The sequence below is a fragment of the Aestuariimicrobium sp. G57 genome, assembly GCF_050110855.1.
In the GTDB taxonomy this organism is placed as follows: Bacteria; Actinomycetota; Actinomycetes; order Propionibacteriales; family Propionibacteriaceae; genus Aestuariimicrobium.
On record NZ_JBNINW010000001.1, the window covers coordinates 756,314 to 850,676 of the forward strand.

The 94,363-nt window shown below is 67.6% G+C and carries 88 protein-coding genes, 1 tRNA gene and 1 pseudogene (1 of these 90 only partly in view); 47 read left to right on the forward strand and 43 right to left on the reverse strand.

The window, feature by feature from the left end:
- Together ACQCX5_RS03460 and ACQCX5_RS03465 are read right to left on the reverse strand one after the other, a co-directional pair.
- Window positions 1-574 carry the 5' portion of an NlpC/P60 family protein gene (locus ACQCX5_RS03460; protein WP_434540573.1) on the reverse strand. It extends 539 nt beyond the left edge of the window, so the window shows 574 of its 1,113 coding nt (coding positions 1-574); it begins with the start codon at window positions 572-574; its stop codon lies beyond the left edge, outside the window.
- 136 nt (window positions 575-710) lie between these two features.
- Window positions 711-956: a hypothetical protein gene (locus ACQCX5_RS03465; protein ID WP_434540574.1), complete on the reverse strand. Its 246-nt coding sequence runs from the start codon at window positions 954-956 to the stop codon at window positions 711-713.
- Between the two features lie 111 nt (window positions 957-1,067).
- Here ACQCX5_RS03465 and ACQCX5_RS03470 point away from each other — a divergent pair, with 111 nt between their 5' ends.
- Together ACQCX5_RS03470 and ACQCX5_RS03475 are read left to right on the forward strand one after the other, a co-directional pair.
- Complete coding sequence (locus tag ACQCX5_RS03470; protein WP_434540575.1) at window positions 1,068-2,867, forward strand: DEDD exonuclease domain-containing protein; 1,800 nt, start codon at window positions 1,068-1,070, stop codon at window positions 2,865-2,867.
- A gap of 9 nt (window positions 2,868-2,876) precedes the next feature.
- Window positions 2,877-3,146 carry an Lrp/AsnC family transcriptional regulator gene (locus ACQCX5_RS03475; RefSeq protein WP_434540576.1) on the forward strand — a complete coding sequence of 90 codons (270 nt, stop codon included), beginning with the start codon at window positions 2,877-2,879 and terminating at the stop codon, window positions 3,144-3,146.
- 82 nt (window positions 3,147-3,228) lie between these two features.
- Here ACQCX5_RS03475 and ACQCX5_RS03480 read toward each other — a convergent pair whose 3' ends face one another.
- Entirely contained in the window at window positions 3,229-3,780 is a 552-nt protein-coding gene (locus tag ACQCX5_RS03480) for a peptidylprolyl isomerase (RefSeq protein WP_434540577.1), read from the reverse strand.
- Between the two features lie 91 nt (window positions 3,781-3,871).
- Between ACQCX5_RS03480 and ACQCX5_RS03485 the strand changes: the two genes are divergently transcribed.
- The 3 genes from ACQCX5_RS03485 (at window position 3,872) to ACQCX5_RS03495 (ending at window position 6,373) form a co-directional block, all read left to right on the forward strand.
- Entirely contained in the window at window positions 3,872-4,921 is a 1,050-nt protein-coding gene (locus ACQCX5_RS03485; protein ID WP_434540578.1) for a sunset domain-containing protein, read from the forward strand.
- 155 nt (window positions 4,922-5,076) lie between these two features.
- Complete coding sequence (locus ACQCX5_RS03490; protein WP_434540579.1) at window positions 5,077-5,613, forward strand: hypothetical protein; 537 nt, start codon at window positions 5,077-5,079, stop codon at window positions 5,611-5,613.
- A 31-nt stretch (window positions 5,614-5,644) separates the two neighbouring features.
- Window positions 5,645-6,373 carry a prepilin peptidase gene (locus ACQCX5_RS03495; protein WP_434540580.1) on the forward strand — a complete coding sequence of 243 codons (729 nt, stop codon included), beginning with the start codon at window positions 5,645-5,647 and terminating at the stop codon, window positions 6,371-6,373.
- Between the two features lie 76 nt (window positions 6,374-6,449).
- Here the strand turns inward: ACQCX5_RS03495 and trpD are convergent, their stop codons facing one another.
- The 3 genes from trpD to ACQCX5_RS03510 are packed head-to-tail and all read right to left on the reverse strand — an operon-like array spanning window position 6,450 to window position 9,007.
- Entirely contained in the window at window positions 6,450-7,511 is a 1,062-nt protein-coding gene (gene trpD / locus ACQCX5_RS03500) for an anthranilate phosphoribosyltransferase (RefSeq protein ID WP_434540581.1), read from the reverse strand.
- Window positions 7,504-7,950, reverse strand: coding sequence for a response regulator (locus tag ACQCX5_RS03505; RefSeq protein WP_434540582.1), 447 nt, complete (start codon window positions 7,948-7,950; stop codon window positions 7,504-7,506). Before ACQCX5_RS03505 ends, trpD begins: the two co-directional genes overlap by 8 nt.
- On the reverse strand, window positions 7,940-9,007 hold the full coding sequence (locus ACQCX5_RS03510; protein WP_434540583.1) for a cytochrome c oxidase assembly protein: 1,068 nt from the start codon (window positions 9,005-9,007) through the stop codon (window positions 7,940-7,942). Before ACQCX5_RS03510 ends, ACQCX5_RS03505 begins: the two co-directional genes overlap by 11 nt.
- 128 nt (window positions 9,008-9,135) lie before the next feature.
- On the opposite strand from ACQCX5_RS03510, the gene ctaE reads away from it, so the two are divergent.
- From ctaE to qcrB, 4 genes are read left to right on the forward strand one after another with little or no spacing between them, the layout of a single operon-like run.
- Window positions 9,136-9,840 carry an aa3-type cytochrome oxidase subunit III gene (gene ctaE, locus ACQCX5_RS03515; RefSeq protein WP_434540584.1) on the forward strand — a complete coding sequence of 235 codons (705 nt, stop codon included), beginning with the start codon at window positions 9,136-9,138 and terminating at the stop codon, window positions 9,838-9,840.
- 19 nt (window positions 9,841-9,859) lie between these two features.
- Window positions 9,860-10,660, forward strand: a complete 801-nt coding sequence (gene qcrC, locus ACQCX5_RS03520) for a cytochrome bc1 complex diheme cytochrome c subunit (protein WP_434540585.1) — start codon at window positions 9,860-9,862, stop codon at window positions 10,658-10,660.
- Complete coding sequence (qcrA, locus tag ACQCX5_RS03525) at window positions 10,657-11,781, forward strand: cytochrome bc1 complex Rieske iron-sulfur subunit (protein ID WP_434540586.1); 1,125 nt, start codon at window positions 10,657-10,659, stop codon at window positions 11,779-11,781. The genes qcrC and qcrA overlap by 4 nt, the downstream gene beginning before the upstream one ends.
- Complete coding sequence (qcrB, locus tag ACQCX5_RS03530; RefSeq protein WP_434540587.1) at window positions 11,781-13,508, forward strand: cytochrome bc1 complex cytochrome b subunit; 1,728 nt, start codon at window positions 11,781-11,783, stop codon at window positions 13,506-13,508. The genes qcrA and qcrB overlap by 1 nt, the downstream gene beginning before the upstream one ends.
- A gap of 78 nt (window positions 13,509-13,586) precedes the next feature.
- Here qcrB and ACQCX5_RS03535 read toward each other — a convergent pair whose 3' ends face one another.
- Both ACQCX5_RS03535 and ppk2 read right to left on the reverse strand, forming a co-directional pair.
- Window positions 13,587-13,946: an MGMT family protein gene (locus ACQCX5_RS03535; protein ID WP_434540588.1), complete on the reverse strand. Its 360-nt coding sequence runs from the start codon at window positions 13,944-13,946 to the stop codon at window positions 13,587-13,589.
- Window positions 13,927-14,865, reverse strand: a complete 939-nt coding sequence (gene ppk2, locus ACQCX5_RS03540; RefSeq protein WP_434540589.1) for a polyphosphate kinase 2 — start codon at window positions 14,863-14,865, stop codon at window positions 13,927-13,929. Before ppk2 ends, ACQCX5_RS03535 begins: the two co-directional genes overlap by 20 nt.
- 96 nt (window positions 14,866-14,961) lie before the next feature.
- Here ppk2 and ACQCX5_RS03545 point away from each other — a divergent pair, with 96 nt between their 5' ends.
- The gene (locus tag ACQCX5_RS03545; RefSeq protein ID WP_434540590.1) at window positions 14,962-16,437 is read left to right on the forward strand and encodes a GuaB1 family IMP dehydrogenase-related protein; all 1,476 of its coding nucleotides are present in this window, start codon (window positions 14,962-14,964) and stop codon (window positions 16,435-16,437) included.
- Between the two features lie 18 nt (window positions 16,438-16,455).
- Here ACQCX5_RS03545 and ACQCX5_RS03550 read toward each other — a convergent pair whose 3' ends face one another.
- On the reverse strand, window positions 16,456-16,992 hold the full coding sequence (locus ACQCX5_RS03550; RefSeq protein WP_434540591.1) for a TetR/AcrR family transcriptional regulator: 537 nt from the start codon (window positions 16,990-16,992) through the stop codon (window positions 16,456-16,458).
- An 84-nt stretch (window positions 16,993-17,076) separates the two neighbouring features.
- Here ACQCX5_RS03550 and ACQCX5_RS03555 point away from each other — a divergent pair, with 84 nt between their 5' ends.
- Window positions 17,077-18,093, forward strand: a complete 1,017-nt coding sequence (locus ACQCX5_RS03555) for an NAD-dependent epimerase/dehydratase family protein (RefSeq protein ID WP_434540592.1) — start codon at window positions 17,077-17,079, stop codon at window positions 18,091-18,093.
- 74 nt (window positions 18,094-18,167) lie between these two features.
- Here the strand turns inward: ACQCX5_RS03555 and ACQCX5_RS03560 are convergent, their stop codons facing one another.
- From ACQCX5_RS03560 to ACQCX5_RS03595, 8 genes and pseudogenes are all read right to left on the reverse strand, one after another.
- Window positions 18,168-18,563, reverse strand: a complete 396-nt coding sequence (locus ACQCX5_RS03560; RefSeq protein WP_434540593.1) for a cytochrome c oxidase subunit 4 — start codon at window positions 18,561-18,563, stop codon at window positions 18,168-18,170.
- On the reverse strand, window positions 18,560-20,254 hold the full coding sequence (gene ctaD / locus ACQCX5_RS03565) for an aa3-type cytochrome oxidase subunit I (RefSeq protein WP_434540728.1): 1,695 nt from the start codon (window positions 20,252-20,254) through the stop codon (window positions 18,560-18,562). The genes ACQCX5_RS03560 and ctaD overlap by 4 nt, the downstream gene beginning before the upstream one ends.
- Before the next feature lie 20 nt (window positions 20,255-20,274).
- Window positions 20,275-21,141 (reverse strand): aa3-type cytochrome oxidase subunit II, encoded by an 867-nt coding sequence (gene ctaC / locus ACQCX5_RS03570; RefSeq protein WP_434540594.1) that lies wholly within the window; start codon window positions 21,139-21,141, stop codon window positions 20,275-20,277.
- A 172-nt stretch (window positions 21,142-21,313) separates the two neighbouring features.
- Complete coding sequence (locus ACQCX5_RS03575; RefSeq protein ID WP_434540595.1) at window positions 21,314-21,667, reverse strand: HesB/IscA family protein; 354 nt, start codon at window positions 21,665-21,667, stop codon at window positions 21,314-21,316.
- Window positions 21,668-21,936: 269 nt separating this feature from the next.
- The gene (locus tag ACQCX5_RS03580) at window positions 21,937-23,034 is read right to left on the reverse strand and encodes a glycerate kinase (RefSeq protein WP_434540596.1); all 1,098 of its coding nucleotides are present in this window, start codon (window positions 23,032-23,034) and stop codon (window positions 21,937-21,939) included.
- Window positions 23,035-23,050: 16 nt separating this feature from the next.
- Window positions 23,051-23,341, reverse strand: coding sequence for a PspA-associated protein PspAA (pspAA, locus tag ACQCX5_RS03585; RefSeq protein WP_434540597.1), 291 nt, complete (start codon window positions 23,339-23,341; stop codon window positions 23,051-23,053).
- Entirely contained in the window at window positions 23,338-23,574 is a 237-nt protein-coding gene (locus tag ACQCX5_RS03590; RefSeq protein ID WP_434540598.1) for a hypothetical protein, read from the reverse strand. The genes pspAA and ACQCX5_RS03590 overlap by 4 nt, the downstream gene beginning before the upstream one ends.
- A gap of 342 nt (window positions 23,575-23,916) precedes the next feature.
- Window positions 23,917-24,621, reverse strand: a pseudogene (locus ACQCX5_RS03595) (PspA/IM30 family protein); the annotation flags it as partial.
- Window positions 24,622-24,823: 202 nt separating this feature from the next.
- Here ACQCX5_RS03595 and ACQCX5_RS03600 point away from each other — a divergent pair.
- Window positions 24,824-25,174, forward strand: coding sequence for a hypothetical protein (locus ACQCX5_RS03600; RefSeq protein WP_434540599.1), 351 nt, complete (start codon window positions 24,824-24,826; stop codon window positions 25,172-25,174).
- A gap of 42 nt (window positions 25,175-25,216) precedes the next feature.
- Here the strand turns inward: ACQCX5_RS03600 and ACQCX5_RS03605 are convergent, their stop codons facing one another.
- Together ACQCX5_RS03605 and ACQCX5_RS03610 are read right to left on the reverse strand one after the other, a co-directional pair.
- Complete coding sequence (locus ACQCX5_RS03605; RefSeq protein WP_434540600.1) at window positions 25,217-25,435, reverse strand: hypothetical protein; 219 nt, start codon at window positions 25,433-25,435, stop codon at window positions 25,217-25,219.
- Window position 25,436: 1 nt separating this feature from the next.
- The gene (locus tag ACQCX5_RS03610; protein ID WP_434540602.1) at window positions 25,437-26,045 is read right to left on the reverse strand and encodes a DUF3043 domain-containing protein; all 609 of its coding nucleotides are present in this window, start codon (window positions 26,043-26,045) and stop codon (window positions 25,437-25,439) included.
- A 204-nt stretch (window positions 26,046-26,249) separates the two neighbouring features.
- Between ACQCX5_RS03610 and ACQCX5_RS03615 the strand changes: the two genes are divergently transcribed.
- The 10 genes from ACQCX5_RS03615 (at window position 26,250) to ACQCX5_RS03660 (ending at window position 35,723) form a co-directional block, all read left to right on the forward strand.
- Window positions 26,250-26,921, forward strand: a complete 672-nt coding sequence (locus tag ACQCX5_RS03615) for an SAF domain-containing protein (RefSeq protein WP_434540603.1) — start codon at window positions 26,250-26,252, stop codon at window positions 26,919-26,921.
- A gap of 1 nt (window position 26,922) precedes the next feature.
- The gene (locus ACQCX5_RS03620; RefSeq protein WP_434540604.1) at window positions 26,923-27,717 is read left to right on the forward strand and encodes a hypothetical protein; all 795 of its coding nucleotides are present in this window, start codon (window positions 26,923-26,925) and stop codon (window positions 27,715-27,717) included.
- A complete protein-coding gene (locus tag ACQCX5_RS03625; RefSeq protein WP_434540605.1) occupies window positions 27,714-29,219 on the forward strand; it encodes a CpaF family protein in 1,506 nt (501 codons plus the stop codon). The genes ACQCX5_RS03620 and ACQCX5_RS03625 overlap by 4 nt, the downstream gene beginning before the upstream one ends.
- Window positions 29,216-30,088 carry a type II secretion system F family protein gene (locus ACQCX5_RS03630; protein WP_434540606.1) on the forward strand — a complete coding sequence of 291 codons (873 nt, stop codon included), beginning with the start codon at window positions 29,216-29,218 and terminating at the stop codon, window positions 30,086-30,088. Before ACQCX5_RS03625 ends, ACQCX5_RS03630 begins: the two co-directional genes overlap by 4 nt.
- The gene (locus ACQCX5_RS03635) at window positions 30,085-31,017 is read left to right on the forward strand and encodes a type II secretion system F family protein (RefSeq protein WP_434540607.1); all 933 of its coding nucleotides are present in this window, start codon (window positions 30,085-30,087) and stop codon (window positions 31,015-31,017) included. Before ACQCX5_RS03630 ends, ACQCX5_RS03635 begins: the two co-directional genes overlap by 4 nt.
- A 57-nt stretch (window positions 31,018-31,074) precedes the next feature.
- Complete coding sequence (locus tag ACQCX5_RS03640; RefSeq protein WP_434540608.1) at window positions 31,075-31,266, forward strand: hypothetical protein; 192 nt, start codon at window positions 31,075-31,077, stop codon at window positions 31,264-31,266.
- Window positions 31,267-31,285: 19 nt separating this feature from the next.
- Window positions 31,286-31,693: a TadE/TadG family type IV pilus assembly protein gene (locus tag ACQCX5_RS03645; protein ID WP_434540609.1), complete on the forward strand. Its 408-nt coding sequence runs from the start codon at window positions 31,286-31,288 to the stop codon at window positions 31,691-31,693.
- Window positions 31,690-32,127 carry a TadE/TadG family type IV pilus assembly protein gene (locus tag ACQCX5_RS03650; protein WP_434540610.1) on the forward strand — a complete coding sequence of 146 codons (438 nt, stop codon included), beginning with the start codon at window positions 31,690-31,692 and terminating at the stop codon, window positions 32,125-32,127. The genes ACQCX5_RS03645 and ACQCX5_RS03650 overlap by 4 nt, the downstream gene beginning before the upstream one ends.
- Complete coding sequence (locus ACQCX5_RS03655; protein ID WP_434540611.1) at window positions 32,124-34,760, forward strand: LysM peptidoglycan-binding domain-containing protein; 2,637 nt, start codon at window positions 32,124-32,126, stop codon at window positions 34,758-34,760. The genes ACQCX5_RS03650 and ACQCX5_RS03655 overlap by 4 nt, the downstream gene beginning before the upstream one ends.
- A 129-nt stretch (window positions 34,761-34,889) precedes the next feature.
- On the forward strand, window positions 34,890-35,723 hold the full coding sequence (locus ACQCX5_RS03660) for an undecaprenyl-diphosphate phosphatase (RefSeq protein ID WP_434540612.1): 834 nt from the start codon (window positions 34,890-34,892) through the stop codon (window positions 35,721-35,723).
- 3 nt (window positions 35,724-35,726) lie between these two features.
- Here the strand turns inward: ACQCX5_RS03660 and ACQCX5_RS03665 are convergent, their stop codons facing one another.
- Together ACQCX5_RS03665 and ACQCX5_RS03670 are read right to left on the reverse strand one after the other, a co-directional pair.
- Entirely contained in the window at window positions 35,727-36,479 is a 753-nt protein-coding gene (locus tag ACQCX5_RS03665; protein WP_434540613.1) for a trimeric intracellular cation channel family protein, read from the reverse strand.
- 95 nt (window positions 36,480-36,574) lie between these two features.
- Window positions 36,575-37,990, reverse strand: a complete 1,416-nt coding sequence (locus ACQCX5_RS03670) for an alkaline phosphatase PhoX (protein ID WP_434540614.1) — start codon at window positions 37,988-37,990, stop codon at window positions 36,575-36,577.
- A 216-nt stretch (window positions 37,991-38,206) separates the two neighbouring features.
- On the opposite strand from ACQCX5_RS03670, the gene ACQCX5_RS03675 reads away from it, so the two are divergent.
- The 4 genes from ACQCX5_RS03675 to ACQCX5_RS03690 all read left to right on the forward strand — a co-directional run bounded on the left by ACQCX5_RS03675 (window position 38,207) and on the right by ACQCX5_RS03690 (window position 40,663).
- Window positions 38,207-38,620, forward strand: a complete 414-nt coding sequence (locus tag ACQCX5_RS03675) for a rhodanese-like domain-containing protein (RefSeq protein WP_434540615.1) — start codon at window positions 38,207-38,209, stop codon at window positions 38,618-38,620.
- A 169-nt stretch (window positions 38,621-38,789) separates the two neighbouring features.
- On the forward strand, window positions 38,790-39,389 hold the full coding sequence (locus ACQCX5_RS03680) for a hypothetical protein (RefSeq protein WP_434540616.1): 600 nt from the start codon (window positions 38,790-38,792) through the stop codon (window positions 39,387-39,389).
- Between the two features lie 116 nt (window positions 39,390-39,505).
- Window positions 39,506-40,123: a hypothetical protein gene (locus ACQCX5_RS03685; RefSeq protein ID WP_434540617.1), complete on the forward strand. Its 618-nt coding sequence runs from the start codon at window positions 39,506-39,508 to the stop codon at window positions 40,121-40,123.
- A gap of 108 nt (window positions 40,124-40,231) precedes the next feature.
- Window positions 40,232-40,663 (forward strand): hypothetical protein, encoded by a 432-nt coding sequence (locus ACQCX5_RS03690; RefSeq protein WP_434540618.1) that lies wholly within the window; start codon window positions 40,232-40,234, stop codon window positions 40,661-40,663.
- On the opposite strand, the gene ACQCX5_RS03695 is transcribed toward ACQCX5_RS03690, so the two are convergent.
- The gene (locus tag ACQCX5_RS03695; protein ID WP_434540619.1) at window positions 40,656-41,249 is read right to left on the reverse strand and encodes a dihydrofolate reductase family protein; all 594 of its coding nucleotides are present in this window, start codon (window positions 41,247-41,249) and stop codon (window positions 40,656-40,658) included. The genes ACQCX5_RS03690 and ACQCX5_RS03695 overlap by 8 nt on opposite strands.
- A 91-nt stretch (window positions 41,250-41,340) precedes the next feature.
- The gene (locus ACQCX5_RS03700; protein WP_434540620.1) at window positions 41,341-43,563 is read right to left on the reverse strand and encodes a glycosyltransferase family 2 protein; all 2,223 of its coding nucleotides are present in this window, start codon (window positions 43,561-43,563) and stop codon (window positions 41,341-41,343) included.
- A gap of 259 nt (window positions 43,564-43,822) precedes the next feature.
- Here ACQCX5_RS03700 and ACQCX5_RS03705 point away from each other — a divergent pair, with 259 nt between their 5' ends.
- Entirely contained in the window at window positions 43,823-46,075 is a 2,253-nt protein-coding gene (locus ACQCX5_RS03705) for a hypothetical protein (RefSeq protein ID WP_434540621.1), read from the forward strand.
- A gap of 200 nt (window positions 46,076-46,275) precedes the next feature.
- Complete coding sequence (locus ACQCX5_RS03710; protein ID WP_434540622.1) at window positions 46,276-46,710, forward strand: OsmC family peroxiredoxin; 435 nt, start codon at window positions 46,276-46,278, stop codon at window positions 46,708-46,710.
- Between the two features lie 6 nt (window positions 46,711-46,716).
- Here ACQCX5_RS03710 and ACQCX5_RS03715 read toward each other — a convergent pair whose 3' ends face one another.
- Window positions 46,717-47,166 carry an Lrp/AsnC family transcriptional regulator gene (locus ACQCX5_RS03715; RefSeq protein WP_434540624.1) on the reverse strand — a complete coding sequence of 150 codons (450 nt, stop codon included), beginning with the start codon at window positions 47,164-47,166 and terminating at the stop codon, window positions 46,717-46,719.
- Between the two features lie 215 nt (window positions 47,167-47,381).
- On the opposite strand from ACQCX5_RS03715, the gene ACQCX5_RS03720 reads away from it, so the two are divergent.
- On the forward strand, window positions 47,382-47,891 hold the full coding sequence (locus tag ACQCX5_RS03720) for a LysE family translocator (protein WP_434540729.1): 510 nt from the start codon (window positions 47,382-47,384) through the stop codon (window positions 47,889-47,891).
- Here the strand turns inward: ACQCX5_RS03720 and ACQCX5_RS03725 are convergent.
- A complete protein-coding gene (locus ACQCX5_RS03725; protein WP_434540625.1) occupies window positions 47,863-48,573 on the reverse strand; it encodes a winged helix-turn-helix transcriptional regulator in 711 nt (236 codons plus the stop codon). The two genes, ACQCX5_RS03720 and ACQCX5_RS03725, sit on opposite strands and share 29 nt — an antisense overlap.
- Window positions 48,574-48,659: 86 nt before the next feature.
- Between ACQCX5_RS03725 and ACQCX5_RS03730 the strand changes: the two genes are divergently transcribed.
- Complete coding sequence (locus ACQCX5_RS03730) at window positions 48,660-49,481, forward strand: class I SAM-dependent methyltransferase (RefSeq protein WP_434540626.1); 822 nt, start codon at window positions 48,660-48,662, stop codon at window positions 49,479-49,481.
- Between the two features lie 55 nt (window positions 49,482-49,536).
- Here the strand turns inward: ACQCX5_RS03730 and ACQCX5_RS03735 are convergent, their stop codons facing one another.
- Entirely contained in the window at window positions 49,537-50,937 is a 1,401-nt protein-coding gene (locus ACQCX5_RS03735) for an FAD-binding oxidoreductase (protein ID WP_434540627.1), read from the reverse strand.
- A 195-nt stretch (window positions 50,938-51,132) separates the two neighbouring features.
- Here ACQCX5_RS03735 and ACQCX5_RS03740 point away from each other — a divergent pair, with 195 nt between their 5' ends.
- The 3 genes from ACQCX5_RS03740 (at window position 51,133) to ACQCX5_RS03750 (ending at window position 55,471) form a co-directional block, all read left to right on the forward strand.
- Window positions 51,133-52,260 (forward strand): LuxR C-terminal-related transcriptional regulator, encoded by a 1,128-nt coding sequence (locus ACQCX5_RS03740; protein ID WP_434540628.1) that lies wholly within the window; start codon window positions 51,133-51,135, stop codon window positions 52,258-52,260.
- 9 nt (window positions 52,261-52,269) lie between these two features.
- Window positions 52,270-52,884: a M23 family metallopeptidase gene (locus ACQCX5_RS03745; RefSeq protein WP_434540629.1), complete on the forward strand. Its 615-nt coding sequence runs from the start codon at window positions 52,270-52,272 to the stop codon at window positions 52,882-52,884.
- A gap of 145 nt (window positions 52,885-53,029) precedes the next feature.
- On the forward strand, window positions 53,030-55,471 hold the full coding sequence (locus ACQCX5_RS03750) for an excinuclease ABC subunit UvrA (protein ID WP_434540630.1): 2,442 nt from the start codon (window positions 53,030-53,032) through the stop codon (window positions 55,469-55,471).
- Between the two features lie 33 nt (window positions 55,472-55,504).
- On the opposite strand, the gene ACQCX5_RS03755 is transcribed toward ACQCX5_RS03750, so the two are convergent.
- A complete protein-coding gene (locus ACQCX5_RS03755) occupies window positions 55,505-55,642 on the reverse strand; it encodes a type II toxin-antitoxin system ParD family antitoxin (RefSeq protein ID WP_434540631.1) in 138 nt (45 codons plus the stop codon).
- Window positions 55,643-55,657: 15 nt separating this feature from the next.
- Here ACQCX5_RS03755 and ACQCX5_RS03760 point away from each other — a divergent pair, with 15 nt between their 5' ends.
- The gene (locus tag ACQCX5_RS03760) at window positions 55,658-57,490 is read left to right on the forward strand and encodes a glycoside hydrolase family 15 protein (RefSeq protein ID WP_434540632.1); all 1,833 of its coding nucleotides are present in this window, start codon (window positions 55,658-55,660) and stop codon (window positions 57,488-57,490) included.
- A gap of 120 nt (window positions 57,491-57,610) precedes the next feature.
- Here the strand turns inward: ACQCX5_RS03760 and ACQCX5_RS03765 are convergent, their stop codons facing one another.
- The gene (locus tag ACQCX5_RS03765; protein WP_434540633.1) at window positions 57,611-58,057 is read right to left on the reverse strand and encodes a VOC family protein; all 447 of its coding nucleotides are present in this window, start codon (window positions 58,055-58,057) and stop codon (window positions 57,611-57,613) included.
- Between the two features lie 243 nt (window positions 58,058-58,300).
- Here ACQCX5_RS03765 and ACQCX5_RS03770 point away from each other — a divergent pair, with 243 nt between their 5' ends.
- Window positions 58,301-59,893, forward strand: a complete 1,593-nt coding sequence (locus ACQCX5_RS03770; protein ID WP_434540634.1) for a glycosyl hydrolase family 28-related protein — start codon at window positions 58,301-58,303, stop codon at window positions 59,891-59,893.
- A gap of 288 nt (window positions 59,894-60,181) precedes the next feature.
- Here ACQCX5_RS03770 and ACQCX5_RS03775 read toward each other — a convergent pair whose 3' ends face one another.
- Window positions 60,182-61,123: a DUF3825 domain-containing protein gene (locus ACQCX5_RS03775; protein WP_434540635.1), complete on the reverse strand. Its 942-nt coding sequence runs from the start codon at window positions 61,121-61,123 to the stop codon at window positions 60,182-60,184.
- Between the two features lie 85 nt (window positions 61,124-61,208).
- Between ACQCX5_RS03775 and ACQCX5_RS03780 the strand changes: the two genes are divergently transcribed.
- On the forward strand, window positions 61,209-61,484 hold the full coding sequence (locus ACQCX5_RS03780) for a hypothetical protein (protein ID WP_434540636.1): 276 nt from the start codon (window positions 61,209-61,211) through the stop codon (window positions 61,482-61,484).
- Window positions 61,485-62,313: 829 nt separating this feature from the next.
- Here the strand turns inward: ACQCX5_RS03780 and ACQCX5_RS03785 are convergent.
- From ACQCX5_RS03785 to ACQCX5_RS03825, 9 genes are all read right to left on the reverse strand, one after another.
- Window positions 62,314-62,817 (reverse strand): hypothetical protein, encoded by a 504-nt coding sequence (locus ACQCX5_RS03785; RefSeq protein WP_434540637.1) that lies wholly within the window; start codon window positions 62,815-62,817, stop codon window positions 62,314-62,316.
- Entirely contained in the window at window positions 62,768-62,998 is a 231-nt protein-coding gene (locus tag ACQCX5_RS03790) for a TOPRIM nucleotidyl transferase/hydrolase domain-containing protein (RefSeq protein ID WP_434540730.1), read from the reverse strand. The genes ACQCX5_RS03785 and ACQCX5_RS03790 overlap by 50 nt, the downstream gene beginning before the upstream one ends.
- 241 nt (window positions 62,999-63,239) lie before the next feature.
- The gene (locus tag ACQCX5_RS03795) at window positions 63,240-66,317 is read right to left on the reverse strand and encodes a type III restriction-modification system endonuclease (protein ID WP_434540638.1); all 3,078 of its coding nucleotides are present in this window, start codon (window positions 66,315-66,317) and stop codon (window positions 63,240-63,242) included.
- Window positions 66,318-66,393: 76 nt separating this feature from the next.
- A complete protein-coding gene (locus ACQCX5_RS03800) occupies window positions 66,394-68,139 on the reverse strand; it encodes an RNA-binding domain-containing protein (RefSeq protein ID WP_434540639.1) in 1,746 nt (581 codons plus the stop codon).
- A gap of 8 nt (window positions 68,140-68,147) precedes the next feature.
- Complete coding sequence (locus ACQCX5_RS03805) at window positions 68,148-70,121, reverse strand: site-specific DNA-methyltransferase (RefSeq protein ID WP_434540640.1); 1,974 nt, start codon at window positions 70,119-70,121, stop codon at window positions 68,148-68,150.
- The gene (locus ACQCX5_RS03810; protein WP_434540641.1) at window positions 70,121-72,049 is read right to left on the reverse strand and encodes a site-specific DNA-methyltransferase; all 1,929 of its coding nucleotides are present in this window, start codon (window positions 72,047-72,049) and stop codon (window positions 70,121-70,123) included. Before ACQCX5_RS03810 ends, ACQCX5_RS03805 begins: the two co-directional genes overlap by 1 nt.
- A gap of 18 nt (window positions 72,050-72,067) precedes the next feature.
- Window positions 72,068-72,730, reverse strand: a complete 663-nt coding sequence (locus tag ACQCX5_RS03815; protein ID WP_434540642.1) for a DUF4391 domain-containing protein — start codon at window positions 72,728-72,730, stop codon at window positions 72,068-72,070.
- Window positions 72,723-75,995 (reverse strand): helicase-related protein, encoded by a 3,273-nt coding sequence (locus tag ACQCX5_RS03820; protein ID WP_434540643.1) that lies wholly within the window; start codon window positions 75,993-75,995, stop codon window positions 72,723-72,725. Before ACQCX5_RS03820 ends, ACQCX5_RS03815 begins: the two co-directional genes overlap by 8 nt.
- Window positions 75,996-76,388: 393 nt before the next feature.
- A tRNA-Ala gene (locus tag ACQCX5_RS03825) sits at window positions 76,389-76,461 on the reverse strand.
- 126 nt (window positions 76,462-76,587) lie between these two features.
- On the opposite strand from ACQCX5_RS03825, the gene ACQCX5_RS03830 reads away from it, so the two are divergent.
- Together ACQCX5_RS03830 and ACQCX5_RS03835 are read left to right on the forward strand one after the other, a co-directional pair.
- On the forward strand, window positions 76,588-78,093 hold the full coding sequence (locus ACQCX5_RS03830; protein WP_434540644.1) for a leucyl aminopeptidase: 1,506 nt from the start codon (window positions 76,588-76,590) through the stop codon (window positions 78,091-78,093).
- A 15-nt stretch (window positions 78,094-78,108) separates the two neighbouring features.
- Window positions 78,109-79,509, forward strand: a complete 1,401-nt coding sequence (locus tag ACQCX5_RS03835; RefSeq protein WP_434540645.1) for a dihydrolipoyl dehydrogenase — start codon at window positions 78,109-78,111, stop codon at window positions 79,507-79,509.
- A 23-nt stretch (window positions 79,510-79,532) separates the two neighbouring features.
- Here ACQCX5_RS03835 and ACQCX5_RS03840 read toward each other — a convergent pair whose 3' ends face one another.
- Both ACQCX5_RS03840 and ACQCX5_RS03845 read right to left on the reverse strand, forming a co-directional pair.
- The gene (locus tag ACQCX5_RS03840; protein WP_434540646.1) at window positions 79,533-80,537 is read right to left on the reverse strand and encodes a LacI family DNA-binding transcriptional regulator; all 1,005 of its coding nucleotides are present in this window, start codon (window positions 80,535-80,537) and stop codon (window positions 79,533-79,535) included.
- A 9-nt stretch (window positions 80,538-80,546) separates the two neighbouring features.
- Window positions 80,547-81,338 carry a Gfo/Idh/MocA family oxidoreductase gene (locus ACQCX5_RS03845; protein WP_434540647.1) on the reverse strand — a complete coding sequence of 264 codons (792 nt, stop codon included), beginning with the start codon at window positions 81,336-81,338 and terminating at the stop codon, window positions 80,547-80,549.
- A gap of 153 nt (window positions 81,339-81,491) precedes the next feature.
- Between ACQCX5_RS03845 and ACQCX5_RS03850 the strand changes: the two genes are divergently transcribed.
- The 8 genes from ACQCX5_RS03850 (at window position 81,492) to ACQCX5_RS03885 (ending at window position 89,395) form a co-directional block, all read left to right on the forward strand.
- Complete coding sequence (locus ACQCX5_RS03850) at window positions 81,492-82,730, forward strand: extracellular solute-binding protein (RefSeq protein ID WP_434540648.1); 1,239 nt, start codon at window positions 81,492-81,494, stop codon at window positions 82,728-82,730.
- Window positions 82,731-82,814: 84 nt separating this feature from the next.
- Entirely contained in the window at window positions 82,815-83,765 is a 951-nt protein-coding gene (locus ACQCX5_RS03855; RefSeq protein WP_434540649.1) for a carbohydrate ABC transporter permease, read from the forward strand.
- Between the two features lies 1 nt (window position 83,766).
- Window positions 83,767-84,576: a carbohydrate ABC transporter permease gene (locus ACQCX5_RS03860; RefSeq protein ID WP_434540650.1), complete on the forward strand. Its 810-nt coding sequence runs from the start codon at window positions 83,767-83,769 to the stop codon at window positions 84,574-84,576.
- Window position 84,577: 1 nt separating this feature from the next.
- Entirely contained in the window at window positions 84,578-85,324 is a 747-nt protein-coding gene (locus ACQCX5_RS03865) for an amidohydrolase family protein (protein ID WP_434540651.1), read from the forward strand.
- On the forward strand, window positions 85,321-86,097 hold the full coding sequence (locus ACQCX5_RS03870) for an amidohydrolase family protein (protein WP_434540652.1): 777 nt from the start codon (window positions 85,321-85,323) through the stop codon (window positions 86,095-86,097). The genes ACQCX5_RS03865 and ACQCX5_RS03870 overlap by 4 nt, the downstream gene beginning before the upstream one ends.
- A complete protein-coding gene (locus ACQCX5_RS03875) occupies window positions 86,094-87,299 on the forward strand; it encodes a DegT/DnrJ/EryC1/StrS family aminotransferase (protein WP_434540653.1) in 1,206 nt (401 codons plus the stop codon). The genes ACQCX5_RS03870 and ACQCX5_RS03875 overlap by 4 nt, the downstream gene beginning before the upstream one ends.
- On the forward strand, window positions 87,296-88,330 hold the full coding sequence (locus tag ACQCX5_RS03880) for an NAD-dependent epimerase/dehydratase family protein (RefSeq protein WP_434540654.1): 1,035 nt from the start codon (window positions 87,296-87,298) through the stop codon (window positions 88,328-88,330). Before ACQCX5_RS03875 ends, ACQCX5_RS03880 begins: the two co-directional genes overlap by 4 nt.
- 3 nt (window positions 88,331-88,333) lie before the next feature.
- On the forward strand, window positions 88,334-89,395 hold the full coding sequence (locus ACQCX5_RS03885; RefSeq protein WP_434540655.1) for a dihydrodipicolinate synthase family protein: 1,062 nt from the start codon (window positions 88,334-88,336) through the stop codon (window positions 89,393-89,395).
- On the opposite strand, the gene ACQCX5_RS03890 is transcribed toward ACQCX5_RS03885, so the two are convergent.
- From ACQCX5_RS03890 to ACQCX5_RS03900, 3 genes are read right to left on the reverse strand one after another with little or no spacing between them, the layout of a single operon-like run.
- Window positions 89,388-90,116, reverse strand: coding sequence for an amidohydrolase family protein (locus ACQCX5_RS03890; protein ID WP_434540656.1), 729 nt, complete (start codon window positions 90,114-90,116; stop codon window positions 89,388-89,390). The genes ACQCX5_RS03885 and ACQCX5_RS03890 overlap by 8 nt on opposite strands.
- Window positions 90,113-90,838: a hypothetical protein gene (locus ACQCX5_RS03895; RefSeq protein ID WP_434540657.1), complete on the reverse strand. Its 726-nt coding sequence runs from the start codon at window positions 90,836-90,838 to the stop codon at window positions 90,113-90,115. The genes ACQCX5_RS03890 and ACQCX5_RS03895 overlap by 4 nt, the downstream gene beginning before the upstream one ends.
- The gene (locus ACQCX5_RS03900) at window positions 90,835-92,010 is read right to left on the reverse strand and encodes a DegT/DnrJ/EryC1/StrS family aminotransferase (RefSeq protein ID WP_434540658.1); all 1,176 of its coding nucleotides are present in this window, start codon (window positions 92,008-92,010) and stop codon (window positions 90,835-90,837) included. The genes ACQCX5_RS03895 and ACQCX5_RS03900 overlap by 4 nt, the downstream gene beginning before the upstream one ends.
- Window positions 92,011-92,470: 460 nt before the next feature.
- Here ACQCX5_RS03900 and sucB point away from each other — a divergent pair, with 460 nt between their 5' ends.
- On the forward strand, window positions 92,471-94,225 hold the full coding sequence (sucB, locus tag ACQCX5_RS03905) for a 2-oxoglutarate dehydrogenase, E2 component, dihydrolipoamide succinyltransferase (RefSeq protein WP_434540659.1): 1,755 nt from the start codon (window positions 92,471-92,473) through the stop codon (window positions 94,223-94,225).
- The last annotated feature ends 138 nt before the right edge of the window (window positions 94,226-94,363 follow it).

Consider the following 94,363-nt stretch of genomic DNA (forward strand, 5'->3'; position numbering starts at 1 on the left):
TGAGCTTGGCGAGTAGCTTTTCCGCCTCGACCAGCTTGGTCTGGTACGTCTTCTGCAGGTCGGACTGCTTGGCCTTGTCGGCCTGAATCTTCGCCTGGGTGGCCACAAGCTGGTCCTTGTAGGTCTTCAGCGTGGCCTGCTCGCCCTGCATCTGCTGCAACTTGCCGTTGGTGCGCGCGGTGAAGCTCTGCACTGACGAGAGCTGGTTCAGCAATTGACCGTCGTCCTCGCTGGCAAGCAGCTTGGCCGTCAGGTTCAGTCCCGAATTCTGGTACTGCACCAGCGCGAGCTGGCCCATCGACCTGGTCAGGCCGTCGACCACGGTCTGCTGGCTCGCGATGTCAGTGTTGAGCGAGGCGACCTTCTTGCCGGCCTGGTCGAGCGCTTCAGAGAGCTTCGCGTACTCGAGGTCGATCTTCGAGTTCTCCTCCTGCAGCTGGGCGACCTTCTCCTGGGTCTCCTTGACGGCATCGGGGTTGGCCACGGCGCTGGTGGGCATGACCGCCAGACCGACGGCAAGGCCAATCGCCACTACCGCACCAGTCCCGGCGTTCAGCAGGTTCCTCAGCTTCAAGATCGTGCCCTTCGCACTCGTGTCGGCCCTCGGGGAGGACCTGCCACCCCCGCAGACAAGGCTGACCACAGGGCTAAGAAAATCCTAAGACACTCTTAGACGATTGCCAAACACGTCCGGGGGGTGGTTCGCGGCCTCAGCCGACCCCGCGCCACCGCACCGTCAATCGCGCCTCGCCGCGGGGCGGCAGCATGTCGGCACGCGCGAACATGTCCACGACGCGCTGTTCGTCCGCGCTCAGGTCGTCAGTGGTCGACCAGACCTCGTCGGACCGGCCCAGCAGCAGGCCGACGATGCAGTCGGCGCAGCCAGGCCCCGCCACGGTGCACGTCTGGCAGTCGATGGTGAAGTGCTCGCCCCGTTCGGGCATCCGCTTGTCCATGCCCACAGCGTCGGTCAGGGGTCTGACATTTCTGTGGCTGGCATCGTCGCGGCTGGCCGGCCCTCGTGCTGCTGGACGGGTTTTGTCAGACCTGCCCCCTAGCTTGGCCCCATGTTGACCAGCACCGCGACCAGCACCACCCGAACCGCCTCGAGCACGCGCAGCGCCGCCTACCGCGCCGTGCAGCCCTCACTCGATGACCTGGGCACGCCGCTGGCCGAGACCACCTTCGTGGTGGTCGACCTCGAGACCACCGGTGGTTCGGTCGACGACACCATCACCGAAATCGGTGCCGTCAAAGTGCGCGGGGGGCAGGTGCTGGGCGAGTTCCAGACCCTGGTCAACCCGTCGGTCCCGATCCCGCCGCTGATCGCCGTGCTCACGGGCATCACCAGCCAGATGGTGGCCGATGCCCCACGCCTGTCGGCGGTGCTGCCGACATTCCTCGAGTTCGCTGCCGGCAGCGTGCTGGTTGCCCACAACGCCGGGTTCGACATCGGTTTCCTGAAGCGTGCCGCCGGGGCGCAGCAGCAGTCATGGCCCGGCTTCCCCGTCATCGACACCGTCGCCCTGGCCCGGCAGGTGCTGCTGCGCGACGAGGTGCCGAACGTCAAGCTGTCGACGCTGGCCCACTACTTCCACGCAGCCACCACCCCGAACCACCGCGCCCTGAGCGATGCCCGGGCGACGGTCGACGTACTGCACGGGTTGATCGAGCGGGTCGGCAACCTCGGCGTTTCGACACTCGAAGACCTCAACGACCTGACCCACCACGTCTCGCCCCAACGGCGGGCCAAGCGGGTGTGGGCAGACGACATCCCGGAACGACCGGGCATCTACTGGTTCCACGCCGACCTGCCCGATCCCGACAACCCCGGCCAGGTGCGCCGTGAAGTGCTCTACGTCGGCAAGTCGGTCAACCTGCGTCGCCGGGTGCGCTCCTACTTTTCGGCTGCCGAGAAGCGGTCGCGCATGGAAGAGATGGTGCGCGTCGCCACCGGCGTCGGTCACGTCGAATGCGCCACCCCGCTCGAGGCCGAGGTACGCGAACTGCGCATGATCGCCTCGCACTCCCCCCGCTACAACCGCCGCTCGCGCAACCAGCACAGGGTGGCCTGGGTGAAACTCACCCACGAGGCGTTCCCCCGGCTGTCGATCACCGGCAGGATCCTCGACGACGGCGCCGACTACTGGGGTCCGTTCAGCGGGCGCAAGCAGGCAGAACTCGGGGTACTGGCACTGCAGGACGGCTTCCCTGTGCGCCAGTGCACCAAGAAGCTGTCGACCCGCACACCTACGCCCGCGTGCGCGCAGGGTGAGATGGGCCGCTGCCCGGCGCCGTGCCAACTCGGCGAGGGAGCGGATGAGTACTCGGCGGTGGTCGAGCGGCTGCGCGATGCACTGCGCCACGATGTGCGCCCTGTGGTCGGCACCATGGGCAGACGGCTCAACCTGCTGGCGGGCCAGCACCGGTTCGAAGAGGCCGAACAACTCACCCACCGCCTGCGCACCTACCTGACCACCACCCGCCGCTGGCACCGGCTCGCCTCGCTGTCGCGGATCCCCGAGATGGTGGCCGGCCGCCACGACGGTACCGGTTGGGAACTGCATGTGATTCGCCATGGTCGACTCGCCGGTGCCGCCTGGGCCGGCCCCGGCACCCGACCGCGTGAGGTGGCCGAACAGACCGCACAGCTGGCGGCGAGCGTGGCGCAGCCCGTCCCCGGTGCCCCGGCGGCCTCGGTCGAAGAAGCTGAACGCGTCGCCGCCTGGCTGGAACAGCCGGGGGTGCGCATCATCGAGGTGCAGGGCGACTGGGCGTGGCCGCTGCACGCGGGGCTGCCCGAGCACGAAGTCACGCGGCTGGCCAACGTCACCCTCGTCGATGATCCCGACGGGGCCTGGGGCTAAGCTCGCCCCATGATCACCGCCGTCGTCTTCGTCCACGCCGATGTCTCGTCCATCCCCGATGTGGCCGAGGCCATCGCCGAGATCCCCGGCGTCACCGAGGTCTACTCGGTCACCGGCTCCATCGACCTGATCGCACTGGTGCGAGTCAAGCAGGTCGATGACGTGGCCACGGTGGTGGCCGACAAGCTCAACAAGGTGCCAGGTGTGATCGACACCGAAACCCACATCGCCTTCCGCACGTTCAGCCGGCACGACCTCGAGGCTGCGTTCAGCCTCTGAACCGGACGACGCGCACGCGCAACGGGCGGGCACCCCTGCTCGGGGTGCCCGCCGTTCGTGTCGGTCTGCGCTGCAGCAGGTCTCAGATGAGCTCGACGCGCTCGATGACGACCGGCTCGACCGGACGGTCCATGCGACCGGTGCGCACACCAGCGATGGCGTCGACCACCTTGGCCGAGGCCTCGTCGGCAACCTCGCCGAAGATGGTGTGGCGGCCGTTCAGGTGCGGGGTCGGCCCGACGGTGATGAAGAACTGCGAACCGTTGGTGCCGGGGCCTGCGTTGGCCATGGCAAGCAGGTAGGGCTTGTCGAAGACCAGGTCGCGGTGGAACTCGTCACCGAACTTGTAACCCGGCCCACCCGTGCCGGTGCCCAAGGGGCAGCCGCCCTGGATCATGAAACCGTCGATGACGCGGTGGAAGGTCAGTCCGTCATAGAAGTTGCCGGTGGTGCGCCCACCGGACTCGGGGTCGATGTATTCCTTGGTGCCACCGGCCAGCCCGACGAAGTTCTCGACGGTCATGGGAGCCTTGTCGGCGAACAGGTTGACGGTGATGTCACCGTGGTTGGTGTGCAGGATGACCTGGTCAGTCACAGTTGCTTGCCTCTCGATCGATGCAGTGTCGCCAGCCATTCTAGGGCGTGCGGCTCCAGACCCCGGTACGGTGGAAGCACGCTCGATCACGAGCAGCTCGACTACGAGCCAGACAACCTACGGAGGAACCGTGTCCCGCAAGAACAAGCACTTGCAGCATGCTGCCGACGAAACCCAGACCGCCGCTGACAAGGGGGCCGCAGCCGTCGAGCACGCTGCCGCTGCCGTCACCGCCGCCGTCGCCGCCCTGAGCGACTACCTGACCCAGGCCCAGGACAAGGTGGCACCTGCCGCGCGCACCGCGATCGGCAAGACCCTGGATGCTGCAGGAACCGCCCGAACCCAGCTCGAGCCGCACCTGGCCGACGCCTACGCCGCCGTCGCCCCGACCCTCGACCAGGCCAAGCACAAGGTGAACGAAGACCTGGTGCCCCGGCTCGCCGAGCTGCGCCACGCGGCGGGTAGCAAGGTGAGCGAAGACCTGCTGCCGCGGATCGCCGAACTGCGCCAGACCGCTGAGCAGGACGCCCGCGTGCAGGACGCCATTGGCCGGGGCACCGCGGCATGGGCTGCGCTCAAGGGCGAAGCCGCGACCGTCGAGGCCGCCACTGCCGAACTCGAGCCGGTCAAGAAGAAGAGCCTGGGCGCGACCATCGCCAAGGTCGCCGCCGTGGGTGCGCTGCTGGCCGGTGCCGCGGTGGCCGTGCGGCAGTTCCTGCTGTCGAAGGACGACGGCTGGACCGCCCACGAGCCGAGCCCGGCCTACACCCCGACCCCCCGCGCCGACAACGAGGTGGTGTTCACCACCACCACGCCCGCCAGCCCGGCAGCAGGCGCCGAGGACGTCACCGAAGAGGTGCCCGTGCCCTCGACGCACACCCACTCGGCTGATGTTCACAGCGAGGGTGACCCCGTCGCCGACATGGTCGAAGAAGGCGGCCCGGTGGCCAGCGAGGCAGCCGACCTCGACGAGCAGGCGGCCACCGCAGCCACCCCGCTCTACGGCGACGGCGCCTACGTCGGGGCCGAGCCCCCCGAGGGCTTCGTCATCAAGGGCAACGAGCGCTCGAAGAAGTACCACGTGCCCACCTCAGGAGGCTACGAGCGCACGATCGCCGACGTCTGGTTCAACAGCGAAGAGGCGGCCCAGGCCGCGGGCTTCTCGAAGGCCCAGCGCTGACGCTGCGACACCACCCTGCGGGGCCCGGGCCGATTGGTCCGGGCCCCGCCCGGTTCCTGAAGATTGCGGGCCCCGACTCACAAACCGGCCCTCGGGATGGGCTTCAAGGGGTGAGAGCACTCACCACGAGCGCTGCCACCCCCGAGGAGCCCACCATGTGCAACCCGCTCACCCCCCGCCCCGACCGCTGGCGGCTGATCACCGATCCCGAGGGCACCGGCCCCCGGGTGCCGGGTTGGCCCTTCCGCCGCCACCTCGTGCATGTCGCCGAAACCTGCCACCTGCCCTGGCGCGCCGCAGCCCTGGCTGCGGGCCTCACGTGGCAGGCCGGGGGGCGGATCGCTCGTGTCCGGCGCGACGCCGGGGCAATCCCGACAATGGACGCAGCTGCCGTGCTCGCGCTGAGCCCCGGAACGCTCGAAGGGGTGCTGCGTCGCCCGGTGCAGGCCCCGCATGCCCCGCACATGGTGCGCGCACTGCTGGCAGCAGGGTTCACCGTGCCGCGCCTCGCCCAGTACCTGTGCCGCAGCGAGGCCGAGGTGGCCGGCCTGGCCGGCGGGTCGGCGCATGCCGGAACAACGGTGCGCACCGAACTGCTGCTCGCCACGGCGCTGCTGTCCGCCGGACTCGTGTGCCCGCTCGCCGGAGCGCAGGCCCACCCGCCACGTCCATCACGGCGCGTGGCCGCATGAGATGGGCTCGTCCCCGCCTAGGCTGCCTGGCGTGGCCACGCTCATGACCCCGCACGTGCTCGGCGGCGCGCCATGGTCGGTCCTGTGGTGGCCGGGCATCGCCACCGGGCTGGTGGCCATGCTGCTCGCGTGGGCAGTGGCCCGGTTCCTGGTGCCGGGCCTTCCAGAGCCCGAGCCCGACACCGACGACGAGTTCGTCAAACCGACCTACCGCAGCCTGCGCCATCCGCGCATGATCGTGCCCAGCATGCTCCTGGCCCTGGCCGCGGGGGTGCTGGCCCCGGCCAGCGGAACACTCATCTGGTCGACTGTCGCCCTGGCGGGCTGCGGGGCGGCGCTGGTCGTCGTCGATGCCCTGACCACCTACCTGCCCATGCGCCTGCACCTGCTCACCAGTGCCCTGATGGCCCTCGGGGCCATCATCGGGGTCACGCTGTTGGCCCCCGAGCGCTGGCTGCCGGTGCTGGTCGGTGCCGTCTGCGGTGCCCTGGCCAGTCACGCCCTGTTCTGGCTCATCTGGCGCTGGGGTCAGGGCTTTGGCTACGGCGACGTGCGGCTCGCGGCGCTGCTGGGCGGCTGGGCGGGCGCCCAGGGCGTGCAGATGTGGTGGCAGTCGCTGTTTGCCGGCGTCGTCGTGGGTGCCATCGTGGGTGTCACGATGGCCGCGTGGCGCAGGCGCCACCCCTCACCGCTGGGTTCGGCCTTCCCCTACGGCCCTGCCCTGTGGGCAGGACCGTTCATCGCACTGGTTCTGGGCTGACTCGTCCTGGGCTGACTGGTCCTGGGCTGACTGGTCCTGGGCTGACTGGTCCTGGGCTGACTCGTCCTGGGCTGACTCAGACCCCCGCAGCAGCAGCCTGGCTGAGCGGGATCCACGTGTCGAGCATGCGCTGGGCCGCCCCCGAGTCGATCGCTTCACCGGCCCGCTGCAGGGCCGCACGCAGCTGGCCTGCGAACCCGCCGTCCAGGTCGGGCCCGTCGAACGAGACCAGTGCAGCCGCCGCGTTGAGCACGACAATGTCGCGCACCGGGCCCAGCTGCCCGGCGAACACATCACGGACGACCTGGGCGTTGTGCTGCGGCGGGCCGCCAGTGAGGTCTGACGGCTTGGCCGCCTGCAGCCCGAGCGTCGAGGGGTCAACAGTGGTCTCGACGAGCCGGCCGTTGTCGAACAGCCACACCTGCGACGTGGTCGTGGTGGTCAGCTCGTCGAGCCCGTCGCCGCCGTGAAAGACCATGCCGCGGCTGTCACGACGCGACAGCACCCCGGCCATCAGTGCCGCCATCCGCTGGTTGGCCACGCCGATGGCCTGTGCGCGCGGACGGGCGGGGTTCGACAGCGGTCCCAAGAAGTTGAACGTGGTCTGCACGCCGAGCTCTTTGCGGGCGCTCGCGGCGAACCGCAGCGACGAGTGGAACCTGGGTGCGAACAGGAAGGTCATGCCGACCTCGTCGAGGATCCGGGCGTGTTCGCCCACCGGAATGTCGAGGGCCACGCCGAGCGCCTCGAGGCAGTCGGCGGTGCCGCACATCGAGCTCGCGGCCCGGTTGCCGTGCTTGATGACCTTTGCCCCGGCAGCTGCGGCCACCATCGAGGCCATGGTCGAGATGTTGACGGTGTTGGCGCGGTCGCCACCCGAGCCGACCACGTCGACGGCCTCGCGGTCGAGTTCGATCTGGACGGCGCGACCGAGCATGGCATCGGCCATGCCGCCGATCTCATCGATGCTCTCGCCCTTGGCCCGCAGCGCGACCGCGAGCCCCGCGATCTGCACCGGGGTGGCGTCGCCGGACAGCACCTGGTCCATCGCCCACCGGGCGGTGTCCTGGTCGAGGTCGCGCCCCTGGATCAGCCCCGTCAGCACATCAGGCCAGGTGCGGGCACTCACCTCAGGCATGCGTCACGGGCGTCGCGAACTCGCCGTCGGCGGGTGCCCCGGCCCGGTGCTTGCGCACCATCTCGGCGAAGATCCCGGGCAGGGTGGTCGGGTCGACGGGCAGTCCGGTGACGGCCTCTGCCCGCGACCAGGCAGCGAGCCAGGCGTCGTCCTGCCGTGCGACGAGCACCAGGATCGGTGGGCAGTTCGCCACCTCGTCGTGCAGCTGGTAGCTCAGGCCCATGCCACCGGCCGGCACGGCCTCGCCGTCGAACACCAGCGCATCGAAGGTCTCGTTGTCGAGCGCGCGCACCACGGCAGGGGCGGTGGCGAAGTCGACGGTGGTGATCTCGGGCAGGTCGGCGGCCACCCATCGTCCCAGCGCCACCCGGATGTCATTGCGGGTGTTGTGGTCGTCGGAGTAGACCATGACCTTCAACGGCTGCTGCTCAGCGCTCATCGGGATCGTCCTTCACATCAGTGTCCTGAGGGTGGTCGTGCGGTTGCGTCACGGCATCCGCATCGTCGGAGCCCACTGTAGTCATGGGCTGCTGCTGATCGTAACGTCCGTCCCTCGAACCCACGACGCCACCCTGCGCTGCGGCACGGGCGGCGGCCAGTTCCTCTTCGCGGTCCAGGGCCCGGTCGATGCGCCTGGCCTCCTTCTGGGAGTCCCGGAACCAGTTGATCGCCAGCCCCGACAGCACCGTGAACATCGTCAGGTCACCGGTGGCCCACAGGATGCCCCCCGCCCAGTACTGGTCGCTCATGGGACTGAGGCCCCAGTCGCGGTCGAAGGCCAGGTACCAGTCCTCGGCGATCAGGCGCTGGGCGCCCATGATGGTGACACCGATGAAGGCGTGCCCCGGCATCGCCAGCAGCACCAGCATGAACCGCAGCGGGTAGGGCACCTTGTTCGGCAGCGGGTCGACGCCCATGATCGGCACGAAGAAGCACACCCCGGCGACCACCATCCAGATGTGCAGCACGTCGTGGGCCCAGTCGTTGCGCATCGTGAACTCGTAAAGGGGCGTCATGTACAGGGCGAACGGGTAGCCGATCATCACCGCGGTGGTCAGCGGCGGGAACAACAGCACCTTGGCGACCCACGAGTGCAGTACTGCGAGCAGCCACGACCGTGGACGATGCGGCAACGCACGCAGCGCGAGGGTCACCGGCGCCGCCTGCGCGATGTGCACCCCGGCGATCATGGTGATCACCATGTGCTGCACCATGTGCACCCAGAACAGCACGTTGTCATAGACGCCCAGGAAGCTGAACAGCGCGACCCAGATGCACCCCATGCCGACCAGCCACGAGATCGTGCGGAACACCGGCCAGCGGTCACCGCGCCGACGCAGGCGCGCCACCCCCCACAGGTACAGCGCCACCGATACCAGCAGCGGGATCGCCGCCCATGGTGAGATTTCCCACATCGTCAGGTAGGCCCACCCTGACAGGGGTTCGATGGCATCCTCCGGACGGGCATGCAGCGGGATGAGCGTGGCGAACGTCATGCAGGGAATTTAGCGCACCCCTCGAAGGCTGCTTGAGGGGCCTCGGTAAGCTAACGCTGTCGCAACATGTGTGGCCCAAACCCCGGTCTGACATGACCCAACGCCAGTTTTCGGGCAATAATGACCCCGTGGCTACTCAACAGACGACTCGCACCATCGCGGTACCCACTGGGGCACTGCATCCCATTGCACCAGCACGCCTGAACAAGCCCCTGGGCCGACCGGACACTGTGGCCGTCGGCACGTGGGTGTGGCTCGCCAGCGAGCTCATGTTCTTCGCGGCGCTGTTCGCGGCGTTCTTCATGATCCGCGAGAACACCTACGCGCTCGCTGACGCCGCCGGCACCACTGCACTGTGGGTGAGCGAAAAGGCACACCTCGCGGTCACGTTCGCCGGGGCCAACACCCTGATCCTCGTGCTCAGCTCGGTGACCTGCCAGTTCGGTGTGCACGCGGCCGAGCACGGTCAGGTCAAGCGCACTGGCGGCGCGCTGAACCTCGCCAAGTGGGGCATGCGCGAGTGGTACATCCTGACCTTCGTGCTGGGTTCGGTCTTCGTCACCGGCCAGGTCTTCGAGTACGCCACCCTCATCGGTGAGGGCTTCACCCCGTCGAGCAACGTCTACTGGTCGCTGTTCTTCCTTGCCACCGGCTTCCACGCCCTGCACGTGCTCGGCGGCCTGTTCGCGTTCCTGTTCACGCTGGGACGCACCTACATGGCCCGCACGTTCACCCATGAGCAGACCGTCACCGCGATGGTCGTCTCGTACTACTGGCACTTCGTCGATGTGGTCTGGATCGTGCTGTTCTCGGCGATCTACATCCTCCCCTGACCCCGAAAGGTAAGCACTGATGCGATTCCTCTCCACACGCCGGCGCCACCCTGCGGCCAAGCCACTGGCCCTGGTGCTCGCGCTGTTCGTCATGGGTGGTCTGTACGCCGCGTTGGCTCCCGCCACACAGTCCAACGCCGACACCACAGGCCAGGCACAGATTGCCCAGGGCAAAGACCTGTTCGAGTTGAACTGCTCGTCCTGCCACGGCCTCAACGGTGAAGGCACCCCCGAGGCCCCGTCGCTCATCGGCGTGGGTGCTGCTTCGGTCGACTTCCAGATGGAGACCGGCCGCATGCCCATGGCCCGCCCCGGTGCCCAGGCCCCGGCCAAGAAGACCCTGTACAGCGCTGAAGAGATCTCGGCGATCGCGGCCTACGTGGCCAGCCTCGGTACCGGACCCGCGATCCCCAGCGAGGACCAGTACAGCGGCACCGGTCTCGACGCGAAGGCCATCGCCCGCGGTGGCGAGCTCTTCCGGGCCAACTGCTCGGCCTGCCACAACTTCGAGGGTGGTGGTGGCGCGCTGCCGAACGGCAAGTACGCACCCCCTCTCACCCAGACCTCGGACAAGCACATCTACGAGGCCATCCGCACCGGCCCGCAGCAGATGCCCGTGTTCAGCAAGGGCGTGCTCACCGACCAGGACGTCAAAGAGATCGTCGGCTACCTGAACACCCTGCACGACTCGCCCAACGGCGGCTTCGACCTCGGTGGTCTCGGCCCCGTCGGTGAGGGCCTGTGGGGCTGGGTGATCGGCCTCGGCGGCGTGCTTCTCATCATCACCTGGATCGCGTCGAGAGGAGCTCGTGCACGATGAGCGACCAGTACCACACCCCCACCCCCGTGCCTGCTGTCCAGGAGGGTCCGCTGAGCCCCGTTGACTACGAGGCGATCCCGCTGACCACCCCGGACGGCCCACCCGTGGCCGACCCGGGCCTCGAGGAGCACGTGGAGCGCCTCACCGACGTCGACGAGGCCGCAGGCAACCGCGCCTACCGCCAGGTGCTCGGCATGCTGGCCCTGGTGCCGCTGCTGGCCATCGCCTTCGTCGTGATCTACTTCGCCGTGCCGAAGACCACCACCATCACCTTCGGGCCGCTGCACACGTACGCTCAGAACCTGTTCCTGGGCCTGACCGGCGGCCTCGCCGTGCTGCTCATCGGGCTCGCGCTCGTGCAGTGGTCACGCCAGCTGATGAACGATGCCGAGTTCGTCGACCTGCGCCACCCCGCATCTTCGCCCGAGGCCGTGCAGAAGGAAATGGTCAAGCAGCTCGACGACATGGTCGACGACACCCGCCTGGGCCGGCGCCCGCTGATCGGCGGCGCCCTGCTCGGCGCCATCGGCATCGCCGTCGTGCCCGCCGTGGTCGTGCTCGCGGACATGGGCCCCCACCCGGGCCCGGGCCTGCGTGCGGCGACCATCGAGAAAACCGTCTGGGCCGAGGGCGTCCGACTGGTCAACGACATCACCGAGAAAGAGATCCGTCCCGAAGACATCGAGATCGGCCAGCTGATCAACGGCCAGCCCGCCTCGCTGTTCGAACTGCACGGCACGCCGTTCATCCAGGCCAAGGCCAAGTCGTCGATCGTGGTCGTGCGCATGGAGCCCGACCGCATCAAGATCCCCGAGTCCCGCAAGGACTGGCAGGTCGGCGGCATCCTCTGCTACTCGAAGATCTGCACCCACGTGGGCTGCCCGATCTCGCTGTGGGAGCGGACCACCCACCACCTGCTGTGCCCCTGCCACCAGTCCACGTTCGACCTGGGTGATTCCGGTGTCGTCGTGTTCGGCCCGGCGACCCGCTCACTGCCCCAGCTGCCGATCAAGGTCGACGCAGAGGGCTTCCTCGTCGCCCAGCGCGACTTCGACGTGCCGGTCGGCCCGAGCTACTTCGAGCGTGACTCGCGCAATGACTACAAGAAGGGTGACAACTGATGGCCAAGTCCACCACCGTCACTGACACCCCGTCTGCTGACATCACCCCGAACGAGCCGGCCAAGCCCAGCGCGCTCAACGCAGCCGCCGGCCCTGCCAAGTGGCTCGACGACCGCCTGGCGATCGGCTTCCTCGGCAAGCCGATCCTGCGCAAGGTCTTCCCCGACCACTGGTCGTTCATGCTGGGCGAGATCGCGCTGTACTCGTTCATCGTGCTGCTGCTCACGGGCATCTTCCTGACCATCTGGTTCAAGCCGTCGATGGCAGAGATTGAGTACGAGGGCTCCTACCAGCTGATGCAGGGCATCATGATGTCCGAGGCCTACGCCTCGACCCTTGACCTGTCCTTCGACATCCGCGGTGGCCTGCTCGTCCGGCAGATCCACCACTGGGGCGCGATCCTGTTCGTGGCCTCGATCATGTTCCACATGCTGCGCGTGTTCTTCACCGGCGCGTACCGCAAGCCCCGTGAGGTCAACTGGCTCATCGGTGTCGGCCTGTTCGCGCTGGCCACCGTCGAGGGCTTCGCGGGCTACTCCCTGCCCGACGACCTGCTCTCGGGCACCGGTCTGCGGTTCGTGGACGGCCTGGTCCGCTCCATCCCGCTGATCGGCACCTGGGCCGAGTTCTTCATCTTCGGCGGGGAGTTCCCCGGCAACATCGTCGTGGCACGCCTCTACATGGTCCACATCCTGCTGGTGCCGGGCATCCTGCTGGCACTGATCGCCGCACACGTGGGCCTCGTCTTCTACCAGAAGCACACCCACTACGCGGGCCCGGGTCGCACCAACAACAACGTCGTCGGCATGCCGATGTTCCCGCAGTTCGCGGCCAAGGCCGGCGGCCTGTTCTTCGTCGTGTTCGGCGTGCTGGTGCTCATGGGTGGCCTGATGCAGATCAACCCCGTGTGGAAGTACGGCCCCTACAACCCGTCCCAGGTGACCGCCGGCTCGCAGCCGGACTGGTACATGGGATGGCTCGAGGGCGCCATCCGCATCGTGCCGCCACTCGAATCGCACATCGGCTCCACGACGTGGACCTGGTCGGTGTTCCTGCCCGGTGTCGGCCTGATGACCGCCCTGTTCGTCGTCCTCGGCGCCTGGCCGTTCATCGAGTCGTGGATCACTGGCGACAAGAGCGAGCACCACATCGCCATGCGCCCGTACCAGGCACCGACCCGCACGGCCCTGGGCGTTGCCGCGATGACCGTCTATGGCCTGTTCTGGATCGCCGGTGGCAACGACATCATCGCCACCACCTTCCACCTGAACCTGAACGGCATCACCTACTTCCTGCGGATCGCAGTTTTCGTCGGCCCGATCATCGCGTTCATCATCACCAAGCGCATCTGCCTGGCCATGCTGCGCCGTGACCGTGAGCGGGTGCTGCATGGTGGCGAGTCGGGCATCATCGAGCGTTCGCCCGATGGCGGCTATTCCGAGGCCCACGAGCCCATCTCGGCGGACGAGGCCTGGACGCTGACCCAGGACAGCCCGGTCAAGGCCGTCGAGGCCGGCGAAGAGGTCGACGCCAACGGTGTGCCGACCGGCAGGAAGGTCTCAAAGCTGCGTGCCGCCATGGCCCGTTGGTACGAGGGCTACCACCCCGAGCAGCTGACCGCTGAAGAGATCGAGGCGGCGCACAGCCACCACGACGACCACGCAGTCGAGGCCGGTCATGACACTGAAGAGCTCGAGGGCGACAAGCCCAAGGCACTGCAGCACTGATCACCTGCACAGACAGCACAACGGGCGGTTCCCCTCGGGGAGCCGCCCGTTTGGCATCGTGGTTGGGGGTTGCGTCCGCTACCCCGCTCCCCCACCGGCACGCGCATAGTCCCGGGCCAGCGCCACCAGGTCAGCACGGTGGCGTCGCAGCGCACAGGCCCGGCCGTTGGCCGCCAGCGCGATCCCCTCGGCCTGCCAGTGGTCGCGGGCGCCGTCCACGGGCAGTTCACCGGACGCGTTGACGACGCGCCACCAGCAGACCTCGTGGCCGTGCTGTGACATCACCCGCCCCACGCGTCGCGCCGACGTGCCGACCAGCTCGGCGAGGTCGCCATAGGTCACCACCCGCCCGGGTGGCAGCTGCTCGACGGCGAGCAGCACGCGGTCGACGACCGCGTCCCCACCCCGGGACGAGCGGTCAGTCCTGGACGGATTCACGCCCGCGCTGCACGATCAGTGGGTCGGGGTCGTAGACCACGGAGTCGTCGCGACCCTCGTAGTCGAACTGGTTCAGGAAGAAGCGCATCGCGTTCAGCCTGGCCCGCTTCTTGTCGTTGGATCGCACTGCCGTCCACGGGGCATGATCGGTGTCAGTGGCAAGGATCATCGCCTCTTTGGCCTCGGTGTAGGCCTCCCAGCGGTCGAGGGATTCCAGGTCCATCGGCGAGAGCTTCCAGCGCCGCACCGGGTCGATCTGGCGGATCGCGAAGCGGGTGCGCTGCTCACGCTGGGTGACCGAGAACCAGAACTTCGTCACATGGATCCCCGACTCGACCAGCATCTTCTCGAACTCGGGCACCTGACGCATGAACACGTCGTATTCCTGCTGCGTGCAGAAGTTCATCACGCGTTCGACGCCGGCGCGGTTGTACCAGGACCGGTCGAACAGCACCATCTCACCCTTGGTCGGCAGGTGGCGCACATAGCGCTGGAAGTACCACTGGCCGGCCTCTTCGTTGTTCGGCTTGTTCAGCGCCACCACGCGCGCGGCACGGGGGTTGAGGTGTTCGGTGAACCGCTTGATGGTGCCACCCTTGCCGGCCGCATCGCGTCCCTCGAAGATGATGAGGTGCTTGAGGTCATGGTCCTGGCCACAGTACTGCAACTTGAGCAGTTCGACCTGCAGCTTGTACTTCTCGTCCTCGTACTCGGCACGGCTCATCAGCTCGTCATAGGGAAAGTCTTCACGCCACGTCTCGACGGCGCGTCCCTGGGGATCGATCAGCGCCGGGTCTGGGCTCTCGGGGTCCCCGACCGTGTAGCCTTCGTTGACGAGCTGGTCGATGAACTCCCGCAGGGTGAGCCGCTCCTCCTGTGCCTCGTTGAGCTCTGCACGCAGCGCGATCAGGTCGACCATGGTGACTCCTCCATCCGTCCGGGTTCACCACAACCCTAGTGACCGCGCCCGAGTGTCCGGCTGGATTGGCAGGTGAACAATTCGGAACATCTGGCGATGTTTGAGACACTGAAGTACGTGAAATTCCTCGGTGAGCCCCCGGTCTACGACCTGACCTACAACGACGTGTTCATGGCCCCCAACCGCAGTGCGGTCGGTTCGCGCCAGAATGTCGACCTGACCAGCACAGATGGTCTCGGCACCCCGCTGCCGCTCGTGGTCGCCAACATGACGGCGATCTCTGGACGACGCATGGCCGAGACCGTGGCACGCCGCGGCGGCATCGCCGTCCTTCCCCAGGACATCCCCACCGAGTTCGTCGCCCGCGCGATCGCCCGGGTCAAGGGCGCCCACCCGCAGTGGGACACGGCAATCACCCTGGCACCCACCACCACCATCGGTGAGGCGATGTCGCTGGTGCAGAAGCGTGCGCACGGCGTGGCAATCGTCGTGCGTGACGGTGCACCGGTGGGCCTGGTCTCGGCGTCGGAGTTCGAGAACGCCGACCGATTCGCCCAGGTGCAGGACGTCATGACGACCGACCTGACCACCATGGACCCCGACGCCTCGCCCGAAGAGGTGTTCAACACCCTGGCCGCACAGCACCAGAAGGTCGCCATCGCCGTCAGGGACGGCCGGCTCGTCGGCCTGATGACCTCGAAGGGTGCGCTGCGCTCGGCGCTGTACACCCCCGCCCTCGACCCGCAGGGACGGCTGATGATCGGCACGGCCGTGGGCATCAACGGTGACGTGGCCGGCCGCGCCCGCACCCTGCTCGAGGCCGGCTCGGACGTGCTGGTCATGGACACCGCCCACGGGCACCAGCAGAAGATGATCGAGGCGCTGCAGGCCGTGCGCGTCGTTCGCGACGAGTTCGCCGCACAGACCGGACGACGCATCCTGCTCGTCGCGGGCAATGTCGTGACGGCAGACGGCGTGCGTGACCTCGTCGAGTCCGGCGCCGACATCATCAAGGTCGGTGTCGGGCCGGGCGCCATGTGCACCACCCGCATGCAGACCGGTGTGGGCCGGCCGCAGTTCAGCGCGGTGCTGGAATGCGCGGCCGAGGCCCGCAAGCTCGGCAAGGCCGTGTGGGCCGATGGCGGCGTGAAGCACCCCCGCGACGTGGCCCTCGCCCTGGCCGCTGGAGCCGGCTCGGTGATGATCGGGTCGTGGTTCGCCGGCACGCACGAGTCCACGGGCGACATGCAGGTCGACCACCAGGGCCGGCTGTACAAGGAGTCGTTCGGCATGGCCAGCGCCCGCGCGGTGCGCCACCGCACCATGAACCAGAGCCCCTTCGACCGGGCCCGCGCCGCCCTGTTCGAAGAGGGCATCTCGAGCTCGAAGATGTACCTCGACCCGGCCCGCCCGGGCGTGGAGGACCTGCTCGACTTCATCACCTCGGGCGTGCGGTCGTCCTGCACCTATGCGGGCGCCTCGAACCTGGCCGAGTTCGCCGACCGCGCCCTGGTCGGCGTGCAGAGCTCTGCCGGCTACGAAGAGGGTCGCCCGGTGTCGGCCAGCTGGTGACGCTCGGCTGCCGGCGGCTCAGGTCAACAGCTTGTCCACGGTGAACTCCACGAGCCGCACCAGCTTCTGCTGGTCGGTGATGCGTTCACGCAGGCCATCGACGGCCGCCAGCACGACCTCGGCACGCTCGGCCGGGGCGTCCACCCCTGCCTCGGTGAGCAGTGCGGTGATGGTTTGCTGGGCGAGGTGGTGCACCTCGCCCAGCGTGCCCGGTGCCAGCCGGGCGAACTCCTGCTGCAGTTCAGCCGCGTGCGGGGAGTCCCCCAGCACTGACTCCAGTGCGCGGTACTTCGCGACCAGTGCTGCCCGCGCCCGCTGGGTGGGGTCGCCGGACGCAGCGAGCGCTGCAGCGAAGCCGGCCCTCGCCTGATCGAGCACCCGTTCGCCGATCACCGTCAGCAGGGTCTGCTTGTCGGGGAACCGGGCGTAGAGCGTGGGTTTTGCCACGCCGGCGGCCTGGGCGATCGCCTGCATGGTGGTGCCGCGGTACCCATGTGCGATGAACAGCTCCTGGGCAGCGGTCACGATGGCGTCGGTGCGATCGGGCCGTGGCACTACTCCTCCTTGTTCTGAACGGATTGAACGTCTATCGTTCATTTCGTAAGTTCATTCGGTGACCCTCATCCACCAGGAGACGACGTGTCAGACCTCATCGTAATCACCGGCATCACCGGGTTCCTCGGCAGCCACCTCGCGCGGACCGCACTGCAGGCCGGCTACAGGGTCCGTGGCTCGCTGCGCGACCTCACCCGGGCAGAAGCCATCCGCGCGGCCCTGGCCGCGTCAGGTGCGCCCGTTGACGAGCTCGAGTTCGCACAGCTCGACCTCACCCGTGACGAAGGCTGGCAAGAGGCCATGGGGAGCGCCCGCTTCCTGCTGCACTCGGCCTCCCCCTTCGTGACCACCATGCCGCGGGACCGTCAGGACCTGATTCGTCCCGCCGTCGAGGGCACTGACCGTGCCATCACCGCGGCACTCTCGGCCGGGGTCGAGCGCATCGTACTGACGTCATCGACCGTGACGATCTCGCACGGACGCGGCAGGAACGGCAAGCCCCACCTCGATGCCGACGACTGGATCGACGAGCACGGTGGCCCCATGACCGCCTATGCCGAGTCGAAGACGCGCGCGGAGCGGCACGCCTGGCAGTTGGTCGCCCAGGACCCCGCCCGGCTGACGGCGATCAACCCCGGCTTCATCCTCGGCCCCACGCTCGATGACGACCCGGGCACGTCGGGCGCCACCATCCTGCGCCTGTTGCGGGGCCAGATCCCGATGTCACCGAACCTGACCCTGCATGTGGTCGATGTGCGCGACGTGGCCAAGGTGCACGTGGCTGCCCTGACCGACCCGGTCGCCGCCGGCAAGCGGGTGCCCACGGCATTCGACGCGATCGACATCCACGGGATTGGCCAGGTGCTGGCGCAGCGCCACCCCGACTACGCCCGCCGGATGCCCCGCTTCCGGGCGCCCGACTGGTTGATCCGCGCCTATGCATTCGTGGACGGCGACATGCAGGCCAACGTCTCGGAGCTCAGCTACGCACCCACCCTGGACGCCGGGCTGGCACGACAGCTGCTGGGCCGCGAACCGATCGCCACGGGCGATTCCATCAGCGAGATGGCGGACGGGTTCATCCGGCGCGGGTTGGTGTGATCCCCCGCCGGGCACAACGCAGGCGGCCCCGGTTCCTCGACAGGAACCGGGGCCGCGTTCGTCCAGCGGGATGATCAGTGCGCGTAGTCACCGCGGTAGAACTCGAACACCCAGCCCGAGATCGACCAGATGGCGACGCCGAAACCGACGATCGTGAGCCACCAGCCCAGCGGCGGGCCCAGTGCGATCAGCGACAGGGTGATGGCCACCCACAGCGGCCAGATGCTCTTCGGCGCAAAGAAACCGAGGGTGCCTGCACCCTGGTAGATCTCGGCGTCGACGTCGTCCTCGAGGCGCTTGCCGGTCGACTTACCCGCAACGCCCAGGTAGACGGTGATGATCGCGCACATGACGGCCGACAGTCCCAGTGCGACCGTGCCCACCAGCTCCTTGCTCATCACGTAGTAGGCGGCACCGACCACGACGAAGTAGAGCACCAGGGCCCCGAAGATCTTCTGTTCTGTCTTCATCGCACGAGCTCCTTCTCAAGTTCTTCGTCGTAGCGCTCGACGACCTTGCTGTCGATCTCGTACTCGGAATTGGCGAGTTCGGGATGGTTCAGGTCGAAGGCGGGGTACGGCGAACGGATGCGCGGCAGGCTGGTGAAGTTGTGGCGCGGCGGCGGGCTCGCGGTGGCCCACTCCAGCGAACGTCCCCAGCCCCACGGGTCATCGACGCCGACCTTGGGCTGCTTGCTGGTGATCCAGACGTTCCAGAAGAACGGCAGGAAGCTCGCGCCCAGCAGGAACGCACCGAAGGTCGAAATCTGGTTGAGGGTGGTGAAGCCCTCCCACGCGCCGTAGTCGATGATGCGTCGCTGCATGCCCTCGACGCCCAGCCAGTGCTGCACGAGGAAGGTGGTGTGGAAGCCGATGAACAGGGTGACGAAGTGCACCTTGCCCCACGTCTCGTTCAGCATGCGACCCGTGATCTTGGGCCACCAGAAGTAGAGGCCGGCGAACATGGCGAACACGACGGTGCCGAAGACGGTGTAGTGGAAGTGGGCGACCACGAAGTAGGTGTCGGTCACGTTGAAGTCAAGCGGCGGCGAGGCCAGGATGACGCCGGTCAGGCCTCCGAACAGGAACGTGGTGAGGAAGCCGATCGACCAGAGCATGGGTGTCTTCAAACTGATCGACCCGCCCCACATCGTGCCGATCCAGTTGAAGAACTTCACCCCGGTGGGCACTGCGATCAAGAAGGTCATGAACGAGAAGAACGGCAGGTTGACCGCACCGGTCGCAAACATGTGGTGGGCCCACACCGAGACCGACAGGGCACCGATCGACAGGGTGGCGAGCACCAGGCCGACGTAGCCGAAGACGGGCTTGCGGCTGAACACCGCGATGACCTCGGTGATGATGCCGAAGAACGGCAGGGCGATGACGTAGACCTCGGGGTGGCCGAAGAACCAGAACAGGTGCTGCCACAGGATCGGGCCGCCGTGGGCGGCGTCGAGGATGTGGGTACCCATCACGCGGTCAGCCTCGAGGACGAGCAGGCCCGCGCCCAGCACGGGGAACACCAGCAGCACGAGGATGCCGGTGACCAGGATGTTCCAGCAGAAGATCGGCATGCGGAACATGGTCATGCCGGGGGCTCGCATGCAGATGATGGTCGCGACGAAGTTGACCGAGCCCAGGATCGACGAGATGCCGAGCAGGTACAGGCCCATGATCCACAGGTCGCCACCCACGCCGGGGGTGTTGATGGCGTCCGACAGCGGGGCGTAGGCGAACCAACCGAAGCTGGCGGCACCGCTAGGGCTCAGGAACCCGCTGCAGGCGATCAGCGAGCCGAACAGGTAGAGCCAGTAGGCCAGCATGTTGAGTCGCGGGAAGGCGACGTCGGGGGCACCCAGCTGGATCGGCAGGATGAGGTTGGCGAAGCCCGAGAACAGCGGCGTCGCGAACATCAGCAGCATGATCGTGCCGTGCATCGTGAACAGCTGGTTGAACACTTCCTGGTTCATGAACTGCATGCCTGGCTCGGCGAGTTCCAGTCGGATGCCGAGTGCCAGCAGGCCACCGAACAGGAAGAAGATGATCGACGTGACGAAGTACAGGTGCGCGATCTTCTTGTGGTCGGTGGTCGTGAGGTAGTCCATGGCGATCGACCCGATGGAACGGGCCTTGGCTTCACTCCGGGATTCGGTGCGCACATCGGTGCGAGCAAGCGTGGTCACTTGTGCTGCTCCTCTGCAGGCTTGGTGGCGATTGAGGTGGCCGAGACCTGGACCTTCTTCTCACCGGTCTGACCGTTCGCGGCCAGTTCCTTGAGCTTGGCGTAGTACTCCTGCTCGGTCACCACGTGCACCTTGAAGATCATGTGGGCGTGGTAGGTGCCGCAGAGTTCAGCGCACTTGCCGTCGTAGGTACCCAGCTTGGTGGGGGTCACGTCGAACGAGTTGGCGTGGCCGGGGATGACGTCCAGCTTGAAGTAGAACGCGGGGATCCAGAACGAGTGGATGACGTCAGGGCTGGCCAGGTTGAACCGGACCGGCTTGTTCACGGGCAGGTACAGGTCGGGGATCTGCGACATGGTGCCGACCTGGTGCACGACGTCGCCGACCTCGGGGTTCTCGGCCTCCATGTAGTTGAAGGTCCACGACCATTTCTGTCCCACGACGTTGATGGTGTGGTCAACCGGCTCGGACTTGTCGAGCACCTCGTTCTGTGCCTTCACGGTGAAGAAGAACAGCACCGCGATGATCAGCAACGGAATGATGGTGTACATCAGCTCCATCGGCAGGTTGTACTTGGTCTGCTTCGGCACACTGTTGCCGCGGCGGCGACGGTAGCGCACCGCGGCATAGATGATCAGGCCCCACACCAGCACGCCGATGGTGAGGCTGGCGATCCAGGCGCCGACCCACAGGTTGCCCATGATCGGTGCACGATCACTGGCGGGCTCCAGCATGCCGAATCGCGCACCTTGACCGCTGCATCCAGCCAGGACCAGCATCGCTCCAACGGCGCCGAGCGCCGCCACCCCACGGCGGATACGCGATCCGCCGCCCGGGTGCTTGACATGGCGGTTGAAGCTCACGTCGTCGTACCTCCGGTATTCGAGTGCCTATACCACGCGGGTCCGCGTCGAACCCACTGGGGTAGCGTAACGCAAAAGCGCCATCCCAGCGGACGATGCCGCATGTGGGATGGCGCAGTTGACAAGCAGGTTGACCGCCGGATACCGGCGAGTCCCCCCGTGCAGGCAGGGCTCAGTGGAAGGAGTCACCACAGGCGCACGAGCCACCGGCGTTGGGGTTGTCGATGGTGAAGCCCTGCTTCTCGATCGAGTCGACGAAGTCGATGGTCGCACCCGACAGGTAGGGGGCGCTCATGCGATCGGTGACGACGTTGACGCCCGAGAAGTCGGTGACGATGTCGCCATCGAGCGACCGGTCGTCGAAGTACAGCTGGTAGCGCAGGCCGGAGCACCCACCCGGCTGCACGGCGACACGCAGCGCGAGCTCGTCGAGGCTGCCTTCAGTCTCGAGCAGCGACTTCACCTTGGCGGCGGCACCGTCGGTGAGCGCGATGCCCTGGATGCTCTGTTCAGCGGTGGTGGTCATTCATTGTCCCTTTCGCGAGCCCGGCAGTCGGGTTATCGGGTGGCGCCTCGCTGGGGCGCCTGAAGGTCAAGCGGTTGGCATGAGTCTACGCGCCGTTCGCGCTGCACAGAAGCCGACCCTTGATTAGTGGTCCCTCAGCGTCTCCAAATTCGCCGACGGCGGACGAACGCGCGCGATTGTGGGCAACATCACAACGGCGCCTGATCCACACTGTGGACACCTCTTCAGGTCCACGCGTCACCAGGTCCACGCGTCACCAGGTCCACGAGTCACCAGGTCCACGAGGCCGCCACGGGCCTGGTCGCCGACAGCAGAGCGTCGGCGTCGATGGGTTCACCCTGGCCGACCGCCTGCACCGAGTAGGCCGCCTCGACACCGATCGAGCGCAATTCACGCGCCGAGATGAAGTTCTCACCCGCCACCACCACGACCGGGCGCAGCGCCCCTGTGGCCATCGCCAGCACCGTGGTGAGCACGTCTCCGCCCATCGTGCCGAAGTCCAGTTGCGCTCCACCGGTCACGACCAGGTCGGCGCGGGCGATCGTCCCCGCGAGCCCGGCGCGCGCTGCCAGGTGCGCAGCACCGGTGGCGACGGCACCGCCGAGCGCCAGCACCGCGAACCCGACGCCACCGGCAGCACCTGCGCCTGCGGTGGTGGCCAGCTTCGGCTGCCCCACGGCCGCGGCCAGGTCGACCAGCGCCTGGTCGGTGGCCAGCAGCAGTGCCGCATCGAGACCCGCCGCATGGCCGCGCACCGACGTGATGCCCTTCAGCCCCACGAGGTGTTTGGTGTGTTCCCCCGACGGCACCACCAGTTCGAGGGTTGCCCCGTCGAGCCAGCCCAGAGCCAACGACACGTCGACCGCACTGATGCCACGCAAGCCTGCTACGCCCTCGTCAAGGGTCCGGTCTGCACTCGCGCCGAGCGCACCGAGCAGCCCTGCTCCCCCGTCATGGGCAGCGATGTCACCCAGTTCAAGCACGATCTGGACGACGCGTCCGCGCGTGCGGGCCCCGTCGACCACGGCGCGCACCAGGCGACCGAGGCCCGCGGTGCCGGCCGACTGGTCGATGCCCGGACCAGCCGGGTTGTGTTCCGGACGAATCGCGACCAGCAACTCCTCCGGGGACTCCGTGTCGTTGCCCAGCGGTGCCTCGATGACCTGGGCGACACCGTTGTCGGTGCTGACCAGCGTCGACGGGGCGGCAACCAGGTCTGCCAGTGCGGAATGGAACCCCTCGAGGGCGTTCCCAAGGGGTACGACAGCCACCTGCACATGACGCTCCGCCCAGGCGGTGGCCATGGCGGCACCTGCCTGGGCGGAGGTCAGAGCTGGGTAGCGGTCCGTAGCGACCACCACTCTCACGTTGTGTGCTCTCCGATCAGCTGGGGATCAGGCCTTCATCCGACCCGACGCTCTCGAGGAACTCTGCTACATCTTCGATCGTTGAGCCAACATCAGGGATGATCAGGTCAGAATCGGCCAGGACATCGTCGGGCACTGCCGACCCGAGTTCCTTGATGTGCGCGACCAGACCCTCGAGGGCCTCGGTGAGGGCTTCCTGGTCGCGCTGCTGCATCGCCAGTTCAACCTTCGCATCGCTGGACTGCAGGTCGTCCAACTGCTCGGGCTCAACGGACCACTGGCCCTCACCCAGGATGCGAATGATCATGCGTCGTCCTCCTGGGTGGCCTCGCCTTCCACCACCTCGTCCCCAGCTTCCGCGGCGCGCTCCCGGGCCAGGCGCTCCAGGTCTTCCTTGGCGTGGGCCTGGTACTGGGGGGCGTCGTCCTCGACCTCGGGCTGGTAGTTGGGGTTGGTGTGGCTGTGATGCTCCGGCTGGTACCCGGGATTGGCATGCGTGCCGGACTCCAGGGTCTGGCCGGGTTCAAACTGGTCAGTCATGGCTGAACTCCCATCGTCTCACTGGTTGCCACTGGCAGGATTGCCATTGGTGTTGGGGCCGCCCGGGTGGGCCTGCGGCGCCTCGTACTGAGGGGTCACGGGGGCCTGGGGCGACTCGTGCTGGGGCGCCTCGTACTGAGGAGCCCCGTACCGCTGAGCCTCAGGCTGCGCCTGGGTGGCTTCATACTGCGGTGCATGGGGGGCGTCGTGGGCGGGTGCCTGGGGGGCGGCGGGTGCCTCGTACGCGGGGGCCTGCGGGGCCTGCTGCTGCGGCTGGTACTGCTGCGGCGGCTGGGAGTCACCGTGGCCGGCAGGCAGTGCGCCCTGGGCGTGCTGGCCGCTGCCGATCGCCATCTGCGACTTCAGCGCGGCGAGTTCGTCCTCGACCTGCGAGGTCGAGGCGAGCGCGTCGAGTTCGCGGGTGATGTCGTCCTTGTAGGTGCCCGTGGGGTCTTCCAGGGCTCCCGAGGCCAGCAGCTCGTCGACGGCCGAGGCCCGGGCCTGCAGCTGCAGGGTCTTGTCCTCGGCGCGCTGGATGGCGAGGCCGACGTCGCCCATCTCTTCACTCATGCCGGTGAATGCTTCGTTGATCCGGGTCTGGGCCTCGGCGGCGGAGTAGGTCGCCTTGATGGTTTCCTTGCGGGTGCGGAACGCGTCGACCTTGGCCTGCAGGCGCTGGCTGGCGCGCACCAGCTTTTCTTCTTCGCCCTGCAGTTGGGCGTGCTGGGCCTGCAGGTCGGACAGCTGCTGCTGCAGCCCCGACTTGCGGGTCAGCGCCTCGCGGGCAAGGTCTTCCCGGCCCTGCTGCAGCGCGCGCTGGGCTGAGAGGTTCAGCTTCTCGACCTCGCTGTTGAGCTGGTTGGCCTGCAGTTCGACACGCTTGCGGCTGGTCGCGACGTCGGCCACGCCACGACGAACCTTCTGGAGGAGCTCCAGCTGGCGCTGGTAGGAGTAGTCGAGGGTCTCGCGCGGGTCTTCCATCTTGTCCAGGGCCTTGTCGGCCTTGGCGCGGAAGACTGTCGAGATGCGGGAAAAGATTCCGGCCATAAGAGTCTGTGCGTCCTTCCAGTGGTGTCGCGTGGCGTGCCATCCGGCACCTGCGGCTCTACCCGTCCAGCCTATGCGCACCGGGAGCACTGCGTAAGGGCATCTGCCGAACGATCAGGGGTTTCAGGGTTGATTGGGGTCACTCACCCACCCGGGGGTAACCTCGGACGAGCCCACTGCATCGAGACTGGAGCACCATCGCATGACCCGAGCCACCGCGCCTCGCTGGCAGCAGGCGCTGAACCTCGCGCTGGTCGTGGTCGGCGTGCTCGTGATCGCCTATGCGGGGCTGGTGATGGGACGCGGCGCAGTCACCTGCCGCGGCGTCGAGATGGCCCCCGGCGATGTGTGCCACAAGTCGTCCTACACGCAACTGCAGACGGCCCAGACGCAGACCTATGAACAGCGCCTCGAAGCGACCCGGTCGCAGCGTCCGATCGTGGCGATCGGTGGTGTGCTGGTGGCCGGCTTCGGCCTCTTCCTCTTCCGCAGGGGCGGCACGTCACGCGGCGCGGTCAGCTCGGATGAACAGCGACTGCTCGAACACCACTGACGGGTTGCCCACAGGCCGTGGAGCTGACTCAGCCTCCGGTGCTCACTCCGGCTGCAGCGACATCGGCCCGTAGACGAGCCGGTCCTCTTCGTACAGGCTGACGGAGTCGATGCCCAGGTCTGCCAGGTCGAGGTAGTTCTCGGTGAGCCACTGTTCGGCCGAGGCCTGGTCGTCGAACCGGCGACCGATGCCGGCACCGACGAGGTCATCGCTGTGGGATTCGAGCCCCGAGGACTGTTCGGCGTCCCAGTACCAGGCCATCTCAGACCTCTTCGCCCCGGTTGATGCGCGGGCCGGGGTTGCGGAACCGGCGGATGGTCATCATGCGCGAGTTCATCTCCATGAGCACGCCGCGGAAGTTCGGGTTCTTGATGCGCTCGTGGGCCAGCTTCTTGTAGGCGCGCCACATGAAGAACACGTTCGCGATCCAGCCGATGAGCAGGCCCACCATCACGAACATGATGCCGGTCTGCACGGGCACGTTGCGGCTGAAGAAGAACGAGATCGCCACCAGCACCAGCATCACGGGCAGCAGGAACTCGGTGATGGTCCAGCGGGTGTCGACGAAGTCACGCATCAGCTGCTTCTCGGGCGTCTTCTGCTGGGCATCCCAGGTGGCCTCGCGGCCGGCGCGGCGGGCAGCGGCCGCGGCGGCACGCTGCTCCTTCTTGGTCATCTGCGGGTGCAGTCGGGCCATGCGGGCTGCCTCGGCCTCGGCACGGGTCGGGGTGGGGCGGCCCTTCTTCGGCGTCTGGCCGGGCTGGGCAGGCTGCGGCTGGGCTGCGGCCTCGTCCTCGATCGTGACCTTGGCCTGGTCGCTCTGCCCGGCGTCCTTGGCCTTGCGCTGCTCGTACGGGCGCAGGAGTCCCACGGTTGCCCCTTTGTGTCAATCGTCTGGGTGTGTCGTCCCAGTCTAGGCGATCTGCTCGACCGTGAAGCACGCTGCCCTGCGGGCCGCCAACCCGTCCTTTCGTGCACGAATTCCGTGAACTTTCGGTGAACCCGGGCCAGGAGTTATCCACAGATCTCATTCTTGGCCTTCTACTTGGCCCTCCGACTGCCTAGCGTCACGGGCGTGAGCGACGACCAGGGCCTGAGGGCCACCACAGAACGCGGCCCCGAGGCGATGCGCGCCCCGGGCACGGCCATGCGTGGACGACGCAGTCCGCGGCTGGTGGTGATCGGCGTGCTCTGCGCCGTGCTGGGCGCCCTGGGCGTCACGACCGCGTTCTCGCAGGCCACCGAGTCGCACACGGTGGTGGCCATGGCCCGCACCGTGCCGCGTGGTGTCGTGGTCACCCAGGCCGACCTGACCACGGTCACGATCGGGTCGGTCCCCGGGGTCAGCACCGTGCCCGGTGACCACCTGACCCGGCTGGTCGGCCAGACAGCACTGGTCGACCTGCCCGCGGGCTCGCTCGTCGGTGAGGGCGCCGTGGGTGCACCCGTGATCGACGCCGGCACCTCGCAGCTCGGCCTGAAGCTGGCTGCCGGGCGACTGCCGAGCACCACCATGCCACCGGGCACCAGGGTGCTGCTGGTCTCGGTGAGCAGCAGCGCAGAGGGGGCTGCCGGCACTACTTCCGAGACTGCGGGCAGGACGTTCGAGGCCACCCTGACCAGCGTGCCCCGCGAACTGCCCGACGGGGTCACCTGGCTGCTCGATGTCAGCGTCAAGCAGGCTGAGGCGCCCATGATCGCCGAACTGGCGGCATCCGGCCGGCTGGTGTTGACGAGGTCGGCCTGACATGGCGCTCATCATCATGTGCTCTGCTGCCGGGGCACCCGGTACTACCACCACAGCGCTGGGCCTGACGCTGCAGTGGCCACGCCCGGCGCTGCTTGCCGACTGTGACCGCGACGCCTCCCAGGCGATCGTCGGGGGTTACCTGGGCGGACAACCCGGGCAGCGTGGCTTGTCCAGCCTCGTCCAAGTGCTGCGGCGCCAGTCCAGCCTGCGCGGCAGCCTGCTCGACCACACCCAACGGCTCGACGCCGCCGGCCGCAAGCTGCTGCTGGCGGGCTTCAGGCACCCAGCCGCCTCGGCGATCTTCACGTCGTGGTCCCAGCTGGCCGAGGAGTTCGTCGAGGTGCAGCACCAAGGGCTCGACGTCATCGTTGATGCAGGGCGCTGCGGCGCCACCGGGCTGCCACCTGAGTTGGTGCGCCGCGCCGACCAGGTGCTGCTCACGACCCGCTCGACACTGCGGGGCATGGTCGGCCTCGCAGCGCACCTGCCCACCCTGGTCGACCAGTGGGAGTCTGCGAGCGCGTCGCTCGACGTGGGCCTCGCAGTCGTCGGGCCCGGGCGGCCCTATTCGAATGCCGAAGTCAGCGCCCAGTTCGGCGTTCCTGTGGCCGCGTCGATCGACTGGGCCCCCGAGCATGCCGCCGTGCTCAGCGACGCCGCGGAACCGCCACGCAGGTTTCAGCAGGGCAGCTACGTCGCCTCGCTGGTCAAGTCAGCACATGAGTTGCAGCCCCGTCTGGCAAACAGGGTGGCGGCGCAGCAGGGCCCAGCCGCGGGGTGGCACGCCTCATGAAACGCGCCGAACCCGTCGCGCACGGCGGCCCCAGCACCAGGGAAGCCCTCGACCGCGTGCTGCAGCGACTCAATGCACCCCAGCCCGCAGTGCACCCACTTGTGCACCCCCTGCCGACGACGGGCACAGCGCCCGGCAGCCCCATCACCCCGACCGTCGCCCCACCGCGCATGCCGGCGCGACGCCAGCAGGCGATGCAGGTCGACTGGGCCGAAGTGGTGGTGTTGCGCCGACGCGCCGCTGAGCAGATGACCGAGGCGTTCACCACCTGGGAGGCCGAACACCGCCGGGCGCTGCCCCCCGATGATCGCCGGATGCTCGGACGCAGCGTCATCAGCCAGCTCGTGCGCACCCGGGGCGAAGAACTGGCGAGCGGCGGCGAGGCGCTCTGGACCGCCGATGATGAAGCGGCCCACCGAGCCGCCCTCGATTCCGCGATCTTCGGCTACGGACGCATGCAGCCCGTCTTCGAAATAGCTGACGCCGAGAACATCGAGATCCACGGCTGGGACTCGGTGGTGGTGCAGCACAGCGATGGACGACGCAGCGAACATGCACCGGTCGCCGACAGCGACGACGAGCTGGTCGAAGCCGTGCGCTTCCTGGGCGAGACTGCCAACCCTGCGCGGCCGTTCGACGACGCGCACCCCGTGATGACCATCGCGCTGGGCAACCGGTTCCGGCTGCACGCCATCGGTTTCGGCCTCAGCCACCGCCCCTCGGTGATCATCCGCCAGCACCTGCACACCCACGTCACCCTCGAACAGCTCTCGGCAGGCGGGCTCATGCCGCTCGAGGTGGCCAGGTTGCTGCGGGCAGCCGTGCTTGCGCGCAAGTCGATGGTGGTCTCCGGCGACCAGGGCGCGGGCAAGACCACCTTGCTTCGCGCCCTGATCGAGGCGATTCCCACCAGCGAGCGATTCGGCACCCTCGAGACCGACTACGAGCTGCTGACCCACCTGCTGCCGCACCGCAGCAACATCCTGGCCCTGCAATCGCGGATCGGTCTGGGCGAACAGGTTGACGGGCGTTCGATCGGGGCCTGGTCCGTCGCCGACCTGATCCCCGAGGCCCTGCGCCAGAACCTGACGCGGCTGGTGGTGGGCGAGGTGCGCGGTGAAGAAGCGGGGGCGCTGTTCCAGGCGATGCAGTCGGGTGCGGGCTCCATGAGCACGACCCACTCGCACTCGGCCACATCGACCATCGACCGCCTCGCCTCGCGGGTGGCCCAGGGTGGGGCCTTCGGCATTGACGAGGCCTATCGCCAGGTGGCCCACAACCTGCACTTCCTCATCCACGTCAAGCTGGTCGACAACACCTGGCGTGGCGGGGTGCGGACGAGGTTCATCAGCGAGATCCGCACCATCACGGGCGGCCTCGAGAACGATCGGCCCACCACGCACCTTCTCTACAGGGCGCCCGAGGGCAGTGACGCGGGGGTCTTCCACACAGAACCCGCCCTGCTCGACGAGCTCATGCCCTACCTGCAGGAGCGGTCATGACGAATTCGCTGGTGGTGCTGCTCAGCAGCTTCGTGGGGCTCCTCGGCCTGGCCACCCTCGTCCACGGGCTCGTGCCGCAGGCTGACCGCCACCGACCCAGCACCCCGGCAGGACCCTCACGGCTGCAACGCGCCGCCCATGCCTGGCGCGGGGCACCCAGGCGATGGCGGATGTTGGTGATCGCGGCCGTCATCGGCGGGATCCTCGGCTTCGCCCTGACCGGCTGGGTGGTGCTGCTCGTGGCGGTGCCGGCGGCGGTCCTCGGTCTGCCCTGGTTGCTGTCGACCCCGCCCAACCGGGAGCTCGTGCTGCTGCAGGCCCTCGACCAGTGGGTGCGGCTGCTGAACGGATCCATCCTGACCGGCAAGTCAGTGGGTGATGCGATCCGGGCAACGCGCCGCCAGAGCCCCGAGGCCTTGAAGCCGGCCATCCAGACCGCCGTGTCGCGCATGGACGGCCGGTGGTCGCCCTCTGACGCACTGCGGGCGATGGCCGACGAACTGGACGCCCCGGAGGCCGATGCAGTGATCGCCGCACTGATGCTCGCGTCCCAACGTGGCGGCACGGGTACCAGCGACACACTGCTCGGCATCGCCGAGGCCACCCAGGACAGGCTGCGGGCGATGCGCGAGGTCGAGGCCGAGCGGGCCAAGCCACGCATCGTCGTGCGCCAGGTCACCATGATCACGCTGACGGTGCTCGGGGTGGCCCTGGTCGTCGGCGGTGGCTACTTCGCCCCCTATGGCTCGGCATTGGGGCAGACTGTGCTCGCGGTGTTGCTGGCGAGCTTCGTCGGCTCGCTGGTGGTGCTGCGCCAGCGCACCATGCCGCGCCGGCGCGAGCGCATTCTCGTGGCAGGTCAGTCATGAGCACCCTCACCCTGGTCACACTGGTCTCGCTGCGCTGGGCCACCGTGCTGCCACTGCTCGGCGGGGCCGCCGTTGCGGCTGGTCTGCTGATGGTCGTGGGCGGGCTCGCGCCCCGCCCCGTGCGCCTGGCCGACGTGCTGGGCACCTCCGGCGGGCGGGGCTCGCCCGCAGCAGGACGCCCCCTCGTCAACCCGGGCAGCGCCGACGACGGACTGCTCGACCGCGTCGGGCTGAAACTGTGGTCGGTCATCCCCGTCGGGCACCGCACGGCAGCCACCCTGCAGATGCAGGGGCGCACCGGTGCCGACTTCATGGCAGAGAAGCTCGTCGTCGCGGTCATCGGGGCCGCGGCCCCGGGGCTCGTGTCGCTGCTCACCTGGTTGATGGGCACCTCATTCGGTGCGATGCCCGCCCTGTGGGTGCTGGTCGGCGCCGCGGTGGGCTGGTTCATCCCAGACCTGTTGCTGCTGCGCTCACGCGGTCGTTTCCAGAACGCGGCGGGCGAGGCCGTGTTCACCTACATCGACCTCGTCACGCTGGAACGGCTCGCGAACCAGTCCGCCACCGCCTCGCTCACGCGTGCGGCATCACTGTCCGACAACGTGCTGTTCCGAGAACTGCGCACTGCCCTCGAACGTGCCCGTCTCGAACAGCGGCCCGCGTGGCAGGCGCTCGACGAGGTGGCCGAGAGGCTCGACCTGGCCCCCTTGCATGACATCGCGGATGTCATGCGGCTCGATGAGCAGGGTGCCGCGCTGGGTGGGGCCCTGCGTGCACGGGTTCGTGAACTGCGGGACGGCCACCTGATGAGCCAGAAGATCGAGGCGCAACGCACCAGTGAGTCGCTCACGATCTGGATGGTGATCCCGGCGCTGGTGTTCGGGCTGATCCTGCTGACCCCTCCCCTGCTGACCATGCTCAACGGCTGACCAGACCCACCCAGTCCACCTCCACCACCCACACCCAACCCATCGAAAGGCGCCACCGTGACCCGCTCGTTCCATTACCTGACCGGCCTGCTCATCAGCCTCATTCTCATGCCCGCGCCGCGGCGCCACCGCGACCGCGGCCTGTCCCAGTCCACCGAGAACGCCATCCTTCTTGCCGGTGCCGTGGCAGTCGCCGGCATCGTCATCGCCGTCGTCACCGCCTACGTGCAGTCAAAGCTGCCCCGCTGATCCTGCGAGCACGCCGGCCATGCCCACCACACCTGATCCTCGACACCACCACGGTCATCGACATCGTCGGGCCCACCGCGACCGCGGTCTGGGCCAGACGGTGCAGTGGGCCCTGCTCACGCCCCTGCTGGTGATGATGATGGTCGGGCTCGTGCAGGGCGCCGTCGTGCTGCAGGCCCGGCAGGCAGCAAAGTCCGCCGCCATGGCGGGCGCAGAAGCTGAGTCCTGGCACGGGTCACCCCGGGGCACCGGCGCCGAGGTGGCACAGCGCGCAGCCGCGGGATCGGGCCTGCATGACGTGACCGTCACCGTGACCCGCCAGGGTGGGCTCGCCCGGGTGACGGTCACGGGGCGGCCCGACCTGTTCTTCGACGTCGGCCAGGGGCGCGTCAGCGCCACAGCCGTCATGCCGCTGGAGGGGTCATGACTCCCACCCGCCGCGCTGCGCGGCCCGGGTCGCGCGGTCTCAGCCCCGCCGTCGAGGCGGTGCTGGTCGTGCCGGTGGTCGTGCTGCTGCTGGCAGTGATGACCGCCGGTTTCAGGCTGTGGCAGGCACGCTCCGACCTGGCCCAGGTCAGCGGCGCCGCGGCCCGTGCCGCCAGCCAGGCCCGCAGCAGTAGCGAGGCCATGGAACGCATCCACCAGGTGGTCAACGCCAACCCCACCGCGTGCGACCGTCCCCTGGTCTCTGCCGACCTCAGCGGCTTCGCCACCCCGGTCGGCACCACGGCGGATGTGAGCGTGACGATTGTCTGCACCGTCAGCTTCGCCGACCTGTCGGTGCCCGGCATGCCGGGGCGAACGTCAGTCTCGGCCACCGGCACCGCACCGCTCGACCCCTACCGCAAGAGGAAGCCATGACCACCTCACCCGGCACGGGCTCGCCACCGGGCGCCCTGCGCGCCATCGCCGGCGCCGCCACCCTGCTGGCCCTGCTCAGCGGCAGCGCATGGCTGCTGGTGCAGGTCGGCAGTTACGACATCGGCGCGCTGGCCAACCCGTTGACCCCTGACGACGGCTCCCTGCTGCTCACCCTGGTGACCGGCATCGGTTGGCTCGCGTGGGTGGCAATGGTCCTCGAGGTCGTCACCGACCTCGCCGCCGGCCTGTCCCGTGGCCGTCTCCGCTGGCGCCCACCGACCGGCGCCTGGGTGCGCCCATTGACACATGTGCTGGTCTCAGCGGTGGTCGCCGGGGTGTTGGCAGGCTCCATGGCGAGGACGGCCGCCGCCCCCGCAGATGCCGCTGGTGGCGCGGGTGCGCCCGCGGTCATGCCGCGGGCTGTCGCGTCGGCCCCCGCCACGCCCGGGCCGTCCGCCACGGAGCAGCACCCCGACCCCATCCCCCGGGCCGCCACCTATGTGGTGCAACCGGGCGACGACCTGTGGGGCATCGCCGAACGTGAGCTCGGTGATGGACGGCAGTGGCGGCATCTCAGCGAACTCAACCCCCAGGTCGGTGAGCACCTGCTCAGCCCGGGAACACCCATCGCGGTACCCACCTACGGCGATGAGTACCACCTCGTGACCGTCACTCAGGGTGATTCCCTGTGGACGATCGCCGAAGCCTGGCTCGGGGACGGCAACCGCTGGCCCGACATTGCCAAGGCAAACCCCACCCTGGTCGGTGACCCCGACGAGATCGAGATCGGCTGGGTACTCAAGGTGCCCAAGGCCCCCGCGCCCGTCGCCGAACAGGTGCCCCAGCGGGCCGCGACCACCGAACGCGCCCCCGACGTCGTCGAGATGCGCAGCAGCCCCGGCCCTGCGGGCGTCCGGACGACCCAGCCCACCAATCAAGCACCCACGACCGCCCAGTCACCGCAACCGGCCGACCCGGCGGGGTTTATCACCGATGACCCTGTGCGGCGCGTGACCGGCGGCATCACCGCCGCACTCGCGGCAGGAATCACGGCCGGCCTGGTCACCAGGCGCCGCCAACAACTCCTCGCCCGTCCCCTCGGCCGGCAGGTGCCACAGGGCAGCAGCGAGGCGAACCGGTTCGCGCAGGCGTTGAGCCGACTGGCCCTGGCACACCGCCCGGCGGGCACGACGGACGACGAAGATGCGCCCCTGACCCCGACGACGGTGCTGGTCGGCGAAGCCGATCACGAGTCCGAACAGCCGCGACCTGTGCTGGTCGACCTGGGTGCCCACACGCTCACCGCCGTCAGTTCCCCCTCCGCAGAGGTTGCCAACGACTTCCTGGGCGGCATCGTCACCACCCTGATGTGCGCCGAGTGGTGTGAGGGCGTCGCCGTCACCGTCGCCGCCGAACCCCTGTCGTGGGCCGGTGCCTTCGATCGTCCTGAACTCACCGTGGTCGCCACGACCACCGAAGCCCTGGAGCTGTGGCGGGCCACCGCCGCCGACCGGCACCGCCTGACGGCCACCGGCGACGACAGTGCGCCCGAGGTGTTCGTGTTCTGCGATCCGCTGGACGATGAGTCCCTGCGGCTGCTGCTCGAGGTCGCGCACCCCAAGATGTGCGCCGTGGTCGCGCAGCGCACCGCACTGGCTTCCGAGACCCTGGCGGTCACCCGCGATGACGCAGTGGTCGCCAGCACCGGCCAGCGTTTCTTTCCCCAGCTCATCGGCGAACCGGCCAGACGTGCACTGGTGGAACTGCACACGGTTGCCACCAGCACCGAGTCGACCCCGGCGCCGTGGTGGTTGCACTCCGCCGATGACACCCCGGCGCCCACCCCCCTCATCAGCCGCGACCGTCCCCGACTGCCCAGCGACGACGAAGGAGCAGCCATGCCCGCCGACCCCCGCCTGCTGCTGCTCGGCCCGATCAGCCTGGTCGGGGCACGCGGCGCCGAGCCCACCCGCGCGGTGAAGCAGTGCGTCGAGTACTGTGCCTGGATCCACCAGCACCCGGGCGGCACCTCGAACCAGATGGTCGCGGCCCTCATGGTCGCCGAGACGACCAGGCGTTCGAACGTCAGCCGACTGCGCAGTTGGTTGGGTGCCGGCGAGGACGGGGCGCAGTACCTGCCCGAGGCCTACACCGGCCGCATCTCGCTGCACCCGGCCGTGAGCAGCGACTGGGAAAGCATGCAGGTGCTGCTCGCCCCCGGCGTCAACCTCGTCTCGAGCCAGACGCTGGTCGATGCGCTCACGCTGGTGCGCGGGGCGCCGCTGGCCGATGCTGCACCGGGCCAGTGGCACTGGGCCGAAGAGATGCGCAGCGACATGATCTCGACCATCCGCGACGCCGCGGTCGTGCTCGGGGGCCGGGCGCTCGAGGTGCACGACCTCGACACCGCCCGCTGGGCTGCCCACCGGGCGCTGCTCGCCGCCCCCGACGACGAGCTCGCCATGGGCGTCAAGATCCGCGCCGAACACCTGTCCGGCAACCGGGCCGAGGTCGAACGGATGGTGCTTCAGGTCACCCGGCAGGCCCGCCTGCTCGGCACCGACCTGTTGGACGAGACCGTGGCCACGTTGCAAGAGGTGATGGAGGGTCGTCCGCGCAGCCGACGGGCGTAGCGGCAACCCACGACCGTGGTCTGAATCTCGCCGCCCGACGCCCCGCAATGCCGGTCCCCCGGCGTGGTCCGGTTAGTCTGATCTGCGGCGCCGAGCACATCGGCAACGAGCGCGAAGGACGGACATCACATGGGCTGGACCGAGGCCATCATCCTGGGCATCCTGCAGGGACTCACCGAGTTCCTGCCCGTCTCGTCGAGCGCGCACCTGCTCATCGCAGGGCAGCTGTTCTTCGACGGCGACGCCGGCGCGGCGTTCACCGCGGTGACCCAGCTGGGCACCGAAACCGCCGTCGTGCTCTATTTCGCCAAGGACATCGGCCGCATCATCGCCCGCTGGTTCGGTTCGCTGACGGGCAAGGTCGACAAGTCCGACCCCGACGCGCGCATGGGCTGGCTGATCATCCTCGGCTCGATCCCGATCGGTGTGCTGGGCCTGTTCCTGCAGCAGCAGATCGACACGGTCTTCCGCAACCTGTGGGTGACGGTCGCCATGCTCGCCGGTGTCGCGGTGATCATCTGGCTGGTCGACCGGCACGCGAAGAACGAGCGCACGCTCGACCAGCTGACGGTCAAGCATGGCCTGCTGTACGGCCTCGCCCAGGCCGCCGCCCTGATCCCCGGTGTCTCGCGCAGCGGTGGCACCATCGCCGCCGGCCTGGCCATGGGCTACAAGCGTGAGGCGGCTGCCCGGTATGCGTTCCTGCTGGCCATCCCGGCCGTGTTCATGTCGGGCCTGTTCAAGCTCAAGGACGTGCCCGGCGACCCGCGGCTGGCCTGGGGCCCGCTGATCGCCGCCACCGTCATCGCCTTCGCGATCGGCCTGGCCGTCATCCACTGGCTGCTCAAATACATCAGCACCCACAACTTCACGCCGTTCGTCGTGTACCGGCTCATCCTGGCCGCGGTGCTCGCCGTGCTGCTGCTGACCGGCACCCTCGACGCGGTGCCCGTGGGGGCGTAGCGCTCAGTCGTCCGAGTTGGACGAGAACCTGCGACTCCAGGGGTGCAGCGGACGCGCCGCGATCGGCTGGTTCTCGACTGCCTGGTAGTCGAAGACCGGCAGGCTGAGCCGGTGATAGACCGCCAGCATGCGCATCGTGAACCCCACCACCAGCGTGATGACCACCGCCGTCAGGTCGTGCACGCGAAGGGTGTACAGCCCCACGTACAGCAGTGCCGCCGCCAGTGACACGCTGGCATAGAGCTCTTTGCGAAAGACCAGGGGCACCCGGTTGCACAGCAGGTCACGCATCACGCCACCGAAGACGCCAGTGATGATGGCGCCGACGCAGGCAATCACCACCCCGAGGCCCATCCCGAGGGCGACCTTCGCCCCCAGGATCGAGAAGACCACCAGGCCCACGGCGTCCAACGCCAGGAACAGCGAGCGGAAGTAGCGCATCAGTGACGCGATCGACACGGTGACCACGGCGGCGACGACCACCAGCACCAGGTAGAGCGGCTGGCGCACCCACGTCAACGGGTAGTGGCCGAGCAGCATGTCGCGCACCGATCCCCCGCCGATAGCGGTGACCGTGGCGATGATGACGACGCCGAACAGGTCCATCTTCTCGCGGCCCGCCGCCAGCGCACCGGTCATGGCTTCGGCCGTGATGCCAATCACATAGAGCACGGTCAGCAGCATGCGTCGTCCCTTCGCCAAGCGGGTGTGGTTCGGTGTCAGGTTACTGGTCGCACCATTTGCTGGTCGCTCCATGCACCCCCTGACGCTCGTGGCAACGACACGTCGGGCCGGCCCCAAGGGACCGGCCCGACGTGGTGGCTACCACACGCCCCGGGGGGCAGGCGGAATCAGCGGTTGAGGTACTTGGCCATCGGGCCGCTGATGGCGTAGGTGCAGTCGCCCTGGATCGAGGCGAACAGCAGGCTGCCGCCCTTGGCGAAGGCGGGGCCGGCCCACTCGCCACGGTCACCCAGGTCACGGGCGATCTCGTTGCTGCCGAGGCGCTCGGTGAAGGCGACCAGGCTGCAGGGGTCGTTGCCGTCCTCGGCGATCACGACGCCGCCCCAGGGCGAGACGGTGATGTTGTCGGGGCCGTGGAAGCCCTCGGCGTTGCCGTTGGCCCAGTACTCCTTGATGGTGATGGTCTCGTCGGCGAAGTTGTAGTAGGCGATCATGCCCGAGTCACCGAGCATGTCGATGCCGTGGCTGGCCTTGTACTGGGCGATCTGGCTGGCGTTGGTGTACGACAGGGTGAACCACATGCCGTTGGCATCGTTCCAGCAACCCTCGATCTTCGGGTGCTGGGTGGCGCCGGGGTACTGGTCACGCAGGTTCGCGTTCTGGGCCTGGCGGTCGGCGCCGCCGTCGAGCCACTTGACCGGGTAGGGCTTGTTGACGTCGGCGGCGGTCAGCTGGCCGTAGTGCACGAGCGGCACCCCGTCGCGGACAAGCTGGGCGGCCTGCAGCACGCCGTCGTTCTCACCGAACTGCTCGGCGATGCGGGGGCCGATCTTCGCGCCCTCCGGGGCGGTCCAGCGGTAGAGCAGGCCGCGGCCGGTGTCCTCGGTGATGTAGGCCTTGGTCAGGTCGGGGTCGATTGCGGCGCCCTCCCAGACAGCGCGGCCCCAGGCCTTGATCGGCAGCGGCACCTGCTTGGCCACGACGTCGGGGAAGACCTCGAAGACGTAGCCGTGATCCTTCTTGGTGGTGTAGGTCTGGCCATCGACCGAGCTGGTCACGGTGGTGCCGGCCTTGGTCACGTCCTCTTCGCAGGCCAGCCACGAGCCCCAGGGGGTCTCGCCACCGGCGCAGTTGCGGATGGTGCCCGACAGGGCGACCCACTGCTGCACGAAGCGGCCATTGCTGTCGGTCTCGACGACCGTGTTGCCGCCCATGCCGCCGGGGACGCCGTCGTCATAGACGGTGCCCTCGACCAGGGGAACGGGGATCCGGGCGCTGGCGCGGCACTCGTGGTTGACCACCAGGCGCACGCCGCCGGGCACGTCGAAGGCGCCGGTGCCGTCCAGGTTCGACGGGGTCTTGCCGATGACTGCGCCGAAGCGGTCGGCCAGCAGGTCTTCGGCACCGATGGTGCTGACGCGGTTGATCTTGAAGCCCTTGGGCAGGGCAACCAGGCCGTTGTCGGCGACAACGGGCAGCGCGGAGCCGCCGGCGGCAGGGGCGGCGTGGGCAGGCAGGCCGGCGGCAGCGACAATGCCCGTGGCGGCGCTGGCGCCCAGCAGGGCGCGACGAGTGATGGTCATGGGTCCTCCTTGTGCAGAAGTTGCTCGGGCGACTTCGCCCACCCCCACCCGACACCCGCCACGTGACATGCGGGTGAACTCTGGTGCGCCATTGGGAAAACTGAACGAGAAGCCTCTCTGGCCGACATGTGATGCCAATCACGATGAATCGCGCGACCCGGTCGGCGCCCGCGGCATAGGCTGCGTCCCATCCCACCGTCGACCCAGGAGACGATGATGTCCGCACGCGAACCCGGCACCCCGCTGGTCCGCAATGCCGCCCAACTCGTGGCCGAGGCCAACGCACGCATCGACACTGTGCCCCTTGACGAGGCCCGGTCGCTGCTCGAAGATCCCGCCTGGCTGTTCGTCGACGTTCGTGACCCACGCGAACTGGCAAAGCTCGGCACCGTCCCCGGATCCTTCCGTGCACCGCGCGGCATGCTCGAGTTCTGGGTCGACCCCGAGAGTCCCTACTACCGACCCGCACTGGACGACGGCCGCAAGCTGCTGCTGTTCTGCGGCTCGGGGTGGCGCTCGGCGCTGGCCGCAGCGGCCCTGCGCGACATGGGACGCGACGACGTGGCCCACCTGGAGGGCGGGTTCAGCGCGTGGACTGCCGCGGGGCTGCCGACCGAAGAGATGCACTGAGCCGGGCGTGGGCGCGCGTCAGGACGAGGCATGCGCGGGGCCAGTCACTGCCGTCGGGCTGATGTCGGCGGACTTATCCACAGATTTTCGGACGAGCCCGGCTCGTGGCCCCCTGGCTGGCAAGGATGGCCATATGCGACGACCTCCCCTCTCGGCTCTCGCTCTCTGCGTGGCCGCGACCGTGCTGCTGAGCGGCTGCCAGGACAAGCCGGTCACCACCCCAGCACCGACCGTGTCACCGATCCTGCAGACCGCCAGCGCGACATCGTCACCGACGCCGCCATCGACGGCGCCGACCCCGAGCCAGACGCTGATCAGCACGAGGCCGACGAGCTCAACTGAGCTTGAGGCACTCGCGGACGAGGCCGAACAGGTTTATGTCGCCTACAAGAAGCTTCGGCTGAAGTACGAGGCGCAGGGCGGAATCGACGGCCCGCTGCCGGAAGACCTGAAGCAGTATGTGGCGGGCACCGAGTCGCGGGCGGTCGAGACGGTGCTGAGGTCCGTGCACCAGAAGGGGACCAAGCTCGAGAAGGTCGACAGGATGACCTTCAAACGCGTCGGAACGTTCTCTGATGACCTGGAAGAGAATGCAATCATCGGCATTCAAATGTGCGATGACGCCTCTCAGGTGGTATTCAAGGACGGAAAGGGCTCGTCCACGCGCGCCTCTTCACTCATGTACTGGAGCGAACTCGGGCGCGGCCCCGCTGGCACGCTCCAAGTGGTCTACAGCGAAGTGAAGGAAGTTGCTTCATGCGACGCCTGACAATCGCGCTGCTCGTTGGCTGGCTGCTGACTTCGTCGATCGGCCTCAGCACGGCCGTCGCAAATACTGGTTGCATCGGAACGGCCGTCGGCGCCACTGGCACTGCCGGTTGCACAGTGACTGGCAAGAAGAAGCGCGGCGGCGATCCGGATCCCAACCCCAAGCCCGCCCCCTCCGTCAAGCCCTGCATGTCCGGCGGCACCACCATCCCTTGCGCCCTGCCCTTCACCAGCCCGCGCGCCGCCACGCCAGCACCCAGCGTTGACGTCCGCACCGTCGCATCGTCGGCCGCCCTGCAACTCGACGTGCCCGCGCCCACCCCGATCATCGGCCCCAACCCGGCCCGCAACAAGTGGAACATGATCCCGGTCGGCTTCCCGATCTGGGTCTGGACCGAGCACCCGCGAACCCTGAATGCTGCCACCACGCAAGAGGGCATCACCATCACCATGACCGCCACCGCCGGTCCCACAACCGTCAGCTTCGGCGACGGCACCACCATCACCTGCCAGACCATGACCCGGCGCCCGCCGGTGCTCGACCCCGCCGAGCAACCCTCCCCCGACTGCGGCCACGTCTACTCCAACAAGGCCACCTACTCCATCACGGCCACCACCACGTGGACGGTGACCTGGCAGGCGCTCGACGAATCCGGCACGCTCACCCTCACCAACACGGCCGCCACCAGCCTGCGCGTGGGCGAGCTCAGCGCCGTCCTCGTGCCGGGACCGTGATGGCCCACACCCGACTGAGCCGCGAATTGTGGCGCACTAATGTTGTCCTTGCTGACGGATAGGTCGACGCCGCAATCACGCGAAGAACGGAGCTTGAAGATGGAACTCGTGTACTCGACTTCCGGGGGTGTGCTGCTTGTCGCACCCCGTGAGGACGCGGAACGAAATAGCCGCTTGCACGACGGGCTGCGCTGTTCCCGGACTTGGGGCGAGTTGCGAGCAACCGTGGACAGGGTCGACTACCAGGACATCCTCGACCGCTTGCACAGCGAGGGCATCTACGACCAAGGCGAGGAACCCGAGGACGCCGAACCGTTTGAGGCGGATGATGTCCCCGGTCACGCGGACGGGGATTACCCCGAGTGGCTTCAGCAGAGCATGCTCGATTGGTTCCCTGATGACCTGGTCGAAGAATACTTTGCAGAGTCCGCCTTCAACGGTGAGTTCCTGCACATCCCGGAAGCCGATGCCGAAGCAGTCATCAACCGGCTGCAGCAGGAAGGGCATACGCTCACGAAGTCCGACGTTTCCCTCATGTAGGGACCCGCCCGCCCGGACGCCGCACGCGGTAGCGCAGGTAGACCACCCGCCCCACCGTGCCGACGGTGCGGTTCTCGACCAGTTCCAGCTCACGCTTGTGCCCGTGGTGGGCGAAGAACGGCTGCCCTCCCCCGACCAGTACCGGGAAGACACGGACGAGGTACTCATCGATCAGGTCCAGGTCAGCGGCCTGCGCGGCCAGGGTCGCCCCGGCGATGGCGATGTCACCGGTGCCCGGTTCAGCCTTGAGCGCCGCCACTTCGGCAGCCAGTGAGCGAGTGGCCAACCTGGTATTCGTGCCCTCGACCGTCGTCAGGGTCGTCGAGAAGACCACCTTCGGCAACTGCTTCCAGCGCCTGGCCCATTCAAGTTCCTGCGCGTCGAGCTCCTGCCGTTCTTCCGCGGTTTCCCAATAGAGCATGGCCTCGTGGATTCGCCGGCCGAGCAGGTGCGTGCCAATGCCGTCGAGCTCGTCGAGCGAGAGCTGGAAGACCTCGGGGTCGGGGTCGGCCCAGTCGAAGGTGCCATCGGGCCCGGTGATGTAGCCGTCCAGGGACATGCCCATGGAATAGGTGAGCTGGCGCATTCCCCCACGGTAGGCGCGCCCACCGGGCATTGCGCCCGAGCGCTCAACGGTGCTGACGCACGCCCCCTGCCCAGCCCTGCCCAGCGCCGGCTCAGACCTGCGCGGCCTGTTCCGCCGGCAACACCACCGCAGCAGCCCGACGCGGCAACGCCGGCGAGCCGACGCGCTGCCGCAGCCCGGCCACGACGTCCTCGAACCCGGCACGCACTCCGACGAAGTTCACCGCACCCACCAGTGCCAGCACGGCGCTGGCCACGGCGAATGCCCCACCCAGCGCATAGCCCAGGCTGAACGCCCGCACCGCCAGCCCGGCGAGCACCGCCACCAGTACGTATGGCACCAGCACGAACAGCGCAGGTGCAGCGACCCGGTCGGCGATCTTCGGGGTGCGGGCGAATGGGATCTTGCGGCCCGTCAGCCCTTGCTGCACCGACTTGACGACACCGGCCAGGTTCACCGCCAGCAGCGACATGTTGAGCGCCTGCACCCACACCACGTCGACGGCCCGGTGCCCGACCCGACGCAGGTCGGCACCCTGTGCCACCAGGAACGGCACCGCCGTCAGGAACAACCACGGGCTGAGCAGTTCGCCCACCATCGGCACCAGCATCAACACCGGCGCCGCGATGCTCGTCCACGCAATGGAGCCCAGGTAGTCGAAACGCAACGCGAACTCACCGGCACGGATCGGTTCGCGGCGGGCCAGGCGCCCACGCAGCACGTCGACGATCTTGGGCAGGATGATCAGCCCACCGTTGGCCCAGCGGCGCCGCTGCACGACCAGCGAACCGAAGTCGGGCGGGGTGGCGCTGTAACTGAGCCGCTCGGGGTAGTTGACCAGGCTCCAGCCGCGGGCGGCCAGGTCCATGCTCGACTCGGTGTCCTCAATGACGGTGCGGTCCTGGATGTAGGTGCGCACCTCGAAGCCACGCTCAATGCTGACCTGTTCGATGTCGGCCAGCGCCCCGCGACGGATGATCGCATTCGCGCCCACCCAGAACGTGGCATCGAAATACGTCTTGCCCAGGTGGTGCAGGTGCTGCAGGTCGGTGGTGGCACCCGCGACCCGCTCGAGCCGGGTGGGTGCCCCCGGGAACGAGACGTACGGCGTCTGGATCACCGCAACCCGCTCGTTGCCGGGCTGGCGCAGTTCGTGCACGAGCCTGGTCGCATAGCCGCGCACCAGCAGCGAGTCGGCGTCCAGGGTCAGCACGTAGTCGGCGTCGGGCACCACCAGGTCGGCGTCACGGCCAGCTGCAGCCGGCATGAGCACGTCGCCGGCGAGGGTGCGCTCAATGTTCCACGACTTGCCCATCAGCGAGATGTACGAGTTCAGGTTCATCGCCTTGTTCGCCTCTTGCGACAACGAGATGTAGCGCTTGCGCTCGAAGTGGGTCAGTTCGACGGCAAAGATCCGGACGAGGCGCTGGTGGGCCGTGATGACCTCGGCACGGCTCGGCAGGTCTTCATCGACGACGCGCCCGCGCAGGCGGTCGGCGTCGGCGACCAGCGCATCGGCCAGACCCATGAACACCTGGTCGACCAGGAAGGCGTCGGCATGGTCGTCGACCGGGTGCTGGGTGGCGAGGTCGGCCAGCCAGATGGCGGCCCGCTCATACGTCGCGGCAAGGGTGAACACGTCATCGCGGCGCACCTGGTCCCACCCGCGGGCGACGAAGCGGGCCAGGGCCTGTTCGCTGAAGCGTCGCGGTTCTGCGAGCGCTGCGGCGATCTGCCCGGGCAGCGCGGTGGTGGCGTCGAGCTTCGCGCGCACCGCGTCGTCCGTGGGGTTGGGTTTGTCATCAACCAGCAGGACGACGCGCAGCGACGGGAACTCCTGCAGGGCCGCCGACCACAGCGTGGCGCTGACGACGCGGGGCTCCTCGGCATACGAGGGCACGAGCACCGTCATGGTCGAGTCATCGTCGGCGAACGTCTGGTCGAGTTCGGCACGGCTGGTGCGGCGGTGGCGGCGCAGCCTGACCAGCGCCCCGGCGCGACCCAGCAGGTACATCGTCGACGAGAACGCCAGCGCCGTGGTGGCCAGCAGCATCACGCCCAGCCAGAGTGCCTGCCAGGCCGACGGCAGCGGGTCGGCATGCCGGCGCAGTGTGTCGATGACGAACCAGAGCCATAGTGCCACCGTCCCCAGCGGGGCAACCTTGGCGACAGCGATGCTGGCACGCGACGGCGCAGCGTGCGCGAAGGTCGGGTAGTCGTCGCGCAGTGGTGCGGGCCGGGCGGGCAGCATCGACAGGCCGGCATCAGCGGCGTGTGCGCGCGCAGGCAGAGGTGATGAGGGGACGTCAGACATGTGGGGGCACCGCTCTGGACCGTGGTCCGTCGAGGATTGGCAGTCGAACGGCGCCGTTGCCGGGAGGATCGCTCCTCCGGGACCCCAGATTACCACTGACCTGAAGATTCTTGGATGACTCTCAGGTTAACGGCAGACGACCAACTCTGGCCACAGCACGCGTGTTGAGCGATTTCCGCGCAACTGGCCACCGGGCGGTCACAACAGTATACGTTTTCTCGCATCACCTTGCACCCTCTCGAGAACGGTGGACCACCCCATGACCCCCGCACCACATCGCCGTGGTGCAGCACGCGCCCTGATCGCACTGCTGTGCGGTTTGTCGCTGCTGCTCTCCGGGCTCGGACACACCCCGGCCCAGGCCACCACGCTGCAACAGATCGGCCCCATCCCCCTGACCAGCATCACGGCCCCCGGCTCAACCACCGGCTACGGACCCGACGGCACCCCACGCATCTACTGGGTCCAATCCGGCGTGCCGGCGACCTTCAACATCATCGACGCCCGCGACGGCACACGGCTCGCCGTGCTGCCCCTGCCCGCCGGCACCGGCGGCTCCTGGGTGCTCGACCGGCAGGCCAACGGCGACATCTACATCGCCAGCTACGGCGCCGGCCACCTGATCAAGTACGAGTGGGCCACGAACAGCATCGTCGACCTGGGCCAGCTCGCCCCCGGCGAGACCTTCGTCTGGGCCGTCTCGCACGACGCGTCAACCGGCATCGTCTACGGCTCGACCGGGCAGGTCGGCGGCCACCTGGTCAGCTATGACCCGGCCACGGGCCAGCGGCGCGACTACGGCGCGTTCACCCAGGACCCCAGCGCTCCCCTGATCGGCCACTACGTCGCCGCCGCCGAGGGCCGGGCATGGATCGGCATGGGCCCCACGCCGATGCTGTTCGAGGTCGACACCGTCACCGGCGAGCGCCGCAAGTTGGCGATCCCCGACGTGAAGCCCCAGGACAACTACGTCGGTGAGCTCGACGTGCGCGGCGACCTGCTGTTCGTGCGCATGCAGCAGAGCGGCACGCTGAACATCTATGACTGGCGCAAGCAGCGCTGGGTCGGCGTCATCAACAACGTCATGGGCCTGACCATGGCCGAACAAACCCCCACCTTGAGCGACAAGCACTCGGTGCACTTCATGAAGCCCGGCGAACTGTGGTCGTTCAACACCAAGACCTACAAGTCGGCCAAGGTCGTCGACATCCCCGGCTTCAGCGATGTGCGCGCCTTCGGCTACCTGCGCCTGGGCACCCCGGACTGGCCTGGTGAAACCCTAATCGGCTCCACCTACAAGGGCACCTATTTCATGTGGAACGCCCAGACGAAGAAGCTCGAGGTCAAGCAGGGCGACGTCGAGGGTGCCTACGCCAGCATCCGGTCGATGGCCGAGGGGCCGGATGGCAAGGTCTATTACAGCGGCTACCTCGCCGGTGGCCTGGCCAGCTACGACCCCGCCACCGGGGCCAAGGCCGTCGTCTCGCAGACGAATGGCCAGGGCGAATCGATCACGAGCCACCTGGGCAGCGTCTGGGTGGGCACCTACCCCGACGCCGGCGTCTGGCGCTACGACCCCGCGTCGGGCGAACCGCTGACCAAGGTGGCCGAGTTCAAGGGCAATGGCCAGTCCCGCCCGCACGCCATGGCAGGCGCGGGCGCCTACCTGGCCGTGGCCCTCGTCCCCGAGAACGGCAACCGCGGCGGCGGCCTGGGGCTGGTCAACGTGGCCACGAACCAGACCGAGTTCCACACCATCGTCGAGGGCCATTCCGTGGTGCAGGTCGCCTACCGCGACGGCATCATCTACGGCAGCACGTCGATCTTCGGGGGTGTGGGCGCGGCGCGACCACCGGCTGACGACAACTCGGGCTACCTGTTCGCCTTCGACGTCGCCACCCGCACAGTGCTGTGGAAGGTGAAGCCCGCCGCCGGCGACGGTGCCATCGGTGCCGTGTTCTTCGACAAGGACGACAACCTGTGGACCTCGAGCCCGATGTCGATCTTCAAGGTCAGCAAGACCGACGGCACAGTGCTGGCCACCCAGAACTACGGCAGCTACCCGTGGGGCACCGTCGAGTACGTGCACGGCGGCGGCGTCGGCTGGTTCAACCCCTATGAGAACCGCATCTATTTCAACTCACAGGCCCGCGTCTATGGCATCGACCCGACCACCCTGGCACGCGCGTCGTACTTCAACCCGTCGGCCCACGCGTTCATGGGCAACTTCGGCTATGACTACATCGCCCGTGACCTGAACGCCTGGAAGTGGAACGTCAACGACCGCCCATCACTCACCCTGGCGATCGAGGACCGGGCAGGCCAGCCCTGGGCCTCGGCCACGGGCCTGTCTGCGGGTGAAAAGGTCGAGCTCTTCGACCAGTCCGGCGCGTCGCTGAGCGTGCACACGGCAGCCGCCGACGGCACGGTCGCCGTGCAGCTGACCGGGGCGTCGACGACACATGTGCAGCTGTTGCGCCTGGCCACCCGGGGGGTGGTCTGGTCGAAGTGAGCCGACGGCTGGCCAGCGGTAGCCGGCCGTCACAGCGAGGGGGCGTCCATGGTGCCGGGCGCCCCCTCGCCTTGCCCGATACCAACGCGCCAAGACCCCCATTCGCCAGCCCCGGCCACCAATTCGTGCTTGGCTGGTGGTCAGTGGCGCCGCGCGTCAGCGCGGATGCCCATCCGCCCCTCCCGATCGAAGGAGACCCCATGCCCACACCGATCAACAATTCCGCCAGCGCCGTCTGGAAGGGCGACCTCGCCACCGGCTCCGGCGAGGTGCACCTCGACACTTCAGGCAGCGGCACGTTCCCCACGGGCTGGAAGTCGCGGGCCGTCGAGTCCGGCAGCAGCACCACCCCCGAAGAGCTCATCGCCGCCGCCCACTCGACCTGCTACTCGATGGCCTTCTCACATGCCCTGAGCGGCGCCGGGTACACCGTGAACCAGCTCGACACCAAGGCCGTCGTGACGTTCGTCGCCGGCTCGGGCATCACGAAGATCGCCCTGGATGTCACCGGCGATGTCGAGGGCATCTCCGAAGAGGATTTCCTGCGCATGGCCGACGACGCCAAGACCGGCTGCCCCGTCTCGCAGGCCCTGGCCGCCGTCCCCGAGATCACGCTCGAGGCCCGTCTGGCCTGAGCACCCTCACAACGGTGCGTGGTGCTCGACCACGGTCTTCATGACCAGCGTCGAACGCAATCGCTGCACGCCGGGCAGCAGTGAGAGCTGCTGGTCGTACAACTCCTGGTAGTGCTGCTTCGAGTGCGCCACCACATACAGCTGGTAGTCAGGCTCACCGAACAATCGGTGGGCCTGCACCACGTTCGGCAGCTGGACGACCGCCTGCTCGAACGCGCTGACGGCCGCACCATCGCCTGACTGCATGGTGACGAAGACCAGCGCCTCGAACGGCAGCCCGAGCAGATCGAAGTCGAGTTCGACACCGAACCCCCGGATCACGCCTGTGGCCTGCAGGTCGCGGAACCTGCGGTGGCAGGCCGACAGGCTCAGGCCCACCTGCGAGGCGATGTCGGTCATCGTCGCCCGCCCGTCTGCCTGCAGCAACGCAAGAATCTGTCGGTCAAGTGCATCCATGGCGATAATTCTTCACGCAGGTGGACTTGAGCGCAATACATCACGAAGCACATTGCGCGCCCATTCGCATAATCTGCCACGCATGGATGCAGGCAGGATGATGGCCTTCTGGGGCGTGGTGATGCTGATGGCGCTCACCCCGGGAGCGGACTGGGCCTTCGTCATCACGGCGGGACTTCGCCGCCGGGCACGGGGTGGTGCCGGCGGTGGCCGGCATGGTGCTGGGCCACTTCACGGTGGTGCTCGTGGTGGCCGCCGGGCTCGCCGCGCTGCTGGCTTCGTCCGAGGTGGCCTGGACCCTGCTCACCGTCGGCGGCGCGGCCTACCTGGCCTGGTTGGGCATCTCGGTGCTGCGGCATTCCTCGAGCGCCGGGGTGCCGGCTGTGGACGTCCCCGCACCCACCAGCACCACGCCCCTCAGGGACACCTTCACCAAGGGCCTGGGCATCAGCCTGCTCAACCCCAAGGTGTTCCTGCTCATCCCGGCGCTGTTCCCGCAGTTCACCAGCACCTCGGCAGCCTGGCCGATCTGGGCCCAGCTCATCACCCTCGGACTGCTGCACGTCACCAACACGGCCGTCGTCTACTTGCTGGTGGGCTGGGGCGCCGCCACTGTGCTGACCCGCCGCCCCGCGGCCGCCAAGGTCGTGACCGTGCTGTCCGGCGTGGTCATGATCGGCCTGGGTGCCGGGCTGCTCATCGAGGCCGTGGCGGCGAGGGCGTGAGTTCCTGCGGTGGCACCAGCACCGCCACCTGACTCAGTTTCAGAATCTGCGACAGCCTGCTCGTCCACGCCCGGTCACCCTCGACGCGGATCACCTCGTGGCGCACGGCGTGGGCGATCGACACCCGCCCGAGCCAGACCTTGTACAGGTCGGGGACGGAGCCCCGCACGGTGAGGTCGACAGGGTAGCCCGGGTCGCTGTCACAGACCGACGACGCGCCCCTGTCAACGACGATCCAGAATGCCCTCGGGTCGTCGGTGAACACCACCGAGATGACGTGCCTGCTGCCGGGCAGCCCTGAGGTGTCGACGCGGTCGTGCATCCACCAGACGAGCAGTTCAGGGTCGAGTTCGTCCGGGGTCGGGTCGCTGAACGCCCACCGGGCGCCCCAACCGCCCAGACCGAACACGATCGGTTCCAGCTCGCGCCCCGCCGGGGTGAGCACATACTCCCCCGCCACGTGGTCGACGATCCCGGCCCGGACGAGCTGCCGCAGCCGTTTCGCGAGCAGGGTGCGCGACAGGCCCGGCAACCCGCGGGCCAGGTCGTTGAACCGGGTCGTGCCGCACAGCAGGTCGCGCACGACCAGCAGGGCCCACCGTTCCCCCAGCACCTCGAGCGCCCGCGAGACCGGGCAGTACTGCCCATACGGGGTGCCGAGGTCATCGTCGACGACTGTCATGAGTCCATCATCGGTCCAGATCCTGTACCGGGAAAGTCCCAGTTCTGTACTTTTTTGGTGCTGCCTCCGGGCTGATCCTGAATGGCATGACCACCACCGACATCCAGCTCGATGAGCTGAAGACCCGTCACCGCGCCCTGTGGAACCTGGGCAACTACCCCCTGATCGCCGACACGGTGATCCCCCACCTTGGTGAGTCGCTGGTCGAGGCCAGCGGCATCACGGCCGGCGAGCAGGTGCTCGACGTCGCCGCCGGCGCGGGCAATGCCTCACTGCCCGCCGCCCGCCGCGGGGCCAGGGTGACCGCCAGCGACCTGAGCGACAGGCTGCTCGAGGAGTGCGACCGGCGCGCCCGGGCCGAGGGACTCGACATCGACTGCGTACCCGGCGACGTCGAGGCGTTGCCGTTCGACGATGACTCCTTCGACGTCATCACCTCGAGCGTCGGGGTGATGTTCGCCCCGCACCACCAGCAGTCCGCGGACGAGATCGTGCGGGTCGCCCGCCCCGGCGGGCGGATCGCCCTGGCGTCGTGGACACCGGCCGGCTTCATCGGCAGGGTCTTCGCCACCATGAAGCCGTTCGCGCCCACCCCGCCGCCCGGCGCCCAGCCGCCGCCGCTGTGGGGCACGGCCGACCACCTGCGTGCATTGTTCGGTGATCGGGTCGTCGACCCGGTGTTCCGGACGAAGCAGGTGCGGGTCGACTCGATCCCCTCTCCACAGGCCTTCCGGAAGCTCTTCGCCAGCAGCTATGGCCCGACGATCGCCGTCTACAAGAACATCGCTGATGACCCCGGCCGCACCCGGCAACTTGACGAGGAACTCGACGAGCTGACCAGCCAGCACTTGCGCGACGGCGTCATGGACTGGGAGTACCTGGAGTTCACCGGCACGATCGCGGCGTGAACTGGCGCTGGGCCCCAGGAGCAATCACCGGGGCCCAGCGGAACATTGGCGTGCCTCACAACGCGTGGTTGCCCAGGAACACGTTGCCCGGGTCGACCTGCTGCTTGACCCAGTGCAGCATCTGCCACGCCTGCGGGCTGTAGGCCAGGCTCACGTCAACCGGGCGGTCGGTGAAGTTCAGCACCGAGTGCTTGGCGGTGTGCGGCGCCAGTGCGGCCAGCGCCCGGTCGACCTCGGCCTCGCCACCGGCCACTGCTTCGGGGGTCGGCGCGATGGTCATGAAGAACAGCACGTGGCTGCCGGTGGTGTGGTCGAACACACCGCCGTCCTCGGCCACCCGCCCCAGCGCGCCGCCCAGCAGCCTCAGTTCGCTCATCAGCAGGCTGGTCTGCGCCCCCGGGCCGACGGCGTCCAGGAAGGTCTCGACCGTGGCCTCGTCCAGTTGTTGCAGCACCGCGCCACCCCCGACACCCGGCGTGGGCTGCGGCGGGTCCATGTGCAGTTGGGTCAGGGTCGCGGACGGCACCCTGGCGAACGTGTCCAGCTCTGGTGCCAGGACCTTGAACGGGGCCAGCACCCCGGCAGCAGCGTCGTCGTCGAGCAGCACGGCGCCGTCCAGCACGACCACGCTGCGCCCACGCAAGAAATCGGGCAGGTCGGGCAGGGGCGGGAACCTCAGGATGCGCCATGAGGCGGTGACCTCGTCCGGGGCCGTGGCCGACCAGTCGGCGTAGGCACGCAGCAGTTCGGGTGCCCGCTCGATGGGCCACAGCATCATGCCGGCGTAGACGTCGGCATACGGCAACAGGTTCAGTTCGATGGTGGTGACGACCCCGAAGTTGCCACCACCACCGCGCAGGGCCCAGAACAGGTCGGGGTGGTGGTGGGCGTCGGCGCGCACGATCTCGCCCTCGTGGGTGACCAGTTCAATGGCCACGATGTTGTTGCAGGCGAAGCCGTGCTGGCGGGCATACCAGCTCATGCCGCCGCCGAGCACGTAGCCGGCGACGCCGACGTCATGGGCCGACCCGTGCATCGCGGCCAGCCCGTGGGGTGCGGCGGCGTCGACGACGTCCTGCCAGATGGCGCCGGATTCAACACGCGCCACCCGCCGCTCGGGGTCGATGTGCACGCCCCGCAGCGCCGAGGTGCGCACCAGCACCACCTCGGACAGGTCATGCTCGGCCAACACCGAGGCGCCGTGGCCGGTGGTCTGGGTGGTGATCCGCAGGCCGAGCCGGGCCGCATGGCGCACCACCCGGCAGAGGTCTTCGAACGTCTGCGGCAGTGCCACGGCACCCGGGAGCTGGTCGACGGCAACATTCCACGCGAACCGTCCCTGGTCGTATTCGGGGCTACCGGGCAGGTGGACGACGCCGTGTGAGCGGTCTTGCAGTTGGGTGAGGCGCTGTGCGGTGGACGAGGCCAGGTCAACGGGCTGCGCAAGCTGGGTCATGGGGGTATTCCTCGGGTCTTCGGGCTGAATGCGAAACGGGCGGGGGTGCCTGTTTCGACACTTCGAGATTCGGTGCAGACCCCGGCCCGGCACCATCCCGCGAAGTCGTGGACCTGCGGTGCCGCCCCAATGGGCCCACTCCTGTCCCAGAAAGTTGGGATACCGCTCAAGACCGCAATGGCGCAGAATTGATACATGACACGAGCACTGCTCGAGCAGCGGGTGCTGCGTGATGTCGATGTCGTGGCCCGGGCAGGGCTCGACCTCGAGACCTTCTGGGACGAGGCAATGGCCTCGATCAGCCGTGCAGTGCCGCACTCCGCGGCGTGTGTGGCGCTCGTCGACCCCTCGACGCTGCTGCTGACCGGAACGCTCAAGTTCGGTGAGCTTTTGGGGGTGGACGGCCATGACCATGAATGGGGATTGCGTGAGTATGGCGACCCCGAACCGACTGCCTTCCGCGAGCTTGCGCACCGGGCCATTCCGGCGGTGGGCATGCGGCTCGAGGATTCCCGCTCAGCGCGACTGAACGATTTCATGCGCCCGTACTACGGATTCAGCGATGAATTGCGGGTGGTGATGCGCGACCAGGGGCAGGTGTGGGGCGCGCTGGCGATGTTCCGTTCAGGCGACCAGCGGCCGTTCAGCGCTGACGAGGTCGCCCTGCTGGCGGCGCTGTCGCAGACGTTCACGATCGGCCTGCGGCTGGGGTTGTTGAGCCGGCTCGGCCGCGCTCCCCTGCTGGCGCCGTGCGGCCCCGCGGTGCTGATCGTCGATGCCCAGAACCACATCGTCAGCGTGAGCTCGGGGGCAGAACAGCGCCTGGCCGAACTCAAGGTCGCCGAGCACCAGGCAGAATCGACCGGCATCATCGCGGCACTGGTCGGTGCGGCACGCCGGTTCTCACGCGGGGACGAGGCACGTGCACCGCGCACGCGGGTGCGCACCCGCACAGGCATGTGGCTCACGCTGCACGCCAGCCCGATGTCGACCCCGGACGGCGTGAGCAGGGGCGATGTGGTGATCACCATCGACGAGGCCCGCCCGCCCGAGATCGTGCCGCTGGTGGTCGCCGCCTTCGACCTGACCGACCGGGAGCGTGCGGTCACCGAGCGGGTGCTGCAGGGCCACGACACCAAAGAGATCGCCGCCTCGCTGCACCTGTCGGCTTATACGGTGCAGGACAACCTGAAGGCAGTCTTCGAGAAGGCCTCGGTGCACAGTCGGCGTGAACTGATCGCCAGGGTCTATTTCGACCAGTACGTGCCGCGCATGGGCACTGAGATCGGGCCGTCGGGTTGGTTTGCGGCGAGCACGGCCTAGCATCGGCCTGTGAGCACTCCCCTCGAGTTGGCCTATCCGTTCACCGGGCACTGGCTGGTGCAGAACAGCCCCGCGAACCGGGTGCCGAGCCATGGCACGCACGCGTTCGCCACGTCGTATGCGATTGACTTCGTGCCGGTGCGTGCCAATGGACGATCCGCGCCCGTCACGCTGGCGACCCTGGTGCGCCCCGAACCGGCGCAACGGTTCCCCGGCTTCGGTCGTCCGGTGCTGGCGCCGATTGACGCGGTGGTGGTCGCCACCCACGACGGCGAACCCGACCACGAGGCCTACCGGGGCGTGCCGTCGATCGGGTACATGCTGACGCAGGGGCGCCGGGCCGCGGCCGGGTGGCAGGGGCTGGCGGGCAACCATGTGCTGCTCGAGGTCGGCGGCGGGTGGGTGGTGGCGCTGTGCCACCTGAAACGGGGCAGCCTGCAGGTGGCGGTGGGGCAGGCGGTGCGGACCGGCCAGGTCGTCGCCGGCTGCGGCAACTCGGGCAACAGCACCGAACCGCACCTGCACCTGCAGGTGATCGACCGGCTGGACGTCGCCCATGCCCAGCCGGTGCCGATGACCTTCGGGGGCGTGCTGCCCCGCAATGGCGAGGTCGTGCGGGCCTGACAAACAAGTAACCAGCGGCACGAGCCCCGGAATACCCCGGGTTGCGTGCCGCTGGCTACTTGTTTGTCATGGTCGATCTGTCACGACCTAGGCTCATCCCGTGACCCAAGCCCCACCAGACCGAATCCGAGTCCGCGGAGCCCACGTGCACAACCTGCGCGGCGTCGACGTCGACATCCCGCTGCACCAGCTGGTCGGCATCGCCGGCGTCTCGGGGTCGGGCAAGTCGTCGCTAGCCCTCGGCGTGCTCTATGCCGAGGGGTCGCGCCGCTACATCGAGGCGCTGTCGACCTATACCCGCCGCCGCATGGCCCAGTCGCCGCGCGCTGCCGTCGACTCGGTCGAGCATGTTCCGGCCGCGCTCGCGCTGCGGCAGCGTCCCGGGACCCTCGGCATCAGGTCGACCTTCGGCACCACGACCGAACTGCTCAACGTGTTGCGGTTGATGTTCTCGCGGCTGGCCAGCCACCTGTGCCCCAACGGTCACCGGGTGCCGCCGACCATCGACGTCGCCGCCGAGACCCCGTTCAGCTGCCCCGTCTGCGGCGAACAGGTGAACCCGCCGGGCGCTGAAGACCTGTCGTTCAATTCCACCGGCGCGTGCCCCGAATGCCAGGGCACGGGCATCGTGCGCACCGTCGACGACTTGGCGCTGGTTCCCGACCCGACAAGGACCATCGACGACGGCGCCGTCGCCCCGTGGCAGATGTTCGGGTTCAACGTGCAGCCGGCGATCGCCCGCGAGTTCGGGGTGCGCACCGACGTGCCCTGGCGCGACCTCACCGACGCCGAACGCGACATCGTGCTCGGCGGACCCGAAGAGAAGAAGCACATCACCGTCACCAGCAAGAAGGGTGTGCACGAGCTCGACTTCACGTTCCGCAACGCCCGGCTGACCGTCACCGAAGAACTCAGGCGCGCCGACACCGAGAAGCGGCTGTCGAAAGTCAGCCGGTTCCTGCGCGAGGGCACCTGCCCCGCCTGCCACGGCACCCGGCTGGGCCCCGCCGCGCTCGCCCCGACCATCGGCGGGCTGAACCTCGCCGAGGTCACCGCCAAAACCTTGGACGACGTGCTCGCCTGGGTGCCCACGGTCCACGGCGACCTGCCCGCGGACATGCAGCAGCTGGCCGCCGCCCTCACCGACACCCTGGTCGACATGGCCCGCCGGCTCGAGCAACTGGGCCTGGGCTACCTGTCCCTCGACCGGGCCGGGTCGAGCCTGTCGACCGGCGAACGCCAACGCGCCCAGCTGGCCCGCGCCGTGCGCAACCGCACCACCGGGGTGCTCTATGTGCTCGACGAACCCTCGATCGGGCTGCACCCGGCCAACATCGACGGGCTGCTCGGGGTGATGCGTGACCTGCTCGCCGACGGCAACTCGGTGGTGTTCGTCGACCATGACGTGCAGATCCTGCGGCGGGCCGACTGGCTCGTCGAGATGGGTCCGGGGTCGGGCACCGAGGGCGGCACGGTCATCGCGCACGGCTCCCCCGCCGAGCTGCCGGCTGCCAACGGATCGTTGCTCGCCGGATTCCTCACCGGCGACGAACCGACCGTGGTACGCCCCACCGCCACTGCCGACGAGGTGTTCGACCTCGGCACAATCCACCTCGAGACCGCGGCCATCCACACCGTGCACCCGCTGGCCGTCGACTTCCCCCTGGGCCGGCTGACCGCGATCACCGGGGTGTCGGGCTCGGGCAAGAGCACGCTGCTGCTCGAGACGCTGGTGCCGGCGCTGCAGGCCCGCGCCGGGTCGGGCACCATGCCCGGCCACGTCACCCGCCTCGACGCCCCCGCCGGCACCACCGTGCAGGTCGTCGACGCCACCCCCATCGGCCAGAACGTGCGCTCGACGGTGGCCACGTATTCAGGCGTCATGGACGAACTCCGCAAGGCGTACGCCGCGACCCCGGCCGCGGTCGACGACGGGCTCACGGCGTCCGACTTTTCGTACAACACCGGCTCGCTGGCCTGCCCACGGTGCGAGGGCACGGGCGAGATCTCGCTCGACGTGCAGTTCCTGCCCGACGTCGACATCGAGTGCCCCGAGTGCGAGGGCAGCCGGTTCGCGCCGCAGGCCGAGCGCTACGCGCGCGGCGGCATCTCGCTGCCGGGGCTGTTGCGCTGCACGGTGCGCACCGCCCTGGCGCACACCGCAGACCTGAAGCGTGTGCACCGCAAACTGGTCGGGTTGGACGAGCTCGGCCTCGGCTACCTGACCCTCGGCGAGGCCACGCCGGCATTGTCAGGTGGTGAGGCGCAGCGGCTGAAGCTGGTCAGCCAGCTGCACCGCGACCAGACCGATGCCGTCTTCGTGCTGGACGAACCCAGCGTGGGGCTGCACCCGCTCGACGTGCGCACCCTGCTCGGGGTGGTGGCGCGCCTGACCGAGCGTGGTGCGACCCTCATCGTCATCGAACACGACCTCGACCTGGTCGCGAATGCCGACTGGGTGATCGACCTCGGGCCGGGCGGTGGGCAGCAGGGCGGCCGGGTCGTGGCGACGGGCACCCCGGCGCAGGTCGCGGTGAACCCGGACTCGGTGACGGGGCCGTACCTGGCGCACTCCCTGGGCAACTGAACCGACCGGCCGGTTGGACATGCCGTCAGGACGTCACTGCTTCCGCGACGCGATGAAGGCATCGAAGTCGAAGGGCACCGCTGCCCCGCTGGCCTCGCCGTCGGCCAGCGCCTGCCGCAGCGCGGCGAGCTGGGTCTCCTGGTCGTCAGTGATTGAGGTGTTCTCGGCCATGGGCCGAGGTTACCAATGGCCGTCACCAACTTCTGGGGTGACGATGCGACCCGGTGGCAGGATGGGCACATGACGCAGCCGCCGATCGAGGCGTATGCGCTGCTGTCCGACAGGCAGTCAGGTGCCCTGGTCGCCGACGGCAGCGTCGACTGGTGGTGCCCGCCCAGGTTCGACAGCCCCGCGGTGTTCGCCCGGCTGCTCGGTGATGCCGAGAACGGCCAGTGGCTGGTGCGCCCGGTCAGCGGGCGCCAGACCGCGCGCAGCTACCGCTCGGGCAGTTTCGTGCTGGACACCAGCTGGCGCTGCCCCACCGGCGAGGTGGTGGCCACCGACCTGCTGGTCGGTCGGCACCACCACGAGGGCGACACTGGCGAAACGCTGGTGCGCCGCATCACCTGCACCGCCGGCAGCATTGACGTCGAGGCCGACCTGCGCCTGCGGTTCGACTACGGCCGGGTGCGTCCGTGGGTGCGTCGCCGCACCGATCCCGACGGCCTGCCGGTGCTGCACGCCATGGCCGGGCCCGACTCGTTGACGCTGCACGGTCCGTCCATGAAACCGGACGGCTTCAGCCACCGCGGCACCTACCACCTCGAGGCCGGTCAGCAGCTCACCTGGACCCTGACCTGGCGGGCGTCCCACGACCCGGTGCCACCGATGCCCGACGTGGACGCCGCGATCGCGCACACCATCGCCTCGTGGGGCGACTGGCGCCGCGCCGTGCCGCTCACCGGCGCGTATGGCCGCGAAGCGTCCGATTCACTGGCCGTGCTGCGCGCGCTCACCGTGCGCGGCACGGGCGGGGTCGTGGCCGCGCCGACGACCTCGCTGCCCGAGCTCATCGGCGGCGAACGCAACTGGGACTACCGCTACACGTGGCTGCGTGATTCGGCGTTCACCATCCAGGCGTTGTGCTCGCACGGCCACCATGGCGTGGCGCTGCACTGGCGCGGCTGGCTGCTGCGGGCCATCGCGGGTGATCCAGAAGACCTGCAGATCATGTACGGCGTCGACGGCACCCGCGACCTGCCCGAACACACCCTTGGCCACCTGGCCGGCTACCGCGGTTCGGCGCCGGTGCGGGTGGGCAACCTCGCCTATACCCAGTACCAGGCCGATGTCGTCGGCGAGATCATGCTGGCGCTCGACCAGCTGCGTGAGGCCGGCGTGCACGACGAGGACGACCGGTTCGCCTGGGCGCTGCAGGTGAGCCTGCTCGAGTTGACCGAACACCGGCTCGACACCCCCGACCGCGGCATCTGGGAGGTGCGTGGCGACCCGCAGCTGTTCACCCACGGCCGGGTGATGATGTGGGCGGCGTTCGACTGCGGGGTGCGCGCGGTCGAGCAACATGGCTTGTCAGGGCCGGTTGAGCGGTGGCGACAACTGCGGGACGACCTGGCTGGTGAAATCTGGGCCAAGGGTGTGCGTGACGGCGCATTCGTGCAGCACTACGGCACGTCCGAGGTCGATGCGGCGCTGTTGCAGATTCCCCAGACGGGGTTCGTCGCGGCTGATTCGCCCGTGATGCTGGCGACGGTCGCCCGCATCGAGCACGACCTTGTCGGGGCCCACGGGTTCGTCCAGCGGTATCGCACCGATGGCGACGACGGGCTGGCCGGTGGTGAGGGCGCGTTCGTGATGTGTTCGTTCTGGCTGGTCGAGCAGTATGCCCGCTCGGGACGCCGCGACGAGGCGGTGACGCTGATGGACCAGTTGCTCGCCACCCGCAATGACGTGGGGCTGCTCGCCGAGGAGTACGACCCGGTGGCGGGTCGGATGCTGGGCAACTTTCCGCAGGCGTTCAGCCACCTGGCGTTGATCCGGGCGGCGCAGGCGCTGGGTTGAGCGGGAGTCCGGTCATAGGACACCATCCAGGCGGACCGCCCCATCTGCGGGGCCGAGGCGTTCATCTTCCTGGATGGCTGGGACGAGCGGCATTCGGGATGACCGAAGTGGCGACGCCCGTCAGTCCCAGGTAACACAAAACTCGTTGCCCTCCGGGTCGCACAGCACGACGAGGCCCTGACGGGGGGAGGGAGGCTCGAAGCGTGTGGCGCCGAGATCGAGCAGGCGCTGGACCTCGGCGTCCGGTGTGACGGTGACCAGGTCGAGGTGCACACGGTTCTTGACGGTCCTGGGCTCCGGGACAGCCTGGAACCACAGTCGCGCCTTGCCCACCGGGCCCTCAACCAGCACGGATGGATCGTCCTCGGGATCGTCGATGCCCAGCGCACGCAGCCGCGCCAACTCCTCATCGTCGTAGGCGGCCACCGCATAGCCGTCGAGGGCCTGGGCCCAGAACCTGGCCAGCGAGGCTGCGTGTCGGCAGTCAAAAACAACATCACGAATCTCAAGCATCGCAGCGGTTTCTCCCTGTGTTTCAGACATCTCTTTCGGGCAATGATCCAGCATGGCTTTGTGACGGTGAATGTAACAGGTGGCAACCGGGTGCCCGGGTCGCGCTGCGCGTGGTGCGGTCGAGCATTGAGCACCGCCCTGCGAGACCCGGAACGGACCGGGTGCACCGCAGGCAAACGGAGGACAACGATGACCATCCCAGCCCTGCCCAGCGACGAAATCTCCTCACCCTCGCTGCCGCCACCGCCGCGTGCGCCGTGATCCCAGCGCAGGCCGCCCACGCGGCACCGCAGCCCTTTGGGATCCCCGCGAACGGGTGCTGCCCCCGACCTCGGTGAGCGCCTGCTCTCCGAGTGGGCCGCCAACGGCGGCACCCACCCCCTCATCGGCGACTTCACCCGCGCCGGGTACCGCCTGGGCGCCAGCACACCGCACCCGAACGTCGCCGCCAACGTGAAGCAGTACGGCGCCACGGGTGATGGCGTGACCGATGATGTCGACGCCTTCAACACCGCCATTAGGACGGTCGGCGAGGCCGGCGGCGGAACCGTCCTGGTGCCGCCCGGCACCTACCACCTGAGCGGCCCCATCTGGATGCACTGGTCCAATGTCGTGCTGCGCGGCGCCAGCATCGAGCGCACCATCTTGTACTTCTCGCGGCCACTCAAGGAGGGTTACCGGGACAACTGGCAGGCATCCAAGAACCAGGACCGTTGGTCGTGGGCCGGCGGCCAGATCTGGGCCATCCCCGAGGCCGTGAAGAACAAGCTAGAAGAGGAGGAGTGGCTGGGCACCGAGGGATGGATCCCCGGGGCGACACTCGCCACGGTCTCCCCCGCGCCCCGCGGCGCCACGACGCTCACCGTCTCGGACACCAGCAAAGTGCAGGCAGGCCAGATGATCCTGCTCGAGACGACCAACCCCGGCGCGGAGCTGCTGATTCACCTCGCCGGCGACACCGAGGGCGCACGGCAATACGACTGGACGAGCCGCGCGCCCCAGCTCGTCCCCGGTGCTGAGGGTTTCTACCCCCAGTACGGGACGCTGCAGTGGCCCGTGCGCATCGAAGAAGTCGTCGACGCCACGACGCTGAAGCTGGCCCAACCGCTGAAGTACGACCTGCGCGAGGCATGGCCCACCCAGGTGCGTGAGCTCGGCCCGGCGGTGACGGAAGTCGGGATCGAGCGACTCACGATCCGTAACCAGCTCATCACCCAGACCCCGCACAACCAGAACCCCGGCTCCAATGGCGTGCAATTCCAGGCAGCGCACGACTGCTGGGCCCGGCAGGTGCGCGTCGAGAACAGTGACGTCGCGTTCGGGTTGACGGGAGCGAAGTCGGTGACGTTCGCTGAGGTCACCGTGGCCGGTCGGGCGTGCCACCACCCCTTCGTCATCAGGATGCAGTCGCACGACAACCTGATCGAGCAGTTCACGATCGAGCCGTTCACCGTGCCGTCGGTGACCGGCGCGTGGCCGCATGGCATCAACGCCGAGGGCCTGTCATCGGGCAACGTCTACCACCGTGGCGTGATGGCCGAGGGCACGTTCGACTCGCACCGGGCGCTGCCGTTCGAGAACGTGCGGACCAACATCGAGATCAACAACACCGGCCGGGTCGGTGGGTCGTCGGCCTCCGGCCCGTTCTTCGGGGCGAGGACTGCGCACTGGGGCGTCGATGTCAGCAACGACCGTTCGTACGCGGTCTGCCTGAGCGACGTGGCGCCATCGAGTGTGACGCTGGGCATCAGCGGGGTGACGTCAGACTCGAGTCAGCTGACGCCGGACTACCCGGGTGGACGGGAAGCTCTGGGAAGCGTGATTGACCTGGGTGCTGATCGGGTGCGGGACTTGCACGAGGCACAGCGGGAGGCTGTGAGGCACGGCTAATGTTCCCGGGGGGATCGGTTGCCGGAGACCGAATGGCAGCTCCGGCAGCCGAGGCCCCCGAGTGAGCCTCTGATGAGACTGCGACTCAGCACGGACGGGCTGATAGCGATTCGCTCCTGGCTGCGATCGAATGGGCCATTCGCAAGCTTGGCCAAAGCATCGATTCTATCAATACCAGTCGAGCAGGAAATATTCATCTCGGCAAGCACCGTCAAGTCTGCATTTCATGTGTCGGTTCCACTGCTGAGCCCCGATGGCCTTGGAGCCGGCAGGTTAGGCAGGTACGGGTCAACTGGGCTCCTTGAAGATCTCTTCATCGGTGCGCACCGGTGCAGCACTCGGCACCAGCCAGTCGGAGTCAGGACGCGCAACGAGTCGCGCGTTGGTGTAAGCCATAGCCAACGTCAACACCGTATTTCCACGGTATGCCTGATCCCCGACAGCGGATACGACCAACGCCAGATCGGCCCTCCCGTCTCCGGTGAGATCAAGCGGCATCAGGAATTGAGCACCTGACTCCCCGAGTACGGGATACCACTGGGGTACAATCACTTTATAATTGCGACGCGCCTTCCTAAGCGCCCAGTTAATCGCGCTATCCAAAGCCTGCTGCGCCCGCCTTGGCTGAGTGGCGAGGTCGGGTGGAAAGCGTTCGATATTGTCACCAAGAATATGCCCATACGCCAGCTTCAGCTCACGTCGCCAATCGTATACTAAATCGGACGCGGAGCTGACATACTCGGCCATCTGAGGGGGCTCCTCGAACTCCCGAAGAAGGTCGCGATCGGACTCAGTAGCCCAACGCACGAAGAACCACGGCTGGCCCCCATCATGACTATTACGCCTGAACAGCCCGAAGATCTCCTCCGCATACGGCGTGAGCAGCCCCGTGTTGAGCGCCGCATATTCTCTCGTGCCACTGACTGCGATCTTGTCTTCCATGACCAGACGCTGGTGAGTGTAACGAAGGAAGCTGTCCAAGATCGGGAGTGGGCGTTCGGAGGGGTCCGGTCCTGACCAGTCCTCCGGCTCAGCCAGGTCCGCGAGGCTGGTAAGTGCGTCTCGCCAAGCGCGCTGCCCAAGCTCCGTGGGCGTGAGCTGCTCCTCCCTTCCACCGCGATAGGCAAAGAAGGCGAACGAACGAATGCGGGTTTCGTGACCTTCCGTGATGGGACCAAAGTCTGCGGGACGACGCTGAGGCATATCCGCCGGAGTGAAGATGTTCGACATGGCAACAGCCTACTAGCCGCGCCGACACCGGTGAAGCTTGATGCGGAGCCAGCGCGTCGATAGAGGGCCTGCCAGAATGCATCTCATGGATCTTGTGTGGACCTCCAATGACGGCATCAGCCTTCTAGTCGCAAGCCCTGAGGCTGTTAAGCAGCAACAGAGAGTCGTCCATGCGCTCTACTCCGCCACGACTTGGGCAGAGTTCCGGGAGCTTCTGCCGGCGGAGGAGCTGGATGAGCATCCTGACTTCGAGGAGATGTTCGAGGAGTATGACGAACACGAGGAGTTCGACGCCGAGCAGGTCTGGGTCGTGGTCGACGGCGACTACCCCCTTCCCTGGTCCACGGCGTGGAACGGCTGACCCCCGACAAGGCTCTGCTTGAGGAGTTTTGGGTATCGACGAGGCTCCACGGCGACCAAGCTCAGATCCCGCTCTCAGAGCTGCCGCGGGTGCAGCCTGCCCTGGAAGCGGCTGGTCACAACCTCTCCGAGAGCACGATTGCGTTCTTCTGAGGAGGCGAAGGCGTGAATGGCACATCATCTGCAGCCCGAGCACCTTCGGCGACTTCGTCCTCTTCGCGGAGCGGGAGTAAGGCCTTGAAGTCAGCCAGATCTGGACAGCGCTGCTTAACTCTACAACGTGGGGGGCGTTCGTGGGGGCAATGCCGGCAGCGTCTTATGCCGAAGTGGTCGAGATGCTGGAGCTTGAAGGGGGTGTGAGGAGCCGGACCCGCACCAGAGCTTCACCGCAACGATGTGCCCGGGCACTCGGAGTACTCCTACCCCCAGTGGCAGGCCTCGCTGGCTTGGGTTCCCGGAGGAGGTCGCCTCGCGCTCCGATGGCATCAAGGAGACCATCCACGACGGCCCCTGCTTGGCGTTGCCATCGGATCGGCCGACGAGATCGCGCAGGCACTGCGAGAGCCCGACCGGACTGGTCGATTCAGCGCACGGACCGGTTCTTGTACTAGCTGAGCGGTTTCGCCCCCCGTACCGAGCGCCAGCGAAACCGCTGATCAGCTTGCCTGTAAGCAAGTGTTCGCATGCCCGATCTACGGATCGCCACGCGTTAAGCCCGAGAGCTTCAGGTATGCCTTCGCAGCCAGGAGACGTGTGAGTCCGCAGCCGTCCCCCTGTCAGGATGTCAGAGCGGCGTTCGCTTGTGTTCTCCGACGATTCCCCTAAGCCACTCATCGAGCGGCCGGACAGCCTGGTACTATTTTTGCGCGGGTATCGAGGTGCTCGCGAAGAAGCGCCGCCGGCACATGGGACTTCGCCTTGTTGGACTTCTTGCCATCGGAGTTCCATCCCTTGGAGCCAAGCCAGGATGCGAGATCTTCCTTGCCCTGCGGTCCCTTTGCGAAGTGTTCCTCCGTCGCGCGATCGATCTGCTTCTGGCCTGCCGGGCCGAGCAACTCGGGGAGAACCATTTGCCCGACGGTGTCCAGCAGGAGACCCTCGATGTCTGACGCGAGGACGAACGCGTCCAAGGACCTTGGCATCTCATTGTGCTCAGCCTGCTGCTTCAACGCCGCCGTCAAGGTCAAAACATTCGTGTCGGCGAGTGCGCACAGCCGTTGGAGTTCATCCTGCCGAAGCTTATCTTCCTTGGCTTTCAGGATCTCCAAGAGCTTGCGTTTGCCGCTACCAGCCTTGTGGAGCCCGTCTTTGTCGGTAATGAGGTACGTGCGCACCCCGAAAAATCGTTCCGAGCCGGACGAGATGAGGGATGTTGTCGATGCTCGAGGCCTCGATCACGGCGATGCGCAAGGCGTAGTGGTCGCCTGCACCTCCAGTGATCCGCTCCAGCAAGTAGTCAACAATGAGCTTGTCGCCATGACCCTCGACGAGGATGACGGCGTTCGCGAAGACCAGCTCGAGCTAGATGACTGTTCATCATGTAGGTCGTCCGCCAGATCGTTTGGGAGTCTCTTCGCGGAGGAGGTGCGGGCTGTGAGCTACTCAAGAACCGTGGCTCGAGGAGCGTCGTTCACAGGCAATATTGACTATAGGTCCGCTGCTGTGGGACCTACACACTCGCTCTCGCATCATCCTCGCTATCCAGATACGACACGCTTGAGGGCGATTCGTTCAGGCGCTGGAACGATCCACAGCCCTACCCTGTCACGAGCTGCATCAGCTCGGTGTAGTCAGTGACGACATCGTAGGTAACGTCATTGCCGTTCTTCGCGGCGAGAGATGCGAAGAACTTGCGGGCACACTCGATCTTGGCATCCTCGATGCCCTTGAGTTGCAGTGTGGACAGCGAGCCCTTGGTCTCGGCGACGAAGTAGACGTGCTTCACACTGCCCTCGGTGAACGCGATGGCCCAGTCCGGGTTGTAGTTTCCGACTGGCGTTGGGATGAAGAAGCCTCGCGGGAGCTTCGCATAGACGGCGACTTCGTGGCTGGTGTCGAGTTCGGTGACGAACTCTCGCTCGATCTTGGAGTCTGTGACCACGTAGTCGTAGACGTGCTTCGTGAGCTTCGACCCGACCCTCGAGAAGTCCTGGGCAGTCTGGTTCTCGGTGAAGATTGCAGAGTCGAACCTGTCTTCGAGTGCGTTGTAGGCGAGGTGCTCGACGATGACCGTGGCCTTCTGTTCGTTGATCAGTCTCGCCGCCTCGGTGATGAACTGCTCGGGATTGAGGCGGAACTTGGCAAACGTCGCAGGGGTGATGCCGCGGAGGATGGCTGCGACCGTACGACGGGTGAGCTGGGTCTTCTCGGTGATCTCGCCAAGAAGGTCGTACTTCACCTGCGAGCCCGCGCTCACAGTCTCAGTGTGCGTCTGAGTAGTCAGCACGGCGAAGCCGGAGCCGCCGATCAGGTCCTCCGAATCCAACTGGTCGCGCTGCTGGCCGGCTTGCACGACGTACTGGAGCGCCGCGACGTTGAGGTGCCTGTCGAGGTGGCCTATCGCCTTGTGGATCAGCTCGCCGGAGTCGAACTCAACCTGGTACACGGCGCGGTGGTTGATCCTGCCCCAGAGGGCCTGGAACTCCTTGCGGGCGAAGTTGGCTTCATTCAGCGGTATCTTCTTCGGCTTGCGGTCGTCGGTGGGCACCGGCAGGTCGAGGTACAGCGCGTCAATCAGCGGCCACACGAAGTCGATCACCGGCAGGAGCACCTCGGACGTTGGCGCGGCGAGGGTTCCGTCCTCCTTGGCCTGCTTGTAGACGTCGGAGATGGTGTCGTCGTCGTTCACGTAGTCGTTCTTGACCAGGTACTTGTAGAGCGCCTGAGCGACAGCTTCCTCGATGACCGACTCGCCCGAGAGTGTCTGGATCGTCTTGCCTACGAAGAACTTGACGCTGGCCTTGCGCGGCCGCGCGGCGAGCGACTCGGAGATTTCGCGCTGCAGGCCGGTCACGAAGTCGGTGTAGGACTCGTCGGTGACGACGGTCAGCTCGTTGATGTCGTGCACCGTGACGGGGTTGTCCATCCGCTCGCCGTGCTGGTCGACGGCCAGCCGCAGGCCGCGGCCGATCTCCTGGCGGCGCGAGACGGTGTTGTCGCTCTTCTTGAGCATGCCCATGACAAACACGTTGGGGTTGTCCCAGCCCTCGCGCAGCGCGGAGTGGGAGAAGATGAACCGGATGGGCTCGGCGAACGACAGCAGGCGTTCCTTGTCTTTGAGGATCAGATCGTAGGCGTCGGTGTCGGTGGACTGGCCCTTGTCATCCCCCCGGCCGGAGACCTTGCCGTCGATCTGGTGCTTGGTCTTCTTGTCGATGGAGAAGTAACCCTCGTGTACTCCGCGCACGTCGTCGCGGCGCAGGTAGGTCTGGTACTCCTCGGTGGCCGTGTCGATGGCGAGTTCGCCGAGCACCTCGTCGCGGATCGCGGCGTACTCCTCCTCGAAGATGCGCGCGTATTCGCCGAGAGTGTCCTCGCGGCTGTAGTCGCGGTACTTGGCGACCTCGTCGATGAAGAACAGCGAAAGCACCTTGATACCTTGGCTGAACAGTTCGCGCTCCTTGCCCAGATGCGCGCGGACGACCTCGCGAATCTGGATGCGCCGCTTGGTCTCCTCGGTGACGTCCCGGTCGGCGAGCTGCCCGGCCACGACCACGTCGCCGTTGCTCAGCTCGATCACGTCGCGGTTGGCGTCGACCTCGGTGATGAACAAGCCCTTGTACGCCTCGATCCCATTGGAAACATCATGGAGGTTCGCGCCCATGTCGAGGCGCTTGACCTGCCGTTTGATGCCTGAGGCCGTCTGCACCTCGATTTCGACTCGCGCTCGAGGCTCGGCACTCTTGGCGATCTCGATGGCATCCAGGTACAGGTAGGCCGTCGATCCGGCGAGTCCCTTCACGGTGATGCCTCGGACGGCGATCTTCTTCACGAGCTTCTGGTTGTAGGCGTCCAGCGCGTCGAGGCGGTGCACCTTGGTGTGGTCGACCTTGTGGGTGGCGGAGTACCGCAACAGCATCAACGCGTTGAACTCCGCCACCGCCTTGAGCGACTTGTCCGCGCCCATCTTCTGCGGCTCATCGATGATCACAATCGGGCGGTTGGCCTTGATCACGTCGATCGGACGGCGTGACTGGAAGTCATCGAGCTCGTCGTAGATGCGGCGCTGATCCTTGCCCGTGGCATAGAACGCCTGGATGTTGATGATCATCACCTGCACCCCGGCGTCCGAGCTGAACCGCTCCAACTCGTGCAACTGGGAAGAGTTGTAGATGAAGGAGCGAGGCTTGCTGCCGTAGAGCTGCTGGAAGTGCTCAGCGGTCACATCGAACGACTTCTTCACGCCCTCACGGATCGCGACCGACGGCACCACGATGATGTACTTCGACCAGCCGTACCGCTTGTGCAGCTCCATGATCGTCTTGATGTAGACGTAGGTCTTCCCCGTCCCGGTCTCCATCTCCACATCAAGGTTCGGTGCGCCAGGAGCGGCAGCACTGGAGGCGAGCTTGGCCGACAGCGGGAGGTTCCGCGACCGCTGCACCGCGTGCACGTTCTCCAGCAGTTGCGCTCCCGACAGGACGATCTCAGCGTTGCGCAGACCGGCGTCCGAGCGCTCCTCGGCCTCGAACAGTGCCGGGGCGGTCACGGGGCGGACCTTGCCGGGGTCGATCCGGTAGGAGATGCCGTCATGCTTCGGCTGCCCGGCAAAGGTCTCCACGACAGCATCGACGGCATCGGTCTGGTACTGCTGGACCTTGAACTGGAGCTTCATCGAGTGTCTTTCTTTCTGCAATCGGCGCTGTTCGTCGTCGCTGCTAGAAGTGCGAGAGCGGCGTGGATGCAAGTGTTCACGCTGATCCTGGCCCTCTAGCGGCACCGCTGGCGTCTTCATCTTTCTTGCGCGAGAGCTCGGACTGCGCGCCTTCGTCGCCTGCGTAAGAAAGCTCCCATCGTGGCTTCGTGCGGGTGCCGCGGTTGACGATGACGCCGTGGCGGCGCAGCTTGGTCAGGAGGTTCGTAATCTTAGTTGCCTTCTGCTGCTCAGTGAGCGCTTCGCTGAGCGCCGGCCGAAGCAAGGCCTCTATGTCGCCACGGTCTGCGTGTCCCTGCGCGCGGAGAAGATCGGTCAGCAGGGCTGCGTAGTGAGCGTCCGCCTGGGGTCGGGTGCGGATGTAGTCGGCCATGGCACCGGTCACGGCTGCGACGCGAGGAGTTATCCGGCGGTGCGGCTTGCGGCCCTCGAGCAGGCCGACTCTCCGCAGGTGGCGGGCGGCCTTCTCGCTGATATCAAGTCCCTTCTGCACCCGATCCAGCGCAAGCACGTCTTCGAGGGGAAGATCGGTTCGGACCATGAGCAGCTGGGAGTAGGACTCGTCGATCACCGCGCCCGGGATGGTGAGCTTCACCTCGCCAGCGGTATTGAGGTCGTAGTCGGGCAGTGGCAAGAAGCGACGGACCTGGTCTTGCACCATGCGGTGGATTCCGTAGCCCATCTGGTCGATGAGGTTCAGCTCGGTCATCGCCTCGACGAGGAACGGGTTGCGGTACTGCCGTGGGGTGCGCTCGTCCAAGGCGTAGTCGTCGGGTGTGCCGTCGAAGAACTCGCCCACGCTCTCGAAGGTGATGCGGTCAGCATGCTCGGTGACGATGATCCGCGAGTTTCGCGTGTAGTCCTGGTGTGCGATGCAGTTGTAGAGCGCTTCGAGCAGGCTGCGTTCGTCATACTTGCTGATCTCTCGGTAGATCAACTCGTCCGGCGGCAGGAGCCGGAGCTGTACGTTGCGGATGCGCTTCGCGAGCGCCGTCGTGTTCAGCAGGAAGGGTAGCCGGAAGTGCTCGTTCGCCCGCTGCTCGCCAACGAGCTTCCAGGTCATCTGTGCGGGATGCGGGGTTAGCAGGTGCGTCGAGGTGTCGGCACCGAGCAGAAGGAGCGCGGCCCGCGTGATCCGGCCGTCGCGGGTCAACCTCGCCTTGGCCAGGAAGGTCGCGTCATCCCATGAGTCGATGTCAGCAGCGGGGACACGGGAGGCGTATCGCTCGGTAAACCCCTGACGCGCGCGCGTGATCGCACCCGGATCGAGGTGAGCGAGCGTGGCGTCAGGAACCACGACCGCCGACCAATCAGCACTGATGGTCTGACGCCGAATCTCATCCAACTTGTCGAGCGAGAGCGGCACCAGGCTCTCACCGGCACGAGCTCGGTAGTCACCCTTCCATGAGATCGGGATGCCGCGGGGCGCAGCCGGCACTTCCAGGAGCACCACGCGCTTACCCGAGTGCATGACCTCGTGGACCTCGCGGACGGTCAGCCCCTGATCAATGGACTGATGGATGTGCTGCTTCAAGGTCTGACGCTGCTGCACATCAATGAGATGGGTCGTGCCCACGACCTGCCGAGCGTTCGAGACCCCGAAGACAAGCCACCCCGACGCGAGCCCGCGTAGGTTCGCCTCGTTGCTCAGCGCCGAGAAGTACTGACCGGTCTTGTCCGCAGAGAACTGGCGTGCAGCCTCCTTGAACTCGACAACCTCATTCTCCCAACCGGCCAACAGCCGGTCCAGGAGCTGGGTGAGTTCGTCGTTCGTCAAGGTCATGTCGTTCCTCAGATCGTCCTTACCTCGGTCGCGGGCGACACCTCACGAAACACCTGCTCGGCGTTGATACGCGCAGCGTCGGACTCGAAGGCATCGTCGCGGAAGACGGCGCGCAGCGGGCCGCGCTCAGCGATCGCCCGCACGACCCCCGGAGTCACAGACTCCGCGAAGCAGGCGATCAGCGCGTCGTCGTCAACCGCGAACACCTCGCGGGCATCGACTTCGGCGCGTGTGATCGGCACCGACGGTTCGAGTCCCCAGTCGAGCAACACCTGAAACAGAAGGTCTTCCCCAGACCGGCCAGCCCGGATGCTCGCTTCCAGCGAGTCAAGTCCGAGTTGATCTGTGTCATCTGCGGCTCTCAGAACATCGGCCTTATTGCTGCCATCGATACGCAGCGCGCGGAAGCCGACGTCAAGGTTGTTGCCCAGGAGCCGCGCCTCTTCCTTCGCTTGCGTTCCGGCCCGACGCAGGCGCTCACGGGCGACGTCGGCGAGAGTCGCAAACCCGCGCTGGCCCCCAGCCGAGCCGGGGTCGAGAGTCTCGTCGAGTTGCACAAGGATGAAACGTCGATTGCCACGATCGGCAGCGTTGAGGTTCATGATGGCGTGCCCGGTCGAACCTGAACCCGCGAAGAAGTCGAGGATGATCGCGTTCTTGTCGTTGCCCGTTACGGCGTCGACCCAGGTTCCAAGGACCCGAACGTCCTTCGGGTAGTCGAACATTTTGCCGTCAAGTAGCCTCGTCAACGCGTCGCTCGCGGGAGCTCGTTCCTGTTGAATCACGGGGCGGATGGCCTGGCTATCCATGTCCTCCAGAAGTCGCTTGAACCGCGGCGTCGTCGTGTGATCCGCGCCAAAAATGATCCGATCCTGACTGATTCGCTCAGCCATCGCATCGCGAGACAACCGCCATCCATACTCATGCATGGGAACGGGCTGACCTGTGGTGGGGTGCAGGACTTCGTACCGCAGGTTCTCACGCGGATTCGGGCTAGCGAGATTGTCGCGGGTGAAGATTCGCCCGCGTGCGTCGATCTCGCTGTACGCCTTGAGACCCGCCTCGACATCAGGCTTGGACTTCCACCATGCACGGTAGAGCGAGGTTGCACGCGCGGCATCGTGCCTCGACTCCTCCCACGCCCGGCGCCCCGCCTCCATGACATCGTCGTAGCCACGTTTTGGACCTTTGAAGCGCGCGTCAAGTCCGATCAGTGCTGCCTTGCTCCGTGCGTAGATGAGCATGTAATCGAGGCCACCTGCCGTGAACCGCGCATCGTTCTTACCTGATCCTTGCCACACCACGTTGGCAAGGAAGTTGTCGGCTCCAAAGACCAGGTCGAGCATCGACCGCAGGTTCGCGTGCTCGTGGTCATCGATCGCCACGATCATGACGCCGTCATCGGTCAGAAGGTTCCTCGCCAGGCAAAGCCGCGGATACATCATGCTCAGCCAGTCGGAGTGGAACCGCCCGTTGGCTTCAGTATTGGCAACGAGGCGAACGCCCGTCTCAGACTTCTGTCCAGAGCGGGCGAGGTACCCCGCGCTCGACTCGGCGAAGTCATCGTCGTAGACGAAGTCGTTCCCTGTGTTGTAAGGCGGATCGATATAGATCAGCTTCACCTTGCCGAGATACGACTCCTGGAGCAGCTTGAGGGCGTCGAGATTGTCGCCTTCGATGAAGAGGTTTTTTGTGTTATCGAAGTCCACCGATTCCTCGCGAACCGGGCGGAGGGTCTTGGCAATTGGCGCGTTCGCCGTGAAGGCGGCCGCGCGCTTGCCTGGCCAATCTAGCCGGTACCGTTCCTGTGGCCCTTCCACGATGTGGTCGCTGAGTTCCTGACGGAGCAAGTCGAAGTCAATCGCGGTGATCACGTTGCCCTCCGGGTCGCGGGACTCGGTGATGACCTGCGGGAACAGGTCGGCAATCCGCGCGATGTTGCGGGCGGTGAGGTCGGGTGTGTGCAGGGTACGCTTCTCCATCACGCACCACCGACCATCGAGCGACGGTCATATGGTCTTGACCTCAGTGTGTGGCGAGCGTTCACTGAACACCTGCCCGACGTTGACGCGCTCCGCGTCGTCCGCGAAGTCTTCGTCGAGGAACACGACACGAAGTGGCTGACGCTCCGCGATGGCTGCGGCAGCCCGAGAGAGAGAGAGAGAGAGAGAGAGAGAGAGGAATCCCGCGCCTCACGCGGATGTGTGCACAGGATCAACGCACCCTCCTCAACGTCATGCACCTCAAAGCCATCGATAGTCTCCTTCCGAATCGGCATCGTGAGTTCCAGTCCCCAGTCGAGCAGGACCTGGAACAGCAGGTCTTCGCCCGTACGGTCGGGCTTCACGCTGCTGATCAGACCGTCAAGCTCGCCCTGGCCAAGCTCGTCCGAGCTCGCCCTCACGTCCACCATGTTTGTCGAGTCGATCTGAAGAGCACGGAAGCCGATGTCAAGCGACGGTGCCGCGAGACCGGCCTCAGCGACAGCCTTCTCCCCAGCGCGACTGATGCGGTCGCGACAGACATCCGCGATGGTGCTGTAGCGCCCGAGGGCGGGTGTGCCGCTGTCACCGAGCTGCTCAGGCAGCTGGACCAGGATGAACCGACGGGAACCGCCATCCGCAGCGTTGGCGCGCAAGATGGCGTCAGCGCTTGTGCCTGAGCCCGCGAAGAAGTCGAGCATGATGGAGTCCGGGTCGGACGCGATCTTGAGCAGGCGCTCCACCAAGCCAACCGGCTTCGGCGTGACGAACAGGTTCTCACCGGACGCTGCCTCCATCAGTTTGTGGAGTTCCTGCTTGGCGTTGCGAGTGCTTCCGACATCATGCCAGCTCCAGTAGGTCTGAGGGATAACGCCGTCTCGAACCTCGGAGAGAAAGCGTTTGATGCCCGGTCGTACAGACCCGTCGCCCCACCAGATGCGTCCATCTGCGTCCAATTCATCGAACTTTGCCTGACTTACGCGCCAGTAGCTTCCCGGCGGCGGACCGTCGATCACCCTTCCCGTTGGTGTCGTGATCGAAAATCGGCCGTCATCGTATCGATTTCGAGCTGCAAGATCGCCGAGCAGCCATGGTCCACGCGGGTCATTGTCGGGGTTCTTGTACCGAGCGATCATGTCCTCAGTCCGTGGGAGGAGATTCGGGCGCCAGACGTCCGCGTCCCTCGCATAGAGGACGAGGTACTCGTGGTCTTCGCTGAGGTGGCGTGCGGAGTTCTTCGGGCTGTCCATCTTATGCCAGACGACGACAGCGATGAAGTTCTGCCTCCCGAAGACTTCATCCATTACTCCGCGAAGCCTTGGCAGTTCGTGGTCGTCGATGGAAACGCTGATCAGCCCATCTTGGGTCAGCAATAAACGCGCAAGCTTGAGGCGGGGGTAGATCATCGATAGCCAGTCGGAGTGGAACCGACCGTTGGATTCTGCGTTGGCTGTGAGCCTTGCGCCGGAGTCGCCCATCTGACCGGATCGGATCAGGTACTCCTCGACAGACTCGGCGAAGTCATCGTTATAGACGAAGTCGTTCCCGGTGTTGTACGGCGGGTCGATGTAGATCAGCTTGACCTTGCCGAGGTAGGACTCCTGGAGCAGCTTGAGCGCGTCGAGGTTGTCGCCTTCGATGAAGAGGTTCCTCGTCGTGTCGAAGTCCACCGACTCCTCGCGAACGGGACGGAGGGTCTTAGCGATCGGCGCGTTCGCTGTGAAGGCTGCGGCACGCTTGCCGGGCCAGTCGAGCCGGTACCGTTCCTGCGGACCCTCGACGATGTGGTCGCTGAGTTCCTGACGCAGGAGGTCGAAGTCGACAGCTTGCACTGGGTTACCGTCGGCGTCGGAGCTCTCGGTGACGACGTTGGGGAACAGTTGGGCGATCTTGTCGATGTTGGCCTGCGTGAGGTCGGGTGATGTCATTCGTAGTCTCTCCACGGGTTACCTCTGCTGTTCCAGTTCGTGTTGCTTCGTCTTGAGTGTGCGGCGGAGTTCGACCTTGCGGTTGAGCTGTGGCTCGGTTCGGAGCTTGCGCTCCAGGGACGCGACCTCGCGTTCGAGCTTGCGCACCGTGGCCAGTCTGTCGGCGACGTCTGACATCGCCTCGCCCGGGCGCACTGTGATCGGGGTCAGCGGCTGCAGGAGCGCGGCGTAGAGCGCAGGCAAGGTGATCGCCGTCGGCAGGGCCTGCCGCGTGGTGTCCTCTGGCTGCCAACCGGTCGAGTAGTAGGCGCTGAGTTTCGGCGTTCCTGCCCCGAGTTGCTTGTGCGCCGCAGCAATCCGCACCCTGGACTGTTCGCGGTGACGCGCGATCTCGAAGATGATCGGGAACGGGATGGCCTTGTCGATGGCGCCCAGGACACCCTCGCTGACGTCATCGGTCTTGGCGTCGATCGTGAAGACCTGTATCTCGGGCACCGCCGACGTGCCAGGGAGGTTGATCGTGGCTTCGGCGAGTTTGTAGGCCCAGGTGATGCGTTGCACTTCGTTGATGAACTTCTCGCGCACTGCGGTACTGACGGTGCCGTGCTCGTAGAACTTCTCTTTGGGCACGCGTCTGCCGAACTTTGCTGCCTCTGGCCAGCGGTAGAGGATGTCAGTCATCGGCACCGCCCTCGGTGGGGTCTACGACAGCGATGAACGCGGTCAGCTCGAAGTCGTCGAGGCCGGCGATGGCTTGGGTGAGGGCGGTGGTGCTGCCGCCGGTGAAGAGGCTGTCGATGTCGCGTTCCTCGGTGACATCGATCATGGAGCGGATCGCATCGGTGAGCAGCGCCGAGTACTTGCCCATCTGCGCACCCTCGCCGGTCGCGGCATTGAACACACCGACGACTTCGGTGACCGGCTCTTCGTAGGGTCGGCAGCCGACGCGCAGCAGGTCGAGGAGGTGCTTGGCTTCGGTGTGATTCGCGATAACCTCGCCCTGGTCGTCGAGGTAGACGAGGTAGTGCGGGTGGAGGCGGTTGCCTCGGTTGATGTGTTCGCCTGCGGTGAGGTTTCGCAGAGCGAAGATGACGCCGGGTCGTAGTCCCTTGCTGGGGTCGGCGGGGATCACGGCGTGGAGGCCGCGCGGCGCGGTGTCGAGGTCGCCGTATTCCTTGATGTAGCCGAGCAGGTCCATGCGGAAGTCGTTGAGTCCGAGGTCGGTGATCGAGACTCCCGTTCGGACGTCTTCGAGCTCGATGACCTCGTCTTGGAGTTTGCGTAGTTGCTCCTTGCGAAACTTTGCGTCGGAGCCCTCCGGGCTTAGAACATTGTCGTTGGCGGTGCCAGCCACGTCCGCGATGACCATGCGGTTCTCGACGCGCTCCTTGAGGTTGATGTACTCGTCAAGAGAGATGTCGGGCCAGAAGTTCACGAGCTGGATGTGGCTGTTGGTGGAGCCGATGCGGTCGATGCGTCCGAAGCGCTGAATGATGCGCACCGGATTCCAGTGGATGTCGTAGTTGATGAGATAGTCGCAATCCTGCAAGTTCTGGCCCTCGCTGATCACGTCTGTGCCGATGAGGACGTCCAGTTCACGGGTCTCGTGCGGCATCGTCAGGTGCCGTTGCTTGGATCGCGGTGAGAACAGCGTCATGACCTCCTGGAAGTCGAGTCCCGTTCCCACAGTCGTCTTCGATCCGCGACTTCCCCCAGTGATCACGGCGGTGTCCAAGCCAGCAGCTGCCAGCGTGGGTGCCAGCTCTCGGTAGAGGTAGTTGGCAGTGTCGGCGAAGGCGGAAAACACCAGTACTTTGCGGTTGCCGTCGTTGAAAGGGCGCTCTGCCTTGTCCGTGATGAGCTGCTTGAGCTTACGCAGCTTCAGATCATGCAACGGAGTGACAAGTTCGATCTCGTCGAGGAGTTCTGTCAGAGTCTCGCGATCGTTCCACAAGTCTCGCTGCCAAGACTCGATGTCGAGGTCAGCGAGATCGACCTTGATCTTCTCGCCGAAGGACAGGGCCTCAATGTTCGCGTCGTCCTCGTCATCGAGATCGAAGTCGAGCCCCGCAAGCTCAGGACTCAGGTCGGAGAGGTGACCCGCATGGTTACTGATCCGTCCAAGCGTCTGAGTAACAGAGTGTTCGATCTTCGCCAGCGTGAGCCGGAAGGCCTCCACCGAACTCTCCAGCCGTTTGAGCAGGTTCACCGTCATGAGCTGCTTCAAGCCCTGCTCGCGTCCCGCCTGGCCCAGGTTGGAGCGAGCCGTGCCCCCAGCGACGTTGTATAGCTCCTCGTACTTCGCGCGTCTGCTCGGGAACACATAGGCGAGCGGTGTGTATACGGCAAGTGTGAGTACCTGAAGCTGGTCGAAGATGTCATTGAAGTCGGCCACGCTCGTAAGGTCCGTGAGTGGCTCTCGGATCGACAAGGGTGGACGTCGCTCAGGGAAGGGACCGATGTCTGTGGTGTCGTAGAACATTTGGATGTGCCTGCGGGAGCGGGCGATGGTGACGGCGTCGAGCAACTCGAAGAAGTCGAAGTCGAGCATCTGAAGGATACGGTCCGTCGTGCGGTGCTCGGCGTCGAGCTTGGACCACTCGTTGAACACGCGCTGCGCGTCGGAGAAGACCTTCTCGACCGTCGTGGACAGACTCAAGTGCTGGGCAAGGTTCTCTGATTCGCCCTCGTATGCGAGTTGGAGTTGGTTCTTGAGATCGTTGAACCGGTTGTTCACCGGGGTGGCCGAGAGCATCAGGACCTTGGTTTTCACCCCTTCGCGGATGACCTGGCGCATGAGGCGCTGGTAGCGCGACTCCTTCTCCTGGGCGTAGTCGGCGTTACGAAAGTTGTGGGATTCATCGATGACGACGAGGTCGTAGTTGCCCCAGTTGATCCGATCCAGCCGCAGCCCGAGCGAATCACCCTTGGTGCGAGAGAGGTCCGTGTGGGCGAGTACGTCGTAGTTGAAACGGTCAGAGGCGAAGATGTTCGTTGTGAGGTTGGCGTTGTAGTTCGTCCAGTTCTCAGCGAGCTTCTTCGGACAGAGTACAAGGACCGACTTGTTTCGTAGTTCGTAGTACTTGATGACGGCGAGGGCGGTGAACGTCTTACCGAGGCCGACAGAGTCAGCGAGGATGCACCCGTTGTAGGTCTCCAACTTGTTGATGATGCCCGTAGCCGCGTCACGCTGGAAATTGTAGAGGCTCTGCCAGACCTTCGTCTCTTGGTAGCCAGTGCGGTCGTTCGGCAGCACGTCTTCGTTGATGTCGTCGAGAAATTCAGCGAAGAGGTTGTAAAGGATCAGGAAGTAGATGCGTGCCGGGGAGTTCTCGGTGTATACGCTGGCGATGTGGTCGTGGACGGCCTGGGTGACATCGCTGACCTGCTCAGGGTTGCTCCAAATCTGGTCAAACAGCTGCATGTACTGCTCGGTCATCGGAGCTTCGTCGAGCCGGTTCACGAAACTCGATACGGCGTTACCGCGTTCGTAGCCGAGATCGGCGGTGGTGAACCCTTGGAGCTGCGTATACGCGGTTCTGTCATCGATCACTGCGAACTGCTGCATCGGCTTGCCAGTGGCGTTCGATCGGAACGTGACCTTGCGGCGAACCCAGTCGGCGCACTCCCGTGCAATGGCCCGCTGGGTGAGTTTGTTGCGTAGCCTGATCTCGAACTCAGTCCCTGCCAGGCTTGACTCGGCCTGGCCCGCTGGGATGAAAAACTCGCGACGCTCCTTGCGGAGCTTGTCCGTCACCTTCTCCGTCACGAACGAGGGCGATGTGAAAATGAACTCCAACTCCGAGACCTTCTCGAGCTCTTTCCGAAGAGCCTCGAACGCGAAGATGGAGAAGGTCGATGCCGCGATCCGCACCTTCGCGCCCGGGTTGATCTCGGCTTTGAGATCGTCGCCCAGCAGATCGGAGACGTTGTTGATGATCCTCACTCGACTACCCGGCATCCTCGTCGCGCGTCGCGGCAGAGGCACTCACCACGTCGCACCCTGCCGTCGAGCTCGCTGTCCTGGAACCTCCAAGTGCCCCCAGGTGGGCGACCGTGTCGACTGCGCACAGCCACAGCTGAGCCACGTTGGGCCTCCTCCACGTCCCGGCTCCGAGCAGGCAAATACTCGGAATACGCGGGACAATACCGGCAGTTGCCCCTCTCGAGCTGCGTTTCTCTGGACGTGGTCGAGCAAGTGGTTGTTGGGGACCCTGCCAGCTCCCACAACCGAGGCACCCCAGAGTCAGAGGGTCACTGCAAACCTGAGAGGAGAGCTTAAGGGCGTTCAGTTATAGATCGTCGCGCCCTTGCGAATGGATGGCGCTCATACCCTGGGTGGAGCTAAGGGGACTCGAACCCCTAACCCCCTGCTTGCAAAGCAGGTGCGCTACCAATTGCGCCATAGCCCCGCACCGCCCGCGAACCCGGGCAGCGACGCACCATCATAGGCACCCGACCGGCGCCCACGCAACGCGAGCACCCACCTCCCACAGACACCCAGTCCCCCACTCCCCCACCCCGCTAGCCTGTAGCCCATGAGTCGTCTCTCCTCGTTCACCTCGCCCGTGCTCACCCTCGTCACCGCCGCGTCAAAGTCGACCGGCATCGTGGTGGTGGGCCTCGCCACCTCCGGCAGCGACGAGCCCACCCTGCTGGGTGTGCCCGCCGCCATCGCCAAGGCCGTCCCCAAGCGGTTTGGCGCCGACGTGCTCGAGCTCGCCGAAGACCTGGGTGCCACCAGCGAACTCGGCAAGGTGACCGTGCTGCCCAGCATCGACAAGGTGCGCCTGGTCGTCGTGGGCCTCGGCGAGGTCGACGTCACCCCCGGCCAGGTGCGCCATGCCGCCGCCACCGCACTGCGGACGATCCAGGGCACCGAAGCCCTCGACGGTCCCGTGGCGATCAGCTTCGAACTGGCCGACCCCGAGCTCATCCAGGCCGCCGCCGAGGGGGCCGTGCTCGGCGCCTACACCGTCGAGACCCAGGCCACCGAGGCCCGCAAGGCGCTTCCCGAGATCGAGCTGGTCAGTGACAACAAGACCGCCGACGCCAAGGCCGCCATCGAGCGCGCCACCGTCATCACCGAGGCCGTCGGCACCGCCCGCGACTGGGTGAACCTGCCGCCCAACCAGCTCTACCCCGCCAGTTTCGCCGACGAGGCCACCGCCTGGCTCAAGGACACCAAGATCAGCATCGAGGTGCTCGACGAGAAGGCGCTGGCCAAGGCCGGCTATGGCGGCGTCCTGGCCGTCGGCGGCGGTTCGACCCGCCAGCCGCGGCTGTTCCGCGCCGAATACGCCCCCAAGGGAGCCACCCAGACCCTCGCGCTGGTCGGCAAGGGCATCACCTTCGACTCGGGCGGCCTCGACATCAAGCCCGCCGCCGGCATGTATGACATGAAGTGCGACATGGCCGGTGCCGCCGCCGTCATCACCACCATCGGCGCCATCGCCCGCCTGGGCCTCAACGTCCGCGTCATCGCCTACGGCGCCCTGGCCGAGAACATGCCCTCGGGCGGCGCCTACCGCCCCAGCGACGTGCTGCACATGTACGGCGGCCTGACCGTCGAGAACGCCAACACCGACGCCGAGGGCCGCTTGGTGATGGCCGACGCCCTCGCCCGCGCCACCCAGGACAATGCCGACCTCATCGTCGACATCGCCACCCTCACCGGGGCGTGCGTCGTCGCACTGGGCAAGCGCATCGCCGGGCTCATGGCGTCCGACGACATCTCGGCAGACGCGATTCTCGACGCGGCCGAGGTCGCCGGCGAGCCGCTGTGGCACCTGCCGATCCCCGACCACATCGACCAGGGCCTCAAGAGCAGCATCGCCGACGTGAAGTCGAGCGGCGACCGCAACGGCGGTGCCCTCGCGGCGGCAGCGTTCCTGCGCCGCTTCACCAACGGATCCGACTGGGCCCACATCGACATCGCCGGCCCCGCCTGGGGCGTCGACGCCCCCTATGCCGAGGTGCCCGTCGGCGGCACCGGCTTCGGCGTGCGCACCCTGATCGCGCTGGCCCGGACGATGAGCAACTGAACGAGATGAACTGACATGACCCCCGCCTCACGCCACGACCTGGTCATTCTCGGTGCCGGCAGCGGCGGCTATGCCGCCGCCCTGCGCGCCAGCCAGCTCGGACTCGACGTCGCCATCGTCGAGGCCGGCAAGCTTGGCGGCACCTGCCTGCACCGCGGCTGCATTCCCACCAAGGCGTGGCTGCACGCCGCCGAGGTGGCCGACCACGCCCGCGACGGCGACGTGATGGGCCTCAAGACCCGCTACGACGGCGTGCAGGGCGAGGTGCTGGTCGACTGGGCCGACGGCGTGATCAACCGGCTGCACAAGGGCCTGACGGGGCTGGTCACCACCAGCCCCGGCATCACCCAGGTCGAGGGCTGGGGCACCCTGGTCAGTGACCGCGAGGGCCTGGGCGTGCGGGTGGGCGACGACATCATCCGTGGACGAAATGTGCTGGTGGCCACCGGTGCTCGTCCAAAAACCCTCGGCCTGACCATCGACGGCCAGCGCATCATCACCAGTGACCACGCCCTCAAACTCGCCGAACTGCCCCGCACGGCACTGGTCATCGGCGGCGGGGTCATCGGCGTCGAAATCGCCTCGGCATGGCGCTCACTCGGCGTCGACGTCACCATCGTCGAGGCCCTCGACCGGCTCGTGCCCGCCGAAGAACCCGACATCAGCAAGGCGCTGCTGCGCGCGTTCACCAAGCGCGGCATCGCCACCCAGTTCGGGGTCAAGGTCGCCGGCGCCACCTCGACCGCGACCGACGCCACGCTCATCCTGGACGACGGCAAGACGCTGACGGCCGACATCCTGCTCGTCGCCGTCGGACGCGAACCCGCCACCCACAACCTCGGCCTCACCGAGGCCGGGGTCAGCGTCGACCGTGGCCTGGTGCGGGTCAACGACCGGCTGATGACCTCGGTGCGCGGCGTGTTCGCCGTCGGTGACGTCGTCGCCGGGCCGCAGCTGGCCCACCGCGGGTTCGCGCAGGGCATGTTCGTGGCCGAGGTCGTGGCCCACCAGCTGGGCCGCCACGCCGACAACCCCGTGCTGCCCGAGGACTCGACGCTGCCGCGGGTCACCTATTGCAACCCCGAGATCACCTCGGTCGGGCTCACCGTCGCCGCGGCCCAGCGGCTGGGCGAGGTGAAGTCACTCGACTACCCGCTGGGCGGCAACGGCCGCAGCATCATCAAGGGCACCACCGGCTTCGTCCGGGTCGTGCGGCTGGTCGACGGACCGATCGTCGGCGTGCACGCCATCGGCCAGGGCGTCAGCGAACTCGCGGGCGAGGCACAGCTGGCCGTCGGCTGGGAGGCCCTGCCCGAGGACGTCGCCGAGTTCGTGCACGGGCACCCGACCCAGGGTGAGGCGTTCGGTGAGGCGTGCATGGCGCTGGCCGGACGACCCCTGCACGTGCACGCCTGACCCCGGCGGGGCCCGTCAACAACTCAGCTGCGCACCGGCCCCGTCGACTCCCGCACCACCAGCTGCACCGGGAACGTCTGGGCCCGCGGCTCGGCTGTCTGCGGCGCCAGCGCCAACCGCAGCGCCGCTTCGCCCATCTCTTCGAGCGGCAGGTGCACCGTGGTCAGCGACGGCACCAGGTCACGGCCAACCCAGATGTCGTTCCAGCCGGCCACCGACAGGTCGGTCGGCACCCGCAGCCCCTGCTCGCGGCAATAGGCCATCGCCCCGATCGCCATCTGGTCGGCGGTGCCGACGATGGCCGTCAGGTCGGGATCAACGTCGAGCAGGTGCCTCGTCCCCTCATAACCACCCTCGCGGGTCTGGCCGACCTCAAGCACCCGGGGTTCGACGCCCAGCCCCTCTGTGAGGCCGCGCACGCGGTCGCTGGTCGAGCTGACCACCGAACTGCCCGACACCACGCCCACGCGGGTGTGGCCGAGCGCGCGCAGGTGTTCACCCAGCATGCGCCCGCCGTCGAGGTTGTCGGCCTGCACGCACAGCACCCGCTGTTCGGGGTCGATCTCGTGGCGTCCGATCAGCACGGTGGTGCCCGAAAAGCTCCTGATCCGCGCTGCCAGGCCCTCGCGGTAGGCGGGGTCATCCAGCCCCGAACCGGCGACGATCATCACGCTCGCGCCATGTGACTGCAACAGCCTGAAGCTGTCCAGCTCACGACGGGGGTCGCGCCCCGTGCTGACGATGGTGACCAGCTGCGACTGCTCTTTCGCGATGCGGTGCACGCCGTTGATCATCGCATCGAAGTACGGGTCGCCCACCTCGCCGACCAGCATGCCCACGGTGCGGCTGCTGCCCACGATCAGGGCGCGCGCCTGCGCGTTGGGCACATAGTCCAGTTCCTCCGCGACCGCCATCACGCGCTCACGGAGTTCTTCGCTGACCGGGTAGGGGCTGCCCGACAGCACCCGTGAAGCGGTCGCCAGCGAGACACCGGCACGCTGGGCCACTTCTTTGAGGTTGCCTGCCATGCCCGAAGCCTAGTGCGCGCGCACCCGATTCCACCGGTCGACAAGCGCATTCGTGACCGTGATGACATCGAGGCATTCGGCATGGCCGACCAGGTCGTCCCCGGCGAAGAAGCCGACCACCCGCTCGGTGATCGGCCCGAAGTACCCCTCACCCACCGGCAACTCGCGCTCGTGGCGGGTGCCGTCGCGGCCGACCCACCACAACCGGTAGGGCTGCTTCTCGGCGCTGATCCGGGCACGCACGACCACGCCGTCGGCGCGCGTTGCGCTGACCGTGGCCGAGTCGGTGTCTGCGTCGACGACCAACCCGGACGAGGCCAGTGCCCACCATGGCCCGAGCAGGTCGACGGGGTGCACGCCGTGGTACCAGGCCCCGGCCCACTGCTCGTCGGGCAGGGCGATGCCCGACGCGCCCACCTCGGCCAGCTCCCCCGCGGCCATGGCCTCGTCCACCTCAGAGCGCCAGCCGAGCGCCCCCGGCAACCAGCGCAACGCCGACGCCGAGCTCACCACCGTGCCCGATCGCTCAGCGGTGGTGATCACTTCCCAGGCCTGGTGCGGGTCGGCCGTGAGCGGCTTGTCCACGAACACGCGCAGCCCCGCCTGCAGCAGCGGGCCGGCGATCGCCAGATGCTCGTGCGGGTCGCGGGTGAACACCGCCACCCCGTCGAACTGCGCCGCCCGCGCCTGCGCATCGGCGCTTGTCAGCACGTCAACGCTCACGTCAGGCAGCGCCTCGATGGCCTGCATGAAGGCCTGCAGGTGACCCCCCGGTTGACCGACCGCAGCGATGTGCGTCATGACCACTCCTCACGTTCTAGATAACAAAATGGTGACAGCACCTGTTCAACCACCATGATGAGGCCATACGCTCACAGTAAACGTTTTCGACCGTCCCCACAGCCCTGAGGCGGAGCACCCGGGTCGAAGCGAAGTGAACCAAGGAGGGTTTGCATGAAGATCAAGCGACTGGCTGCCATCGGTGTGGCCATGGCCCTGCTTGCCACGGGATGCGGCAGCGACGCCGGCGATTCCAGTGGCAAGAAGGAGGTCACGGTGTGGATGTACCCCGTGATCGCGGATGCCACCAAGAGCCAGGAGTTCTGGTCGCAGGCCGAGAAGGACTTCGAGGCGGCCAACTCGACCATCGACCTGAAGATCGAACTCCAGCCCTGGGATGGCCGTGACGAGAAGATCGCCACCGCCATCAGCGCGGGCAAGGGCCCGAACCTGGTGGTGCTCGGCCCCGACCAGATCCCCCAGTACCAGAAGACCGGTGGCCTGAAGGAGCTCGACGGCCTGGACGACAAGTCCAAGTTCCTCGAGAACGCCGTCAACGCCGCCACGATCGACGGCAAGACCTATGCCGCGCCGATCTACCACACCATCACGACCACCGCGTACAACAAGAAGGTCTTCACCGACGCCGGCATCACCAAGCTGCCGACCACGTGGGACGAGATCAAGGACGCGGCGCCGAAGCTGGCCGCCAATGGCGTCGCCGTCATGGACTACTCGGGTTCGCCCGAGGTCACCCTGAACCTCAGCTACTACCCGCTGCTGTGGCAGGCCGGTGGCAAGATCTTCAACGATGACGGCAAGACCGTCGCGTTCAACGGCGCCGAGGGCAAGGCGGCGCTGCAGTTCCTGGTCGACCTGCAGAAGGTCAAGGGCATCCCGGCCGACGCCGCCACCAAGGGCAACAAGGTCGAGGGCGGTGGCCTGTCCACCGGCAAGACGGCCATGGGCTACACCCTCGGCATGGCCGATGTCGCGTTGATGACAAAGGCACTCGGCGAGGGCAATGTCGAGGTCGGCGCCCCGCTCACCGGTGCCAAGCAGGTCACGTTCGGCCTGCCCGGCCTGCTGACCCGCACCACCATCGGCGACGACGATGCCAGCGCCAACACCGTGGCCAAGTGGATGAGCTCGGCCGACTTCCAGGCCAAGCTGTCCGCCGCCTCGGGCTTCTTCCCCGCCCGCACCGACGCCAAGGTCGATGAGAGCAACCCGAACACCGCCAAGTTCCAGGAAGCGCTCAAGACGGCCCGTGCCGGCGAGGTCAACCCCAAGGCCCGCCAGGTGATGGCAGCGCTGGCACCGCACATCCAGGCAGCCCTGCAGGGTTCGAAGACCGTCGACCAGGCCCTCGGTGACGCCGAGAAGGAGGCCAACGACATCCTCGCGAGCTGACCTGCACCAGCACGCAAGACTGTGCGGGGTTGGCCCACCCCGGCCAACCCCGCACCTGCCTGTCCACCACCACCCGAGGGAACCATGCCCACCACCGCACCCGCCGCGACACCTGTTGGCGTCGACACCGCAGCCGAGGTGATCGCCGGCCCACGCGCGTCCCGCAAGCGCCAACGGCGCCACGACGCCTGGGCAGGCCTGCTGTTCGTACTGCCGATGCTCGTGCTGTTCATCATCTTTCGTTACATCCCGAGCCTGGGTGCCGTCGGCCTGAGCTTCACCGACTACAAGCTCAGCGGCGAGTACGAACTGGTCGGGCTTGACAACTACCAGCGCTTCTTCACCAACCCGGTCGCGCTCAATGCGCTCAAGACCACCCTGATCTATGCCGTGATCTATGTGCCCATGATGGTCGTGATCGCCCTGGTGACCGCGCTGGTGCTGCAGCGCATCGTCTGGGGCTCCGGCTTCTTCCGTGGTGCGCTGTTCCTGCCCTATGTCACCTCGTTCGTGCTCGCCGGCATCATCTGGCTGTGGCTGCTCAACGTCGACGGCCCCATCAACCTGCTGGTGACCAAGCTCGGCTTCGAGGCGATCCCGTTCCTGACCGGTGACCGGTGGCTGATCCTCACCAGCCTCGCGTCGGTCTCGGTGTGGCGCGGCTTCGGCTATTCCATGTTGATCCTGCTGGCCGGCCTCAAGACCATCCCCGCCGAGTTGTACGAGTCAGCCAGCATCGACGGCGCCTCGAGCTGGAACAAGTTCTGGCGCATCACGCTGCCGCTGCTGCGCCCCTCGCTGTTCTTCGTGCTCGTCATCGAGACGATCGGCGCCTTCCAGGTGTTCGACACCGCCTATGTGATGACCGGAGGTGGCCCGGCGCGGGCCAGCTACACGCTGATCTACCACCTCTACGAGAGCGGCTTCCGGTTCTTCAACTTCGGTTACGCCGCCGCCGTGGGTGTCGTGCTGTTCCTCATCGTGTTCGTGATCTCGATGGTGCAACGCGTGCTGGTCGACCGGGCGGAGGCCTGAGATGCGCCACCGCCGACTGACCTGGGCCCACCTGCTGGCCACCCTGTTCGCCCTGGGCACCGTGCTGCCGTTCGTGGCCGTGCTGGTGCTGGCGCTCAGCCCCGCGGGCGAACCGACGCTGCCGCACACGTGGCCCGAACGACTCACCCTCGACAACATCCAGGCCACGCTGCAGGCCAGCAACTTCTTGAAGTGGACGTGGAACTCCTTCCTCTACGCCGCCGTCTCGGTCGTGGTCATCCTGTTGACGGCAGCCATGGCCGGCTATGCCTTCGCCAAGAAGCGCTTCCCCGGCCGCGAGGCCATCTTCTGGTCATTCCTGGCCACGCTGATGGTGCCCACCCAGGCCACCCTGATCCCGATGTTCCTGCTGGTCAGCCAGCTCGACGGGGTCGACACCTACTGGGGCCTGATCGTGCCCACGCTGGCCAACAGCCAGGCCGTGTTCCTGATGCGCCAGTTCATCCGCGACCTGCCCGATGAACTGTTCGACGCGGCCAAGGTCGACGGCGCCGGTGAATGGCGCACGTTCGCCCAGATCGTGCTGCCGCTGACCCGGCCCATCCTGGCCACGCTCGGCATCTTCGTGTTCCTGTGGCACTGGAACGACTTCCTCTGGCCCCTGGTCATGGCCCAGACCGACGGCATGCGCACACTCACGGTCGGTCTGTCGACGCTGAACACCGAGTCTGTGCCGCATGCGCAGCTGATGGCCGGGGCCCTGATCACCGTGATCCCCTGCCTGGTCATCTTCTTCGCGCTGCAGCGCCACATCGTCGCCTCGATCGCGTCGACGGGCATCAAGGGCTGACATGCACGACGACCTCCAGATCCACGACCTGCACCGGGTGCTGGGCCCCGTGCCCCACGACGAGTCCCCCACCCCGGACGCCGCGTCGTTGCGCGCCGACCTGGCCTCGCTGGGCGTGGCCAGTTGCAGCGCGGTCGCCTCGGGCCAGTTGTACGGCGACCCATCGGCGTCGTGGCCGGACGACCTGGGGTCGGACGAGCCCGCTGACGGCCCGATCTCGATGGTGCCCGTCATCATTCCCGCGGCTGCCGGTGGTGGCTGGCCCGCGGGCCCCGATGAGCTGGTCGGGCTCGGCGCCAGGCTCGTCCGCGCCTGCCCCGTGCGGCACCGCTGGGACCTGACCTCGGCGATGGCCGGCGACTGGTGGGGCGCACTGACGGCTGGCGGCATCGCGGTCAGCCTCGACGTCACCGAGGTCGGCTTCGGGGCGGTCGCGGCGCTGGCGGGGGCATTCCCCGACCTGACGGTGGTCGCCCTGAACCCCGGCTACCGCGAACTGCGCCGCACCGCCGCCCTGCTCGCGGAGCGCGGCAATGTGGTCGTCGAGACCGGCACGCTCAACACCGCCGGGGCCGTCGAATGGCTCGCCGGCGCGGCGGGTGCCGACCGGCTCGTGTTCGGCACCGGCGGGCCGCTGGCCGACGATGCCGGGGCCACGTGGCTGCTGCGCCACCTCGACCTGCCCCGCGCCGATGTCGAACGCATCGCCGCGGGCACGGCCCGCGACCTGCTGGGGGTGGCCGCATGAGGCTCATCGACGCCCACGCCCACATCGGCACCTGGGCCGACTTCTTCGTGCCCCAACCCGGCGCCGACTGGTTCGTGCGCACCATGGACCACCTGGGTGTCGAAGCCGCCGGCATCTCGCACATGTTCGGCGTGGGCCACGATGCCGTCACCGGCAACCAGTTGACGCTCGAGGCCGTGGCCGCCCACCCGGGGCGCCTGTACGCCTGGCTGGTGGCCTCGCCGCACGACCACGACGCCGTGGCCCGGTTGGCCGACCAGCTCGACCAGCCCGGGGTGTGGGGCATCAAGATCCACCCCGACACCCACGAGGTCACCCTGGACGACCCGCGCTACGAGCCCGTACTGCAACTGGCCGCCGACCACGGCGCGCCGGTGCTGACCCACACCCAGACCCAGTCACCCTGGAGCGACCCGGCGGTGGCCGCGACGGTGGCGCGGCGCACCTCGGCGCAACTGCTCATGGGCCATGGCGGGCTGTCGCTGAACGGGCTGTTGGCCGCGGCCCGGCTGGCCGCCGAGGTCGACAACCTGTGGTTCGAGACCGCCAGCTCACGACTCACCCGCCACTGGCTGCGCCGCGTGGTCGCCGAGGCGGGCGCCGACAAGGTGCTGTTCGGCACCGACGCGCTGTTCCTCGACCCGCGCACCGGCGTGGGCCGCTTCATCGCCGCTGACCTCACCGATGCCGAACGCGCCGCGGTCGGTGCCGGCAACCTCGTCCGCATTCTCGGGGCGCGCCTGCCCACGCCCACGCCACAGGAGGCATCATGACCACCCCGCTCGCCATCGACGGCGGCACCCCGCTGCATGACGGCACCTGGCCCGCGTGGCCGCCGCCGGCCACCGACGCCCAGCGCGACCTGCTCAACCAGGTGCTCGACTCGGGCCGCTGGGGTGCCAATGTCGGCGACCTGGCCACCACCTTCGCCGGCCGCTTCGCCGAGCGGCACGGCTGTGTGACCGGTGTCGGCACCGTCAACGGCACCATCGGGCTGACGGCCGCACTCGCCGCGATGGGCGTGGGCCCGGGCGACGAGGTCGTCGTGCCCGCCTATACCTTCGTCGCCTCGGCCACCGCCGTCGCCATGCTCGGCGCCGTGCCGGTGATCGCCGACGTCGACCCGGTGCACGGCCACCTGACGGCCGCCACCCTCGAACCTGCGCTGGGCGAGCGCACCCGAGCGGTCATGGTCGTGCACCTGGCCGGGTCGCCCTGCGACATGGACGAGATCACCGCGCTCACCGCACCCCTCGGCCTGCCCGTGCTCGAGGACGCCGCCCAGGCCCACGGAGCGACGTACCGTGGCCGGCCCGTCGGCTCATTGGGTGCCGCGGCATCGTTCTCGTTCCAGTCGTCCAAGGCCATGACCGCCGGCGAGGGCGGGCTGCTGACCACGACCGATGCCGCGTTGGGCGAGGTGCTGTGGTCTGTCTGCAACGTCGGGCGCAGCCGCACCGGCGCCTGGTACGGCCACGAACGCATCGGCTGGAACCTGCGGATGACCGAGTTCCAGGCCGCGATCCTGCTGCCCTGGCTCGACCGGCTGGATGACGAGATCGCCACCCGCACCAGTTTCGTCGACGCGCTCGCCGCGGGGTTGGCCACTCGCTCGGCCCCCGCACGGATCGTCCCGCACCCCGAGGGCACCACCCGCGACACGCTGCACCTGGCGATGGTCGACATCGCCCCGGCCGAGCAGGTGCTGGGCGAACGCGGCATCGACAAGCAGTTCGTGCTCGATGCGCTGGCGGCCGAGGGCATCGCGGCCGATGCCGGCTACCCGGGTCTCGACCAGATTCCGGCGGTGGCCGAGGTCTCGCGCTGCCTGCCCACCCCCGGCGCGGCCCATTTCAGTGCCGGCACCATCTGGCTGCGCCAACCCCAACTCATGGCCGACCCGGCACTCGCCGACGTCGTCGCCGAGGCCCTCACCCGAATCCTCACCGATCCCCGATCCAGGAGAACTCAATGACAGACCTGCTGGCAGGCATGCCACACACCGAAGCCGACCTGGACGACCAGTTGTCGCGGCCCTCGGCTGCGGTCGCCGGAGCACTGGCGAGCACCACGGGCGACATCGTGGTGCTCGGCGCCGGCGGCAAGGTCGGGCCCACGCTGGTGCGCATGCTGCTGCGGGCACTCGAGGGCAGTGACCGCACGGTGTTCGCCGTGTCCCGCTGGTCGGACGCCGCGGCCCGCGACCTGGTCGCCTCGTGGGGCGCGGTGCCGGTCGCCGCCGACCTGGCCGACCCCGGCGTCTATGCCGACCTGCCCGACGCGGGTGCGGTCTACTACCTGGCCGGCAACAAGTTCGGCACCTCGGGCAATGAGCACCTGACCTGGTGGATGAACGCGGTCGTGCCCGGCTTCGCCGCCAGCCGCTACCGCGGGGTGCCGACCGTGGTCTACAGCTCGGGCAATGTCTACCCGTTCGTGGCCCCCCACAAGGGCGGCTGCACCGAGGACGATGCCGTGGGCCCCCTCGGCGCCTATGCCCAGAGCTGCCTGGCCCGTGAACAGGCCTTCGTCCACGCGGCGCACCTGTGGGGCACGCCGGTGTCGATCTATCGCCTCAACTACGCCGTCGAGCTGCGCTACGGCGTGCTGGCCGACATCGCCACCAAGATCGCGGCCGGGCAGCCGGTCGACGTGACCATGGGCGCGGTCAACGTGGTCTGGCAGCGCGACTCGACCGAATGGAGCATCCGTTCCATCGCCCACGCCGCCACCCCGCCGTTCATCCTCAACGGCACCGGGCCCGAGACCGCCTCGACCCGCGCGCTGGCCCACGAACTGGCCGGGCTGATGGGCAGCGACGTCGAGATCGTCGGGGACGAGGCACCCGAGGCGCTGCTCAACAACGCCAGCCGGGTGCACGCCATGTTCGGCTACCCCGAAATCAGCCTGAAGACCGCCACGGCCTGGGTCGCCGAATGGGTCCGCGGGGGCGGGCGCCAGCTGGGCAAGGCCACCAAGTTCCAGTCCCGAGATGGAAGGTTCTGACCGATGACCACCACCCTGCCCGCACCGACCCTGACCGGCACCGACCTGCGCGGTGCCATGCCGGCGGTGCCCCTGTTGTTGGACGAGTCCCGCGCCATCGACTGGCGGGCCCAGCGTGCGGTCATCCGCTACTACCTGGCCGCGGGCGTCGACGGGTTGGCCGTCGGCGTGCACACCACCCAGTTCGAGCTGCACGACGACCGGGCCGCACTGGGTGACCTGTGGCAGCTGGTGGCCGACGAGGTCGCCGCCAGCGGCCGGCGCGTGCTGCTGGTGGCCGGCATCACCGGTGACAACGGGGTGGCCGTCGCCGAGACCGAACTGGCGCGTGACAAGGGCTTCGAAGCGGTGCTGATGTGCGCCCGGGGCATGGCCAGCGTGGTGCCCGAGGCGCTGCTCGACCGGGCCCGGGCCGTCGGTGACGTGCTGCCGTCCGTGGGTTTCTACCTGCAGGAATCGGTCGGCGGGCGGCACCTGCCCGCCGCCTTCTGGCGCGAGCTGGTCGAGATCGAGACCGTCATCGGGGTCAAGACCGCGCCGTTCGACCGCTACCGCACCCGCGACGTGGCCGAGGCGATCCTGGATTCGGACCGCTGGGACGAGGTCGCACTGCTGACCGGCAACGACGATGCGATCATCGTCGACCTGGTCTCGCCGCACCGCCGGGTGGTCAACGGCCAGCAGCGCGTGCTGCGGTTCAGCGGTGGCCTGCTCGGCCAGTACGCGGTGGGCGCCAGGGCAGCGACGGCGCTGACGCACCAGGCGTTGGAGCTGACCGAGGGCGGGCTCGGCGGTGACGTGCCCGTCGACCTGCTGGCCACCGGGCAGGACCTCGTCGAGGTCAATGGCGCCGTCTTCGACGTGGCCAACGACTTCGCCGGCTGCGTGCCCGGCGTCAACGAGGTGCTGCGCCAGCAGGGCCTGGCCACCACGGCGCTGTGCCTCAACCCTGCCGAGGTGCTGTCACCGGGACAGGTCGACCTGATCAGCCGTGCGCGTGAACGTTTCGGCGACCTGCTCGACGAGCAGTTCATCGCCGAGAACAGGGACGCCTGGTTCAGCTGAGGCCCAGCAATTCCCGGGCGTTGCCGCCGAGCACGGCGGCACGCTCGGGCTCGCTGAGGTCGGCCGCGGCGATAGCCCCCAGTGTCACCGAGGGGTCGATCAGCGTGGCGTCCGAGCCGAAGACCAACCGGTCGGCGCCCACCTGGTCGACCACCCAGCGGATGCGACCAGCCTCGGGCTGTGACCAGCACGGTTCGAACCAGATGCGGTCGCTGCGGCGCGCCGCCTCGGGGATCAACCGCCACGCGTCGGCGCCCATGTGCCCCGCGATGACCCGCGACCCCGGCACGTCATTGGCCAGGTCGGCCAGGTCGACGACATCGGGGCCCCAGGTGTGCTGCAGCACCGGCAGCCCGTGGTCGGTGGCCAGTTCGACGGCCCGGCGCATCGCGGCCGACCTGATCGGGGTGCCGGTGTAGTGCGTGTGGATCTTGACCCCCACCCACCGCGGTGCCGTGAGCCGGGCCAGGTCTGCCCGGGCCTGGGCCAGGTCGCGCGGGTCGATGACCACATAGCCGAACAGCCGGGGATCGTCGGTCTGCGCGAATTCGCGCTCGAGGGCAGCGTTTCCGCTGGCCGGGTCGTAGTTGATGGCCTCGATGGCGCTGACGACCTGGATGTCGATGCCGAACCGGTCGAGCAGTTCGGTGTTGGTGGCCATGGGGCCGGTCTCCATCGAGAAGAACCATGGGCCCCAGTGGGCGTGCGCGTCGATGATCATGCGTGGTCCTGTTCCGTGGGTTCGGCGAGCAGCCGGCGCAGGTTGTGCTGTGCCACGGCGGCGCGGTCGTCGTCCGACAGTCGTGAGGTGCGCAGGCGTTCGACCGCCGCCAGACCTTCGTGAACTCCCTGACGCGAGCCGAAGACGAGCCGCGACATGCCCAGCTCGTCGCGCACGATCTCGAGGCTGTCGGGGCCGTTCAACAACCGTGTCGAGGCGTGGAACCCGGGCTCGTCAGCGGCGAGCGCGAGGAAGTCACCGAGGTGGTAGAAGCTCAGGTCGAGGAACACGACGGTCGCGCCGCGGCCCTCGAACGCCGGTCCCCAGGTGCGCACGTCGCCCTCGCAGAAGATGGTGAAACCCCTCGCCAGGGCGGCATTCACCATGGCTCGGAACCCGGGGTGGGTGGGCGCGCAGTCCTGCCGCTGCGGGGCGAGCCGGACGAGGCTGGCGTCGGGCGCCTCGTCGAGCAGGCGGCGGGCTGTCAGCCAGTCGCGCGTCTCGAGGGTGATGGCCGGCCGCAGCCCCATGCTGGTGGCTGCCGTGGCGACCTCGGCATTGCCGCTCGCCGCGTCGAGGTGGATGGCACGCAGGCTGGCGAGCACTCCCCCGGTGATGTGCTGGGCCTGTTGCCAGCGGACCAGGTCGTCGGTGGTGACGCGGTTGGTGGTGCGCGGGTCACGGCCGAGCAGCAGGTCGGCGTCCCAGAGTTCGTGCATCATGCCTGCCCTTCGAGGTCGCGGGCGATGGCGCCGATGGCCCCGGCGACGGCGTCGAGGTCGTCGTCCGTGTGGTGTTCGTGCAGCCAGAAGACGATCAGCCGCGACAGGGCGTCGCGGGTGTGCGGCACCGGCGCGTGGATGTCGGCGGTGGCGACGAGGCATTCGAAGATCGGGGCGCCGATGTAGCCGGGGGTGACCGGCACGCCCGCCGCGAGCAGGCGGCGCCCGAACTCGTCGCGAAGGGCCGCTGGCACGAAGAACGGGTAGCACCAGTACGACGCCTCGGCGGCCGGTGGCGGCGACCAGGTCGTGATGCCGGGCATGGTCGACAGTGCGGCGTCGAGGCGGGCTGCGGCCTGGCGGCGGCGGGCGACGACGGCGGGAAGGCCCGGCAGGCCGGCGACCGCGACGGCCGACTGCAGTTCGGTGATGCGGTAGTTCAACCCCAGCACCGGGTAGGAGCGGGCGCCGGTGGCGCTGCGGTCCCAGCCCTTGTCACGGAACAGTCGCATGCGTGCGGCGAGTGCGTCATCGTTGGTCAGGCACAGCCCACCGTCGCCGCTGGTCAGGTGCTTGGACTGCTGCAAGCTGAACATGCCGATGTCGCCGAACGTGCCCACATGGAACTCGCCGAGTTGGGTGGCGTGGGCCTGGGCACAGTCCTCGACCAGCTTCAGGCCATGGAGGTCGGCCAGCGCCCGGATGGCGCGGACGTCCGAGACGCCGCCGAACAGGTGGACGACCATGATGGCGCCGGTGCGCGGGGTGATGACGGCCTCGATGGCCTCGGGCGTCATGGCGAGGTGGTCGTCCACGTCGCAGAAGACGGGGACGAGGCCCTGGACCAGCAGAGGTGTGACCGACCCCGCGTCGGTGATGGGCGGCAGCACCACCTCGGTGCCGGGCGGCAGGTCGAGTGCGGCGATGGCCGTGTGGATCGCGGCGGTGCCCGACGAGGTGGCGATGCCGTGGCGGGCGCCGTGCAGTGCGGCGAAGCCGGTCTCGAGCTCGGCGGTGAATCGTCCATTGATTGAGGACAGCGAGCCGGTGGCGAGGGCGGCGGCGCAGTTGTCGAGGGCCTCGGGTGCGAACGGGCGGCGCGGGGTGAGGTGCAGCGGGGTGGTCTGGGGCGGTGTGGTCTGGGGTGGTGTGGGGTGATGCGGTGCTGGCATGGCTGGGCTCTCCTGGCAGGATCGCGGCGGGCAACGGTGACCTCATCCCACGGTAAACCTTTTCCGCTCCGGTCGCCAGCAGACACGATCGCCAGCAGACACGGTCACCAGCAGATCCTGGTGGCCAGCAGACACGGTCACCGGCTTGACGCTGGCCGCACGCCGCACCCGTTCCGCGCATGCCGCTCCCCCTGAGGCGCACCACGCTCCTTTCCGGTCCACGCCGCTCCCCTTGGACCGGGCCGCAACGGGAGCGGCACGGACCGAAAGGGAGCGGCGTGCACGTGAAGGGGAGCGGCGTGCCGGGCTCGGGCAGGCGAGCAGGCACGGTGATCCCGGAGGCACTGGCACAGCGCACAGACGACACCTTCACCAATGGGGCATGCCCTGTTGTCAGCAGCACTTCTCTGGTAGGGCTAGGCTGACCTGTGACACCTCAGCAAAGGAGCCTGCACCGATCATGTCGACCGAAGTCACCCTGCCTGCACTTGGCGAAAGCGTCACCGAAGGTACTGTGTCCCGCTGGCTGAAGGCTGTTGGTGACACCATCGAGGCCGACGAGGCACTGCTCGAAGTCTCGACCGACAAGGTCGACACCGAGATCCCGTCGCCCGTCGCCGGCACCCTGCTCGAGATCCGCGTCCAGGAGGACGAGACCGCTGACGTCGGCGCCGTCCTTGCCGTGATCGGCGACCCGAACGAGGCTGGCGGCGCTGCCGCGGCCCCTGCCGCACCGGCACCCGAGGCTGCGCCCGCCCCTGAGGCACCCGCCGCACCGGCCGCGCCCGCCCCCGTTGCCGAGGCGCCGACTGCACCCGCCGCACCCGCGCCCGCCGCCGGTGCTGCCACCGGCACCGAGGTCACCCTGCCCGCGCTCGGCGAGAGCGTCACCGAGGGCACCATCTCGCGCTGGCTCAAGTCGGTCGGCGAGACCGTCGAGGCGGACGAGGCACTGCTCGAGGTCTCGACCGACAAGGTCGACACCGAGATTCCTTCGCCCGTCGCCGGCACCGTGCTTGAGATCCGGGTGCAGGAGGACGAGACCGCCGACGTCGGCGCCGTGCTCGCCATCATCGGCGATGCCAGCGCTGCCCCTGCTGCTCCCGCTCCCGCTGCGCCCGCGACCCCGGCCCCGGCCCCAGCCCCCGCTGCGCCCGCTCCGGCCCCCGCCGCCCCGGCCCCGGCCCCCGCCGCGCCTGCTCCGGCCCCCACTGCCCCCGCCGCCCCGGCCCCTGTCGCCGAAGAGGCCCAGACCCCTGCCGCGCGCCGCGCGTCCGAGGGTGACGGCACCTATGTGACCCCGCTGGTGCGCAAGCTGGCCGCTGAGCACGGCATCGACCTGGCCGAGGTCAAGGGCACCGGCGTCGGTGGCCGCGTGCGCAAGCAGGACGTGCTGGCCGCCGCCGAGGCGAAGAAGGCCCCAGCACCCGCTGCCCCGGCCGCTGCCGCCGCTCCGGCTGCCGCTGCGCCGGCTGCGCCGTCCCCGGAGGCTGCCGCGAAGCGCGGCACCACCGAGAAGATCAGCCGCATGCGCAAGACCATCGCCACCCGCATGGTCGAGTCGCTGCAGGTCTCGGCGCAGCTGACCGCGACCGTCGAGGTCGACCTGACCGCGATCTCGCGCCTGCGCGCCCAGCACAAGGATGAGTTCAAGGCCCGCAACGGCGCCTCGCTGAGCTACCTGCCGTTCATCACCCTGGCCGCGGTCGAGGCGCTGAAGCAGTTCCCGAAGCTGAACGCCAGCATCGACACTGATGCGGGCACCATCACCTACGCGGACTCCGAGGACATCGGCATCGCCGTCGACACCGAGCGTGGCCTGATGGTGCCGGTGATCAAGGGCGCCGGCGACCTGAACCTGACCGGCATCGCCAAGAAGATCGGCGACCTGGCCGCCCGCACCCGTGCGAGCAAGGTCACCCCGGACGAGCTGACGGGCGGCACCTTCACCATCACCAACTACGGGTCGGCGGGCACCCTGTTCGACACCCCGATCATCAACCAGCCGCAGGTCGGCATCCTGGGCACCGGCGCGCTGGTGAAGCGCCCCGTCGTGGTGCAGGACCAGTTCGGCGACGAGACCATCGCGATCCGCGACATGATGTACCTCTCGCTGAGCTACGACCACCGCCTGGTCGATGGCGCTGATGCCGCCCGCTTCCTGTCGGCCGTCAAGGCCCGCCTCGAGGCCGGCGACTTCGGCAGCGAGCTCTGAGACAAGGCCCTGCGGGGCAAGCATGGAGGCCCGGTCCTGTGGGACCGGGCCTCTTGTGTTGCCCCCACATCCACGTAGCTGGTGTTGGGTGGGGGCGTGTGGGTTCGCTGGACACAAGCCACCGCGGAACAAAAGAGA

Bases quoted from the DNA above. Each gene is read 5' to 3' on its own strand.
- ACQCX5_RS03465 (WP_434540574.1), bottom strand. From the start codon at position 956: ATGGACAAGCGGATGCCCGAACGGGGCGAGCACTTCACCATCGACTGC.
- ACQCX5_RS03470 (WP_434540575.1), top strand. From the start codon at position 1,068: ATGTTGACCAGCACCGCGACCAGCACCACCCGAACCGCCTCGAGCACG.
- ACQCX5_RS03475 (WP_434540576.1), top strand. From the start codon at position 2,877: ATGATCACCGCCGTCGTCTTCGTCCACGCCGATGTCTCGTCCATCCCC.
- ACQCX5_RS03480 (WP_434540577.1), bottom strand. From the start codon at position 3,780: ATGGCTGGCGACACTGCATCGATCGAGAGGCAAGCAACTGTGACTGAC.
- ACQCX5_RS03490 (WP_434540579.1), top strand. From the start codon at position 5,077: ATGTGCAACCCGCTCACCCCCCGCCCCGACCGCTGGCGGCTGATCACC.
- trpD (WP_434540581.1), bottom strand. From the start codon at position 7,511: ATGCCTGAGGTGAGTGCCCGCACCTGGCCTGATGTGCTGACGGGGCTG.
- ACQCX5_RS03505 (WP_434540582.1), bottom strand. From the start codon at position 7,950: ATGAGCGCTGAGCAGCAGCCGTTGAAGGTCATGGTCTACTCCGACGAC.
- ACQCX5_RS03510 (WP_434540583.1), bottom strand. From the start codon at position 9,007: ATGACGTTCGCCACGCTCATCCCGCTGCATGCCCGTCCGGAGGATGCC.
- qcrC (WP_434540585.1), top strand. From the start codon at position 9,860: ATGCGATTCCTCTCCACACGCCGGCGCCACCCTGCGGCCAAGCCACTG.
- qcrA (WP_434540586.1), top strand. From the start codon at position 10,657: ATGAGCGACCAGTACCACACCCCCACCCCCGTGCCTGCTGTCCAGGAG.
- qcrB (WP_434540587.1), top strand. From the start codon at position 11,781: ATGGCCAAGTCCACCACCGTCACTGACACCCCGTCTGCTGACATCACC.
- ppk2 (WP_434540589.1), bottom strand. From the start codon at position 14,865: ATGGTCGACCTGATCGCGCTGCGTGCAGAGCTCAACGAGGCACAGGAG.
- ACQCX5_RS03545 (WP_434540590.1), top strand. From the start codon at position 14,962: ATGTTTGAGACACTGAAGTACGTGAAATTCCTCGGTGAGCCCCCGGTC.
- ACQCX5_RS03560 (WP_434540593.1), bottom strand. From the start codon at position 18,563: ATGAAGACAGAACAGAAGATCTTCGGGGCCCTGGTGCTCTACTTCGTC.
- ACQCX5_RS03575 (WP_434540595.1), bottom strand. From the start codon at position 21,667: ATGACCACCACCGCTGAACAGAGCATCCAGGGCATCGCGCTCACCGAC.
- pspAA (WP_434540597.1), bottom strand. From the start codon at position 23,341: ATGATCATTCGCATCCTGGGTGAGGGCCAGTGGTCCGTTGAGCCCGAG.
- ACQCX5_RS03590 (WP_434540598.1), bottom strand. From the start codon at position 23,574: ATGACTGACCAGTTTGAACCCGGCCAGACCCTGGAGTCCGGCACGCAT.
- ACQCX5_RS03600 (WP_434540599.1), top strand. From the start codon at position 24,824: ATGACCCGAGCCACCGCGCCTCGCTGGCAGCAGGCGCTGAACCTCGCG.
- ACQCX5_RS03605 (WP_434540600.1), bottom strand. From the start codon at position 25,435: ATGGCCTGGTACTGGGACGCCGAACAGTCCTCGGGGCTCGAATCCCAC.
- ACQCX5_RS03620 (WP_434540604.1), top strand. From the start codon at position 26,923: ATGGCGCTCATCATCATGTGCTCTGCTGCCGGGGCACCCGGTACTACC.
- ACQCX5_RS03625 (WP_434540605.1), top strand. From the start codon at position 27,714: ATGAAACGCGCCGAACCCGTCGCGCACGGCGGCCCCAGCACCAGGGAA.
- ACQCX5_RS03630 (WP_434540606.1), top strand. From the start codon at position 29,216: ATGACGAATTCGCTGGTGGTGCTGCTCAGCAGCTTCGTGGGGCTCCTC.
- ACQCX5_RS03635 (WP_434540607.1), top strand. From the start codon at position 30,085: ATGAGCACCCTCACCCTGGTCACACTGGTCTCGCTGCGCTGGGCCACC.
- ACQCX5_RS03645 (WP_434540609.1), top strand. From the start codon at position 31,286: ATGCCCACCACACCTGATCCTCGACACCACCACGGTCATCGACATCGT.
- ACQCX5_RS03650 (WP_434540610.1), top strand. From the start codon at position 31,690: ATGACTCCCACCCGCCGCGCTGCGCGGCCCGGGTCGCGCGGTCTCAGC.
- ACQCX5_RS03655 (WP_434540611.1), top strand. From the start codon at position 32,124: ATGACCACCTCACCCGGCACGGGCTCGCCACCGGGCGCCCTGCGCGCC.
- ACQCX5_RS03660 (WP_434540612.1), top strand. From the start codon at position 34,890: ATGGGCTGGACCGAGGCCATCATCCTGGGCATCCTGCAGGGACTCACC.
- ACQCX5_RS03665 (WP_434540613.1), bottom strand. From the start codon at position 36,479: ATGGAGCGACCAGCAAATGGTGCGACCAGTAACCTGACACCGAACCAC.
- ACQCX5_RS03670 (WP_434540614.1), bottom strand. From the start codon at position 37,990: ATGACCATCACTCGTCGCGCCCTGCTGGGCGCCAGCGCCGCCACGGGC.
- ACQCX5_RS03675 (WP_434540615.1), top strand. From the start codon at position 38,207: ATGTCCGCACGCGAACCCGGCACCCCGCTGGTCCGCAATGCCGCCCAA.
- ACQCX5_RS03695 (WP_434540619.1), bottom strand. From the start codon at position 41,249: ATGCGCCAGCTCACCTATTCCATGGGCATGTCCCTGGACGGCTACATC.
- ACQCX5_RS03700 (WP_434540620.1), bottom strand. From the start codon at position 43,563: ATGTCTGACGTCCCCTCATCACCTCTGCCTGCGCGCGCACACGCCGCT.
- ACQCX5_RS03705 (WP_434540621.1), top strand. From the start codon at position 43,823: ATGACCCCCGCACCACATCGCCGTGGTGCAGCACGCGCCCTGATCGCA.
- ACQCX5_RS03710 (WP_434540622.1), top strand. From the start codon at position 46,276: ATGCCCACACCGATCAACAATTCCGCCAGCGCCGTCTGGAAGGGCGAC.
- ACQCX5_RS03715 (WP_434540624.1), bottom strand. From the start codon at position 47,166: ATGGATGCACTTGACCGACAGATTCTTGCGTTGCTGCAGGCAGACGGG.
- ACQCX5_RS03720 (WP_434540729.1), top strand. From the start codon at position 47,382: ATGGTGCTGGGCCACTTCACGGTGGTGCTCGTGGTGGCCGCCGGGCTC.
- ACQCX5_RS03725 (WP_434540625.1), bottom strand. From the start codon at position 48,573: ATGACAGTCGTCGACGATGACCTCGGCACCCCGTATGGGCAGTACTGC.
- ACQCX5_RS03730 (WP_434540626.1), top strand. From the start codon at position 48,660: ATGACCACCACCGACATCCAGCTCGATGAGCTGAAGACCCGTCACCGC.
- ACQCX5_RS03735 (WP_434540627.1), bottom strand. From the start codon at position 50,937: ATGACCCAGCTTGCGCAGCCCGTTGACCTGGCCTCGTCCACCGCACAG.
- ACQCX5_RS03740 (WP_434540628.1), top strand. From the start codon at position 51,133: ATGACACGAGCACTGCTCGAGCAGCGGGTGCTGCGTGATGTCGATGTC.
- ACQCX5_RS03755 (WP_434540631.1), bottom strand. From the start codon at position 55,642: ATGGCCGAGAACACCTCAATCACTGACGACCAGGAGACCCAGCTCGCC.
- ACQCX5_RS03760 (WP_434540632.1), top strand. From the start codon at position 55,658: ATGGCCGTCACCAACTTCTGGGGTGACGATGCGACCCGGTGGCAGGAT.
- ACQCX5_RS03765 (WP_434540633.1), bottom strand. From the start codon at position 58,057: ATGCTGGATCATTGCCCGAAAGAGATGTCTGAAACACAGGGAGAAACC.
- ACQCX5_RS03775 (WP_434540635.1), bottom strand. From the start codon at position 61,123: ATGTCGAACATCTTCACTCCGGCGGATATGCCTCAGCGTCGTCCCGCA.
- ACQCX5_RS03780 (WP_434540636.1), top strand. From the start codon at position 61,209: ATGGATCTTGTGTGGACCTCCAATGACGGCATCAGCCTTCTAGTCGCA.
- ACQCX5_RS03795 (WP_434540638.1), bottom strand. From the start codon at position 66,317: ATGAAGCTCCAGTTCAAGGTCCAGCAGTACCAGACCGATGCCGTCGAT.
- ACQCX5_RS03800 (WP_434540639.1), bottom strand. From the start codon at position 68,139: ATGACCTTGACGAACGACGAACTCACCCAGCTCCTGGACCGGCTGTTG.
- ACQCX5_RS03805 (WP_434540640.1), bottom strand. From the start codon at position 70,121: ATGGAGAAGCGTACCCTGCACACACCCGACCTCACCGCCCGCAACATC.
- ACQCX5_RS03810 (WP_434540641.1), bottom strand. From the start codon at position 72,049: ATGACATCACCCGACCTCACGCAGGCCAACATCGACAAGATCGCCCAA.
- ACQCX5_RS03815 (WP_434540642.1), bottom strand. From the start codon at position 72,730: ATGACTGACATCCTCTACCGCTGGCCAGAGGCAGCAAAGTTCGGCAGA.
- ACQCX5_RS03830 (WP_434540644.1), top strand. From the start codon at position 76,588: ATGAGTCGTCTCTCCTCGTTCACCTCGCCCGTGCTCACCCTCGTCACC.
- ACQCX5_RS03835 (WP_434540645.1), top strand. From the start codon at position 78,109: ATGACCCCCGCCTCACGCCACGACCTGGTCATTCTCGGTGCCGGCAGC.
- ACQCX5_RS03840 (WP_434540646.1), bottom strand. From the start codon at position 80,537: ATGGCAGGCAACCTCAAAGAAGTGGCCCAGCGTGCCGGTGTCTCGCTG.
- ACQCX5_RS03845 (WP_434540647.1), bottom strand. From the start codon at position 81,338: ATGACGCACATCGCTGCGGTCGGTCAACCGGGGGGTCACCTGCAGGCC.
- ACQCX5_RS03850 (WP_434540648.1), top strand. From the start codon at position 81,492: ATGAAGATCAAGCGACTGGCTGCCATCGGTGTGGCCATGGCCCTGCTT.
- ACQCX5_RS03855 (WP_434540649.1), top strand. From the start codon at position 82,815: ATGCCCACCACCGCACCCGCCGCGACACCTGTTGGCGTCGACACCGCA.
- ACQCX5_RS03860 (WP_434540650.1), top strand. From the start codon at position 83,767: ATGCGCCACCGCCGACTGACCTGGGCCCACCTGCTGGCCACCCTGTTC.
- ACQCX5_RS03865 (WP_434540651.1), top strand. From the start codon at position 84,578: ATGCACGACGACCTCCAGATCCACGACCTGCACCGGGTGCTGGGCCCC.
- ACQCX5_RS03870 (WP_434540652.1), top strand. From the start codon at position 85,321: ATGAGGCTCATCGACGCCCACGCCCACATCGGCACCTGGGCCGACTTC.
- ACQCX5_RS03875 (WP_434540653.1), top strand. From the start codon at position 86,094: ATGACCACCCCGCTCGCCATCGACGGCGGCACCCCGCTGCATGACGGC.
- ACQCX5_RS03880 (WP_434540654.1), top strand. From the start codon at position 87,296: ATGACAGACCTGCTGGCAGGCATGCCACACACCGAAGCCGACCTGGAC.
- ACQCX5_RS03885 (WP_434540655.1), top strand. From the start codon at position 88,334: ATGACCACCACCCTGCCCGCACCGACCCTGACCGGCACCGACCTGCGC.
- ACQCX5_RS03890 (WP_434540656.1), bottom strand. From the start codon at position 90,116: ATGATCATCGACGCGCACGCCCACTGGGGCCCATGGTTCTTCTCGATG.
- ACQCX5_RS03895 (WP_434540657.1), bottom strand. From the start codon at position 90,838: ATGATGCACGAACTCTGGGACGCCGACCTGCTGCTCGGCCGTGACCCG.
- ACQCX5_RS03900 (WP_434540658.1), bottom strand. From the start codon at position 92,010: ATGCCAGCACCGCATCACCCCACACCACCCCAGACCACACCGCCCCAG.
- sucB (WP_434540659.1), top strand. From the start codon at position 92,471: ATGTCGACCGAAGTCACCCTGCCTGCACTTGGCGAAAGCGTCACCGAA.